The sequence below is a fragment of the Staphylococcus sp. aM genome, from assembly GCF_052975125.1.
In genome coordinates, this window is record NZ_CP121447.1 from 1 (window position 1) to 115343 (window position 115343).

Consider the following 115343-nt stretch of genomic DNA (forward strand, 5'->3'; position numbering starts at 1 on the left):
ATGTCTGAAAAAGAAATTTGGGAAAAAGTATTAGACCTCGCCAAAGAACGAATTTCAAAAATTAGTTTTGATACTTTCGTAAAAGATACGCAACTCTATTCACTCCAAAATGATAAAGCCATCGTATTAGTCAGTGAATCTTTCAATGCGAATTGGCTCAATCAAAAATATAGTGAGATTATGCAAAGCATCATATATGAAGTGATTGGTTATGAAGTCAAACCTCGTTTTATAACTGAAGAAGAACTGTCAAAATATATGAAGACCGATCAAAAACAACCTGAAGAACCTGCAACTCCAGAAACGCATCAACATCAGAATGTCGATAATCCAGGTGGTATTGAACAATTTAATACACACAATACATTTGACACATTTGTAATCGGACCAGGCAACCGTTTTCCACATGCTGCGAGTTTAGCAGTAGCAGAAGCACCAGCCGAAGCATACAATCCATTATTTATTTATGGTGGAGTTGGATTAGGAAAAACCCATCTAATGCATGCCATTGGACATCATGTTTTGGATAATAATCCTAATGCTAATGTGATTTATACATCTAGTGAAAAGTTTACAAACGAATTTATTAAGTCAATTCGTGATAACCAAGGTGATGCTTTTAGAGAGAAATACCGTAATATCGACGTTTTACTAATCGATGATATACAGTTCATTCAAAATAAGGAGCAAACACAAGAAGAATTCTTCCATACTTTCAATGAACTGCATAACAATAATAAACAAATTGTTATTTCTAGTGACCGTCCACCAAAAGAGATCTCTAAATTGTCAGATCGACTCCGTTCTCGCTTTGAATGGGGCTTAATCGTAGATATTACACCACCAGATTATGAAACAAGAATGGCTATTTTACAGAAAAAGATTGAAGAAGAGAATTTAGATATACCAATGGAATCATTAAACTACATTGCAAATCAAATTCAATCCAATATTCGTGAACTTGAAGGTGCATTAACACGTTTACTGGCTTATTCACAATTACAAGGTAAACCTATCACGACAGAATTAGCTGCGGAAGCTTTAAAAGATATTATACAAGCACCTAAATCTAAAAAGATTACTATTCAAGATATACAAAAAGTCGTTGGACAATACTACAATGTTCGCATAGAGGACTTTAGTGCCAAAAAGCGTACAAAATCTATTGCCTATCCACGACAAATAGCGATGTATCTTTCACGTGAACTTACAGATTTTTCATTACCTAAAATTGGTGAAGAGTTTGGTGGACGTGATCATACAACCGTCATTCATGCTCACGAAAAAATTGTAAATGATATTAAAGCAGATCCTACTTTTAAACAAGAAGTGGAAAATTTAGAAAAAGAAATCAGAAACCAATAGTTGGGAAATAATTTAAAAAAATAAGCTGTTATAGTACAGTTCGAATTGAAGATTAAATTTGATTATAAAAGGGAATAATTACATCGAAAAGCGCATGTCATTTTGTTGTCGTTTTATTATTCTAGAAAAGATAATCAAGTTGTGGATTGTGGACAATGTTGAAAAGGTGTACACAGTATGCACATTTTATCCACATGTGCATAACTTTGATATGCCAGACTTATTGTCCCTTATCCACTAATTCACAGGCCCTACTACTATTACTATGAATTTAAAACCTATATAATTATATATAAACGACTGGAAGGAGTTTAAATTTTAATGATGGAATTCACTATTAAAAGAGATTATTTTATTAATCAACTAAACGATACATTAAAAGCTATTTCACCTAGAACAACTTTACCAATTCTTACTGGTATTAAAATTGACGCTAAAGAAAATGAAGTCATTTTAACTGGATCAGATTCTGAAATCTCAATTGAAATCTCAATACCAAAACAAATAGATGGTGAAGATATTGTTGATATCTCAGAAACAGGATCAGTTGTACTTCCTGGTCGTTTCTTCGTTGATATTATTAAAAAATTGCCAGGTAAAGATGTTAAATTATCTACTAATGAGCAATTCCAAACACTCATTACATCTGGTCATTCTGAATTCAACTTAAGTGGTTTAGATCCAGATCAATATCCACTATTACCAGAAGTATCAAGAGATGACGCTATTCAATTATCTGTAAAAGTATTAAAAAACATCATTGCACAAACTAATTTTGCAGTGTCCACCTCAGAAACACGCCCAGTATTAACTGGTGTGAATTGGCTTATACAAGATAATGAATTAATATGCACAGCAACTGACTCACACCGCTTGGCCGTAAGAAAGTTAAAATTAGAAGATACATCTGAAAATAAAAATGTCATCATTCCTGGTAAAGCTTTATCTGAATTAAATAAAATTATGAGCGATAGTGATGAAGATATTGATATTTTCTTCGCATCTAACCAAGTATTATTTAGAGTAGGTCATGTTAATTTCATTTCTCGTTTATTAGAAGGACATTATCCAGATACAACGCGTTTATTCCCTGAGAATTATGAAATCAAATTAGGAATTAACAATGGTGAGTTTTACCATGCGATTGATCGTGCATCATTATTGGCTAGAGAAGGCGGTAATAATGTCATCAAATTAAGCACTGGTAATGAAGTTGTTGAACTATCATCAACATCTCCAGAGATTGGTACTGTAAAAGAAGAAGTAACAGCAACTGATGTAGAAGGTGGCAATCTTAAAATTTCGTTCAACTCAAAATATATGATGGATGCATTAAAAGCGATTGATAATGACGAAGTCGAAGTCGAATTCTTTGGTACGATGAAACCATTCATCTTAAAACCTAAAGACGATGACTCAGTCACTCAATTGATCTTACCAATCCGTACTTACTAATCAATATTTAAAAGCGAAAATAAATAATAGCTGAGACACGATTAAATGTCTCGGCTATTTTTAATTTAAAATTCATTTTAAAGTGTGTGAGCCTTTCTTTAAGCGTAAGAAAATATTTTTAGGAGGAATTTATCGATTTATAGAAAAATGAGCTAATATACCCTTTAAAATTAAAATGACGTTAATACATAACTAAAAAAGTAATGGAAACAGCCATTAAATTTAAAATAGAGACATTATCACAATAAGTAAACGTTTACATTCTTTGTTTCACATGAAATTTGAGCGCAAAACAGGTATAATATATTAATGACATAAAAAGAAATGGAGTGATGAATTTGATTCAAGAAGTTGTTGTAGAAGGTGACATTACTTTAGGTCAATTTCTGAAAACAGAAGGTATTATTGAATCAGGTGGCCAAGCGAAATGGTTCCTACAAGATTTCGAGGTTTTAATTAATGGTCAACGTGAAGTTAGACGTGGCAAAAAATTAGAACATCATGATCGAATTGATATACCTGAATTACCTGAAGATACGGGTGCTTTTTTAATCATTCACCAAGGTGAACAATGAAACTAAATACACTCCAATTGGAAAACTATCGTAACTATGAACAGGTTACAATCGATTGTCATCCTGAAGTGAATATTCTCATAGGTGAGAATGCACAAGGAAAGACGAATCTCCTTGAATCAATTTACACTTTAGCTTTGGCAAAAAGCCATAGAACTTCTAATGACAAGGAACTCATACGTTTTGATTCTGAGTATGCTAAAATAGAAGGTGACCTAAATTATAGACATGGCACAATGCCACTGACGATGTTCATTACTAAAAGAGGTAAGCAAGTGAAGGTCAACCACTTAGAGCAAAGTAGACTAACACAATATATCGGGCATCTAAATGTGGTTCTTTTTGCGCCGGAAGATTTGAATATCGTCAAAGGATCACCTCTAATACGCCGTCGTTTTATAGACATGGAATTAGGACAAATATCAGCAGTCTATTTAAATGATCTTTCTCAATATCAACGTATTTTAAAACAAAAGAACAATTACCTAAAGCAACTACAAATTGGTAATAAGACTGACACAACTATGCTGGAAGTCTTAAATCAACAATTTGCTGAATATGCGTTAAAGGTGACGTTGCGTCGTGAACATTTTATTAAAGAACTAGAACAATTAGCTCAACCCATTCATGCAGGTATTACGAATGAGCGTGAACAATTGGCGCTTAAATATTTACCAAGTTTGAAATTAAGTCATCAGGACCAAACGGAATCAGAAATGTTAGAAGAGATTCTGACATTACTTAATGACAATCTTCAAAGAGAGAAAGACCGTGGTGTGTGTCTTTTTGGACCACATCGTGACGATTTAGGTTTTAATGTTAACGGCATGGATGCGCAAACGTATGGTTCACAAGGTCAACAGAGAACAACCGCATTGTCAATTAAGTTAGCTGAAATTGAACTAATGAATATAGAAGTTGGAGAATATCCAATTTTATTACTAGACGATGTGTTGAGTGAATTAGATGACTCACGTCAAACGCACTTATTGAGTACAATTCAACATAAAGTACAGACATTTGTAACTACGACATCCGTAGACGGTATTGATCATGAAATCATGAATAATGCTAAGTTATACCGTATAAATCAAGGTGAAATTATAAAGTAACAGAAAGTGATGGTGAATACATTGTCAGATGTAAACAACACAGATAATTATGGTGCTGGGCAGATACAAGTATTAGAAGGACTAGAAGCGGTCCGTAAACGACCTGGTATGTATATCGGTTCAACTTCAGAAAGAGGCTTGCACCATTTAGTATGGGAAATTGTTGATAATAGTATTGACGAAGCATTAGCAGGCTATGCTGATGAAATTAACGTAACAATTGAAAAAGATAATTGGATTAAAGTTACTGACAATGGTCGTGGTATCCCAGTAGATATTCAAGAAAAAATGGGACGTCCAGCAGTTGAGGTTATTTTAACTGTACTTCATGCCGGAGGTAAATTCGGTGGTGGCGGATACAAAGTATCAGGTGGTCTACATGGTGTAGGTTCATCCGTTGTTAATGCCCTATCAGAGGATTTAGAAGTATACGTACATCGTAACGATACGATTTATCACCAAGCCTATAAAAAAGGTGTACCTCAATTTGATTTAAAAGAAATTGGTAGCACAGATAAAACAGGTACAGCAATTCGTTTTAAAGCGGATAGTAGTATCTTTACTGAAACAACTGTTTACAACTATGAAACATTACAACAACGTATTCGTGAGTTAGCATTCTTGAACAAAGGTATTCAAATCACTTTAACGGATGAGCGAGACGAAGATGATATCAGACAAGATTCTTATTACTATGAGGGTGGGATTAAGTCTTATGTAGAAATGTTGAATGAAAATAAGGAACCTATCCATGGCGAACCTATTTACATTCACCAATCTAAAGATGATATCGAAGTTGAAATTGCGATCCAATATAATAAAGGCTATTCAACGAATTTATTAACATATGCCAACAATATCCACACGTATGAAGGTGGTACGCATGAAGATGGCTTTAAACGTGCGTTAACACGTGTATTAAATAGTTATGGTATGAATAGTAAAATTATCAAAGAAGATAAAGATAGACTTTCAGGTGAAGACACACGTGAGGGTCTAACAGCTATTATTTCTATTAAACATGGTGATCCTCAATTCGAAGGTCAAACGAAAACAAAATTAGGAAACTCTGAAGTGCGACAAGTTGTAGATAAATTATTCTCTGAGCACTTTGAACGTTTCTTATATGAAAATCCTAGTGTTGGTAGAATTATTGTTGAAAAAGGTATTATGGCATCTCGTGCACGTGTTGCTGCAAAGAAAGCACGTGAAGTGACACGTCGTAAATCAGCATTAGAGATTTCAAGTTTACCTGGTAAACTTGCTGACTGCTCTAGTAAAAACCCTGAAGAAAGTGAAATTTTCTTAGTCGAAGGGGACTCTGCCGGTGGGTCTACTAAATCAGGCCGTGACTCAAGCACACAGGCGATTTTACCATTGAGAGGTAAGATTCTTAATGTTGAAAAAGCACGTCTAGATCGTATTTTAAATAACAATGAAATTCGTTCTATGATTACAGCATTTGGTACGGGTATCGGTGGAGAATTTGATATTAGTAAAGCACGTTATCATAAAATTGTAATTATGACAGATGCTGATGTTGATGGTGCCCATATCAGAACATTGTTATTAACATTCTTCTATCGTTTTATGAGACCGTTAATTGAAGCGGGATACGTTTATATTGCACAACCACCGTTATACAAATTAACGCAAGGTAAGCAAAAATATTACGTCTTCAACGATAGAGAACTAGATAAATTAAAAGCAGAATTAAATCCAACACCTAAATGGTCTATTGCCCGTTATAAAGGTCTTGGTGAAATGAATGCCGACCAATTATGGGAAACTACGATGAATCCAGAACATCGTTCAATGTTACAAGTAACATTAGAAGATGCAATTGATGCCGACCAAACATTTGAAATGTTAATGGGTGACATTGTTGAAAACCGTAGACAATTTATTGAAGATAACGCAGTCTATGCCAACCTAGATTTCTAAGCACTATGAACTGAACTTTTGAAGGAGGATCTCTTGATGGCTGAATTACCTCAATCAAGAATTAATGAACGAAATATAACCAATGAAATGCGCGAATCATTCCTAGACTATGCAATGAGTGTTATCGTTTCTCGTGCATTACCAGACGTCAGAGATGGATTAAAACCAGTACATCGTCGTATACTGTACGGATTAAACGAACAAGGTATGACTCCAGACAAGCCATATAAAAAATCCGCACGTATCGTTGGGGATGTTATGGGTAAATATCACCCACATGGTGACTCATCTATTTACGAGGCTATGGTAAGAATGGCACAAGAATTCAGTTATCGTTATCCACTTGTGGATGGACAAGGTAACTTTGGTTCCATGGATGGTGATGGCGCAGCTGCCATGCGTTATACCGAAGCACGTATGACTAAAATTACGCTAGAATTACTACGTGATATTAATAAAGATACAATTGATTTTATTGATAACTATGATGGTAACGAAAGAGAGCCGTCAGTCTTACCTGCACGTTTCCCTAACTTATTAGTCAATGGTGCGGCAGGTATCGCCGTAGGTATGGCGACTAATATACCACCTCATAATTTGACAGAGGTGATTGATGGCGTACTTAGTTTAAGTAAGAACCCAGACATCTCAATCAGTGAATTAATGGAAGATATTCAAGGTCCAGATTTTCCAACTGCTGGTCTTATCTTAGGTAAAAGTGGTATTAGACGTGCTTATGAAACAGGTAGAGGTTCTATACAAATGCGCTCACGTGCTGAAATTGAAGAACGTGGTGGCGGACGTCAACGTATTGTTGTTACAGAAATTCCATTCCAAGTTAACAAGGCACGAATGATAGAAAAAATTGCTGAACTTGTACGTGATAAAAAAATTGATGGTATTACTGACTTACGTGATGAAACAAGTTTACGTACAGGTGTAAGAGTTGTTATTGATATTCGTAAAGACGCTAACGCAAGTGTTATCTTAAATAACTTATATAAACAAACACCGTTACAAACATCATTTGGTGTAAATATGATTGCCCTAGTTAATGGCAGACCTAAGTTGATTAATCTTAAAGAAGCATTAGTCCATTACTTAGAACATCAAAAAACGGTTGTACGAAGACGTACAGAGTACAATTTAAGAAAAGCAAAAGACCGTGCCCATATCTTAGAAGGTTTAAGAATTGCACTTGATCATATTGATGAAATTATTAGTACGATTCGTGAATCTGAAACAGATAAAGTGGCAATGGAAAGCTTACAAGAACGCTTCAAATTATCTGAAAGACAAGCTCAAGCTATCTTAGATATGCGTTTAAGACGTTTAACTGGTTTAGAAAGAGACAAAATTGAATCAGAATATAACGAATTATTAGCTTATATCGATGAATTAGAAGCGATTTTAGCGGATGAAGAAGTATTACTACAATTAGTTCGTGACGAATTAACAGAAATTAAAGAACGTTATGGTGACGAACGTCGTACAGAAATTCAACTTGGCGGATTAGATGATTTAGAAGATGAAGATTTAATCCCAGAAGAACAAATTGTAATTACATTAAGTCATAACAATTATATTAAACGTCTTCCAGTATCTACATATCGTGCCCAAAACCGTGGTGGTCGTGGTGTACAAGGTATGAATACATTAGAAGAAGACTTTGTGAGTCAATTAGTTACTTTAAGTACTCATGACAATGTCTTATTCTTTACGAATAAAGGCCGCGTATACAAACTTAAAGGTTACGAAGTACCAGAATTATCTCGTCAATCCAAAGGTATCCCAATTGTTAATGCGATTGAACTTGAAAATGATGAAAGTATTAGCACAATGATTGCTGTTAAAGACCTTGAAAGTGAAGACGATTACCTAGTATTTGCAACACGTAAAGGTATCGTTAAACGATCATCATTAAGTAACTTCTCTCGTATTAATAAAAACGGTAAAATTGCGATTAACTTTAAAGAAGATGATGAGTTAATTGCAGTTAGACTAACAGATGGTGAAGAAGATATCCTTATTGGTACTGCACATGCTTCATTGATTAGATTCTCTGAAAAAGCATTACGTCCACTTGGCCGTACAGCAGCAGGTGTGAAAGGTATCACATTACGTGAAGGTGATGAAGTAGTCGGTTTAGACGTCGCACATGCGAATAGTGAAGATGAAGTATTAGTTGTTACTGAAAATGGTTATGGTAAACGTACACCAGTTGCTGATTACCGATTATCAAATCGTGGCGGTAAAGGTATTAAGACGGCAACAATTACAGAACGTAATGGTAACATCGTATGTATCACAACTGTTACAGGTGAAGAAGACTTAATGGTTGTAACGAATGCAGGTGTGATTATACGTCTAGATGTACATGACATCTCACAAAATGGTCGTTCTGCACAAGGTGTTCGACTTATGCGTCTAGGTGATGACCAATTTGTTTCAACAGTAGCTAAAGTAAAACAAGAAGATGACGCTGATGAAGCAGAATCAGATATTGAAAGTGATAATGCTCAAGGTGAGTCTAGTAACGAAGAAGTTATCGAAGGTGGCGCACCAGGCAAAGCGATTCAAACTGAAGTTACTGATGAAGAACAAGGTTCAGAAGACACTCAAGATGGTGATGAACGAATCGAAGTAAGACAAGACTTTATGGATCGTGTAAATGAAGATATCGAAAACGATTCAGAAGATAATGAAGATGAATAAACCATAATATAAAGTAGAAAATAAGACTCCCCTATCATCAGGGGAGTCTTATTTTTATGTAATAAAAAGGGATATGGCGACTGTTAAATGTGACCATATTCCCTATATAAGCTATTCTTCTAATTGTTTCATTGCGAATGGAATTTCATTGATTAAACGTGATGGTGGTACGACATACATCGTTTCAGAAAGCTTTTCTCCGATATAACTATGTGTATAAGTCGCGCTCATCACCGCTTCTTTAATACTGTCAAATTGACCTACGAAGCTAGTAATCATTCCTGCTAAAGTATCTCCCATACCACCAGTTGCCATAGCTGGGCTACCGATAGATAGTTTATAATCTTCATTTCTAAAGTAAATCTCAGTACCATGTTTTTTTAGAACAACTGTTGCGCCAATACGATCAACCACTTCACGATTACGCTCATAAGTTTGTTCTTCAATTGGGATACCACTTAAACGTTCCCACTCTTTTTGATGTGGCGTAAAAATTACTCGACATGAAGGTAGTTGAGGTTTAAGTTTACTAAAAATAGTAATAGCATCACCGTCTACTATTAAATTCTGATGAGGTTGGATGTTTTGTAATAGGAAAGTAATGGCATTATTTCCTTTAAAGTCTACACCAAGTCCAGGTCCAATTAAGATACTGTCTGTCATTTCAATCATTTTAGTAAGCATCTTTGTATCGTTAATATCGATAACCATTGCTTCCGGGCATCGAGAATGTAATGCAGCATGATTAGTTGGGTGTGTTGCTACAGTAATTAAACCACTACCACTAAATACACATGCACGTGCTGCTAACATGATTGCACCACCTAAATTAGCAGATCCACCAATTAATAGGATTTTACCGTAATCACCTTTATGAGACTCTTCTTTTCTTTTAGGAATATTAATAGTATCTAAAGTTTCCATCTACCTAAACCTCCTTTTACCGGATTATCTATTTCTATTATACAAACCGGTTTATGTTCATTGATTCATTTGATATTGAATATAAGTCACAACGATGTGTGTGCTTTTAAATACAATAAAAAATACTATACCTGTAATACACTTTCGTCAATAGGAATTTAAGAAATGTAACGATATATATACCAAGTATAACAATGACAATATTTTAGCGTATTAAATAATTAAATTGTTAATGTATTATAAAAATTGTAAAAGGTATTGTTTATATAAAAATGAAAACGTATACTTTTTGATAATGGAAGTTTTAATTCTACATAAAGGGGAGCTGTTTCTATGACTTTATTTTTAAATGGAGATGCTTTAACGATTGAAGATATTAAACAATTATTACACCAAGATTTAAAAATTGAAATCACAGAGGAAGCATTAGAAAGAGTTAAAAAAAGTAGAAGTGTAGTAGAACGAATCATTAATGATAAAGAAACCATTTATGGGATTACTACAGGATTTGGTTTATTTAGCGATGTGCGTATTGATTCGACTCAATATAATGACTTACAAGTTAATTTAATACGTTCACACGCTTGTGGGATGGGCGAACCATTTTCTGAAGAAGTATCACTTGTGATGATGATTTTACGTCTTAATACATTATTAAAAGGAAATTCAGGGGTAACTTTAGAATTGGTCGACCAGCTCAAATATTTCATCAATGAGCGTATTATACCTGTGATTCCTCAACAAGGTTCACTTGGTGCATCAGGTGATTTGGCACCATTATCTCATTTAGCTTTAGCACTTATTGGTGAAGGGCTTGTTTATTTTAAAAATGAAGAAGTTGATAGTCGTTATGTTTTAAATGAATTAGGAAGAGCACCATTACATCTACAAGCTAAAGAAGGATTAGCACTAATTAATGGCACACAGGCTATGACTGCACAAGGGGTCATTAATTATATTGAAGCGGAAGACTTAGGTTACCAAGCAGAGTGGATTGCGGCGCTCACACATCAAGCGTTAAATGGTATTGTTGATGCATATGATCATAGAGTACATGCAGTTAGAAATAGTCAAGAACAAGTAGATGTCGCGGCACGTATGCGTGATTGGTTAGCAGACTCAAAGTTAACAACAAGACAAGCTGAGATTCGTGTTCAAGATGCTTATTCTTTACGTTGTATTCCACAAATTCATGGCGCAAGTTATCAAGTGTTTAACTACGTAAAAGAAAAGTTAGAGTTTGAAATGAATGCTTCAAATGATAATCCGCTTATCTTTGATGAAGACGGTGAAACAACAGTCATATCTGGTGGTAACTTCCATGGACAACCTATCGCCTTTGCGCTTGATCATTTGAAATTAGGTGTCAGTGAATTAGCGAATGTTTCAGAACGACGTGTGGAACGACTAGTGAATCCGCAATTGAATAACGGTCTACCTGCATTCTTAAGTCCTGAACCTGGTTTACAAAGTGGCGCGATGATTATGCAATATGCAGCAGCGAGTCTAGTATCTGAGAATAAAACACTTGCACATCCAGCGAGTGTAGATTCTATACCATCTTCAGCTAACCAAGAAGATCATGTATCTATGGGAACGATTGCTTCAAGACATGGTTATCAAATGATTGAAAATGCACGACGAGTTATTGCGATTGAATGTATTATTGCGTTACAAGCAGTTGAGTTAAAAGGTGTCAATCAACTATCACCTAAAACACGAGACAAATATGACGAATTTAGAAACATTGTGCCATCTATCAAACAGGATAGACAATTCCATAAGGACATAGAAGCCGTAGCACAGTACTTAAAGGATAGTGCATATCATTAATACATTCATAAAATGAAAATGATTGAATTTTAAAATAACTTGAAAATTACAAAAAACTTTGCTATATTGTGAGTAAGTTAATAAAACATTGTTCGTAGGCCAAGTAGTATTATTGATGGATTTCAGAGAGCTTGTGGTTAGTGAGAACAAGTAATCCACTTTAATATGAATCTACCTACATTTAGTGAGCAATCGGCGAATAACCGTTATTTTAGTTAAGTGCAAACGAAGTTACATTTCATTGAGATGTTTGCTTTGTTTGTTAAATAGGGTGGCAACGCGTAGACCACGTCCCTTGTCGGGGCGTGGTCTTTTTGTATGCTTTTATATACATAGTTGGCATGCTAAATATATATTTTTATGGGAAAGGATGAAGGTTTCATGTTAGATATTAAACTTTTTAGAACAGAGCCAGACAAAGTTAAGAGCAAAATTGAATTAAGAGGAGACGACCCTAAAGTAGTCGATGAGGTATTAGAATTAGATGAAAAGCGTCGTACATTAATAAGCAAGACAGAAGAGATGAAAGCGAAACGTAATAAAGTAAGTGAAGAAATCGCTCAGAAAAAACGTAATAAAGAAAATGCTGATGATGTTATCGCTGAAATGCGTCAATTAGGTGATGACATTAAAGAATATGATACACAATTAAATGAAATTGATAATAAAATGTCTGATATTCTATGTCGTATTCCAAACCTTATCAATGATGATGTACCACAAGGCGCTTCAGATGAAGAAAATATCGAAGTTAAAAAATGGGGTACACCTCGTGAATTTGATTTCGAAGCGAAAGCACACTGGGATATCGTAGAAGATCTTAAAATGGCTGACTTCGATCGTGCCGCTAAAATTTCTGGCGCACGTTTCGTTTATCTAACAAGAGACGGTGCACAATTAGAACGTGCATTAATGAACTACATGATTACTAAACATACAACACAACATGGTTACACTGAAATGATGGTACCTCAATTAGTTAACGCTGATACAATGTATGGTACTGGTCAATTACCTAAATTCGAAGAAGATTTATTTAAAGTAGAAAAAGAAGGACTATATACAATTCCAACTGCTGAAGTACCTTTAACAAACTTCTATCGTGATGAAATCATCCAACCAGGTGTCTTACCTGAAAAATTCACTGGACAATCTGCATGTTTCCGTAGTGAAGCGGGTTCAGCTGGTAGAGATACAAGAGGTTTAATTCGTTTACACCAATTCGACAAAGTTGAAATGGTACGCTTTGAAAAACCTGAAGATTCTTGGGATGCTTTAGAAGAAATGACTACAAACGCTGAAGCAATCTTAGAAGAATTAGGATTACCATATCGTCGTGTTATCTTATGTACTGGAGACATTGGTTTCAGTGCTAGTAAAACATACGACTTAGAAGTATGGTTACCAAGCTATAACGACTACAAAGAAATCAGTTCATGTTCAAACTGTACTGACTTCCAAGCACGACGTGCCAATATCCGTTTCAAACGTGATAATGCAGCTAAACCTGAATTAGCGCATACGTTAAATGGTAGTGGTTTAGCTGTAGGTCGTACATTCGCAGCAATCGTTGAGAACTATCAAAATGAAGATGGTACAGTAACAATCCCTGAAGCCTTAGTACCATTCATGGGTGGTAAAACTCATATTCAAAAGCCAACTAAATAATTTAGATTGTTAGCGAATGACTAGCTATACAATGCGCGGTAATGAAGAGCCATCATTGCCGCGTATTTTTTTATGTCAATAACCTAAAGTAAGAGGGTAGGGGAGGGACATTAAGTAAAATTTAGATGCAAAATAGTGTGGGTAGTCTAACTATTAATAGAAAATTCTGTCATATTTAAAATGTTGTGATGACGGCATTTTAAAAGTGAGGTTTGTCTGACATCACACACACCGACGTCTAAAGTGATTGCCGTTTTCATCATTGTATATTAGACTTGAGTTTATTATTTAAACGTAAATGCGTTTGTAACTAGAAAGGGGGAGACAAGATGACCCATCTCACATTTAGACAAGGTGTTAAAGAATGCATTCCAACATTATTAGGGTATGCAGGTGTTGGTATTTCATTTGGCATCGTTGCTGCATCTCAAAAGTTTAGTTTATTAGAAATTATATTACTTTGTTTAATTATTTATGCTGGTGCGGCACAATTTATTATATGTGCGTTAGTCATAGCTGGAACACCCATAACAGCGATAGTGTTAACAACATTTATTGTTAATTCACGTATGTTTTTATTAAGTATGACTTTAGCACCCAATTTTAAGTCTTATGGTTTATGGAATCGAATTGGACTTGGTTCTTTAGTAACCGATGAAACGTTTGGTGTAGCCATCACGCCTTATTTAAAAGGTGAGCCAATTAACGATCGTTGGTTGCATGGTTTAAACATCACAGCATATTTGTTTTGGACCTTTTCTTGTGTAGTTGGTGCTGTATTTGGCAAATATATTTCGAATCCAGAGATATTAGGATTAGATTTTGCGATTACAGCTATGTTTGTATTTTTAGGAATTGCTCAATTTGAATCTGTTAAAAAGTCTAAGATCAACATCTATCTTGTGCTTATTCTATGTGTCATTGTGATGATGTTAACGTTAAGCTTTGTTATGCCCTCGTATGTAGCGATTATAATATCTGCGGTTGTCGCATCTACATTAGGGGTGGTGATGGACAGATGATGACAGATCAACATATGTTAATCATAATTATTCTATGTGGTATTGTTACGATTTTAGTCAGAGTGATTCCATTTATGATGATTTCACGAGTAAATCTACCAGATGTTATTATTCAATGGTTATCCTTTATACCTATCACACTTTTTACAGCACTTGTCTTGGACGGTATTATTCAACAACATGAAGGTAGTGTAGGCTATACACTCAATGTGCCATTCATTATTGCATTAATACCAACTGTATTATTAGCCATATATACGAGAAGTCTAACTTGGACCATTTTAGGCGGTATTGCATTTATCGCTCTATTGAGATTCTTTCTATAGAAATCAAGGTCTACATATTGAATTTCGTGATGGAGTTAGTTAAAATTTAAGTAGTTAGAAAATTTAGATAATTAATATATTTATTCAAAACTTAATCATAAAATCTTATTCAGAGAAGTTGAGGGACTTGGCCCATAGACGCTTCAGCAACCGGCTATAAAGAATACGAGTACGGTGCTAAAACCAACGAGCACTCGAATGATAAGTACTGAACCGCTTCTTACTTTTCATAGAGTAAGAAGCTTTTTTATTTAAAGGAGGATGGATTCATATATGTCGAATTATACAGTTGATACATTAGAATTAGGCCAATTCACGACAGAGTCTGGAGAAACGATACAAAACTTAAAATTAAAATATGAACATGTAGGTTATCCTGGACAACCATTAGCATTAGTTTGCCATGCATTAACTGGCAATCATCTTACATATGGTACAGATGAACATCCAGGTTGGTGGCGTGAAATTATTGATGGTGGTTATATGCCTATCAATGATTATCAATTTTTAACATTCAACGTCATAGGGAGTCCATTTGGTTCAAGTTCAAAGCATAATGATCCACATTTTCCAGATCATTTAACATTAAGAGATATCGTACGTGCACTTGAGAAGGGGATAGAAGCACTAGGGTTTAATAAAATAGATATTTTAATCGGTGGGAGTTTAGGTGGTATGCAAGCACTAGAATTACTTTATAATCGACGATTCCAAGTAGATAAAGCGGTTATACTTGCTGCTACAGATAAAACCTCATCGTACAGTTGTGCCTTTAATGAGATTGCTAGACAAGCGATTCATATCGGAGGTAAAGAAGGTTTAAGTATTGCTCGACAATTAGGATTTTTAACCTATCGATCTTCTAAAAGTTATGATCAACGCTTCACACCTGAAGAGGTAGTTAGTTATCAACAACATCAAGGGAACAAGTTCAAAGAATCCTTTGATTTATCATGTTATTTAACACTGCTGGACGTCTTAGATAGTCATAATATTGATAGAGGCAGAGATGATGTTGATGAGGTGTTTAAATCATTAGACACAAAGGTATTAACGATGGGATTCATAGATGATTTGTTATATCCAGATGATCAAGTATTAGCGGCAGGACAACGTTTTAAATATCATCGACACTTTTTTGTACCAGATAATGTGGGGCACGATGGTTTCTTACTTAATTTTGAAGATTGGGCACCTAATTTATATCACTTTTTAAATGCGAAACATATTCGACGATAATGACTAAAACCATGTTCTAACGTTAATTTTATAAGGTTGAATATCGATGTTAAAAGTATAGTATATAAAGAGAATACAAATCGAGAAATTAAATAGGTGACTATGAGATGAAACAATTGATAATTATATTAAATGCATTGAATTATATAGTTATAGCATTATTAATAATATTCAACTTCAATAATCTATCTGAAAAGGGATTAGATATATGTAGATATTTTCTTTTTATTAGTTGTGTTTTATTTATATTTTCATTAATTATGTATTTAATAACTAAGAAAGAATTTGTTTTAAAAAGTAGTTTTATTAATCTAGTTAATTTAATTGTAATATTTCCAATTCTACTATTAATAATGATTTGATTTTCATATTACTATGCTTACTATTAAAAGGTTTACGGTTAAAATATTTTAATGAATTTTAATTAAAAATTTGTAAAAATAATAGATTATTTCACTCTAAAGTACTGCTGGAATTGACCGACATAAATACCAGTAGTACTTTATTGTTTATTTTTTTCAAAGAGGTTAAAATGGTAATTATAGTCAAAAAAAGTATGGGAGTGGCGTGTGTGTTTTCAAAAATACAACCTAAAGCAACTATTATAGGTACATTAGCATTAGTGATAGTCGCTTTAGTAACACATGTATTACCTATTCTCGGCTTAATTTTATGTTTATTTGCAACAATCCCAGGTGTCGTATTATGGAACAAATCTATTCAGTCATTTGGAATTAGTGCCTTAGTAACAGTTATAATTACAACATTATTAGGTAATACATTCGTCTTAAGTATGATGGTTTTAGTGATTTTAACGAGTTTAATCATTGGACAATTACTTAAGGAAAGAGCAACAAAAGAAAGAATTTTATATGTAACAACGGTATCTCTAAGTTTAATGACATTGATAGGATTCATGTTATTACAAGTATTTGAAAAAATCCCAAGAGCAGCCGCATTAGTTAACCCAGTTAAAGAAACCGTTCATAACATGTTATTAACAAGTGGAGCAGATGCTGATTACAGACAGATGCTTGAAGAAAGTATCCGCCAAATGACGGTCCAACTCCCTAGTTATCTCATTATTATCGTTTTTCTTTTCGTTTTAATTAATCTGATCATAACATTTCCAATCTTGCGCAAATTCAAAGTAGCTACGCCAATATTCAAACCACTATTCGCTTGGCAAATGAATCGTACGCTATTAACAATCTATATTATTGATTTACTTTGTGTCATGTTTGCAACCCAACCAAGTACGTTCCAGAGTATCGTATTAAACTTTGAAGTTGTGTTATCATTAGTGATGTACATTCAAGGGATGAGCGTGATACATTTCTTCGGAAAAGCGAAGCGACTACCGAATGTAGTAACTATCATATTAATGGTTATAGGGACATTATTAACACCAATGACTCATATTGTAGGGTTATTAGGTGTCATCGATTTATGTATCAATTTAAAACAACTAATGAACAATAATAATAAAAAGTGATGAGAGGTGGAAGAATGAACCGTCAATCCACTAAAAAAGCTTTGCTCATACCATTTATCATAATGGTACTGACTGCTATAGCATTAGTCATCGTTTGGTTTATATTTAACCAAATCGTGGCAGGCATAGCTGCAGGAATATTACTAGTAATGATTATTGCTAGTGGGTTCTTGCTAAGACAAGCTTTTATGAAAATGGACAGTTATGTGGATGGTTTAAGTGGTCATATTACAACAAGTAGTAATAAGGCGATTAAACACTTACCGATCGGGATGATTGTGTTAGATGAGAACGACCATATTGAATGGGTTAACCAATTTATGTCTGAACATTTAACAACTAATGTTATTTCAGAATCGGTAAACGAAATATTTCCTAATATCTTAAAGCAATTGGAGAAAGTTCAAGAAGTAGAAATTGAACATGAAAATTATCATTATAGAGTACGTTATTCAAGCAATGAACATTGCTTATACTTCTTCGATATTACAGATGAAGTACAAACGAACCAACTATATGAAGATTCAAAACCCATTATTGCAACATTATTCTTAGATAACTACGATGAAATCACGCAAAACATGAACGATACACAGCGTTCTGAAATTAACTCAATGGTTACACGTGTAATTAGTCGTTGGGCATCAGAATATAATATTTATTTCAAACGTTATAATTCAGACCAATTCGTAGCCTATTTAAATCAAAAGATTTTAGCAGAAATCGAAGACTCAAATTTCAACATTTTAAGTCAATTACGTGAGAAAAGTGTTGGTTACCGAGCACAATTGACATTAAGTATTGGTGTCGGTGAAGGTACTGAAAATCTTATCGACTTAGGTGAATTATCGCAATCAGGTCTAGACTTAGCGCTAGGTCGTGGTGGTGACCAAGTTGCAATTAAAAACATGAACGGCAACGTACGCTTCTATGGTGGTAAGACTGACCCGATGGAAAAACGTACACGTGTAAGAGCGCGTGTTATCTCACACGCATTAAAAGATATCTTAACTGAAGGCGATAAAGTCATCGTGATGGGACATAAACGACCTGACTTAGATGCCATTGGTGCAGCCATTGGTGTGTCTAGATTCGCATTAATGAATAATCTAGAAGCATATGTTGTCTTAAATGAATCTGATATCGATCCAACATTGCGTCGTGTCATGGATGAAATTGATAAGAAACCAGAACTTAAAGAACGATTTATTACATCAGACGATGCATGGGATATGATGACATCGAAAACAACGGTTGTTGTCGTTGATACGCATAAACCAGAAATGGTTCTAGATGAAAATGTCTTAAATAAAGCAAATCGTAAGGTAGTGATTGACCACCATAGACGTGGTGAAAGCTTTATCTCCAATCCACTACTGGTTTATATGGAACCTTATGCAAGTTCAACAGCAGAACTTGTCACAGAGTTGCTAGAATATCAACCAACTGAACAGCGTTTAACACGTCTTGAATCTACTGTTATGTATGCAGGTATTATTGTTGATACAAGAAACTTCACATTACGTACGGGTTCAAGAACGTTCGATGCCGCAAGTTATTTACGAGCACATGGTGCCGATACTATTCTTACACAACACTTCTTAAAAGATGATGTGGATACGTACATTAACCGTTCTGAATTAATTAGAACAGTCGAAGTACAAGATAACGGTGTTGCGATTGCACATGGCTCAGACGATAAAATTTATCATCCGGTTACAGTTGCACAAGCAGCCGATGAGTTGTTAAGTTTAGAAGGTATAGAAGCTTCATATGTCGTTGCCAAACGTGAAGATAACCTAGTCGGTATCTCAGCCCGTTCATTAGGCTCAGTTAATGTTCAATTAACAATGGAAGCCCTTGGTGGCGGGGGTCACTTGACGAATGCAGCGACACAATTAAAAGGTGTCTCAGTCGAAGATGCCATTGTACAATTACAACAAGCAATAACAGAACAAATGAGTAGGAGTGAAGACGCATGAAAGTAATTTTCACACAAGATGTTAAAGGTAAAGGTAAAAAAGGCGAAGTTAAAGACGTACCAGTAGGTTATGCAAATAACTTCTTATTAAAAAATAATTATGCTGTAGAAGCAACACCTGGTAACTTAAAACAATTAGAACAACAAAATAAACGTGCTGAAGCAGACAGACAACAAGAAATTGATGATGCAAAAGCATTAAAAGAAAAATTAGCTAACATCGAAGTTGAAGTATCTGCTAAAACAGGTGAAGGCGGTAAATTATTTGGTTCAGTAAGTACGAAACAAATTGCCCAAGCCCTTAAAGATCAACATGACATTAAATTAGATAAACGTAAAATGGATTTACCACAAGGTATCCACACACTAGGTTATACAAACGTACCTGTTAAATTAGATAAAGAAGTTGAAGGTACTATTCGTGTGCATACAGTAGAACAATAAAGATGGATTGAAATTAGAGGTGTAATCAATAATGGATAGTATGTACGAGCAAAATCAAATGCCACATAGCAATGAAGCCGAACAATCTGTCTTAGGTGCCATTATTATTGATCCGGAATTAATTAATACAACTCAGGAAGTGTTACTTCCTGAGTCATTTTATAGAGGCGCACATCAACATATTTTCCGTGCGATGATGCACTTAAATGAAGATAATAAAGAAATTGATGTAGTGACGTTAATGGATCAATTAACGACTGAAGGAAGCTTGAGTGAAGCGGGTGGCCCGCAATATCTTGCAGAATTATCTACCAATGTCCCTACAACAAGAAACGTTCAATATTATACTGATATCGTATTTAAACATGCACTTAAACGTAAACTGATTCAGACTGCAGATAGTATCGCCAATGACGGATACAATGATGAGTTAGAATTAGATACGATTTTGAGCGATGCAGAGCGACGTATTTTAGAACTATCATCTACACGTGAGAGTGATGGTTTTAAAGATATTAGAGATGTATTAGGACAAGTGTATGAAACTGCTGAGGAACTCGATCAAAATAGTGGTCAAACACCGGGTATTCCAACAGGTTATAGAGATTTAGACCAAATGACAGCAGGTTTTAACCGAAACGACTTAATCATTTTAGCTGCACGACCATCTGTTGGTAAGACTGCCTTCGCACTTAATATTGCCCAAAAGGTAGCAACACATGAAGATTTATATACAGTAGGTATCTTCTCTCTTGAGATGGGTGCAGACCAATTAGCAACACGTATGATATGTAGTTCAGGTAACGTTGACTCAAACCGATTAAGAACCGGTACAATGACCGAAGAGGATTGGAACCGATTCACGATTGCAGTTGGTAAACTATCTCGAACAAAAATATTTATTGATGATACGCCAGGTATTCGAATCAATGATTTACGTTCTAAATGTCGTCGACTTAAACAAGAGCATGGTTTAGATATGATTGTGATTGACTATCTACAATTAATTCAAGGTAGTGGTTCACGTTTCTCAGATAACCGTCAACAAGAAGTATCTGAAATTTCACGTACGCTAAAAGCTATTGCACGTGAGCTAGAATGCCCTGTTATCGCACTGAGTCAGTTATCTCGTGGTGTTGAACAACGTCAAGATAAACGTCCGATGATGAGTGACATCCGTGAATCAGGGTCTATCGAGCAAGATGCTGATATTGTTGCCTTCTTATATCGTGATGATTATTATAATCGTGGCGAAGATGAGGATGACGATGATGATTCAAGCTTTGAGCCACAAACTAATGATGATAACGGTGAAATTGAAATTATCATCGCTAAGCAACGTAACGGCCCGACAGGTACCGTGAAATTACACTTCATGAAACAATACAACAAATTTACTGATATAGATTATGCTCATGCAGAAATGTCATAAAATATTTTAAATATAAAAACCGTACAATAAATAACTTTAAAGTTTTATTGTACGGTTTTTGTTTTGTATAAAGGCATTTAAAAATCACTAAGTATGTGTCTTGAATTTTTGAATAAATATGTTAAATAGCGTCATGATAGCTTTTATATACTTTTTAACTTTCATTATAAAGAAAAATAGATGGATTTGATTGTATGAAATCAATGTTCGATTTTTATTTGCATTATAGTATCTATATTGGTAAAATACTTCATGGTTAAATGAGAAAAATTTGGAGGTGCTCTTATGTCATCAATCGTAGTAGTTGGGACACAATGGGGAGACGAAGGTAAAGGTAAAATTACAGATTTCTTAGCAGAACAAGCAGACGTGATTGCACGTTTTTCAGGTGGTAATAATGCAGGACATACCATCCAATTTGGTGGAGAAACATATAAATTACATTTAGTACCATCAGGTATCTTCTATAAAGACAAATTAGCAGTTATTGGTAATGGTGTGGTAGTTGATCCAGTTGCATTACTTAAAGAATTAGACGGTTTAAATGAACGTGGTATTTCAACAGATAACTTACGTATTTCTAACCGTGCTCAAGTGATTTTACCTTATCATATTGCACAAGACGAGTATGAAGAGCGTCTTCGCGGTGATAATAAAATCGGTACAACTAAAAAAGGTATCGGCCCAGCATACGTAGATAAAGCACAACGAATTGGTATCCGTATGGGAGACTTAGTCGAAAAAGAAACATTCGAAAGACTATTAAAACAAAATATTGAACATAAAAATGCATATTTCAAAGGTATGTTTAACGAAACATGCCCAAGCTTTGATGATATATTTGAAGAATATTATGCTGCAGGTCAACGTTTAAGAGAATTTGTTACAGATACACCTAAAATCTTAGACGACGCAATTGTTGCAGATGAAAAAGTACTATTCGAAGGTGCCCAAGGTGTGATGTTAGACATCGACCACGGTACATATCCATTCGTCACTTCAAGTAACCCAGTAGCAGGTAACGTTACTGTAGGTACTGGTGTAGGTCCAACATACGTATCAAAAGTCATTGGTGTATGTAAAGCTTATACATCACGTGTTGGTGATGGTCCATTCCCTACAGAATTATTTGATGAAGATGGTCATCACATTAGAGAAGTTGGTCGTGAATACGGTACAACAACTGGTCGTCCACGTCGTGTAGGTTGGTTCGACTCAGTAGTATTACGTCATTCACGCCGTGTAAGTGGTATTACAGACTTATCAATCAACTCAATTGATGTGTTAACTGGCTTAGATACAGTTAAAATCTGTACAGCATATGAATTAGATGGTAAAGAAATTACTGAATATCCAGCTAACCTAGATCAATTACAACGTTGTAAACCAATCTTCGAAGAGTTACCAGGTTGGACAGAAGATATTACAGGTTGCCGCACTTTAGAAGAACTTCCTGAAAATGCACGCAAATATTTAGAACGTATTTCTGAATTATGTGGCGTACGCATTTCAATCTTCTCAGTAGGTCCAGATCGTGAACAAACAAACTTATTAGAAAAATTATGGTAATTAATACCGATAAGCCGTTAAATGATATAACAATTATTTAACGGCTTTTTTTATATTTAATATGATGATAAAAATGCTTGAATATACTACAAAATAACTAATCAATTGTTCTTTATTATTACTGTCTCAGGCCTAATTAAAAATAATGTTAAAATTATGTAAAAAATATCTTGTCATTCAAATATTGGCTGTGCTATAATCTATCTTGTGCTTAAGAACGGCTCCTTGGTCAAGCGGTTAAGACACCGCCCTTTCACGGCGGTAACACGGGTTCGAGTCCCGTAGGAGTCACCATTTTTTAGGTCTCGTAGTGTAGCGGTTAACACGCCTGCCTGTCACGCAGGAGATCGCGGGTTCGATTCCCGTCGAGACCGTATTGCCTACCCAAGAGGGTAGGCATTTTTTTATGTCCTTTTATTATCAATGAAAGTAATGCCACTTTATTTAATGATTGTTCCCCATTTTACAAGTCGATGACATTCGGCAATCGAAACTTAACATTTCCCCAATTATCGTTAGAATCAAATGAAAAACATTGAATTAATCGGTTTTATACTAAATTTTAATATTACAAAATTATGAAATTAATATCTTTTGAATTCTTAGCTTACTGAAAGCATTCAACTTATTTTGTGATATAGAATTTTGGTGGTAAACTTATATATAATATTATTCTATAATTTTTTATACAAAAATAGAATTAACCGTTCATAAATGGTAAATTAGATAGTAGTAACTGTGTTAAAAAAGCACATGCTTTTGAGCTTCGTGAAAGGTCTCAAGCGATACGAATTAAGATAAGACGAACGGTAGAATTATACTTTGAGAAATGAGGTTTATATATATGGCTAGAAAAGTTGTGGTAGTCGACGATGAAAAACCAATTGCTGATATTTTAGAATTTAATCTTAAAAAAGAAGGATACGATGTATTCTGCGCGTACGATGGTAACGACGCTGTAGATTTAATATATGAGGAAGAACCAGACATCGTATTATTAGACATTATGTTACCTGGTAGAGACGGCATGGAAGTATGCCGTGAAGTACGTAAAAAATTCGAAATGCCTATCATCATGTTAACTGCGAAAGATTCTGAAATTGATAAAGTTTTAGGATTAGAATTAGGTGCAGATGACTATGTGACGAAACCATTTAGTACACGCGAATTAATTGCACGTGTAAAAGCAAACTTACGTCGTCATTATTCTCAACCAGCGCAAGAAGTCAATGACGCAACAAATGAAATTTCTATTAAAGATATCGTCATTTATCCAGATGCGTATTCAATTAAAAAACGTGGTGATGACATCGAGTTAACACACCGTGAATTTGAGTTGTTCCATTATCTTTCTAAACATATGGGCCAAGTAATGACACGTGAACATTTATTACAAACTGTGTGGGGTTATGATTACTTTGGAGATGTACGTACTGTAGACGTAACGATTCGCCGTTTACGTGAAAAAATCGAAGACGATCCATCACATCCAGAATATATTGTGACACGTAGAGGCGTTGGATATTTCCTCCAACAACATGATTAGAGGTTTAGTTGAATGAAGTGGCTAAAACAACTCCAATCCCTTCACACGAAACTGGTCATTGTCTATGTCTTACTGATTATTATTGGTATGCAAATTATTGGTCTATATTTTACTAATAGTTTGGAAAAGGAATTACTCGATAATTTTAAAAAGAACATTACACAATATGCAAAACAATTAGATGTAAGCATTGAAAAAGTATATAACGAAAAAGGTTCGGTCAACGCTCAAAAGGATATACAAAATCTTTTGAGCGAGTATGCCAACCGTCAAGAAATTGGTGAAATCCGCTTTATAGACAAAGACCAAATTATTATGGCAACAACCAAGCAGTCTAACCGCGATTTAATCAATCAAAAAGCTAACGATAGTTCTGTTCAAAAGGCATTATCACTTGGTCAAAGTAACAACCATATGGTGTTGAAAGACTATGGTAATGGTAAGGAACGGGTTTGGGTTTATAACATACCAGTTAAAGTTGATAAACAAACGATAGGTAATATTTACATAGAATCGAAAATCAATGATGTATATAACCAACTTAACAATATTAACCAAATCTTTATCGTAGGTACCGCTATTTCATTATTTATTACTGTGATACTCGGATTCTTCATTGCGCGAACCATTACCAAACCTATTACCGACATGCGTAACCAGACGGTCGAGATGTCTAAAGGTAACTATACGCAGCGTGTTAAGATTTATGGTAATGACGAAATCGGTGAACTCGCACTTGCATTCAATAATTTATCCAAGAGGGTACAAGAAGCACAAGCGAATACTGAACGTGAGAAACGTCGTTTAGACTCTGTTATCACACATATGAGTGATGGTATCTTAGCGACAGATAGACGTGGACGTGTCCGTATTGCTAACGATATGGCACTTAAAATGCTAGGCATGGCTAAAGAAGACCTTATCGGTTATTACATGCTAAGTGTATTGAATTTAGAAGAAGAATTTTCATTAGATGAAATTCAAGAAAATAATGACAGCTTCTTATTAGATATTAATGAAGAAGAAGGCATCATTGCGCGTGTAAACTTCAGTACGATTGTTCAAGAAACAGGCTTTGTGACAGGTTACATTGCCGTATTACATGATGTAACAGAACAACAACAAGTAGAACGTGAACGTCGTGAATTCGTAGCTAACGTATCACATGAATTACGTACACCATTAACTTCTATGAACAGTTATATTGAGGCACTTGAAGAAGGTGCTTGGAAAGATGATAACTTAGCACCACAATTCTTATCCGTGACACGCGAAGAAACAGAACGTATGATTAGACTTGTTAACGACTTACTTCAATTATCTAAAATGGATAATGAATCAGATCAAATTACCAAAGAAATCGTCGACTTTAATATGTTTATTAATAAGATTATTAACCGACATGAAATGGCTGCTAAAGATACAACATTTGTCCGTGAAATTCCACAACAAACGATTTTCGCTGAAATAGACCCTGATAAGATGACGCAAGTATTTGATAATGTCATTACTAATGCAATGAAGTATTCTCGTGGTGATAAACGCGTCGAGTTCCACGTGAAACAAAATGCACTTTACAATAGAATGACAATTCGTATTAAAGATAATGGTATCGGTATCCCTATTAATAAAGTAGATAAAATCTTCGATAGATTCTACCGTGTCGATAAAGCACGTACACGTAAAATGGGCGGTACAGGTCTTGGACTAGCCATCTCAAAAGAAATTGTTGAGGCACATAACGGTCGTATTTGGGCCAATAGTGTGGAAGGCCAAGGTACATCTATCTTCATAACACTACCATGCGAAATCATTGAAGACGGTGATTGGGATGAATAGTAAAGAGCACATCAAAACGATTATCCTCGTCTTACTCGTACTAATGAGTATCGTCTTAACCTATATGGTTTGGAATTTCTCGCCTGACTTATTTAATGCAGATAGTACGCCGGAGAATAAGAGAGACAACACTAAACCCATTAGTAAACCAGGAACGGCTAAAATGGATAGTACCATCACACCGTTTCAAATTATTCATTCTAATGGTGAGAAAACAGAAGGTATGCCCGCAACAGGACATGCTATTTCAAAAATAATTAGTCCTTTAAAAGATAAAGATATTGTTTCAGTACAACATTTAAAACGAAATCATAATTTAATTATTCCAGAACTGAGTGATAATTTTATCGTTCTTGATTTTACGTATGATCTACCGTTATCAACATATTTAAGCCAAGTTTTAGATATTGATGCTAAGACACCGCGTCATTTTAACTTTAATCGACTACTAATAGATCAAGACCACGAAGGACGCGTCGTATTATATGCAATTAGTAAAGATAGACATCAAGTCGTTAAAATGAAGACATCCGTTAAAGGTCAAGATGTTAATCAGTCATTAACTAGTCTGAAATCAGATATGGAGAAATATACTGAAATCATTACTAATAAAGAAACAATTGATAAAGCCACACACATTTTTGCACCTAAAAAGCCAAAAGATATTAAGACATATCGTATGGTATTCAATATTATTAACGTTGAAAAAATGAATTCCGTATTATTCAATGATTCAACGATTGTTCGTAGTGCTCAAAGTGGCGTGACAACTTACAACAATAATACAGGTGTAGCCAATTACAATGATAAGAGTGAGAAATACCATTATAGAAACTTATCAGAAGATGAGAAGAGTTCAACTAATATGGAAGATACTATTGGTGGTACATTCGAATTCCTCAATGGTCATGGAGGCTTCTTAGGCGAAGACTACCGTCTGTTTAGCACAGATAATATGAGTGGTGAATTAACATATCAACGCTTCTTAAATGGTTATCCTACGTTTAACAAACAAGATTTAAATGAGATTCAAGTTACTTGGTGTGAAAAAGGCGTCTTTGATTATCGACGCTCATTACTAAGAACGGATGTAATCTTGAATAGTGGTGATAAAAAATCACTTGAAAGTGCAGAATCTGTTCGTTCAGGACTTGCAAACAATAGTAATATCGACTTCGAGCGTGTGACTAACATCGCGGTAGGTTATGATATGGATGATCGACCTAACAACGATGATATCGAAGTACAACGCAATAGTGAGTTTACACCTCGTTGGTACGTCGAATATGACGGTAAGTGGTATGCGTATAAAGATGGGGGGCTAGAATAAATGAACTGGAAATTGACTAAGACCTTATTCATTTTCGTATTTATTCTTGTGAATATCTTCCTCGTCGTGATTTATATTGATAAAGTAAATAAATCACAAATTAATGAAGCGGAAAGTAATAATCGCGTAAACTTCCAACAAGAAGAAATTAAAGTCCCTGACGACGTCTTGAACAAAGATGTGAAAGATACGCATATGCAACAAATCACAGCAGAATCTAAAGATTTCTCAAGTTATGCCAAAGAACATTCAAGCTTGAGCGCATCGGAATCAGGAAAGTTACTTGATGGCGATATCGGTAGTACCGTTAACGTCAGTGATAAAAACCTTAAAGATATTAAGAATTACATGAAAGACAATGTTTATAAAGGTAAATATTATCAATTGAGTAAACTTGGTTCAGATACAATGACTTTTGAGCAAACCTATCAAGGTTATCCAATTATGAATAACAGTAGAGCTAGACTTAGCTTCAATATAGATAATGGCAAAGCAACAAGCTATAAACAGACAATGATGGACAACATTGAAGCGGCTAAAGGATCAAACAGTAGTAAAAACCAAGTCATAGGCCCGAGAAAGGCTATAGAAGCTTTATATTACAACCGTTACCTCAAACGTCATGATGAAGTGATAGACGCACGTTTAGGCTACTATTCAGTCGTTAAAGAAACAAACGTGCAACTACTACAACCTAACTGGGAAATCAAAGTCAAACACAACGGCAAAGACAGCACACAAACCTATTACGTCGAAGCCACAAGCACTAATCCAAAAGTAATAGACAAGTAGGAAGCAAGACTGAATATTAAACTGTCGACAACGTTTTTAACATTATCGGCAGTTTTTTATGTATATTTTTAAGTTATGAATAAGATTGTGCTTTTTTGAAATATTAAATAGTGAAGATAAAAAATAAAATTATCATTATGCGAGTAGTTTAAAAAACGGAGTATTGGCAGATTAATATAAGAATTGGTATAGTATAATATAAGCTATTTTAAGAACGGGTGGAAGTGGGACAGAAATAACATTTTATTAAAATTGATTTCGTTGTTCCACCACGGCAAGGTTGACTAGAATTGAAAAACTTGATTTAAGTGAAAATCAATTCAGCCAATTACTGCCAATACAAAATGATAGCCTGAAACATTTGTTTATGTCTCCGGCTCAAAAAGTTAATTACTAACTAAAAGAATAATAGAAAAATGATACGGAAGGCACTCTTACGTCACTAAGAGGGATGAGTGCTTCAATTAGAAAGGATGAGCCGCTTGATACGCATGAGTGTATTAGCAAGTGGTAGTACTGGTAATGCCACATTTGTTGAAAATGAAAAAGGAAGTATCCTTGTCGATGTAGGCCTAACGGGTAAGAAGATGGAAGAACTCTTTGGCCAAATCGACCGAAATATTAAAGATTTAAACGGTATATTAGTGACTCATGAGCACATTGATCATATTAAAGGTCTAGGTGTCTTAGCACGTAAATATAACTTGCCTATATATGCGAATGAAAAGACATGGCAAGCAATTGAGAAGAAAGATAGTCGTATTCCAATGGATCAGAAATTTATTTTTAATCCGTATGAAACGCAATCAATTGCTGGGTTTGATATTGAGTCATTTAACGTCTCGCATGATGCAATAGATCCACAATTTTATATTTTCCATAATGATCATAAGAAATTTACGATTTTAACTGATACAGGTTATGTTTCAGATAGAATGAAAGGTATGATTCGTGGTAGTGATGCCTTTATCTTTGAGAGTAATCATGATGTGGATATGTTACGTATGTGTCGTTATCCTTGGAAGACGAAACAACGTATTTTAGGAGATATGGGACACGTATCTAATGAAGATGCAGGTTTAGCAATGACTGATGTGATTACCGGTAATACCAAACGTATATATCTATCACATTTATCTCAAGATAATAATATGAAAGATTTAGCGCGTATGAGTGTAGGACAAGTGTTAAACCAACATGATATAGATACTGAAAAAGAAGTATTGTTATGTGATACGGATAAAGCACAAGCGACACCTATTTATACTTTATAATGAAATTTTAGACGGGAGTGAGACAGAAAGTCTCGCTTTTTTTTAATGCTATTTCTGTGGAAAAGTGGTAGAAGTAAGTCTTAAAAGTCATATTTATAGGGGATAACTTGATAAAAATAATTAAGACTATCGGGAAGTTATCCACTGAATTGTTCATAGTTATCCAGAGTTGTGTACAATACACACAGAAATACCCACATTGTACACATACTTATCCACAAAATAACAGGTTGTTCCACAGTTTTTGTGTATAAATCATAAATATTTATAAAAAATGTGAGGATAAACTGATACAATAAGAGGGAATAGTGTGAACAAGTTGATAACTTGTGGATAACTCTAACAAGTACTTCTCGGAGGATATTATGAAAATTACAATTCTGTCAGTTGGAAAACTTAAAGAAAAATACTGGAAACAAGCAATCGCTGAATATGAAAAGCGATTAGGTGCATATACTAAAATTGAAATAATAGAAGTGCCAGATGAAAAAGCACCAGAAAATATGAGTGATAAAGAAATTGAACAAGTTAAAGAAAAAGAAGGCCAACGTCTATTAGCTAAAATCAAACCACAAGCAACTGTGATTACCTTAGAAATTGAAGGTAAAATGTTGTCATCAGAGGGCCTCGCTAAAGAACTCAACCAACGCATGACACAAGGCCAAAGCGACTTTGTATTTGTGATAGGCGGATCCAACGGCCTACATCAAGACGTCTTACAACGCAGCAATTACGCCCTATCATTCAGCAAGATGACCTTCCCACACCAAATGATGCGCGTCGTGTTGATAGAACAAGTATATCGAGCATTTAAGATAATGCGGGGCGAAGCATATCATAAGTGATAGAAATTTAGTATCTTCATAACGAGATTTGATTTTAGCTTAACGTATAATTTTATATATATAACTAATATATTTAAAAAATTAAATGAAATAAGGTCCAAATTCATGGAGAATATTTCTTTTGAAATAAGTCATATTAATTGAAATAATTATGGGTGGAGAACACATTATCATATATATTATAAATGAAGAGGGCATTAAGGAAAAATTGGAAGAATATTAATTATAGATCCTCAAAAAGCAAATGAAAATTATTGGAATGATTATACATTAAATATTCCAAAATCTTTTAAGAAATCAATTGTTAATAATGATTTGAATGAATATATAATAGGAGTTATAGAAAGGTATGAAGACACTGATACTATATTAGAGGATTTTTCTGAACATCAAGCCTTGACGCTAGGAAGAAGTATATGAAATAAGATATGGATTATTTACATAATAAACAAGAATTAATAAATAAATATAAGGATTAAATCGATAATGTTTTTATTTAATTTAAATATTAAATAAAATGTAAATATTTAGTTTTTTGAATCAAGTGAATATTTTATATAAATAAAAAATATTCAGAATGGAATGTGTTGAAATGAAATCGATTTCTTTTTAAAACTTATTTACCAATATTAATTGTTCTCATGATTATTTTTAATTAAAACTTGAGTATTGTAAATGTTTTAATATAATAAATAGCAAATCATATGAATAGAGGTAGTTATTTAATGAGCTTATCAGCTGTAATTCAAGAAATAGGTAATACATATATTGAGGAAAAAGAAACAGGCGAATTTAAAGGGGCACCGGTTGGTAATTTAGTAAAGCATAAAATGGTTGAAGAATTAAGAAATATTGAAGAATTAAAAGAATTTAAAATTAAAGGTAGTATTGGAAATGGCCGATTTGCTGACATTCCATGGGTTGCTATAATGGATACAAACATAACTGAAACTACTACTAAAGGCATAGATGTTGTTTTCTTATTTAGTAGTGACGGAGAAAATGTATATCTGACTTTAAATCAGGGTGCTACTTACTTCAATGAGAAAAAATTTAAAAAAAGTGACATAGTAAAAATATCAAATTTGATATATAAAATGCTAGATTCTCCTGAAAGTAAACCTATTGATATTGATTTGAAATCTGAAACAAGTTTAGGTAAAAGTTATGAAACTACTACTATTAGTGGATTTAAATACGAAATAAACAATATGCCAGACTCATCAAAAATAAAACAAGATTTAATTAAACTATTGAATGATTATAAGTTAATCAAAGCTATATTTGAGGATAATAATAATGATGTTGGTCAATTTTACAATTATATATTAAATTCAGAAAACAAAACAAAAAAATACCAATCATTCAAAATATTATTCCAAAAATTTGTAGAACAAAGTCAAAATAATATTATAAATAAGAATAAAAGTAATGTAATACAAAAAGAAGGACTTGAAGATTTAGAAATTAGGAAAGTTAGAGATTTTAACATTATTAAAATAGAAGACATTAATTTTCATATTCATTTATTTAATAATGGCCAATACGGTAGAAAAAATGGAAATGGAAGTGGAAAAATTCCATATATATGCTATCAGTTTTCTAATGGGAGATGGGCAACTATACGAACGACATTTGAAAACTATAAAATGTCTACTGTAAGAATAACTTTATGGGATGAAATTAACCAAATTGAACTAGAAACAGATAAAAGTTATGATGTTGAAAATTTTGATTTGTTTTCTGATAATCCTCCTAATGAATATTTTAAACAGTTTTATGATGATTACATCATTTATATAAAAGAGGTTAAGTCGATGGTAGAAAATAAAATCGTAAATGAAATGACTGAAAAATTACTAAAATCAAAAAATATTATATTAAGAGGAGCACCTGGTACAGGTAAAAGTTATTTAGCTAAACAAATAGCTTCTAAAATTATTGGAGAATCTACTGAAGAAATAGAATCCTCAGAGCAATTTGAGTTCGTACAGTTCCATCCAAATTATGATTATACGGATTTTGTCGAAGGTATCAGACCTATTATAAATAATGGAGATATGGGTTTTAAATTGAAATCTGGAGTATTTAAGACATTTTGTGATAATGCAAGAAAAGCTCAAATTAACTATGATGTTATTGAAGACGGAGAAAAATATGAAAATTACATTGAAAATGAAAATAAAATTAAGAAATACGTTTTTGTAATTGATGAGATAAATAGGGGAGAAATTTCTAAGATTTTTGGAGAATTGTTCTTTTCTATAGATCCTAGTTATAGAGGAATAAGTGGGGCAGTAAAAACACAATATTCTAACATGGAATCGGGGAGTGAAAGATTTTTTATTCCTGATAATGTATTTATCATAGGGACTATGAATGATATTGACCGTTCAGTAGACACATTTGACTTTGCAATGAGACGTAGATTTAGATTCATTGAAATTAAGGCAAATGAAAATGTTGAGATGTTAGAGATTTTAGAAGATAAAAAAGAGGAAGCTATTACTAGGATGGTTAGTCTTAACAATGTGATTTCTCAAGTGGAGGGATTAGATAGTAATTATCATATCGGTGCGGCTTACTTTTTAAAATTAAAATATTTAAACTATGAAGAACTATGGGAAGATTACTTGGAACCACTTCTAGCTGATTATATTACAGGAATGTTTAACGAAGAAGAAATTATGGAGTCATTCAAAATGGCTTATCATAATCCACAATTAGAAATAGGTTTAAAAGATGAAAGTGATTAAAATTAAAGATAATTCTTCTCTAGCATCAGAAGAGTTTCGTGAAATTCCAAATATAATATCTTCAATATTAGACAAAACTATGTCAGAACTTGAAGAAGCTGGGATATTTGTATTTCCTAATAGTTTAAAAGAGCAAGATAGTATAAGTGAGGGACAAATTATTCTTAATAAAGTAGGTCAAGATTATCAATCTAGTAATATTATGGGATTTTTAGGTTGTGAACATGAAAATTTAATTATTGAGTCACGATTTTCAGAAGAACAAAATGATTATTTTTTTCAATATTTAATAGAAAATGTTTTGAAAATACCATATGTAATTGACCTAAATACAATAATTGATCAAGACAATAAAGTCATTGACCTATTTATTTATATTTTCCCTTACTTTTTAAAGAAAGCTTTGCGTAAAGGGTTGTACAAAAAATATACAAGAAATGAATATAATAATCAAAATGTAAAAGGAACTGTGGACATTCAAAGACACATTAGAATTAATACGCCCTTCATAGGTAAAATTGCATATTCTCAAAGAGAATTTTCATACGATAATTATATTCTTCAATTAGTTAGACATACAATAGAATTTATTAAAAAAAGAGATGCAGGAGCAGGTATTTTAAATAGCGTCAGAAATGAAGTGAAAGAAGTTCAAGAGGTTACTACAAGTTATAATATTCGTGATAGAAGAAAAGTAATAATGCTTAATAATAAGTGGCCTGTCCGACATGCTTATTATAAAGAATATAGAGAGTTACAAAAACTTTGTTTAACCATTTTGCAACAACAGAAACATTATATAGGGAGTGGCTCTGATAAAATTTATGGTATTTTATTTGACGGTGCGTGGTTGTGGGAAGAGTACATTGCTACATTAATCAGTACAGATTTCTATCATCCCAAAAACAAAAATGGTGATGGTGCTCAAAGATTATTCAGTAAAGAATCTGGGAAAAAAGTAGGTTTGATTTATCCAGATTTTATTGGGCATAATGATAAAAATAGAGTTATTGGAGATGCCAAATATAAACCTATACAAAATATAGGAAATAAAGACTATTTACAGCTTTTGGCATATATGTTTAGGTTTAATGCTAAAAGCGGTTATTATTTCTTTCCCAGCCATAAAGGAAATAGTCATGAAGTATTATATCTAAATCAAGGTCTGACTTATGAAAAAAACGTACAAATGCATAAAGATATAAAAATTGCAAAGTTTGGACTCACTATCCCTAAAGATGCGGTAGATTATAAAGATTTTTCCAGAAAAATGAAAAAAGTTGAAGAAGAATTTTTAGATAAATTAGTTTTTAATTAAAATAGAATAACTTAGCATTATACAAAGTGATATAGAAAACTACATCAATAGCTGATACGCAGAAGCGTATCAGATATTGATGCGGTTTTATCTATAATTTTAATGTAAAATAATAGATAGACAATAAATTAATACATATTTAGGAGATAAAAAATGAACCAAATTGACCAATGGAAACATAAATTTAACGCATTACCACGTTTACCTAGATCACAATCTAAATTTGGGTATGTAGATACAATAAAGACTATTTTTCATAAAATAATTACTAACACAGAACTAGAAACTGTTGTAAAAATTGAAGGTAGCGAAACAGAACATACATTAAAACATTACATAGAAATACTATTAAGATATCAATTTATAAAAAAAGATAATGAAAATAAGTATTACCTCACAGAGAGTTTAATAAATTTTGAAGAAGAAAGTATTAGAGAAAATTTAGCTGAATTTTTGCAATTACATGTGAAATATATATCTGAGTTATTGTTTTTTATAAAAGAACCTAAAACTACTAAAGAAGTCTTAAACTATGCAAATGAAAATTATAATATGTCTTGGAAACAAAACGGACAGATTCATGAGCGACTAGCGTGGTTAAATGATTTAGGTTTAATTAATTCAATGAGTTATAAAAAGTTATATGTTATTAACCAAGAGGGAAGAAATTTTATAGAAAAATATCCTCCTTTGAAATCTTTTAATATATCTGAATATGTTCAAGATATAACTGCAAAAGAAAAATTAATTAAATTACCAGAATGGATTGAGGAGTTAGGTTGGAACGTCAACAACATTGATAGAAAAGATGGATTAGGTTATATTCCAGGAGGTAGAGCAAAAGCAACTGAACTGATATTAAACATAATAGAATTTACTTTAAATGCTAAAGATACAGAGTCATTAAGTAATTATATTAATGATAAGTTCAAGTGCAAGGAATCATCTGTAAATAGTTTTTTAACATTTCTAACTAATTTAAAAATTATAGATAGAATTGGAGAAAAAGTTTACGAAACTTCAGATTATGGTATTAAACTTTTAAATTCTGACCATCCAGATTTATATCTATTATTTTTTATAAACAAAGAATATAAGTATATTTTTGAAATACTTTTCGTGTTAGAAGAGTCCCCTCAAGAGCCTAAAGAATTAATTGCTAGAGGTGTAACTGAGTTTAATATGAATTCTGAAAGACTTGATAGAATTAGAGAAAGAATAGCCCATTTAAAAAATGCTAAATTGATTTTGAATGATAAAGGTAAAAAGTTAAAATTATCAAATCGTGGTCAGTTATTATTATCAGTATTAAAAGGTAAAATGAGTATTAATAACTCTTCAAATAAAGGAGTTGGGTTATTAAAAAATAATGAAGGTAGTTATCAAAATTTATTAAAAGAAGTTCGCTTAGCTTCAACTAAATCTTCTAGTCCGCACGATTTCGAAAAATTATTAGAAAAAACATTTATTGAACTAGGTTTTAAAACTAAATTGTTAGCGCAATCAGGCACTACAGATATTTTATTAACTGCTAGAACAGTTCCAGATTATACGTATAAGGTAGCTATTGAGGCAAAGACAAATAAGGAAGGTATAATTACTGAAAACTTAGTGAATTTTGATGCGCTTAAAGAACATAAAAAGAAGCATGATGCAGATTTTATAGTAATAGTTGGCAAAAATTTTAATGGAAGATTGAAAAGATTTGCTGAAAACAATCAAGTTTTATTATTGGATATTGATAATCTTGAATTATTAGTGAAAAGGCATCAAGTATATCCTTTACAAGCAATTGAATATAAAAAATTATTTAATCAAGTAGGAGAAGTAGATATAAGCGTTTTGGATAGTACATATAATAGAATGCGTAGATATAATGTATTATTTAAATCGATTATAAAAACTTTAATAGAAAATAGTGATGACGAATTTACAAAAGGTATATTAACTATACGTGAAATTTATATGCTTATAAAAAGCATAGATGAGTTTAATGATGAAGATTTAACTAAAGAAGAAGTAGATAATATGTTAAATTTACTTTCAAATCCATTAATTGGGTGTGTAGGAAAGGAAAAAAATGGTTATTATGCGAAAGGATCTTTAGTTGACGCTCAATTAAAATTTGGGTTTTATTATTCTGCATCAATAAAATAAGACATTATTTATGATTTTATGCTTTTTAATCATTGGATACCTTATTTAATTTGAGATGTTTTTGTATAATTTTATCTAGTTGCTGCTATTCTATATCTAATATTTCTATATTTTCTTTTATTGATCTTATTATGATAGTTATTTTCTTTTTACTTTACAGTGTCGAAAGTTTCTATAAATCCGCAAAAATTAAACCAAGATTTATTTCACTCGTAAGTGTTAATGTAAATCTTGGTTTTTTGATTATAATTCAATTTTAGTTTCATAGTCTATAGATGTTTTAGGACCATTCCAAATTTGCACCGTTCCATCATCTTTAACTACGATAGTATTAGCTCCTGCACCGGATTTATTATTAGCGTTAATTGTCCATTCTTAACCATTGTATTCAGGTTCTTGAAATTTTAATAAATCTGCATTTCCCACTTTATTTATAGCTGCAATAGCATAATCAAAAACGTTATCTCTAGTTACCTTTTGTTGATTCTTTGCAGCTTCGTGGGTTGTAGTTTGCGTTTTTTCTTGACTATTACTTGGACTTTCATTTGATTGATTCTCTTTATTAGAGGGTTCACTAATACTTCGAGAGTTACTTCCAATATTTTCTTTTTGCTTAGCCTGTAATTTATTTTTTGCAAATTCTACTTCTTGATATTTGTTGTAACCAAAAAAACCAATAGATGCTAATATACCAACGATTGCAATCATTGTAATTATACTTAATAATTTATTCATAGTTTAGTCACCTTTAAGTTTAATAAGTGCCGCCTTGGCCATTGGCACGTGCTTCTACTTGACCTCTTAAATAGTTGATATAATCTCCAGAGCCTTTAGCTTTGCTATCAACAGCTGCAGCTTCTTTTTCGCTCATTCCTTCTTTATATGCAGCTAAAAATTCATCATCAGACATGTTTTTAGCATCTTCTGCTGTATATTTTGATTGTCCCTTACCTTCACTAGAGGGAGTTGCACCTCCCGCAGCTGGTTGGAATTTCCCTGCTTCTGAAAATTTTTGTAAGGTAGGTGTCATTTCTTGTGTTGTAATAATCCCATCTCCATTTGTATCTGCTGCATCTATTTCGTTTGCTAATATTCGTGCTTCTTCACTGTTAATATTAAAAGCTTTTTCAAGTTGTTTCGCTTTTTCATTATTTACTTCATTTGTGACATTATCTTGTTGTATGTTTTCTGTTGATACTTGGTTTTGATTTTCATTTTCTGTATTTTTATTTTTATCGATTTTCTTATTCTTCTTATCCTCTAGCTTAGCTTCTTCTTTTTTAAGTTCTAAATCTTTGTAACTCCCATATGCAAATACAACAGCAACGCCCAATATTACAACTAATAAAATAACCCCTAAACTTGCGAAAACTTTCTTCACATAATCATCCCCATTCAATAATTAGTTTAAATTTATATTAATATATTTTGCCACGCTTTTCTATATAAATTTTAAAAATTAATATAGAAAAGATGTATTTATAAAAACAATTGTTTTGCTAGATAAATTTAGATTCATTTAATTTTTCAGATTGAAAAGTATGCTTAAATATATAGAATTAGTTTTGATATGACTATTCTAATGAAAACTCAAATCTTTATTAACTTGCGTGAAATACTTAGACATCAATAGAAACACTTGATAATTCGTATAAAGATGATTATGAAGAAGGTAGTTTTATTAAAAATATAGGTGATATGTATAAACGTATAATTGTTGTGTATAAATAATATAAAACAATCCCCTGTTAATTAAATGATTAACAGGGGATTGTTATGTGTTGAAATTGATTATGATTCTGTATGTTTTTCTCTTTGTGCTTCGAATTCATCTAGTAATTCGCGTGCTTCAGCGATGGATTGTGTATTCATTAATTGATGACGTAGTTGACTCGCACCTTTAATGCCACGTACGTAAATTTTAAAGAATCTACGTAAACTTTTGAATTGTCGGTCTTCATCTTTATCATATTTTTGGAATAATGATAGATGTAATCGTAATAGACCAAGTAGTTCTTCGCTAGTATGTTCACGTGGTTCTTTTTCAAAGGCAAATGGGTTGTGGAATATGCCTCTACCAATCATCACACCATCAATGCCATATTTTTCGGCAAGTTCAAGTCCAGTTTGTCTATCTGGAATATCGCCATTAATTGTTAATAAAGTATTTGGTGCTATCTCATCACGTAGTTGTTTAATCGCTTCAATTAATTCCCAATGCGCATCAACTTTACTCATTTCTTTACGTGTACGTAGATGGATCGATAAGTTCGCGATGTCTTGTTCGAAGACATGTTTTAACCAATCACGCCATTCATCTATTTCATAGAAACCAAGACGTGTTTTAACACTTACCGGTAGACCTCCCGCTTTCGTTGCTTGAATAATTTCAGCCGCCACTTCAGGTCTAAGAATAAGGCCAGATCCTTTACCTTTTTGAGCAACGTTTGCAACAGGACATCCCATATTTAAATCAATACCTTTAAATCCCATCTCCGCTAAACCAATACTCATTTCACGGAACTGTTCAGGTTGATCGCCCCAAATATGTGCTACCATAGGCTGTTCATCTTCACTAAAAGTTAAGCGACCACGCACACTGTGAATACCTTCAGGGTGACAAAAGCTTGCAGTATTAGTAAATTCAGTGAAAAACACATCAGGTCTCGCTGCTTCACTTACCACATGACGAAAGACAATATCCGTCACGTCCTCCATAGGTGCCAAAATAAAAAATGGCCGTGGCAATTCACTCCAAAAATTTTCCTTCATAATATATTTAAACCTTCTTCTTTATTAGTATCTCGCATTTTTACGCATAATGATATTACCACAAAGGGGGGAGATATACAAAGTGAAGTTGACTAATTGTAGAGTGTGAGAGGGGTGTATGATTTAATGATTGTACAAAAACCCCCTTCAAAATTGTTCGTTGTAGCAACTACTTTTATATACTATGAAAGATAGGCTCAGGTAAAACTGTGGATAATAATTTTGAAAGTCTATTAGTATATTTAATTTATTTGTTAAAATAGCGATAAGTATAAATTAAATATTTAAGGATGGGGTCATATGAAATATTTAGTTAAAGATACATTATCTTCATGGTTATTAATCGAATCTTTAAGTCCGGGAAAGGTAGATTATACGACAGAAGATACATTATCTGAAGAACATTTTAAGAATGGTAATAAGCAAACTCAGTTACAAACTTTCAATGAATATTTTGATATTTGGAATGAAGAACGTTTTGTTATATCAGATGAAAAGAGAAAAAGTGGGGAAATAATCTTTAAGTTCTATAGAAGCTGTTTTCGTTATAACGAAATTAATTTAAAGATTCAAGATATCTTTAATAGCCATTCTGAAATATATAACCCTAACTCAACACATTGTTATGGTTATACATTTAATACTGATGAGAATGGCTATGTTTTGATGGATAGTATACACATTCCAATGATTATGAGTGCTTTAAAGGAAATTGAAAAAGATAAAAATGCTGATATTGAAAAAAAGTTTGAGGATTCAGTAGAAAAATTTAAGCAAAAGGTAAATGAGATTTTAGCCGATGAACCTATCAATGAACGAAAACTTAATCAAATAGATAAAGTATATGATAAGTATTTTTCAGTTTTACATAGTGACAATAGTGGCTTGTTTCCTAATTATGTTGCAATTGAATTTATTGGAAAAGATGAATTACCAAAACCAGAATTTAACAGTTTCTTTATTACAGATATAGAAATGGCTAGAAAATCTCCTAATCAAACGTTAATTAAATATATAGAAGGCATAGATGAGCAACAACGGGTAGAAATTGATGAAAATAAAGAAGAAATTGAGAAATTTCTACATCCATCAAATCTTCCTGACGGACGTTGGCCTTCCCAAACTGAACATAGACTTTCACTAATGCAACAAGTTGCAGTTAATCAAATAACAAGTTGCAATCAACAAATTAATTCAGTTAATGGCCCTCCTGGAACTGGGAAGACTACACTATTAAAAGATATTTTTGCACATTTTGTAGTTGAACGTGGTAAAGAATTAGCTCAATTAAGCCACCCTAAACAAGCATTTAAACCAACTAAAATACATGAAACTGATGAGAAACCGGTATATTTACTTAAAGATTCGATTGCTCGATATAAAATGGTTGTTGCTTCAAGTAATAACGGAGCTGTTGAAAATATTTCTAAAGATTTACCTAAAATAGATGAAATAATTAGAAACCCAAAAGATTGTGCGTTTCCGGAGTATGAAACAGATTATGCAGAATTAATAGCAGAATTACAGGATTTTGCTAGTATAGCGAAAGATTTGATTGGTGAAGATGCGTGGGGATTATTCTCTGGTGTATTTGGAAAAAGTGAAAATATTAATGAAGTTTTAAATCACTTGTTAAAAAATGATCAAGATAATGTGGGACTTGCTAAGTTACTTCAAAATGAAAATAATCAATTAAGTAATGAAGATATCAAGAAAGAATGGAAATATCATAAGAAAGCATTTTTAGATGAATTAGAGAATGTGAAAAAATTAAAAGAGAAGTCTATTGAAGCATATAAGGTATACAAAAAATATGAAAAAGCTTTAACTGAAAATCAAAATTTAAATGTAAGAGAACAAAAATCAAGTGAAAAATTAGAGGAAATAGAAAATGAATTAGAGAAATATAAAGAAGAAATTAATCAGTTAAATAAACAAATGAACGATAAAGATAAACAGATTGATATAATAAATGAATATTTGCATACATCTGGACAACATAGCTTAATGAATAAGATAAAGTCAATGTTTAGTTCCGAAACTGATGAAAAGTACCAAAAATATTTAGAAGAGAAAAAGCAAATTTTAGAGCGAAAAATTGAATTTGAAAAAGATAAACAAGATAAAGAAAATGATATTGCTAACAAATCTAAAGAAAAGGATTATTTAAATAACGAATTAGCAAAAGTTTATAAACAACAAAAAAGTTATAATGAAGTTGTTCAAAGATATAATGAATTCTGTACTCAGACTAGTATTGATATGCCGACAAAAGATTTTTGGAATAATGGGAAAAAAATTTATGCTAAGAGACAGATGTCAAATTTATGGACAAGTGATGAATTACAGTATAGAAGAGCTATGCTTTTCGTAAGATCAATGATATTGCACAAGTTATTGTTGATTGCCAATTCTACGACCATATTTGCAAATTTAAATAACTTTAAAAATCGACGTAAATTAATAGATGCCAAGCCTGAAGTAGTATGTAACGCATGGAATGTAATACATTTAATATTCCCAATTGTTAGTACTACGTTCGCAAGTTTTAAGTCTATGTATCAAGGCATTCCAAAAGATTTTATTGATTACTTGTTTATTGATGAAGCAGGTCAAGCCGTTCCACAATCAGCGGTTGGAGCATTGTACCGTTCCAAAAACGTAGTGGCTGTTGGAGATCCAATACAAATCGAACCAGTAGTAACATTAGAAAGTCATCTTATTGATAACATTAGAAAAAGTTATAACATTCCAGAACGATTATTATCTAAAGTGTCTTCCGTTCAATCTGTAGCCGATTATGCTAATCAATACGGATTTTGGAAAGAAGATACTTCAGAAGAACAACAAAAAACATGGATAGGTATTCCTTTGTGGGTACATAGACGTTGTTTAAATCCAATGTTTACAATTGCAAATCAGATTGCTTATACTAACAAAATGGTATTACCAGAATACATGCAAAAGCCAGGTAAAGCAGGATGGTATCATGTTACTGGAAAAAGTATTAATAAACAATATGTAAAAGAGCAGGGTATTAAAGTAGTTGAATTACTAATTAATGACTGGAAAGAGGCGCTAAACAATAATGAAAATGAACCGAGTTCATTTGTAATATCGCCGTTTTCAGCTGTTCAACAACGAGTAAAAGCTTTAGCTAAGAAAGAATTACCTAAATGCTTAAATATAGAAAAAAGTAAAATTAATAAATGGATAGATAAGTCAATCGGAACTGTTCATACATTTCAAGGTAAAGAAGCACAGAAAGTATATTTTGTAGTAGGTACAGATAATACACAAGATGGGGCAGTAAATTGGTCATGCGAAAAACCTAATTTGCTTAACGTGGCGGTCACAAGAGCTAAAAAGGAATTCTACGTTATAGGAGACTTAAATAGAATCCACCTCAAACCATATTATGAAATTATATATAAAGAATTGAATGATATATATGAAGTTCACTAGTTATGCTAAAATGAATTGAATAATCTATTTACTATAAGTTAAATAGTGAAGGGTTCATTAAGGAGAAAAGATGAAGAAATTTACGCCTGAAAAGATAAGTGAACAGTTTTCGAAATTGTTGTTATTAGCGGTTAATATTTGTATTGGTCTCATTGCGATAACACTTGTTATATTTTTATTTACCGAATGTTTTGGTTTCTTTCAAAACTTATTTTTACAAGATAAAGACTTGAAATATAGCCAAGTGATTGAAGATTTATTGGTATCGTTCATGTATATTGAGTTTATTCTACTCATTATTCAATATTTCAAACACAATTATCATTTTTCGTTACAATACTTTATTTATATCGGTATTACAGCGATTGTCAGAATTATTATAGTAGAACATAGCGATGCTACTGAGACAATCTTGTTAGTCGCAAGTATATTTATACTAACGATTTCACTATACTGTTTACGAAAATTTACGATTGATTAAAATCAAATACTAAACTTTAAGAGGGAAGCATGTGTGAACGCACTGTTTCCTTTTTTAAGTTATAAAAGTAAATGTAATAACTATGACTTATCTTTAGTATTGTCTTTCGTATTTGGAACTAAACAATATAGTGTCAGTAATATTGTAAAAGCATAGCCGAAATATTGTCTGCCGCTATAGGGCATATCAGTGAACCCTATAATTATAAGCACGGTAATTAAATCTATAGCCATGAGGGCAAGATAAATACGCTTTCTTGTTTTTCGTTTCATACGCATCTTCCTTTTGTTTAAGGATAAAAATCATATCCTTAACGAATAATTACTATAACACCCAATATGATAAATAAAGAACATAATACAGGCTGGGACATAAATATATATTTCAAGTTACATTCATATTTAGGCAGTAGTTGACTGAAATGAAAATGTCCTTGTAGCAAGCTTTTTCATTTCTAGTCAACCTTGCCGAGGTGGGACATCGAAATAAATTTTAATAAAATATTATTTCTGTCCCACTCCCTTTATATCTAATCAATTTTAACGATTTAATCCGTATTCATAAGAAACATCAAGTTCATCTCGTAAAGTTTCTCCTTCATAGTCTAAATGGAAAAGCCCTCTTTCTTGTAAAATAGGAATAACCTTATCAACAAAGTCTTCTACACCATCATGAGTGCTATCTGGAACAATAGAAAATCCATCGGCAGCATCAGATAGATACCAGTCCTCTAGAAAATCTGCGATCATTTCTGGAGTACCAACAACTACAGGGTGATAATTGATCACACCATGTGCCAAGACATCTTTAATTGATAGTCCACTTTGTAACAATTCAAGTGCTCTATTTGAACGTGGATCCATTAAGGAAGGTCGAGCTTGACTGAGCAATGTTTCAGGTAATGGCTGATTGATATCTATAGTATTAATATTAAAAGATAACCCAACCATTTGTCCCAAATAAGCTACATGTTGTTCAGTTTCTTTAGGTGCAAAATCAAGTAGCATTCGTCTTCTATTTAGTGCCTCTTCTTTGGTCTTACCAATTGAAAACATAAATCCAGCGAACATTTTAATATCATTTGGATTACGACCATATGCTTCTGCACTTTCCCGTAATAATGTTCGTTGTAAAAGAGCTTCTTCTTTAGTAAATGGATTTGCGTATACACCTGATGCAAATCTACCCGCAAGTTCAATACCTTTTTCACCACCACCTGCTTGGAATATAGGAGGTTGATATTGAGGGGATGGAGGTATGGGTAGAGGACCTCTTGTTTGATAATATTGTCCATTATAATTTGCAAGATTTACTTCATTAGTATCTATAAATTGACCAGAAGTAGCATCAAGTTTATAAGCATTTTTACCAAAGCTTCCCCAAAGTGATTGAACAGCACTAATATGTTCATGCGCCATATCATATCTGACATTTCGACTTGGTAAGTGTTGACCGAAATTTAATGCAGTAGTGGGATTAGATGTGGTAACCGCATTCCAACCTGCTCGACCATTGCTCATGATATCTAATGTTTTTAAATGACGTGCTAAATTGTATGGTTCATTAAAAGTCGTCGAGTAAGTAGCTACTAAGCCAATGTGTTTCGTTTCTCTAGCGACAGCTGTTAAAAGTAAAAGTGGATCTAATGAATGCATAGGAGAATTTATGCTTATATCATTTGTAAGAGATGGTGTATCTGCTATGAATAAAGAATGTATCTTACCTCTTTCAGCAATTTTGGCTTTTTCAACATAATTATCTATATTCGTATAAGCATCCACAACGGCACCTGGCATACGCCATGATTTAAATTCTCCACCGTATCCAGAGACCATTTGCAGTACGATTTTCATTTTTCTATCTCTTGCATTTTTCATATAGACACGCTCCTTTTTGAGGTTTAGTTAATATGTTAATGAGTATATGTATGATAATATGTTTTGAAAAGAAGGCAATTTTAAAATACTAGGTATATTATTTCGTACCTTTGTAAAAGGATAAGATATAATGGCTAAAATATGTAAATATGGATTTGATGAATCCTTTATAAAAAATAAAAGCGACCTTTATCATTTAGGGTTTTCACAAAATTTACTTGAAGGTCGATGGAAACATTTTATTTTATGGTATTTATCAGATGAACCTCAACGATATAGTGATATTAAACGATTTTTATCAGGTATTTCTCAAGGGTCATTAACGAAACAGTTGCGCGAACTTGAATATGATGGACTTGTTCATAGAGAGGTCTATCCGGAAGTTCCTCCCAAAGTGGAATATTCACTTACTGAAATGGGTAAAGATATCATTCCAATTATTGAGTTGATGAAAGAATATGGTGCTAAATATGGCAATGATTAATTTAGATCATACAAATTTGTGTGATAGATAATAAAATGACGCGTTATTAAAACATTCGATAAGCTACAAAAGTACAATTTTTAGTACTAAGGCAATATTTATTTCCTACTTCTCTAACTTTTTTAGATGTATTAATATAATTTAAATCAAATCAAGTTAGAAAGGGCTATAAATATGCAAAATAGAGTAACTAGTATTTTGAATATAGAAAAACCGCTACTCCAAGGCGCGATGAATTCATTAACTAATCCAGAATTTATAAGTGCAGTAAGTGAAGCGGGAGGATTAGGTATTTTAGGACCTAATTCTGGTGAAGCGAGAAACACGCAATCAGCTATTGAAACGACTGAACGTATCCGAAAAGAAATTAAAAAGATAAAAGCATTAACAGATAAACCATTTGCATCAACGATTATGGTAAATGAAAATCTAACATTTACGGATTATATTATTGATATGCTGATAGAGGAGCAAATTCATGCAGTGTTAATTAACGGCCTGTTGGATGAGAATATATTTAATAAATTAATAGCCAATGATATTAAAATTATATTTCGACCTAATACGCCGACAACTGAAAATGCAATTGCAGCTGAAAAATTAGGAGCTGATGTTTTTGTGGCAACTGGTTTTGATGAAGGAGGGTCTGTACCAGAAAATATCATTGGTACTTTTTCAATAGTGCCAATGATTGTCGATGTAATTAATATCCCTGTAATTGCTGCAGGCGGTGTGAGTGACGTGAGAGGTGTTAGAGCAGCATTTAGTTTAGGAGCTGAAGGTGTATATGTAGGTAGTGCGTTGATTCCTACTGTAGAAAATCCAGCTGCTGAAAATGTGAAACAGTATATTGTAGATTCAGAGACAGAAGACTTAATATTGTTTAGAAATCTGCCAGCCTATTATCGCTCACTTCCAGGTAAATTAGCACGAGAACTTAAAGAAATGGACGAAAATGGAGCGACTAACGAAGCACTGGCAAAACATATGGGTGCAGGTAAAAATATGAGGTTAGGCATGGTTGAAGGAGATACAGAGAATGGGTATGTATCAGTAGGAACTGGCATAAGTTCTATTAAATCTATTCGAAGCGTTAAGGAAGTCATTGATGATATGATGCAGGATTTCAATTCAAACACCTAATCTAATTTAGTAGTTGAAAAATTTATTTAACATATTCGAAGAGCGTTGATACTCAACATATATTTTTTACTTATAGTCTATGTAATAGGTGCTTTCATATTGTAGTATGGGGCTTTTTAACAACATACATTATATAGCTCAAACAATCATATCAAATAACTGTTGCTATTCTAAAAAATCATGGTATTATAATCATAACTTAAAACACTTTCGTATAAATTCATACGTTTCTGTATGAGTTCGACGAGAGTGTTTTTTTATTAAAAGGTTCGTTGTCACGTACTTTAAAATAAAGAAAGAAACTATGAGGTATTTGAATTATGGGCGAAAAACAATGGATTACACCCAGATCATTTTTATTTAATATATTAAATGGATTAGCGATAGCAATCGTTGTAGGTATGCTTCCTAACGCGATTTTAGGAGATTTGAGTAAATACTTCAGTCAGTATAATGAGATATTTTCAAAAATAGCAGTTGTAGTTCAAGGCATTCAATATACGATTCCCATATTAACGGGTGTCTTAATTGCGATACAGTTTAATTTAACACAATTACAAACAGCTGTGGTTGGTGCAGCAACATTTGTCGGTTCTGGTGCAACGACAATTACAAATCACCAATGGGTCATTACAGGTATCGGAGATTTAATTAATACCATGATTACCGGAGCGATTGCAGTAGGTATTATTTTAATCATCGGAGATCGTGCAGGCAGTTTAAATATGATTATCTTACCCATCGTTGCCGGTGGTATTCCTGGTCTCTTAGGATTATTATTACTGCCTTATACCAAATTGATAACAGTGGGCATAGGTAGTGTTGTTAATAGCTTAACAAATACACAACCTATCATTATGACAATTCTAATTGCAGTGATATTCTCTATTCTTATTGTGTCACCGATATCTGCGATTGGTATTGGTATTGCCATTGGTATTTCAGGGCTCGCAGCAGGTTCAGCCGCTGTAGGTGTCTCTGCCAGTGCTATTATGCTAGCACTAGGGGCATGGCGTGTTAACAAAGTAGGTGTTCCTATTTCAGTGTTACTCGGTGCCGTTAAATTAATGATGCCGAATACCATTCGACATCCTATTATATTTTTACCAGTTACATGTACCGCTGCAGTATCAGGACTCGTAGGCGGGTTGCTTAATATTAAAGGTACACCTGATTCGGCTGGGTTTGGTTTAATCGGATTAGTAGGCCCAATTAAGTCATTAAACTTATTAGGTACTAGTATGGGTAGTGGCTTGCTACTGATTGCGATAACTTATGTCATCGTACCAATCATATCAGCTATCTTTTTCAATTATCTATTTGTGAAAATATTGAAACTCTATAAACCAGATGTATTTATTTTTAAATAACTTTATATAAGCCAAAGGCAATTTCTATGAATGAGATAGAAGTTGCCTTTTTTCTATATAAAATGACTATTTCAAATATATTTTAGGGTATAGTTTTATTAAGAAACAAATAATCATAAATAGTTTAAAATTTCAGTCTGATCAGAATATTATTAAGCATAGTTAATAAATTAATGATAGGAGAGATAGGATGGAAATTAATTTAGAGCACCCAGTGTATAAAGTTCAAGTTTCAATGAAATTACTTACATCTCAAGGCGTTCCCGGGACACTATATTTACTAAAAGACGTGATTTATTTTGAAGCAGATGGATTACTGAAAGGTTCAGAGATTAAAAACGAATTTCACTTTAATGAAATAAAGAGTTTGAAATTTGGTTTATCATTTAGTCCGTATAGAATAGTAATAACTGAAAACAATAATGAAAATTGGATATTTGATTACGTGTCACGTAAAGAAGGTAAAAAATTTGTAGAATTATATGAGGCTATCAAAGAAAGTAACGCATAGATAACGTGCAATAGTAAAAATGCCAATTCACCTTTAATAATAGGTGGATTGGCATTTGTTTTATATTATGACTTTCTACAACTCACACTATTGTACAGTCACTTTTTAATTTCTTTCAACATCGTTTTTATAACATATAGCAAAAGGTTTATATATCAACATGTGAACCTTTTTAATTTGTAAATAAAAAAGTTTGAATTATAAGAAATATTTATACATAACTTTAAAAAATATGTAGTAAGTTGTGACAAAATAAGTTAATATATTTTTATTAGAATTATATTTATAAAAAGGAGCGCAACTAAATGATTTGTCCATCATGTGCAAATGAAGTAGGTCAGAATGATAAATTTTGTCAACATTGTGGTACCAATTTAACTGTGGAAAAGCCCATTATGAAGGAAAACGTAGATACAAATAATAATTTAACATGTCCTAATTGTAATGAAAACGTCCAATCTAATGATAAATTCTGTATTAATTGTGGATTTAAATTAAATGAATCTATGCAATATTCATCTAATGAAACCTATAATCATAGTCATCAACATATTGAAAGAGAAGTTGCTAATAATACCAATATTACTGAGGAAGCTAAAAATCTATTCAATAATACGACAAAATCAATAGGTAGATTAGCTGGAAATGATGAAATTCTTAAATTAAATTTGAGAGATATGTTTTCCCAAGTGTTTAAGTTTCATTCAAAGCATGAATCAGATGATGTGTTTATAGCTGGTACACAAAGTACTACACCACATATTACAGAGGTTTCAGAAGAATGGGGAAAACCATGGGTATTTTCACGCGTATTCATATCACTATTAATTACTTTTATTGGCTTGTGGTTTTTAGCAAAAATGTTTGGTAATGAAAATAGTATTCCAGGTATGATATTTATTGGAGCACTAATCGTTCCTATTTCTGGAGTAATATTTTTCTTTGAATCCAATGCATTTCGTAATATTAGTTTTTTTGAAGTCTTGAAAATGTTCTTTGTTGGTGGGGTCTTTTCTTTAATAAGCACGCTTGTGCTATATCAATTTGTATCTTTTAGTGATGATCTTGAAATGTATGGAATTATGACAACGGGTGATGCATTTTTAATTGGATTAGTTGAGGAAATAGGCAAAGCTATTATAGTTGTTTTATTTATTAACTATCAAAGAACCAATAAAATTTTGAATGGTATATTAATAGGTGCTTCTATTGGTGCTGGTTTTGCTGTATTTGAAACGGCAGGATATATATTGAACCTTAGTTTCATGAGTGATCAAACAGTTGATCTTAATGTAATGATTGAAATTATCATTTTAAGAGGATGGTCTGCTTTAGGTGGTCATTTAGTATGGGCAGCGATTATTGGAGCAGCAGTGGTTATTGTGAAAAATACTAGTCAGTTTACTTGGTCTAATATCCTTGATAAACGATTTCTATTTTTCTTCTTTATCTCTGTTGTTTTACATTTTATTTGGGATGCACCAATCACATTCTTAGGAAGTTATAACTTAAAATTAATTATTTTAATAGTTATTGCATGGATTTTTATATTTATATTAATGAAATCTGGATTGACTCAAGTAAATGTATTGCAGAAAGAATATATTGAAAATAAAGAAAAACAATGAAAATTTATCAATGAATAGTATAGCTATTTTTTTTATAGAGAAATATAGCTAGTTCGGTGACATTTAAAGTTACACCATATGAAGGTACTGTAATAGTTTGCAACAATATGAATAGGGTTTTGGAAGAATTAAAATAAACGGGGGGAAACGATGAAAATATTTTTGTCTATCTTAGCATGTGTATGCTTAGTTATTATAATCTTGGCAACTGGTTTATGGGGATATTCTTCTTATAAAAATATCATAACTAAAGAGAAAGAAGTGCATAAAGCAGAACATAAAGAATCTAAAAAGAAAACAACTAAAGAAAGTAATAAACAAACACCTGAAGATACAATGCAAAATAATCAAAATACTGTTAATCAACCAGTAAGCCAACCTCAACAGCCTGTAACAAATACAGCAGATACTCAATCTAAAACAGAAAGAAAAATCGATGAAAAGGAAGAACATTCTGATGAAACGATGCCTGAAATAGAGGTTTATGACTATACGGATGATAACGGAGATGGTAAACCAGAAACGATTAATGGTAGTCCAGCTGGGGATGTTGGCCAAGGTGGTGTCCCAGGAGAAACCGTTCATTAGATAAAGCATTTAGATAGTTTCAAGATTAAAAGTAAATCATTAAATATATCTTTAAAATAGAATAATAACCCCTTCTATATTGGCTATTTGTTTAAATATAGAAGGGGTCTTAATTTTTATAAATGTTTATTGATCAGTCACTTTTTCGGTTCTTATAGCATCGTTTAATAGGTTATCCCAGAAGCCTTGGAATTGCTCGATTGAGATGCCGTTTTCATCTTTTTGCGTTCCGACAAAGTCGCCGTGGTCCCAATCGTGTTGGACAGGTGTGACTTGCCATACGCCTTTTTGAATTTGATCTGTAGCATCGACATATTTTTGATTAGATGGATGTTGTGCCGAAATTACTGATACTAGACCGTCATTTTCTCGCCAAGCTTTATCGTCTAATTTACCAATTACATTGGTTGTTGGTAAATACTTAATATTCATATGACTATTACGATGATGGATACCGTTGTTATCTGGGTCAGATGATTCGCCAGTATATGTTTTATAAACAATATTTGGGTTGAGTGACGTATGATTATTCAACTCTTGTGCACCTTCAGTTGTTAAATCATAGAATCCATTATCTTTTGTCTTCCATAAGTTACTATTTTCAACGCGTTTTACATAGTCTATATAAGTTTCATCAGGTCTCTGTTTTAATCCCCATTGAGTTAAACCAAGATCGGCACGAGAGAATTTATTACCTTGTGATTTCGCAAAATCATAAACAGCTTGTCTTACAATCGCTTCATTACCTAGTAAATCAGAGGCGTGTGTGCCGTTATGAGGTGACGCTAACGTAGTAATGGAAGAAATCATGTTATCTTGTCCACCTTTATATAATGGTGAAATCTCACCACCATGTTGCTTTTGATATTCGATTTCTTCAGGATTTCCATTACGTAACATTTCTTCTAATAAACGAACAGTTTGTCCACCCATACTATGGCCGATTAAATGAATTTTCTGGCCTGGTTTCCAATCTCTATAGGCCCCTGCATAAGACTTGCCATAACGTTCATGACCATATTTAGCTGCATGTGCCGCACCATAATCTACAGTGCCACCTTTGATATAGTAGTACAATTCAACCGCACGATCATAGTTACTACCTAATGCACTTACACTTGCTTCACTCACGTTATAACCTTTTGCACGTGCTTCTTGTGTGATGTTAAGACGTTCGCCACCCCAATAATTACTATCTCCTAAACCAGGTCCATTATCAGCTGTAAAACCATTAAATCCATGTACAAGTATAATAGGGTCATGATTTTTATATTGTTGTTGAGGCGCTACCTTATTCGTCTGATCTTTAGTAGGTTGAGTAGCCTGTGCTTTGGATTTGTTGTTATGTATGGCTACCGCATTTTTAGTTAATGTATTTAAACCATCTTTAGATTGATCATCGTTGTTATCTGTAGGTGTACTATCTTTAGTCGCTTGTTTATCTAGGTTATCTAAATTGATATGGCTCTCAGTCGATGTTGTGTGATCTTGTTTAGATGAATCTAGTGAATGAACTGGCACCTCTTGTGAAGCACTAGAATCTTTAGCTGTAATGTGTTGTGTTGTAGATAGTTGTTGTTCTGATGATGACTTTGAAGGTGTTACATTGACATCTTTATGTGTGTCAGTCTGCGGGACCTCTTGTGTACCTTGTTTCTCTATAGATGAATCTTCTTGTGATACATGTTTATCTTTTTGAGCATTATCCTCAACAGGTTCTTTAGAAGACTGTTCTTGTTTATCTGCTTTAGATGTTATATTTGACTTTGATGGTACAAGTTTTGAATCTTCATTAGGTTTAGATGTTTCATCAATATCTTGCTTTGAATTAGTAGGTTCTTGTTTGGTTGGAGTTGATTTGTCATTTGAAGCTGGTGCCTCATTTGAGTCGACTTCAAGAGATTGTTCTGAATTGTCTTGAGATGACGTTTGATCTGTATCATTTGTCTTTGTAGTTTCATGTGAAACGTCATTAGTTTTATCAATAATATGTTTAGAATTTTCGTTTGTTTGATTAGTTGATGTATCCTGCATTTTGTCAGTGTCTTGATTTGATGTTTGTGTCGAATTCGATTCAGGACGTTCAACATTCGTATTATTTGTATCAGAATCTTTCGCTTTTGTTGGTTCTGAAGGTTGTTGTTGTGTTTGATTAGAGTTAGATGATTCAGTTGTTTCTTTAACATTTTGTACAGTAGTTTGATCTTGTGATTCAGTTTCTGCTGCTTGTGCAGATTCCGCTCCGACAAATAACATAGATGCAACGATGATTGAAGATGCACCTACACTTAACTTACGAATACTATAAGAATTCTTTCTGTTTTTCATGTTATTAGCACCTCTATCTGTTAAATCTGGATTATGAGCAACATTTAATATGAAATGCCGACAGATTAACAACGTACTTCAGAAAATCCGACGACACCCCCATCATAAATTAAGATTATGAACGTAATATAAATTTCTCTTTACAACTTCTTAAAGTTCCATCAAACAAAGGTAGGGGTGAGTAACAATACGCTTTACTTATTGTACGGGTTTTTGTACAATTTATTAAAAGGAGGTACAGATTATGGCAATAGTATCGTACTCAATAGCTAGAAAAAATTTTAGAAGTTTAATAGATAAAGTTAACAATGATTCAGATGCGGTGACTATAACAACTAATGATAGCAATGCTGTACTGATTTCGGAGTCAGATTACAATGCGATGATGGAGACATTATACCTCCAACAATCCCCTGCTAATGCCCAACACTTGGCTAAATCTATAGAAGATGCTGAGCGTGGAAATACAATAGAGGTAGATTTAGAATCATATGAGTAGATTAAATATTTTATTTACACCTGATGCATTTGAAGATTATAAATATTGGCAAATTCATGATAAAAAATTATTAAAAAAGATTAACCAATTGATAAAATGTATAAATCGTAATGGCCCACTCGAAGGTGAAGGAAAACCTGAAGCTTTGAAAGGTAATTTTAAAGGATATTATAGTAGAAGAATCAATTTTGAACATAGGTTAGTTTATAAAGTACATGATTCAGAAATAATTATTGTTTCTTGTAAATATCATTATTTTAAATAATTTACTATGGTCTCTAAACAACAGATTGATGTATTTGAATTCAAGGGAGAGGGACAGAAATAATATTTTCTTAAAATTTATTTCGTTGTCCCACCCCGGCAAGGTTGACTAGAAATGAAAAAGCTTGGTACAAGCACATTTTCATTTCAGTCAACTACTGCCTAAATATGAATGTAACTTGAAATATATATTTATGTCCTAGACTGTTTTAATATAGATGTGTAATGATCCAATCTATTTCCCATACGAATTACATATTTCCTCATAAACCATGTTATGATAAAATATTTTAAAGCGCTTACATTTTCTAAAAATTAAACCGATTTGGTATTTAAGTATTTTGTAAACAAATGCAATATCGTCGTTTCATTATTTAAAGGGGGATGTTAATCATGCAAGGGGATAGTATGTGGTTAACGATTGTTGGTTTAGCAATTATTATTTCAATTGTAGGATTGCTAATTGCTAAGAAGATTAGTCCGGTTGTGGGTATGACATTGATTCCATGTATCGGTGCTTTAATTTTAGGCTATAGTGTTGCCGATTTGGTTAAGTTCTTTGATAAAGGGTTAGCGCAAGTGATGAACGTTGTCATTATGTTCATTTTTGCGATTATTTTCTTTGGTATTATGAACGATAGTGGTCTGTTTAAACCACTTGTGAAGCGGTTGTTACTGATGACACGTGGTAATGTAGTTGTCGTTTGTATTATGACGGCATTACTTGGAACGATTGCACAACTCGATGGCGCAGGTGCGGTGACATTTTTATTATGTATTCCTGCCTTATTACCATTATACAAAGCATTAAATATGAGTCGCTATTTACTCATTTTATTATTAGCGCTCAGTGCAGCAGTGATGAATATGGTGCCTTGGGGTGGTCCAATGGCGCGTGTCGCAACCGTTTTAAAAGCTAAAAGTGTCAATGAATTATGGTATGGTTTAATACCAATTCAAATAATTGGTTTTATTCTCGTTATGTTACTTGCAGTGTATTTAGGTTTTAGAGAAAAGAAACGTATTCAAAAAGGGATCGCAAAGGGAGAAATTGAACAAACTCAAGATATTGATATACATAAACTTGTTGCGCATTATGAACATGAACAAGATATTAAGTTTCCAGTAAGAGGTCGTGCCAGAGAGCATGGGTCTATTAAGTGGATTAATACATTGTTAACTTTATTAGTTATGGTTGCCATGTTAACGAATATCGCTCCGCCAGAATTCGCATTTATGATAGGTGTTTCTATTGCTTTAATCATTAACTATAAGAGTGTAGACGAACAAATGGATCGCTTAAAAGCACATGCACCTAATGCATTAATGATGGCTGTTGTCATTGTAGGAGCAGGGATGTTCTTAGGTATTCTCGATGAGACGGGTATGCTTAAAGCAATCTCTACAAGTTTCATTCATATTATTCCGCAACCAGTCGGACCGTATATTCACATTATTGTAGGTATCTTTGGTGTACCACTTGATTTATTAACAAGTACGGACGCCTACTATTTTGCATTGTTACCTATTGTTAAGCAAACAGCCGCTGAATTTGGCGTATCACAAGTGTCTACTGCTTATTCAATGGTGATTGGTAATATTATAGGTACTTTCGTAAGTCCATTTGCGCCAGCAGTATGGCTTGCACTTGGTTTAGCCGAAGCCAACATGGGCACATATATTAAATATGCCTTCTTCTGGGTATGGGGCTTTGCTATTGTATTGTTACTTATTGCAATGTTAATAGGTACAGTAGCCTTTTAACTACAGGGAAGTGTTAAGGCAGTCTAAAAAATAAGCGTAGTACAGAACATGATGGTTAAGTACTACGCTTGATTTATGCGATTATTGATATTTTATGAATAAAATGCGTCAAAGACTTGATCGATATCTTTAGCTGCGTCTTTGATAATATCTTCTTTAGGTAAAATGGATGTACCTTGTGCACGTGCAATGTAGAATTCATCAAAGCCCATAACTTCTTTGAACATTTCTCTTAAATAATGGTATGAAAATTCAAGTGGTGTATAACGATCTTCATTGGTATAAATACCACCACTTGCTTGTAATAGTAATGCTTTATAATCATCTGTCATTAGTCCAACTGAGCCATCGTCTGTATATTTAAATGTTTCTCTAGGAATCATAATATTATCGATGTAATCTTTTAAACGAGATGTGATATTGAAGTTGTGTAATGGTGTCAAAATCACAATACGATGATGTGCTTTAAATTGTTGTACTAAAAATGTAGATTTGTCAGCAACTTGTTGCTCTTCCTCAGATAATGGTGTACCCGCGCCAAGTTTATTCCACACGTTTAACAATTGTTCGCTATCAAGACGAGGTAATAAACCTTCATATAAGTTAAATTCTTCAATCTCTCCATTAGGAAATGCTTCATTATATTTTTCTAAAAACATAGCTTTCATTTGAGCAGTATAGGTACTGTCATTATTAAAATCAGGGTGTGCGTTAATAAGTAACGTCTTCATAGTTAAATACTCCTTTGTATGTAATATGACAAGTATACACGGTTACATCATAAATTCCTATTACTATTGATTCTCAAATACATTAAAAGTAATTAGCATCCTATTCACATTAAAAATAAACGACCATAACATTCACGTCGTTCAATTTCACACATTTTATTTCAACAAACACAAATATTTTCAACAGTTAGGAATAATTTAGCGTCTTTTAAGTAAAATGGTTTGCTAAGCTAACTAAAAATGATACAGTTTTTCGTGGACAATTTTAAGAAAGGAGTAGGGTGTCGTGTCGAGTAGTGAAATGACAATAGCAAAACGAAATACGATTGTAGTAGTGATGTTAATCAGTGCATTCGTAGCTATGTTAAATCAAACCATTTTAAATACTGCCTTACCAGCGATTATTTCCGGCTTAGGTATTCCTGAAACGACAGCACAATGGTTGATTACAGGATTTATGTTAGTTAACGGTGTTATGATTCCACTTACTGCATTTTTAATGGATAGATATTCTACACGAGGTTTATATATTTTCTCTATGGCTGCCTTTTTAATTGGATCTTTAGTTGCAGCACTTTCCCCAAACTTTAGTATTTTAATGGTGGCTCGTGTGATTCAAGCAATTGGTGCAGGTATTTTATTACCACTCATGCAATTTACAGTGTTCACCTTATTCCCAGTAGAAAAACGTGGATTTGCGATGGGACTAACAGGTATAGTCGCACAATCTGCACCTGCGATTGGACCAACGTTAACGGGCTTGCTCATTGATGCGTTTAGTTGGAGAATGCCGTTTTACGTCGTCGCAACGATTGCTATTATTGCCTTCGTGATTGGTTACTTCTTCGTTGAAAACCATAGTTCTCCAAAAGATACTGCTTTAGACAAGATTTCTGTTGTATATTCTACCTTTGGTTTCGGCCTCATTTTATTCGCGTTTAGTAGTATCAGTACGTTGGGTATCACGTCACCAGCTGTAATCATTACATTTATATTAGGTGTAATCGTGATTGCCATCTTTACATTCCGTCAGTTAAAAATTGACCATCCATTGTTAAATTTACGTGTCTTTAGAAGTAAGACATTTACCTTATCAGCAGTAGCATCTATGTTGCTATTTATTGGTATCGTTGGTCCTGCATTACTCATTCCTATGTATGTACAAACAGGTTTAGGACTATCAGCAGTATTATCAGGGCTTGTGATTTTACCAGGTGCTGTGTTTAATGCATTTATTTCTGTTTATACAGGTAAGGTATTTGACCGTTTCGGATTACGTGTCCTAGTGATACCTGGCTTCACACTGTTGATTATTATGACGATTCTTCATACATTTTTATCAACAGATACGCCATTTTGGTATGTAGTCGTTATTTATGCGATTCGTATGTTCTCAGTCGGTTTATTAATCATGCCATTGAATACTGCAGGACTGAATGCATTACAATCGGAAGAAATTTCTCATGGTACAGCAATTATGAATTCATTACGTATTATCGCTGGGGCAATGGGTACCGCAGTGAGTATTACGATTCTTTCCATTGTATCTAAAAATGATTTAGCAGGTAGTCATACCGGTCAGTCTAAAACTGAAATGATGCGTGCAGCTACTGTACATGGTGTAGATGCAGCATTTATATTTACAACCATCTTGATTGTGATTGCATTTATTCTATGTTTATTCATCAAAGATAAGACAAAAACTTCTAGAAAATAATAAAATTATAAAGGAGTATTTGACATGAGTGTATTTACAAAAGAGGACCATTTACAAATTTTAAAAGATATCGTAGAAATCAAAACAGTGAATGATAATGAAATAGAAGTAGCAAAATATTTAAAAGATTTATTAGAAAAGCATGATATCAAAGCAGATATCGATGAAATTAAAGGTCATGACAATCGTGCTAACCTAATTGCTTCCATTGGTGAAGGTCACCCAGTCGTGGCGATTTCAGGACATATGGACGTGGTATCAGAAGGCGATCCTAATAATTGGCAATTCCCACCATTTGAATTAACAGAACAAGATGGCTATTTATATGGTCGTGGTACATCAGATATGAAAGCAGGCTTAGCTGCACTAGTCATTGCAATGATTGAAATCTATCAAAGTGGTGCGTTAAAACAAGGTACTATCAAGTTAATGGCGACAGCTGGAGAAGAAATGCAACAACTAGGTTCAGAACAATTATATAAAGAAGGCTATATGGATGATGTGGATGCATTAGTCATTGCTGAACCATCCGAATCAGGTATTGTCTATGCGCATAAAGGTTCTATGGACTATCAAATTGTATCTCGCGGACAAGCAGCACACAGTTCTATGCCTGTGGTCGGACAAAATGCGATTAAGCCATTACTAGATTTTGTGCGAAATATTGATGAGGAATACGAATCCATTAGAAAAGAATTACAGTGTGAACAATTTGATTTCAAACATGTGATTGAGAGAATAAAAGGACGTGTGGGCGACAAAGTTGAGGAAGAAGAAATCGAGCGCGTCATTAATGGATTGGTTATTAACCATACAATTATTCAAGGTGGTAACCAAGTCAATTCTGTACCTGATATGGCAACAACAGACTATAACATTCGTACCGTTCCAGAGTTTAATAATGATCAGGTGAAAGCCTTATTTAAAAAGCATATTGAACAGATTAATAACGAAGGCGGTCAACTGGAAGAAGACATGTACCTAGACTTAGATCCAGTGCTTACAACAGGGGAAAATCGTTTAATCGCGCTAGGTCAACAAGTGGCAGCTCATATTTTCAAGAGGGATGTCGTTGCAACACCAACAGTTGGTGTGACTGACGCATCTAATTTACTACGTGATAAAGATGAACATTTCTCATTCTTAATGTTTGGTCCAGGTACCGTACCACATCAAGTCAATGAACATGTAAATAAAGAAACATATCATCAATTTGTTGATTATTATATTGAATTATTAACATCATATTTAAATGAAGTATAAATAAAGATGTATAGGAGTAGCTAGTGATTGCGTGATGCACGAATGATCAGAGGCTACTCCTTTTATATTATGATAATAAGAGTGGCGTAGAAAATAGGATGAGTAAGATGATATTTAAAACACCTAATAAACTGGTGACTAATTTTTGTTTACATTTTGAAAGTAAGGTTAATTGGATAATTATAGTAATGAAAATGAGAATAGCGCCTGGCCAATACCAGAAAGAGAATGTAGAATTGTTAAACAAGTTCGTGAAAAAGGTCGTATAAACGATAAAAAGATTCAATACTGTTAAAATAATTGAAGTGACATAGAGTAAGCGGGTGTTGATCATGATGTTTATCCTTTCTAATCATGTAGTTATATTTATATCATATTATATATAGTTAATACTCAAATTTCAAATCAATTTAATTATTAAATTATATAAAAGTCGCTACGGTTATAGGAAAACGGGATTTTTAAAAAGGGAGAGAGATGTATGAATGAACGTAATGAGGTTATCATCAAGTTGCTAGATAGAGCAAATATTAAACCAGGCATGCGCATATTAGATATCGGATGTGCGACTGGGGAAGTCACTCAATTAGTAGCTGAACGTGTTGGATCACAAGGTGAAGTGATTGGTATTGATATGAATCAAACACTGTTGGAAAAAGCAGTTGAAAATAATCAATATAATCATGTGTCTTATCAACAACATGATATTTATCAATTACCGGAAACATTAGGCCAATTCGATGTCATTATTGGTAGAAGGGTACTCATGTATTTACCAGATGTGGTACAAGCGTTACGTATATTAAAGGACTTTTTAAAACCAGAAGGTATATTCTGCTTTCGGGAAAGTGATGCTATCAATGGCCGTACGGGTGCAGATGAACTACCTCTACATCAAACAGCGATACAATGGATATGGCAAACTGTAGCACAAGAAGGTGGCGATATTCATATCGGCCAAAAGTTATACAATTTGTTGAACGAAATAGGTATGAAAGACATTGATTACTTTGCGGAAGCGGTTATTCATACATCCGACGACAATGATTTAGAATGGCTTGTAGGTATTATGCTACCTAGAATGAAGGCACATCATATTGTGGATGAGACCTTCTCAATAGAAACATTCAAAGAAGAATTAAAAGCAGAGGCACAACACAATCATAGTGCCTTCATAAGAGATATGGCATACGGAATTATAGGGAAAATAAAGTGATAAAGAAGGGAGAGGGACAGAAATAATAAAGAACCACTAATCATTGAATATGAAGTGGTTCTTACGCATTAGCCACAGCTAATGTGTACTTTAAAATAGGAATACATGAGTGAAACTCATGCATAAGAAATACTAATTTCTAAAGAAAAAGTATTTCTTTATCGTTGTCCCACCCCGGCAAGGTTGACTAGAAATGAAAAAGCTTGGTACATTAGACCGTCTTTGTAATTTATTACTTAGACGGTTTTATGCATGAACTTTAGTTCATGTATACCTCTAAAGCTTAATTTGAACACATGAGTCAATACGCATGTGTAAGTCATTCTAATTTCTATAAGAAAAAGAATGACTTTACAGTCAACTACGACCTAAATATGAATGTAACTTGAAATATATATTTATATCCTAGCTTCTCTTTTATATATGGAAGGTATAAATTTCCAATATTTTTGAAAGCGCTTTATAATAAGGAGACATGTAGAATATACATCATAATTATTCTAAATGAACCTTGAAAGTAGGTATTTTTATGACGAATAATAACATTCATTCACAATTATTAAATAAGGTTAAGAAGGGAACAAAATTGGTAGGTGTCAGTGTAGGATCTGGAATATCGGCAGTTAATGCTAGTAAAAATAATGCAGATTTAATTCTCTTTTTAAGCTCTGGTATTTTTCGAAACAGAGGAGTGAGTTCTTTAGGAGCATACTTAGCTGCATCAAACAGTAATGATTTGAATTTGTCTATATTTGATAGAGACATTGCTACTAAAAAAATAGATACTCCAATCATTTTTGGTTTAATGGCAACGGATCCTACTATTAATATAGAAAATTTTATTTCGTGTTTAAAGGATAGAGGTATATTTGGTATTAATAATTATCCAACGGTTGGTTTGATTGATGGTCAATTTAGAAATTATTTAGAAGAAAATAATTTAGGTTACGATCAAGAAGTTAGGGCAATTAGGATAGCCAAACAAAAGGGAATGTTTACTACTGCATTTGTTTTTAATGAAATTCAAACTAAACAAATGCTTGATGCGGGAGCTGATATCATATGTTTACATCTTGGGTTGTCAGTTGGAGGTGATTTGGGAACAAAACAAATTAAATCACTTCAATATACAAATCATTTGATTCAACAAATATTTCACTCATTTAATGAAGGTATTCTCCAAGAAAAAATGATTATGCTATATGGCGGACCTATTAAAACTCAACAAGATTTTCAATATTTATGTGATCAGAATGAATTTATTAATGGTTATATTGGAGGTTCATTATTTGAACGTATTCCTACTGAAGAAGGCTTAAAAGTAGCAATTGATAACTTTAAATATTCAAGTGACGAACATATGATTTCGTTTATGAATAAGAAGGATAAAAGTCCTGAAGAGTATATTGATTTTGTGCAAGCATACATTCATCAACATTATTATGAATATATTTCTTTAAATGAACTTGCTGACATTTTATATATATCACGCCCTTATTTGAGTAAATTATTTAAACAAGTCATAGGTAAATCATTTAAAGAATATTTAGTGATGTACCGCTTAGCCAGAGCTGAACATATGTTGCTTAATACAAATCAGTCGGTTAAAGAAATTGCAGATTCGGTTGGTTACAATGATTATGCACATTTTAGTAAACTATTTAAGCAAAAATATGGATTGTCACCTACTCATTACAAAACAACAAATTGAGAATACTTAAACACATGTTTATCAATTAATGAAAGCGCTACAATATCCTTGATAGTTCATTTAAAAGGGGGTTGTAGTATAAATGAAAACAGTCGCAATTATTGGTACATTTGATACAAAAGCAAAAGAATTTAGCTATGTTAAGGATGAAATTGAAAGACTCGGTTTTAACACACTAATGATTCATACAGGCGTGTATGATTCGTTAATTTCAGTAGATATTACAAATCAACAGGTTTTAGATGAAGTAGATGTAGACATAACGGAATTAATCAGAAAGTCGGATAGAGCGTATGCTACGGATATGTTAGCCAAAGGTATGCAATCACTATTATTAAAATTATTCGAAGCACAGAAGTTTGATGGTGTAATATCATTGGGAGGATCTAGTGGAACTGCTATAGCAACTGCTGGTATGAAAGAATTACCTATAGGAATACCTAAAGTAATGGTATCTACTATGACTTCTGGCGACATCTCCCAATACGTAGGTACTTCAGATATATTTATGATGCCGTCCATAGTAGACATAGCAGGTTTAAATAAAATTTCAAAACAAATTTTCATGAATGCTATCAATGCTCTGGGAGGGATGTTGTCTGATTATGAACTTGATTTCAACGAAGACAAACCATTGATTGCAGCAAGTATGTTTGGTGTAACTACACCTGTTGTGACTCAGGCAACGGAAATACTAGAACAGCACGGTTATGAAGTTGTTATATTTCATGCAACAGGTACAGGTGGCAAAGCTATGGAGGATTTGATTCGAAGTGGTTACTTTGAAGGAGTGTTAGATTTAACAACAACAGAATGGGCAGACCAGTTATGTGGTGGTGTATTATCTGCAGGTGAATCACGCTTAGATGCTGCTATAGAAAATAATATACCTCAAGTAGTTTCATTAGGGGCGTTAGATATGGTGAATTTTGGTCCTAAAGAAACAGTTCCCGAACAATATAAAAATAGATTGTTATATCAACATAACCCTTCAGTGACACTAATGAGAACAACGGTAGAAGAAAATATAAAAATAGGACACAAAATAGCTGAAAAATTGAACAAGGCAGATACAAATACTGCTTTAGTAATACCAGTTAAGGGTATTTCTGCTATAGATAAAGATGGTGAAATATTTTATGATGAGAAAGCGACTCAAGCATTAATCAATACTATTAAAGAAAATCTGAACTCTAATATTACAATTCATGAACTAGATTATCACATTAATGATAAGACATTTTCAAATGAGGTTTCTAGAATATTAATCAATGCGATTGAGAAATGAGAGGGAGATACGTATGAATAGAAAACATATTAAAGAAAATTTTAATCAAAAAATTAAAGATAATAATATTATCTTAGGTGTAGGTGCAGGTACTGGTATTACTGCTAAGAGCAGTGAAGCGGGTGGAGCTGATTTATTAATTATATATAATTCAGGACGATACAGAATGGCAGGTCGTGGTTCATTAGCAGGGTTATTAGCTTATGGAGACGCTAACCAAATTGTACAAGAAATGGGTAATGAAGTATTACCAGTAGTTAATCACACACCTGTTCTTGCAGGAGTGAATGGCAGTGATCCTTTCAGAGTTATGGATGTTTTTCTTAAAGATTTAAAAGCACAAGGTTTTGCAGGCGTACAAAATTTCCCAACTGTTGGTCTGATTGATGGTACTTTTAGACAAAATTTAGAAGAAACAGGTATGGGATATGATACAGAAGTAGAAATGATACGTAAAGCACACGAATTAGATATGTTTACAGCACCATATGTTTTTGATGAAGAGCAAGCTAAAGATATGGCTAATGCAGGTGCGGATATGTTAGTAGCACATATGGGATTAACTACTAAAGGTAGTATTGGTGCTAAAACAGCATTGACACTAGATGATTGTGTAGAACGCATACAAAAAATTGTTGAAGCCGGAAAATCAGTAAATGAAAATGTATTAGTTATTTGTCATGGCGGACCAATTGCAGAACCAGATGACGCTGAATATATTATTTCTAAAGTAGATGGAATTGTAGGATTCTTTGGTGCTTCAAGTATTGAGAGATTTGCAGCAGAAAATGGAATTAAAAAACAAACAGAAGCATTTAAAAAGATTGTTAAATAAATCGAATATAATTTTAGAAGTGCTATAAATGTGTATTAACAGTTATAAAGAAGCTAGGACAACTTGCCATTGTCCTAGCTTCTCTTTTATATATGGAAGGTATAATATTAAACTAGCTCAAAGACGTTTATGATACGTTGGCTTTAGTGACATATCCGTTTTCAATTGCAAACGCAATATGACCTTTACCTACTTGATAACTATAAATGCCATCGCCTTTCTTTTTAGCAGGCCCTGTTAACGGATTTTGATAATCATAGTTATTACCATATTTTTGTTTTACTTGTTTTAAGCTAATTGAGTTTGGTTTTACTTTAATATCTACATTGCTTGCTTTGTGATTTTTATACTGTTGGAATGTTTGATCATAAATGACTTTAGAGTTAGTAGGTGCTTGATATTTACCGCTAACTTTAACACCATTGAACTCTAAATTATCCGCTTTTAAACCATTATAGAATGATTGGCTTAATAGAAAGTTACCTCCTGAAGAAGTGTAACCGTTATATTTATACCAATACTGTGATGACGCTGCGTGTGCTTGGTGAGATGATACATTATCTGTAGAAACGCTTACTCCTAGTGCTGTGCCTAATACAATGCTTCCCGCAACAAAAGTTTTAGTTAATTTCTTCATAAAGCATCACTCCTGTGTATTTTTTGGTAGTGAAAACGCTACCAACTTTAAATTACAACAAATTTATAAAAGATTCAAATTTAAAGTATAAAATGATTGTCGATTTTAGCGTAGGAATTATTAATTTAAAAAATACATTTTTGCATATACGGTATAAATATAAATAATTTCTGTTTGTTGGCCATATTTTTACAAAAATATAGTATAATCGCCTTGTATAAAGAAGTATTAATAATATATATTTTAGAATTTTAAAAAACATTAAACAAAGGGGATTTATCATTGAAGAAATTTTTATTTTTAAGTGGAACAGCATTATTACTTTTGTCAGCTTGTAACAATGGCGATTCATCTAGTGATTCAAAAGGAGCATCGAAAGTAGAAGATACACAAAAGAGTGAAGACAGTAAAAAACAGAACAATTCTAAGTCATCATCAAGTAAAGAAAGTTCAAACCAATCAAGCAAGTCTAAACAATCATCTACTAATGATATTTCGAATCTATCTGAAAAAGAAAAGTTGGCGTTAGTATTTTTAGCAAATGAATCTGGTGAGTATGCCATAACTAAAAATGATATTTTAACAGGAAGATACACGACACAAACGTCGGATGGTAAAAAAACAGAAGAATTAAAACATTTTGCTATATCTCGAGATATGGAATCTATTCCCAATGCGCCTGAAGGTATGAAATTTTATGTTGTTTCACCTTCAATTGGTCAATTCTCGTCTGTTATCGGTGTAAGTGATGAAAAAATTTATTTAGGAGGAACTCAAAGTCAAATTCCTTCATATAAAGATGCCTTAAAAACTGGTGAAGAACACGATACGAAAGAAGTCTATGATAAATATAAAGACTCTAATGAGTTTAAGCAAATAGCTAATAAGATTAATATTTATGATAAAATGCCAACATTCTCTGACGACGAAACTGATGACGATTCAAGTTCAGACGACAATAGTTCATCTGATAGTAGTTCAGATTCTGAAGAAGTGACACGTGATAATGTCATCGACAAAGTAGAATCTTACGAAGGTGAAAAGTTAGATACAGATACGTATACATTTAAAGAACCTGAAAAAACAAGTGACGGTAAATGGGGATTCTCATATGATGATAAAGACGGTAATTTAGCCGGCTCATATACTGTTGATACAGATGATGGTTATGTGACTAAATATGACGAAAACGGGGACAAAATTGGTTCAGGATATTAGGACTTGAATTAAATTAGAAAAGTCCGCTAAATATGTAAAACTATATGTATGTCTTGATTGTTAACTAGATATAAAAATAACTCCCAGCCACGATAATAATCGCATGGTTGGGAGTTGTTTTTGTATTATGAGTGTTTAGTATGTTTTTGCCAAGGCATTGGTATGTGTAAGTGCATTAAATCGAATTTTTTAATAAGTGTACCAATAATAAAGGCGAGTACTAGACTTGTGATAGCTACGGCGATGATTGTAATCGCTGATGAAACTGGGTTGTTAAAGCCAAATAAGACAATCGCACCTGCAATAGGTGTTGCCATACCTGTGACACCAATTTTAAGTCCACTAAATGCAATAATACAAGCATTGACCATACCGATAAGAGCATTCGTACCATATAAAACGGGCGCATATCTAACGATTAAATCAATTTGTGTTAAAGGCTCGATAAAGACTGCAAATCGATTTGGTTTCTCCCCAATTTTCAAAATGTTGAATAATGTGAAGTTTACAAATGACGCACCTGTACAAGTAATAGCACCAATGGCCATTGGGAGTCCTGTAAGGCCTAAGATACTTGCGAGAACCATTGAACTTAATGGCGTCATACTTGTAACTGGAATAATTAAGCCTAAGATGATCGCTAGAGCATATGGACTACTGTCGCCAACTGAGTTCACGGCACCTGCAATTTGATTTAATACGGCTGTAACACCTGGATTAATCAGTGATGCAAGTCCATATACTAATGCCGGTGCAATGAGTATCACTGCGATTAAATCTAAACCTTCAGGCACTTTCTTCTGAATCAATTTAATAATAAATGCAACTATATATGAAGCGATAAATGCTGGTAATAAACTGAAATCCTTTAATACAAGACCGACGATAATAGCGAAGACAGGTGATACACCTAAATTGATGCATGCGAGTATACCTACCGCAATACCACCTAGACTACCCGCAAGGTCCCCGATGTCTTGTAAGAATTTAATATGTAAGATACCACCAATTGCATAACTTAAGAATGCTTGAGGTAGGAATGTAGCACAAGCAGCACCAGATAACGCTTGTAAGCCTTCCTTACCGTATGGTGCGAATTTAAGGAACAATGTCATAATGACCAACACAATAACGAGTGTTCCGACGCCTAATATAATATTCATGTCATTAAACCCCTTTAGTAGAAATAAGAATTGTTCTATAAAAAATCATTTGACAATTGTAACATAATGTTCAAAAAATTAAATCGCCCACAAAACATTGTTAATCAATATTTAATTTTTTTGAAAATTCAAATGAAATGGTTGTTCCCTTCCTTTAGAGTTGTATTGAGAGAATAGAAATGAAACAATATACTTCAATATTCAAAATAATATTTTTAACAATATAGACAAAAAAGATGGCAATTTACATGAATAAAATGATGATTTGGGGTATATAATAAACACGTAAAGAGGGGGAGATTGTCATGAAATTTTTTAAATTAGATTATCAACATCATAAAGATATTGTTGATGATAATGTGTTAACAATGTTTGTTCTTGCGAAAGACAAAGATGAAGTAGAAGCATTCGCAAAGAAATTAGGGTATGCGGTAGAAAATATTAAGAAATTAACTGAAAAAGAATTCGAACATGAAAAAGAAGTGACAGAACATTATAGATTAGAGCATGCAGATCAATATTTATAATGTTGTAATACGACAAATGAGGCATTAAAACGGGGAGCTGTGGATCATTCATCTACAGCTTTTTGAATATAAAAAAAGGTTCGATGTTGAATAAGACGAATTCATTAAAAGGGTGTGTGATATCATGTATATTGGAAAGCATTCACAAATCAATGATTATGAAGAAATTAAACAATTTATACAGCATAATAATTTTGCGACAATTGTAACGAGTAACGACGTAAAACCCATCGCGTCACATATTCCAGTGATGATTTCAGAACAAGATGATCAATTAGTGATTACAGGACATTTAGCAAAACAAAATGAATTGGTACAAACGATAGAACATAACGCACAGGTATTAGTGATTTTCCAAGGACCAGACGCCTATATATCCTCTACATGGTATGAAACAGAAGACGTACCGTCATGGGATTATCAAAGTATACATGTATATGGTGAAGGGCGATTATTGAATCATGATGAACTAGTATCTGATTTGAAGCAATTATTGAATCACTATGAAGGCCATAAAGATGATGGTGCAACTTGGGATCATTTATCAGAAGATACTAAGAAACAAATACATGGGATTGTCGGATTTCAAGTTAAAGTAAATGATATAGAAGCCGCATACAAACTTAGTCAAAATAGAAGTAAGCAGGAAAAAGTGAATATTGTTAAGCAATTAAAGGCGTCGGTCAATCAAAAGGAAAGTAAAATTGCTAAAGAAATAGAGAAGTATTAAGCCGTTTTTTTATAAAAAACATGAATAATATGAACTTGAGAGGATTAGATAGCAATGAGAGAAATAGAAAAATTAGATAAAGGTATGCCATATCATTTTGATGATAAAGAAGTGGCGGAACGTAAAGCTAGAGCAGCGCAATTATGCCAAGAATTTAATGCCATTCCTGCTACAGAACCGGCACAACAAGAAAGTAAAATCCGCCAAATATTAGGTTCTGCTGGTGAAAACATTTCATTCCAAGCGACATTCAATTGTGATAACGGGAAAAATATACATGTCGGACATGACGTATTAACAAACTATAACCTTACCATTCTAGATATAGCACCAGTGAACATTGGAAATCATGTGATGATAGGTCCTAATGTTGATATATATACAGTTAACCATCCATTAAGCGCAAAAGGAAGACGAGAATATTTAGCTCAAGCAAGTCCTGTAAATATAGGCGACGATGTTTGGATAGGTGGCAAAGTCACGATTACTCCTGGAGTGTCTATTGGAAATAATGTAGTGATCGCTTCAGGTGCCGTAGTCACAAAGGATATACCAGATAATACCCTTGCAGCAGGTGTACCGGCTAAAGTTATTAAAGAATTAGAAGAATAATAGTTTGATAACTGATTAGTAACACAAAGATGAGTGTAAATTTTTATTAAATAATACTAAAGTGCTATGCAGATGGTGTATAGTACTTTAGTATTATTTAATGTGTTATTTTACAATTTATAAAGTAATAATGATGTATTATTGTCTAATTTTTTAAAATTTTCTTGTTATTTACATTTTTCCTTTACAAAATATCATGTATAATGAATAAAAAATAACTAGGAGAATAAACAGACATGATGAAAAACAAATTGACTTTAAAAGAGAACATTTTTATCGGATCAATGCTATTTGGTTTATTCTTTGGTGCTGGGAATATCATCTTCCCAATTCATCTTGGACAAACAGCAGGGTCAAACGTATTTATTGCCAATTTAGGCTTTTTAATTACTGCTATTGGATTACCGTTTTTAGGTATTATTGCTATCGGTATGTCTAAAACAAACGGTATTTTTGAAATTACATCAAGAGTCAGTAAAACGTATGCATACATATTTACGATTGGATTATATCTAGTCATTGGACCATTCTTTGCGTTACCTAGGTTAGCGACAACATCTTTTGAAATTGCATTTTCACCATTCATTTCACCTGATGTTGCGAAGATTTACTTACCCATCTTTAGTATTATCTTCTTCTTATTAGCGTGGTTCTTTGCGAGAAAGCCGTCTAAAATTTTAGATTACATAGGTAAATTTTTAAATCCAGTCTTTTTAGTTTTATTAGGTATTGTCGTAGTCTTAGCGTTCATTCATCCATTAGGTGGGTTAACGAATGCGCCTGTGAGTGCTGATTATGATAAGAGTCCATTACTTAAAGGATTCATTGATGGTTATAACACGTTAGATGCGTTGGCATCATTAGCCTTTGGTATTATTATTGTATCTACGATTAAAAAGTTAGGTATCACAAATCCTAACAGTATCGCCAAAGAAACATTTAAATCAGGAACAATCAGTATTGTTTTAATGGGGATTATCTATAGTTTACTTGCGTTTATGGGTACGATGAGTATCGGTAAATTTAAAGTGAGTGAAAATGGTGGTATTGCATTAGCTCAAATTGCGAGACACTATCTTGGGGATTACGGAATTATCGTATTATCTCTGATCGTTATTGTCGCATGTTTAAAAACAGCGATTGGTTTAATCACTGCGTTCTCTGAAACATTTACAGAGTTATTCCCGAAACGTAGTTACTTAATGTTTGCGACAGTGGTCAGTATCTTAGCATGTATTTTTGCTAATGTTGGTTTAACTAAAATCATTATGTATTCAACGCCAGTATTGATGTTCATTTATCCATTGGCCATTACAATTATTTTATTAACTTTAGTAAGTCCATTATTCAATCATTCGAAAATTGTATATCGATTTACGATTTTCTTCACAATGATTGCGTCATTTATTGATGGTGTTAAGGCTAGTCCAGAGCCATTTTTGAAAACATCATTCGCTAAATTTATCATTTCATTAGGTGAAAAATACCTACCATTCTTTGATATTGGTATGGGTTGGATTCTACCGGCATTAATTGGATTTATCATTGGATTAATTGTTTATAAAATCCGTTCTAACAAGTCAACGACGACAGAATAATTAACTATATAGCGTCTATCTTACATTTGAGATAGACGCTATTTTTTTAAAACTATGACGGAGCTGAAAGCATATGACTTAAATAAATATTTATTTGCACTTAACAATGAGTTAATAATCATTAATTACGCTTAATCTAAAATAAAATAAGGGATGATTAATATGGAAATTGTGAAGTCAAAGCAAGATTTGTATCGAATCATTGATGATGCGGACAAGCAACATACATCTAATATGTTGTTATTGATGATATTAGGAACGATATTTTTAGATGCGTATGATATTACCATTTTAGGAACAATGACAGACCAAATCACGAAAGAATTCAATTTATCACCAACCATGTTGTCATTCGTGATGACATCATTGCCTGTAGGGGCATTGATTGGTGCAATTTTTGGAGGATCGCTCGCGCATCGATTTGGCAGAAAGCGTATCCTTTCAATTTCATTATTAATATTAATTGTAACGTCTTTAGGTGCAGCACTTTCGCCTAATCTTATGATTCTATTAATATGTAGATTTCTGATGGGGATTGCGATAGGGATGGACAGTCCAGTTGCGTTTACATTTATTGCAGAAATTAGTAATAAAGTACAAAGAGGTCGTAATGTTAACTACTGGCAAGTCGTATGGTACATAGCGATTGTGACATCGTCGTTAGTGGTCATTGCATTTTTCTTAATGGGAGCAGGAGAAACATTGTGGCGTATGGCCGTTGGATTTGGGGCTTGTATTGCTTTAGTGTTATACATCATGCGATTAAAGTATTTACAAGAAAGTCCAACTTGGATTATTAATCATTTTTCACTCGAAAAGGCGACAAACTATATTCAGAAACATTACGATGTCCAGTTGAAGCTAGAAGAAAGACAAGAAGAATATCAGGCCAATCATTATGAACATCAACAATCTTACAAAGCACTGCTTAAAAAGCCATATTTAAAAAGGTTAACTTTAGCAACAGCGATATCAACATTGCAAGGTATGCAGTACTACGCAGTGGGATTATATATTCCAATTATAGCGAAGTACATGATAAGTGAGGATAAGCTAGGGGTCTTATTTGGTACAGCAATTGTCAATATTGCAGGTATCATCGGTGCGTACTTAGGTGCACAGTATACATATCGATTGGGTACGAGAAAACTTACAATGATAGGTTTCGGCATTGTCTTGTTTGTTATGGTTGTAACAGGACTATTTTACAATAATTTACCAATGGTAATGAATGCATGTTTAATTGCATTGTTCTTATTCGGTCATTCAGGTGGACCAGGAACGCAAGGTAAGACGATTGGTGCATTATCATTTCCAACACATTTACGTTCACAAGCGACAGGTATTGTGGAGTCAGTGAGTCGAACTGGTAGTATTATTGGAACGTTCGTATTCCCAATTATCTTAGCAGCAGTTGGATTAAACCAAACGATGTTATGGATTGGTCTTGTACCACTGATTGGTCTCATAATTACATTTGTATTGAAATGGGAACCGGTCGGTAAAAATGTTGAAAATGAATAATATAAATATAGGGTGGAAAGTGAATCTATAATAATGACATAATTGTATCAACCCGCTATAAAGTTTGCTATGACAGGTTTATGCAACTGAAGGTAAGTGTCCCGTTTGTCTGAAGTAAGACAAACGGACGTCTTATTTTTAGAATGTTCCTGCGTAACTCCCCTCCCCTACTTCCACTTGAACATTCAGCTTATATCGTTTATTTATCGTAATAATTTCAATTGATAAAAATATACACATTTTAATATATTTTGTAACTTTAATTGTGTTAATATTTAGATAACTTAATAATCAGTCATAATTAACTTTCATATGTAAGGGGGAAGGGCATATGCCTAAAAAGTTATTTAGTATTGATTTAAACAAGAAGATGGATCAGCAAGCACATCCAGGACACAATCGATGGCATCCAGATATTCCAGCAGCATTTTCAGTAGACCCAGGGGAATCCTTTAGAATGGAATGCTTAGATTGGACAGATGGACAAGTTGCCAATAATGATGATCCGAGTGATATTAAACACGTGAACTTAAATCGTGTACATGTTTTAAGTGGTCCAGTACACGTAAACAACGTACAACCAGGTGATTTACTTGTAGTAGATATCTTAGATATTGGTGTTTTTGATGAACATCAATGGGGGTTCAATGGTATTTTCGATAAAACTAATGGTGGTAGCTTCTTAGTTGATCATTATCCAAATGCACAGAAATCAATTTGGGACTTTAATGGTATTTATGCAACGAGTAGACATGTTCCAGGAGTTGAATTTGTAGGGCAGATTCATCCAGGATTGATTGGTGTGGCACCTACTCAAGAGATGCTAGATGAATGGAATCGTCGCGAGAAAGAATTAGTGGATACGGATCCAAATCGTGAACCAGTCTTAGCTAACTTACCTGATACGGATGCAGTGGTGGCTGGTACCTTAACTGGTAAAGACTTTGATAGAGTAGCGAGAGAAGGTGCGCGTACTGTGCCACCTCGTGAAAATGGTGGAAACTGTGATATTAAAAACCTATCAAAAGGTTCTCGTATCTATTTCCCAGTATTTGTTGAAGGTGCAAAACTTTCAGTTGGAGATTTACATTTCTCTCAAGGGGATGGAGAAATTACCTTCTGTGGTGGTATTGAAATGCCAGGATGGATTGATTTAAGAGTCAACGTTATTAAAAATGGTATGGAAAAATATCATATTAAAAAGAATCCTGCCTTTAAACCAGGACCAGTAATGCCGAATTATACAGATTATATTGTGTTTGAAGGTATTTCTGTAAATGAATTTAGTGGTAAACAAACATATCTAGATGCCAATACAGCGTATCGAAATGCGGTATTAAATGCGATTGAATTCCTAAAAACACGTGGATTTACAGGTGAACAAGCTTATATGTTATTAGGTACTGCACCGGTACAAGGTACAGTCGCAGGTATAGTGGACGTGCCTAATGCATGTTGTACGATTGCGATTCCAAGAGAAATTTTCAAAGATGACATCGTACCGAATTTGGAGCCTGATCAATAATGCTTCAATATACTTATGAATGTAAAGAATGTGGCGAATTTACCTTACGCCAATCTATGAAGGAACAACATGATATGGCAGAATGTCCACAATGTCATCATGATGCTAAGCGCGTATTCTCAACATTCCAAACCTATAAAATGGATGGAAAACTAAAACAAAGAATTGAACGAGGGCAAACACCTCGCATCATGTCCAAAGATCAATTACCGAAAATGACACCTAGACCAACCAAACAAAGCAGGCCATGGATGGCAGATCATTAAATTTGATTCAAAAACAACCTCTACGACCTAGATCAGTCGTGGAGGTTGTTTGCATTGAAAGACGTCAATATACCATTAATAAAAACTTGGTTTATCGAAATTAGTATTTGGTTCGTTAACGCCAATACTTTCTCTAGAATAAAGCTCAGGTTGGTTTACTATGTCAGTTACTAGTTGTGCCACAGCTTGTCTTGTAACTTGAGCACCAGTAAAAGGTTCGTTTATCAAACGTTTAAATATGAGTTATATTGGTAGTTTAAAATGGATAGTGTACAATTTTTGTTGTTGTTCGAGAAAGTTTTATATGTTTTTATTTTGAAAAGTGGTAAAATGATATATTGTTATAATTTGGAATTTAAATAGAAAGAAGGATAATATGGGTTTTTTATGGTCGCGTCGCGCACGAATGTTAGAAATTTTTGTGCTCACAGTCATTACAATATTTGGCATTGGGTCGCAATATTTTTCCAATTTAGCTTATAGTTTAAATCAAGGTATACTTCAAACTTCTTTTGGTACTGGTTCACAGTACTTAATCATACCGTCAGTTATAGCGAACTTTGCGTTTGCATTTGGTATTCCATTAGGACATGTATTCACACATCGTTTAGGTTTCAAGAAAAATTATCTACTTTTTGTTTCTTTCTTTTTAATCGGTTCAATAATCGGTCTCATATCACAGGATTTAATAGTATTAAGTATTGCTAAAATTATACAAAGCGTTAGTACAGGTGTTCTATTTTTTACTTTATTACCACAATTATTTCGTAACTTCCCACGAAGATTCCGCAATGTATTTTTATTATTTGTCATCGTAGGCTTGTTTGGTGCCAACGCGTTAGGCGGATTATCTGGTAGTGTTTCATTAGAGCTTGATAGTTGGCATTGGGTATTTGTACTTAATATCGTTTCAGCTATCGTTTGTTTAATATTTGGGACAGTATTTTTAAATAAAGAAGAGCACAAACATGTGTCTCCGAATTCTATTGATTATGTGCTTATTATTTTATTGTTTTTAACTATATTATGTTTTGTGATACCAATGGCTATGTTAACGCAAAAAGGATATAGCTCATTATGGGTATGGCCATTTCTACTACTAGCGATGTTCTTCCTAGTGAACTTTATATACAGAAACATGCATTCATCTTCACCGTTAGTGTATTTTAAAACATTATTTGCTAAAAAGCCTAGTGTAGGAGCAGTGATGGCGATATCATCACATTTAACATTGTTGACTGGGATAGCAGGTATTAATGTTTTTCTTACTAAGATATTAAAGCTACCATTTGAAGATATAGCAAGATTTTATGTATGCTTCTTCATAGGTGTCGTCATAGCTGGTTTTATTAAAATGTTCTTTTATAGTGCTATTGGGGCAGGTATATTAGGTTCCCTTGGTTCGGTAGCATTATTATATGTCAGTGTGCACTGGATAGCGATGGGTAATGTGATTAATTTGCCGTTATTATACTTGCAAGCGGCTTGCTTAGGATTTGGCGCATCTATGGCATTACTAAGTGGTGCGATGGCCACGTTATTAGATGGAGAAATTAAATTTGCTTCTAATCGTTCAACGACAATGCATTCGATGCGTAATTTCTTTGCGGCACTACTGGTACCTATCATTGCTTATACAATGAAAGATCATATTCAACAAGGTGTTCAATTATTATATGGTAGTTTCACGACTCATATAGACAACCCAGTACAGAACCAATTAATCTTATCGAAAAAAATGCAAGATATCACAATTGATGCTGATGATAACGTGTTTATGATGATGATTGTTTTTAACATCATTCTATTAATCGCTTCTATAATTCAAATGTTCTTAGGTAAAGGTCGACGTATCCATGTTAAACCTGAATAAAATTAATGATGTAATCCAAAACAGGCTGGGACATAAATATATTTCAAGTTATAGTCATTTCTAGTCAACCTTGCTTGGGGACGGGCCCCAAACATAGAGAATTTCGAAAAGAAAATCTAAAGACAATGCAAGTTGGGGATGGACAACGATAAAGAAATACTTTTTCTTTAGAAATTAGTATTTCTTATGCATGAGTTTCACTCATGTATTCCTATTTTAAAGTACACATTAATGCGTAAGAACCACTACATAATCAATGATTAGTGGTTCTTTATTATTTCTGTCCCACTCCCTTAACTTATGAGAATAAAGCGAGATTATTTTAAGTTTGATAAAAATTCAGTTGTAGTAGTAACTACTGCAAAGTTAGATAATGCTTTGATCAAATAAAACAAATAACGATGGATTTTGATCATATTGAACAATTTTATAAAGTGAGTGGAGAAGCTTGTTTTATCGTATTAGCCCATTTCGACAATAATGAATTAGACCAATATTTAGAGAAAATATCAAATTATGCTCGATATACGGTGGAAAACACAGTAGGTGAAAATTTAGTTTGAAATGAGACGTTGTAAGCTGGTAAATCGCATATAAAATACAAATATATATTGACTATTTTTATAGAATAAGGTAACTTTTGATTCTTACATAAAGATGAGAAATGAGTTGGAAATGAATGTCTAAAAGTAGAGTTGAAGCGTTTAGTGATGGCGTTATAGCCATTATTATTACGATATTAGTATTAGAACTTAAATTACCAGAACATCACCATAGTTTAGAAGCTATTTTAGAATTGAAATATAACTTTATAGCGTATGCAGTTAGCTTTATAGCCATTGCAACAATTTGGATTAGTCATCATCATTTATTAAACCAAATTAGTGAAATCAACAATAAAATATTATGGGCGAACATTAATTTCCTATTTTGGTTATCGCTACTACCAACCATCACTGCATGGTTTGGTCATGATATTATGTCATGGCAAGCAGCGTTATTGTATAACATAGATATTATCGCGTTTAATTTGTCATTCATGTTACTAAGAAACCAAGTAATTAAACTATCACCTAAAACGCAAAATCATCATTTGAGTGAAACGAGAGTCAAAGAAATGCTTTCATTTGCTAACAATGTTATCACATTGATCATTTCATTTTTCTTCCCACCGTATGCACTCATTGGATTGTTACTTAATATCTTAATATGGGTAATCCCTTTTCATAAACAACATTCATAAATGCTAAGTCGAAAATAAGCCTGTTCTAATACGGATATGACTCCTAATTAGAATAGGTATTTTTTTGTGCTAAAACAGTCGTTCAAATGGGCTTGTTTATTTTTACTTTAGAAATCAAATCTTTTGTAATTTAGAAAAATTTTTTTCATAATAAACGGATAGGTGTCCGAATAATATTGTTAAGGACATATGAGCAAGTTATATTAAAGGAGATTTAATATGTTATTTGAAAGAAATCGCCCTTACACACAGGATACGTTGCTAGATAAGGAAAATATTTTAGAGCTCATTCAGTTTGAGAGATTTTGTCGAGACAATAGTCTTTGGGACAGTATGTATGAATGCTTTGCTGAAGACTCAATGATAAACATTTCATGGTTTAAAGGTCCAGGTAAGGCATTTGTGGATGCTTCTAGAGAAATGAATCGTTATGCACCACATCAAATTTACAATTCGCAAATATGGATAAATCAAGATAGAGCAGTGGCAATTATGCAAGCCATGATTCAAACAAGATTACCGATTAACGAGGTTCAGATGCAACTTAATTCTGATGCGAAAATTGTTTATGGATTGGTTAAACAAGACGATACTTGGTATATCAATACTATGGAATGCGTATATGAAAAGGATAGCTTGACACCTGTTGTCCCATCTACAATTTCGTTACCAGCTAACGCGTTGAACCAATATCGATCAAGCTACGCATGTTTAAGTTTCTGCCTTAATTACATTGGTTATAGTGTTAATCATGAATTACAAGGCATTGATCGACCAGAACAATTGAATGACTTTTACAATCGATTGGATCAATGGTTGACGTATCAAACAGAATCTATATAAAAGGAGTATATTAATGATGAAGAAAATAGATTTACATTCACATTACCTATCACCTGGGTTTGTGAAATTTTTAGATGATTATTTTGATGGTAAAGGAGACGGTGTACCAACGCCAGCATTCTTTGTCGATGACTATTTGAAATTAATGGCAGAAGAAGACATTGATTATAGTGTGCTTTCTATTTCAAGCCCCCATTTGAGTGCTGCACCAGATGAAGTGATGCTAGAACTTACAGAAGAAGTTAATGCCTATGCTGAAGATTTACATCATGCACATAGTGATCAATTAGGTTACTTTGCTTCATTACCACTACCATTAGTTGATGAAAGTATTCGCATGATTGACTATGCTTTAGATGAACAACACGCTCTTGGGTTTACATTGCCAACGAATGCACGTGGTATTTATTTAGGAGATGACCGTTTAGACCCAGTATTAGCGAAATTGAATGAACGACAAGCGACCGTAGCAATTCATCCTAATGAGCCTAAACCAGTGAATGAATCCATTAAAGCACAAATTTTATCACCATTAATGGAATTCTTTTTCGATACAACACGTACAATCATTTTTATGAGTCAAAACAATGTGTTTAGTAAGTATCCTAATATTAAATGGATTGTACCGCATAGTGGTGCATTATTACCTGTCATTGCACAACGTGTCAATATTGGTAATAAAATGTTTAACGTTGAAAATGGTCCAGATGATATTGAACAGGTGATGCAAAGTTTATACTTTGATTTAGCAGGTATGGTTTTACCACATCAACTTCCAACATTATTAAAAATGGTAGATGAAAATAAAATCGTATACGGTGCAGATGCGCCTTATACAACAGATCAAGTCATTAAGCGATTAGCTAAAGATATTGAATCTACAGATTTATTAACAGAAGAGCAAAAAGAAAAATTCTTACATCGCAATGCGAGTCAATTATTAGGATTTTAAAATAAAGCTAAAAAGGAGCCTTCCAATTGGAACGCTCCTTTTTATATTAATTGGTGCCATCTAATTCCTTATTAGAAAGAACCTCCGCAAAGTCATACGGTGAACGATCACTTAAATGTTTGTCTAACATTTGGTCGGCTCTTGCAGTAGCTTTTTCACTACGTGGGAATAAAGCTTGTTCATATTGTGCGAAGGCTGTTTCAATATCATTAGGCTGTTCAATAATTGCTTGTGCTAATTCGGATCCGTCAAACATTGCTAAATTAGCACCTTCACCAGCTGGTGTCATGACATGTGCTGCATCACCTAAAATCGTAACTCCAGGAACACGCTCCCATTGATGACCTACAGGTAAGGCATGTATTTTACGTAAAATTGGACCTTTTTCACTTTCATTGATCAGTGTTAATAAGTCATTGTGCCATTGGTCAAATTGATGAGCTAATTGTTTAAGTGCAACGTTAGAATTATTAAAATCGATTTGATTTAATTCTTCCTCTGTTTGTCTTAAAGCAATATAAGTGTGAATGACATTTCCTGGTTCGCGATGTGCTTGGATGCCTTTACCAGGTGCAAGAGCATACATAGCACCTTGACCTACTATATTGGCTGCGGAAGGATGTTGGTTATCTACATCATATAAATACGTTTCAATTAATGATGTACCCACGTATTGAGGTTTAGCATCAGAGACTAAAGGACGTACCTTAGAGAAAGTACCATCTGCGCCGACAAGGATTTGGGTTGTTACCGTTGTTCCATCAGCAAAGGAAAGTCGGTGTTGGCCGTGCGCTAAACTTTGAATATCTGTTAACTTTTTATCCCATTGGATGGTATTCGGTTTAAGAGATTGGAGTAGTATTTGTCGTAAGTCACCGCGAAGTACTTCAGGGCGTCCATGATTACCATCATCTGGGATATCTACAATAGTATTACCGTCTTTATCAAGTACTTTAGCAGCTGCACCACCATCATGGATAATTGATTGGAATTGGTCGAAAAGTCCAGCTCTTTGTAATGCGATTTGACCGTCACGTTCATGGATGTCTAACTGCCCACCTTGCGTTCGTGATTCAGCTGAAGGTTCTTTTTCATAAATAGTTACCGGAATAGAATTTAATTGTAATACGCGAGCAAGTGTAAGGCCACCAAGCCCCGCACCGATAATTGTGACTGGTTCTTGTTTATTAAAATTTGTCATAATTTACCTCTCTTTAAAAATGATTTTGTTTTCAAAAGAAAAATCAAAATATATAAAATTTCTTGTACATTATAAAGAGACTGATGTTATAGATACAACAAACAAGTTAAATGTCATTGTAGGAAAATCAACATATTGTTTGAAAATGTAGAACAATGATTTTTGGTTATTTAATAAAGCGGTGGTCATTATGGAATGATATATGTATCGTTTATTAGAGTAGAGTCAAGAGGATATAAGTCTATTCAGCTACTCTGTTTAGTGATAAGATGTAAGCAATATATTGTGATATAGGACGTGTCAGTAAGGGGTAAGGACGTATGAAACGAGTATCAATTAAAGATGTGGCGAAAGAAGCGGGCGTATCAGTAACGACGGTGTCGCACATTTTAAATCAAAATGAAACAAGGTTCTCTAAAGAAACCATTCAAAAGGTATTATTAGCGAAAGACCGTTTAGGCTATATTCCCAATAAAAATGCCCAACAACTCAGAGGCCAAACAAGAAAGTTAATAGGTGTTGTCTTGCCTAACTTAACCAATCCATTCTTCTCGGCGATGATGCAAAGGATGGATGATTGTAAAGCAGATGACGTTGATTTATGTTTTATAGCAACATCAAGTACAGACTTTAAAGATAATATTCAGCATCTTGTAGAACGTGGCATAGATGGTCTCGTTATCGGACGATATGTGAATGACCCACATCACTTAAATGATTATCTTAGTAAACATCATGTACCATATGTCTTACTAGATCAAAGTGAAGACCATGGTTATACCGATATAATTAGAACGAATGAAATAGAGGGTGGTCAGACTGCCGCACAACATCTTATCGAATTGGGACATCAACAGTTAGCGATTATTCAACCTCATGAGTTGATGGCTAATATGAAAGATCGAGTGAAGGGATTTGAGCAAATGTGTCAAAGTCATCAGTTGCCGGCCCCTGTAAGAATTTGTACTGAATTGTCTAAAGCTGGGGGACGTGATATTGCTACAAAACTGGTTGAGCATCACGTTACGGGTGTCTTTGCCATTAATGATGAATTAGCGATTGGTTGTATACGTGGTTTAACAGAATGTGGTAAATCAGTGCCGGATGATTTGTCGGTTGTTGGCTATGATGATATAGATATGGCAGGTTACATGACACCGGCACTCACAACCATTGCCCAATCGGTCGACGATATTGCTCATATCTCACTGCAATTAATTACCGATAAAATCAATGGCAGACCGCATGAAAATAAAAGAGTAGAACTTCCGACTCAACTGATGCAACGTGAAACGACGCGACAATTATCTTGATTGCCCCCAAATAAATACTGACGTTTATAAAAAAGCCATACAATCAGTTATTGATAGGTATGGCTTTTTTATCGTGTTTAAGAAAGCGTATACATTTACAAATAGAAGTGCTATAATTTAGTAAAACGTTTTACTAAACGCAACAGATAAAAAATATATCAATAGAGGTGTTGAATCATGAATTTAGTTGCATTGTTAATTGGTTTAGGGCCATTAATCGGTTGGGGTCTATTTCCAACGATTGCATCCAAATTTGGTGGTAAACCAGTTAACCAAATTATAGGTGCTACAGTCGGGACGTTAATCTTTGCCTTTGTCTTCTTTATCTCCACAGGCCACGGCTTCCCAACAGGTATGGATCTGTTCTTTGCATTATTATCAGGAGCTGGTTGGAGTTTCGGTCAAATTATGACATTTAAAGCATTTGAATATGTAGGCTCATCACGTGCCATGCCAGTTACAACGGCCTTCCAATTATTAGGGGCATCACTTTGGGGCGTCTTTGCATTAGGTAACTGGCCTGGTGTTACAAATAAAATCATCGGCTTTTTAGCGTTAGTAGTTATCTTGATTGGTGCTTGGATGACAGTTTGGAGTGAACACCCTGAAGCTACAAATAAAAACTTATTACGTAAAGCGGTAGTGATTTTAATCATTGGTGAAATTGGTTATTGGTTATATTCAGCAGCACCACAAGCTACAGACATCGGTGGTAAAGCAGCATTCTTACCACAAGCCATTGGTATGGTGATTGTGGCAGTTATCTACGGACTAATGAAAATGAAAAATGGCAATCCATTTACTAATAAAGTGACATGGTTACAAATTATTTCTGGTTTCTTCTTTGCCTTTGCAGCATTGACGTATCTCATTTCTGCACAACCTAATATGAACGGTTTAGCGACTGGTTTCGTATTATCACAAACATCTGTAGTACTTGCGACATTAACTGGTATTTACTTCTTAAATCAACGTAAAACATCTAAAGAAATGTTAGTCACAGTGATCGGGTTAGTTCTTATCTTAGTAGCTGCAACAGTTACAGTATTTATAAAATAATCAACTGGAGTGATATAAATGAAGAAAACAGCATTACTCAATAGTCATGTATCTAAAGCCATTGCGACAATCGGACACTATGACTTATTAACTGTCAATGATGCAGGCATGCCTATTCCTAATGACGATAGAAGAATTGATTTAGCAGTAACGAAAGAATTACCTAGATTTATTGATGTATTAGAAACAGTACTCTCAGAAATGAAAATCCAAAAAATCTATTTAGCTGAAGAAATTAAAACCAATAATGCAACTCAATTAAAACAAATCAAAGCATTAATTGATGATGACGTTGAAATTGAATTTATTCCACACAGTGAAATGAAAGCATATTTAAGTCATCCATTAAATAAAGGTAACATTCGTACAGGTGAAATTACGCCATTTTCTAACATTATTTTGGAATCAAACGTGACATTTTAACATATAGAAATGGGGACATTGTTATGACAAATAAAGTCGTTATTCTAGGATCTACCAATGTGGATCAATTTTTAACAGTTGAGCGCTACGCTAAACCAGGGGAAACATTACATGTAGAAGAGGCACAAAAATCATATGGTGGCGGTAAAGGGGCAAACCAAGCCATTGCAACGGCACGTATGAAAGCTGATACGACATTCATTTCCAAAGTGGGCAATGATGGATTAGCACAATTTATGTTTGAAGATTTTAAAGCAGCAGGTATGAACATTGACTATATTTTAGAATCTGAAACAGAAAAGACTGGCCAAGCCTTTATTACAGTGGATGCACAAGGTCAAAATACGATTTATGTCTATGGTGGTGCAAATATGGCGATGACACCAGACGATGTGAAAAGTGCGAAAGCAGCAATTGTCGATGCAGATTTCATTGTGGCACAATTAGAAGTACCAGTTCCGGCAATTATAGAAGCATTTAAAGTTGCGAGAGCGGCAGGTGTGACGACCGTCTTAAACCCCGCACCAGCCAAAGAGATTCCTCAAGAGTTATTAGAATTAATCGATGTGATTGTACCAAATGAATTTGAAGCTGAAATATTATCAGGTGTACCAGTCACAGATGAAAAATCAATGGCACAAAATGCAGATTACTTCTTAAGCTTAGGTGCCAAAGTCGTGATTATTACATTAGGTGAACAAGGCACATACTATGCGGTTGAAAATGATTCCGGCCTAGTACCAGCGCAAAAAGTAAAAGCTATTGATACAACAGCAGCAGGCGATACGTTTATCGGTGCCTTTGTCAGTCGCTTTAATATGAAAGAACGTAATTTAGTTGAGGCTATCGACTTTGCCAATAAAGCCGCATCACTAACAGTTCAAAAGTCAGGGGCACAAGCCTCTATACCATTAGCAGAAGAAGTTCAATTATAGATATGATAAATCCCATTCCAGCTGGTTTCAGTTAGAATGGGATTCTTTAGTGCAAAAGCATAAATAATCCCTTTTGGTAGCATCGTCGTATCGAATCGACCATCTATCAAAAGGGATTGTTTCATTTATATTTGAATTTAATCGCAAAATGTATCGCTAGTCTATCACTAAAGTAATTGTATTAAGAGTGGTGATGGTTTAACTGATAAAACTCAATAGCATTACCTCTTAAAATGCCGTCAATCGTGTCTGGATCAATATCACTGTTTTTAATATAGTCTACACCACGTGTATATTTCTCGTCTTGGAAGTAAGGGAAGTCTGACCCCATCATGAGCTTTTCCTTACCGAATGTATCAATGGTATTGATTAAAGAAGGTTCATGGAAATTAGCAGTATCATACCAAAATTGGCGATTTAATACTTCATATGGATCAATGTTAAAGGCATTCCAGTCTTCGTAATTGTCTTTAATACGAGTCATGAAGAATGGTAAAGCACCACCTAAGTGTGAAATATGGAATTTGATATTTGGATATTTTTGTGGAATCTCATTTTTAATTAATTGTAACGTAATGAATGTAGATTCTAATGGTGCGCCAATCACCCATTCTAATTGATAGTCGTTCACGAGTGGACTTTGGGCACCGCAACCAGTTGGATGAATATAAAGTGTTGCGTTTAATTCGTTCATAGCTTCGAAGAAAGGTTCGAATTGTTTGTCGGCAACTGACACTTTATCTTTCACAATAGTTGGAATCGCAATACCTACAAAGGCATCTTTTTTAAGTAGTTCTTGTGCTTCTTTAATAGCTTGATCGACATATGGAAGTGACACTGCACCATATGCTAAGAAACGGTCTGGATATTGTTGAACCAATGATTCATATAAATCGTTAATCTCTTGTGCACTTTGATGTGCTTCTTCTTTTGTACCCCATTGTGGTGATTGTGGTGTGGCAGAGATGATTTGCATATCAACGCCAGCATCGTCCATCATTTTAAAGCGCTTGTCTAGATCTTCTTTAGAGGCAGATTGATTAATTCCTTTAGCAACTTCTGTTCCTTGACTACCTAATTTGCCTAATTTCTCTAAATAGTCTTCACTCCATAAATGTGCATGTGTATCAATCGCTTTTGCATTTGACATATGATTGTCCTCCTTTAATTAAATGACTATATTAAATATTTATCCAGTTTTAAAAAATATAATCTTTTATTGACGACGATTTAAACTTAAAACTTCGATTAAGCTAAGGACATTTAACATGAAGAATTTAGAAGCGGCTTTGGCACCTTGGTGACCATGTCCTGCTTTATAGTGATTGTAGATTGCTGTACCCATCACGATGTTAATCATTAAAGTACCCACAACGACTAATTTTTGGCCAAGTTTGCCTAAAATTGAACTAAATAAAAAGATAGAACCTACAAATTCGAATAATCCTGCTAATCGCATTGAACGACGTGATAATCCGAATCCTTCTTTAAATTGTTGTGCCATAGCATCGTCATTTTTTACTTTTGGTAAACTACTTTTTAAAATTTCTTTTCCTACATATGCGTTAATAACATGTCTTAGTAACATGCTTAACACCTCCTATTAAATAATATTAAAGATTAGTGTGTTGTATTTGATTGTCTTTTTTCTGAGAAAAGTGCAATGAATGCACCTATCAGTGCTACAAAGGCAACGATATAAAATGTTATATCTAGACCATGGATAAGACCGGCTGCACCGTGTAATGGTGAAAGGTGACCGAAACCAGTCATGAGTGTTACAAGTATACCTGTACCGATAGCTGCTGAAATTTGGCGAATTGTATTATTCATTGCCGTTCCATGCGCAATCAAGGATACAGGTAAAGCGTTTAATGCTTGTGTAGTCATTGGTGTCATAATCATAGAATTACCTAACATCAAGATTGAGAATGTCACAATGACATACAATGCTGATGTCTGTGGATTGAACTGTGCCATGAATAAGGCACCTATCATAATCAATAACATGCCAGTGATACTTAAACTTCGGCCGCCAACACGGTCGTATAATTTACCAGTAACAGGTGACAACAAGCCCATGACGAGTCCACCAGGTAATAAGATGAGACCAGATTCTAAAGGTGACCAATGCATCATGGTTTGCATGTATATAGGTAAAATAGTCAAATTACCGATAAAGAGTACAAACATTAATACAATTAAAGTCATCGAAATGGTGAAACTACGGTATTTAAATACTCTAAATTCGAGTAACGGTGAAGGTAGTTTCAACTGACGACGTATAAATAGCGCAAGTATAATGATGGAAATGATGATCGTCACGTAAACGGATGGATGTGACCAACCCAGGTTACCGGCTGAACTAAAGCCGTAAAGTAAACCACCAAATCCTAGTGTAGACATGATGACTGACAAGATGTCTAACGAAGGTTGTTGTGTCTCGGTAATATTTTTCAAATATAAAAAGCCGAAAATAGCGTCAACCACACTAATTAAGAGCACGACTAAAAATAGATAGCGCCAATCGAATAGGTGGATGAACCAACCTGCTGCTGTAGGACCAATCGCAGGTGCAAAGCCTATGACAAGACCGAAGATACCCATTGCCATACCACGTTTTTCAACAGGAAAAATAATGAATAATAGTGTTTGAGATAATGGCATTAAAATACCTGCACCTAACGCTTGAATACTACGACCCACTAATAATAATGGGAAATTAACACCCAACATACAGATTAAAGAACCAAGTATTAAACAGGTCGCAGCCGTAAAGAATAGTGTACGTAATGAAAATCTCTCAATTAAGTAGGCTGTGACAGGAATCATAATACCGTTCACTAACATAAAGATGGTCGTTAACCACTGTGCCGTACTACTTGATATCGCAAAGTCCTTCATGACCTCTGGCAATATCGTTGTAAGTAACGTTTGGTTTAAGACACCAATAAAAGCACCAATCATCATGACCGCAATCATTAAATTACGTTGTTTTATATTTAAATGTGATGGTTGTGTCTGAGTCATAATTTCACCTCTTTTCTTAAATGGAATAAACTATCACTTATTTTATTCGGAATGCGTTCCGTTTGTCAAATTTATGAATTCAATATAATATAGATAGTGTTAAAAAACGAAAAAAGTAAAAAGGAGATGCTTAGTAATGAATATTGAAGGTCTTGAAAAATATTTAAATATAGATCCAAATAAATATAATGAACCAAGCTTAGAAGCATTAAATTATTATTTAAAACGATATATGTTAACAGTGCCTTTTGAAAATATAGATGTTCAAAATGGTGTGAGAATATCAGTAGAAGTAGATGATATCTATGAAAAAATCGTTAATCACCAACGTGGTGGTTTCTGTTATGAAATGAATCACTTCTTCAAAGCGTACTTAGAAGCAAAAGGCTTCACAGCAAATATGGTATCTGCAACTATTCATACACCAGGGGGCGGACGTAGTCTTAAAGGCTCTCATATGTCATTAATCGTGCCGATTGATGGTGTCAATTATGTCGCTGATGTCGGTTATGGTGACTTGCCAATAAGTGCTATGCCAATTAATAATCAAGATAGTGATGCAATCATTGAGGATATTAACGGAGAATATCGTGCCATTTATGTAAATGATAACTTATTCTACATTCAAAAATGGAAAGACAATGAGTGGGATACAGAATACGAAGCTGAGTTAGAACCTAGAGACATTCATGATTATGATTACAATATCGAATACAATCAAACTAATCCTAATTCTACATTCGTTAAACGTTTGCTCGTTACAATGCCTAAATCATATGGTCGTGCGACAATGTCTCAAAATAATTTAACGTTAACGAAACAACGAGATAAAGAAAAATATGATGTGACAAGTGAAAATTATCGTCAATTTTTAAAAGAAGAATTCAATTTAGATGTTAAAATTAATAGATTAGAACCATAAAAGGGAGCACATCATTTGGAAGGGGATAAGATGACCAATCAACGGAAAAAACGTAGTGATGCAACGCATAACAAAGCAATCATCTTACAGACAACGACCCAATTATTAGCACAGGGTGAAGATATTAGTGAGATGAATATGTCGGAAATCGCGAAGAAAGCTGGCGTGGGTGTAGGCACTTTATATCGTCACTTTGAAAGTAAATCGTTACTATGCCAAGCGATGATGGATGAAAAGGTTCATGATATGTTTGATGAAATGGATACGTTCCTTCATCAGCATCAAGATGCGTCTGTGAGGGATAAAATATATGGTATTTTATCTATTTATTTAGATTTAAAAGAGGCAAACTTTAATGTCCTAAATTTTATTGAGAAATCAAATTCTCAACATCAGTCAATGATTAATATTCCGTTTTATGAACAACTGAAAGAATTGATTAAAGACCAGTTCACTAGTCAGCAACAGACCCAAGATTTAGAGTTTAAGATTAATTTGATGCTAAACTCATTTTCATCAGATTTCTATTACTTTGCCAAACATGATCAACAACTGACTAAAGACCAATTTTTAAGCCGTTTATTAGATATATTTATAGGATAGACAAAAGCTTCTGAGTGAAACAGAAATATAGATAGCCCTTAAATTTAATTGTAGCCTGAGACATTAATTTATGTCCCAGGCTACAATTTTTATAAGTCGTATGTTAGATTGTTAAACTTTGCGATAACGCTTAAGTCCGAGGATATTTAAAATGATAAATAATATAATGAAAATGAGAAGAATTAGAACATCAAACCAAATATCAGACCAACCTTGTCCTTTAATCATAATGTTTGTTAACGCATCTCCTGCGTATCGTAATGGGAATAAATAACCAATGTTAGCTAACCAAGGTGTCATATTTTCTAGAGGGAAAATACCAGAAAAGAACACTTGTGGAATGGCAACAATAGGTATAAATTGAACCATTTGAAACTCTGAATTAGCAAATGTTGAGATGAAAATGCCCATCACTAATGCCGTAATGGCTAATAAAATATTAATGAGTAAGACATACCAAAGACTACCCGCTAGGTTGATATTTAATAAATAGATTGAGAACAGAACGATAATCAATGTTTGAATAATAGCAAAGATACCGTAACCAAGTAAATAACCAAAAACAATTTCACTTCGTCTAATTGGCGTAGCAAGTACGCGTTCTAACGTTCCGGTTGTGCGCTCGCGTAATAAGGCGATGCCTGAAATAAGAAAGACGAATAAAAAGACAAAGAATCCCATCAAAATGGGGAACATTTTATCGAAATAGTTACTATCTTTATCCCCATATAAATAACTATGATCTAGTTGGATATCATTAGTATCTTTATTTTTGGCTGCTTGTGGCATTGAATTCATTACTTTTTTAATATCATTCATTTTATCTTTTTGAATAGATTGATGTACTAACTGTTTAACTGAACCAGATTTACTTGGATCTTCATTGGTATAAGTGACATGTAAAGTCTGATGATCTTGATATATAAAAGCATCTAAGTGATTGTCTTCTATTTTAGCTTTAACATTTTGATTAGAATCAAAGTGCTTGAATGACACATCATCATTTTTCATATGGTCAGTTATTTTAGTGGATACAGAGTCGGCGATGCCAATATTTAAAGTAGTGTCTTCATCAGAATTAAAGATAAAGTACATTAAAGTTAGTACTAATAAAGGTGCTAAAAACATAAGCGCTAGTGTACGTTTGTCTCTAAGTAATTCTATAATGACACGTTGAATCATTGCTAAAAGTTTCATTAATGTTTAACCTCCTCTGCTTTAATAAAGACCTCTTCAATTGTGTTAACATTGAATTGTTGTTTTAACTCATCAGGTGTGCCTAATGCGAAAAGCCGCCCTTCTACAATTAGCCCAATTTTGTCGCAACGTTCAGCTTCGTCCATAACGTGTGTTGTGACGATGACACTTTTCCCTTGTTGCGTTAATGATTTTAATTGTGACCATATTTGTTGTCTTAGTTTAGGGTCAATACCGACAGTTGGCTCATCTAATATAATTAAATCTGGATTAGATAACAAAGTAATTGCTAACGACAATCTGCGTTTCATTCCGCCAGAAAATGTGTTAATGGTTTTATCGAGTGTACCTTCTAAATTGACTAATTTCATATTTTGATCAATACTTTGTGCTAATTGTTGGCCTTTTAAACCACTTAAATGACCAAAAAATGTAAGATTTTGTTTAGCAGTTAAATTTTCATATAGAGCATCAGTTTGTCCCATGTAACCAATATGACTTAATACGCCTCGATCAGGCATACTATGGTTGAAGACTTCCGTACTACCTGCATTTAATGTTTCCATACCGAGCAGACATTTGATGGTCGTCGTTTTACCTGAACCACTAGGCCCTATTAAGCCCAAAAGTTCTCCTTCGTTAATGTCTAGACTGATTTGGTCTAAAACGTTATGTTTATCATAAGATTTTACTGCGTCTGTGAGTGATGCAATCGTATGCGCCATACTGTGTACCTCCTTATTTGACACTGTGTTTAATTACTGTATATTCAATATAAATCAGTTTTCGACAATTGCACGTGTCAATTTGGAATAATCAGACACATGAGATATAAATGTTCAATAATGTTATGGGGGCGACACAAATGAACGAAGAAACCATGGATAAACGTGTGTATAAAACATTAACCAAAATTGAAAAAAGTATGGTTACACTACTAAACGTTAAATCTTATGATGACATCAGTATTAAAGATATTTGTGATGAAAGTGGCATTAGTAGGGGAACGTTTTATCAACACTATAGAGATAAAGATGACTTTTTATTTCAATATCAAAAAGCTATGATGAAAAAAGGGAAACGTCGATTGACACAAATTCAATTTGAGGAACGACGTCAATTCTTTGAACACGCGTTAAACTTTTGGATTAATGAAGGAGAATTATTACTTTTATTGTTAAGGGATAATGGCGCTTATATTGTCCACCAAGCCATAAAAAAGAATTTACAACAAAACATTGAAGTCCGTTTGGTGCCTATTATGAATACTCAAGCACTTACAAATAAAGAAAAATATTTTTTAATTATATTTATGAGTAATGCGGTCTTTGGTGTGTTACAAGATTGGGTGCAAAGAGGGAGACAGGAATCGCCAAAAGAAATATCACTCATGATAGATAAGGTTTTTAATACGGTGTTTGTTTAACACGTTTTACATTATTTTAGTGAATCGGTAGTGTTTCATTGTATATGAAACATTATCGATTTTTAATTTTTAAAAATTATTTATAATCTCACTTTTATATCATCTTATACCCATTCACGATTTATTAAATGAAAATTATTATCATTTATATTGACAATATGATTCTACTCGTATATTATCTTCTTTAAATCGTAACCGTTACGATTTGTTTTGTGCAATTGTTTTGAGAATTAGGATAGGTTGATTTGAAAACCAACATATCCATCGAAATTCAAAAGAATATACAACATTAAGGAGCGTCGTATGAATCGACAAGTGATTGAATTTTCCAAGTATAATCCATCAGGGAATATGACCATACTTGTTCATTCACAACATCATCCAAGCGACTACGCCAAGATTGCGAATCGATTAATGGCGTCGACACATGTATGTTGTGAGCAAGTAGGATTTATTGAATCTAACAATCTAAATCATGGGGATGATTGTCGATTAGTAATGAGCGGAAATGAATTTTGTGGTAATGCGACTATGTCATACATGCATTATTTACAAGAACATCAACGATTAACAGCACAACAATGTCATTTGAATGTATCTGGTTGTGATGATTTAGTGCCTTGTACTATCCATGGTCACCAGCAGTACGAGGTAGGGATGCCACAAGCACAACACGTCACAACTGAATATTTACACATTGCACAGCATATGTGGCAAGCGATCAAGATTACATACGAATCATACGTACATTATGTGATTCCAATCGAAGAGATCACAGCAACATTCAAACAACAAGTGGCACAATTTGTGCGTGAACAACAATGGGACGAACAGTATAAAACCATTGGTATCATGTTATTTAATGTTCAAGAACAATATTTACACCCGTTAATATACATACCAGAAGTAAAGAGTCTGATTTGGGAAAATAGTTGTGGTTCTGGTGCAGCTTCGATTGGTGTATTTCACAATTATCAAAGTCAACAGTCATGCGAAGATTACATCGTTTATCAACCAGGTGGCAGTATTTCAGTGACATCTGCATATTGTTCTGAAAACGGATATCGCACCTCTATTAAAGGTCGTGTATCAACTGTTGCTAGAGGACAAGCTTATATAGAAGAGGAGACGATGACCCATTGATGCATTCAAATACAAAGATAGAAACACTTTTACAACAATATTTAGAACAATTCGAAGCACGATACCAACATGTTCTTAGTGATCCAAATTCGATTGACGCATTAGAATCATTAGTTGATGACTATAGTCAGTTGATATTAAATCCAACATATCAACAACAATATGATTTATGGCAAGACGAACCACGTAAACAACTAATCACACAACAACTGCAAGATATCACTGCGCAATGTGTGAAACAAGTTGAGATGATTAGAGCAAGACGATTATTAGACGGTAAGGCGTCTACGTCAGGTTACTTTGACAACATAGAACACTGTATCGATGAGGAGTTTGGACAGTGTCATATTGGTAAAGAGGACAAGTTATTACTCGTTGGATCGGGCGCGTATCCAATGACATTAATTCAAGTAGCTAAAGAAACTGGTGCTTCAGTCATTGGTATTGATATTGATCCACAGGCAGTTGATTTAGGTCAACGCGTGGTCAATGTGTTAGCACCTAATGAAGATATCCATATTTCTAATCAAACTGTAGATCAGTTATCAGATATTAAAGAGGTAACGCATATTATATTTAGTTCTACGATTCCAGTTAAGTATGAGATTTTAGCGCAATTATTTGAGTTAACCAATGATCGTGTAGTAGTCGCTATGCGTTATGGAGATGGGATGAAAGCTATCTTTAATTATCCTTCTCAACCTGCGGCGTCAGATCAATGGCAATGTGTACATCACCTCGTCCAACCCAACCAAATATTTGATGTGGCACTCTATCAAAAAGCGTTATCACAGGCAGGGATCACTTATGTCTAATATCTTGATTATTGGAAGCGGGCCTGTCGCTATTCAACTTGCTCAATTATGTAACCGTGTATCGAAAAATCATATCGACATGGTTGGTAGAGCGTCGACCTCAAAGAAATCACTGGATGTTTATCAAAGTTACCAACAAGCAGGTACATTTACAGTTACAACACAGAATGATACACATCATCAATTTGCTGGTCAGTTTCAAATACGTCATTTTTATCAAGATATTCAACAGATTGACGAAAGCTATGACACCATCATTTTGGCGTGTACTGCAGATGCTTATCGACCGATGCTACAGCAGTTGGCACTTACGATATTACAACATGTGAAACACATGATATTAGTATCACCAACATTTGGTTCACATATGATGATTGAGCAATTATTGGCAGACATTAATACTGATGTTGAAGTCATTTCATTTTCAACATATTTAGGAGATACGCGAGTGGTTGACACGTCTCAACCACATCGTGTGTTAACTACGGCTGTGAAATCGAAATTATTCGTTGGATCTAATAAGCCATCGTCCCAGTTGATTCCACAATTACAAACTTGGTTTGAATCATTACACATTCAACTTGCCGTGATGGACACACCCTTACATGCCGAGATACATAATAGTTCGTTATACGTTCACCCACCATTATTTATGAATGACTTTGCATTAAAGGCAATTTTCGAAGGCATTGACGTACCGGTATATGTCTACAAATTATTTCCAGAAGGTCCTATAACAATGATTTTAATTCGAGAAATGCGCCAAATGTGGCAGGAAATGATGACGATATTACAGAAATTAAGTGTGCCCTCCGTCAATCTTTTGAAGTTTATGGTTAAGGAAAACTATCCCGTACGTTCAGAAACGATAAGTGAGTCGGATATCCATCAATTCGAAGAGTTACCTGCTATACATCAAGAATACCTACTTTACGTCAGGTATACGGCAATTTTAATTGATCCATTTTCTAAGCCAGATAAAGATGGACGTTATTTTGACTTTTCGGCGGTACCATTCAAGTCACTTTATCAAAATGAACAAGGTGTCGTTCATATACCAAGGATGCCAAGTGAAGATTATTATCGTACGACGGTCATACAAGCGATTGGGAAAGCATTAGGTGTGTCGACACCAATGATCGATACGTTATTACATCGATACGTCGGCTATTGCGAACGTTATCAAATCGAGCACCCACAACAATCTGTATCGTCACAATTCAACCTTGATGATTTTGAAGAAGATATATCACTAGTTACAAAGTATTTAGCAAATAGTTCAAATAAGTAATTCGTATGTCGTTTGAGACATGGCAACACATTTTTCAATCCATAAAGAAAGAGGAAAAATAATGAATAAACTAACAAAAATGAGTGCAGTTTTACTAGCTTCAGGAATCATATTAACAGGATGCGGTGGCAACAAGGGACTAGAAGATAAGAAAGAACAGAAGACCTTATCCTATACCACGGTTAAGGATATTGGAGACATGAATCCCCATGTCTATGGAGGATCTATGTCAGCGGAAAGTATGATCTATGAACCGTTAGTACGCAATACGAAAGATGGAATCAAACCGTTATTAGCTAAGAAGTGGGATATCTCAAAAGACGGTAAGACCTATACTTTCCATCTAAGAGATGACGTCAAATTCCATGACGGCACGAAATTTAACGCAGAGGCAGTAAAGAAAAATATCGATGCTGTACAACAAAATAAAAAGTTACATTCATGGTTAAAGATCTCCACATTAATCGATGATGTCAAAGTGAAAGATGACTATACTGTACAGATTCACTTAAAAGAAGCCTATCAACCAGCATTAGCTGAATTAGCAATGCCTCGTCCTTATGTCTTTGTATCTCCTAAAGACTTCAAGCACGGTACAACGAAAGATGGTGTCAAAGCATTTGATGGTACAGGTCCGTTTAAAATGGGCGAACATAAGAAAGATGAGTCGGCCACATTTAATAAGGACCAACACTATTGGGGTGAAAGGGCTAAATTAAATAAAGTAGAAGCCAAAGTGAAACCAGCTGGCGAAACAGCATTCTTATCAATGAAGAAAGGTGAAACCAACTTTGCTTTTACAGACGACCGTGGTACAGATAGCTTAGATAAAGATAGTTTAAAACAACTTAAAGAGACAGGGGATTATAACGTTAAACGTAGCCAACCTATGAATACGAAAATGATTGTGGCCAATGCAGGTAACAAAGACAGTGCTGTCAGTGATAAGTCAGTTAGACAAGCCATTGGACATATGGTTGATAGAGACAAAATCGCGAAAGACATTTTAGATGGTCAAGAGAAGCCAGCAACACAGCTCTTTGCGAAGAATGTCACAGATATTAATTTCAATATGCCAACACGTCAATTCGATACGAAGAAAGCTGAAAAGCTATTAGATCAAGCCGGTTGGAAGATGAATCAAGACAAACAAATTCGTCAAAAAGATGGTAAAGATTTAACGATGACGATGTACTATGACAAAGGTTCTACAAGTCAGAAAGAACAAGCTGAATTTTTAGAAGCTGAATTTAAAAAAGTTGGCGTCAAATTAAATATCAATGGAGAAACGTCAGATAAGATTGCAGAACGTCGTACCTCTGGCGATTATGATTTAATGTTCAATCAGACATGGGGATTATTATACGATCCACAAAGTACCATTGCAGCCTTTAAATCCAAAACAGGCTATGAAAGTGCTACCTCAGGTATTAAAGATAAGAAAAAGTTATATAACGATATCGATGAGGCATTCAAGATTAAAGATGAAAAAGCACGTTCTAAAGCTTATCAACAAATCTTAAAACAAGTGGATGATGAAGGTGTATTCATACCTATTTCACATGGTAGTATGACTGTCGTTGCACCTAAAGATCTGAAAAATGTGTCATTTACTCAATCACAATACGAACTACCATTTAACGAAATGCAATATAAATAAAGGAGCGTCTCAATGTTCAAATTAATAATAAAACGTATTGCACTCATGTTTCCGTTATTGATTGTAGTGAGTTTTATGACATTTATGATGACGTATCTAACGAATGAAGACCCAGCTGTAACGATTTTACATGCGCAAGGTACACCGAATGTGACACCGCAATTAATAGCTGAGACAAAAGAGAAGTATGGGCTCGATGCACCGATTCTTGTTCAATATAAGGATTGGCTACAACAAGCCGTTCAGTTTAAATTTGGGACGAGTTATATTACAGGCGATCCAGTATCAGAACGTATCGGGCCTGCATTTATGAATACATTGAAATTAACATTGATTTCAAGTGTATCAGTCATGGTGACATCCATATGTCTCGGTGTGGTAAGTGCCTTGACGAGAGGACAACGTACAGATCGCGTGATTCGTTCTATCGCATTCTTTTTAACGGCGTTACCTTCGTATTGGGTCGCATCCATGCTCATTATTTATGTATCAGTTAAGTTAAATCTATTGCCAACATCTGGATTAACAGGACCAGAGAGTTACGTATTACCAGTTATTGTAATCACGATGACCCATGCAGGTATTTACTTTAGAAATGTAAGACGCGCCATGATTGAACAACTTAATGAAGACTATGTACTCTATTTAAAAGCAAGTGGTGTAAAGACCATGACCTTATTGCGACATGTCTTACGAAATGCATTACAAGTGGCAGTGTCTATCTTCTGTATGTCGATACCAATGATTATGGGCGGCCTTGTCGTTATTGAAAATGTGTTTGCATGGCCGGGATTAGGACAGCTGAGTATTAAAGCGATAGTTGAACATGACTTTCCAGTAGTACAAACGTATGTGTTAATCGTGGCGGTGCTATTCATCATCTTTAATACATTAGCCGATATCATCAATGCGCTTTTAAATCCTAGATTAAGGGAGGTATCACGATGATTGTAAAACGATTATTACAAGATAGAGGTGCAGTCATTGCGTTAGTGATTATCGCGACATATTTCTTGCTCGGATTCCTAGCACCAGTGATTACCTTTCATGAGCCGAATCATATCGACACGGCACATAAATTTGCAGGTATAAGTGCGACACATTGGTTGGGTACCGATCATTTGGGTCGCGATGTATTGACGCGATTGATTTATGCCATTCGACCAAGTTTACTCTATGTCTCAATCGCATTAGTCATATCAGTTGCGATAGGTGCCATACTGGGTTTTATTTCCGGATATTTCCGGGGTTATATTGATGCACTGATTATGCGATGTTGTGATGTGATGCTAGCATTTCCAAGTTATGTAGTGACTTTGGCGTTAATTACATTATTCGGCATGGGTGTGGAAAATATCATTTTAGCTTTTATACTCACACGTTGGGCATGGTTCTGTCGGGTCATACGTACCAGTGTGATGCAGTACACGTCAGCTGATCATGTCAAATTTGCTAAAACGATTGGCATGAGTGATTTTACGATTATTCGTAAACATATTTTACCGTTAACTTTAGGAGATATCGCGATTATTTCTAGTAGTGCTATGTGCTCGATGATATTGCAAATGTCAGGGTTCTCATTTTTAGGTTTAGGTGTAAAGGCACCGACTGCAGAATGGGGCATGATGTTGAATGAAGCACGTAAAGTGATGTTCACTCATCCTGAAATGATGGTCACGACAGGTATCGTCATAGTCATTATCGTCATGGCCTTTAACTTCTTATCAGATGCATTACAAGTAGCGATGGATCCACGTATCTCTTCTAAAGAGAAAATGCGTGCAGTAAAGAAAGGCGTGATGCATGAATGACCTTATTAACAGTTCAACAGTTAACGATTCGTGATGAATGGACAGATACAACACTTGTCGATGCTATTAACTTCCAAGTTAAGCGTGGTGAGACATTAGGCATTATTGGTGAAAGTGGTAGTGGTAAGTCGATTACATGTAAGGCATTAGTAGGGCTTAATCCAAGTCGCCTCAAGGTTACAGGGAAAGTCCATTTTGACGGGCATAACTTGTTAGCATTATCAGAAAGTCAATTACGCAAATACAGAGGACAAGCGATTGCGATGGTCATGCAGCAAGGTGCACGTGCCTTTGACCCATCTACCAAAGTCGGAAAACAAATGATAGAAACCATGCAGGTACATACGTCATTATCGACACCAGAGATTGAACAAATATTGATTGACTATATGATCTATATGAATTTAACAGACCCGCAAAACATTTTGGCGTCTTATCCATATATGTTATCAGGTGGGATGTTGCAACGATTGATGATTGCATTAGCATTGGCATTAAAGCCTAAATTGATTATTGCAGATGAACCCACCACAGCATTAGATACGATTAATCAGTTTGATGTGTTAGAAGCATTCGAAGATATTAAACAACATTTTGATTGCGCGATGGTATTCATTTCACATGATTTAACCGTCATTCATAAAGTGGCTGATCGTGTCATTGTTATGAAAGAAGGGCAATTAGTCGAAGAAGGAACAACAGAAGCGGTTTTACATCATCCACATCACAGGTATACGCAATATTTATTATCGACGAAACAAAAAGTAAATGACCATTTTCAACGTGTCATGCGAGGTGATAGCCATGATTAAAATCAATCATGTTGAAAAACATTACGGAAAGCGTAGTTTGTGGGGGCCTAAACCTAAACCGATTATTAAAGATGTCAGTTTAGACTGCCCTGTAGATGAAGCGATAGCCATTATCGGTGAAAGTGGTAGTGGTAAATCGACATTGAGTCGCATGATATTAGGAATTGAAAGGCCAGATAAAGGTACAGTGACATTAAATGACCAACCGATGTACAAGAAGAAGGTCAGACGTCATCAAAATGGCGCCGTATTCCAAGATTACACCTCCTCACTACATCCATTTCAAACTGTGCGAGATATTCTATTTGAAGTGATGTGTCAATGTGATAAACAAAGCACTGATGAGATGGAAGGAGCAGCTAAGACACTATTAGAAGAAGTGGGATTATCAGAAGATTTTCTAGATAAATATCCCAATATGTTATCAGGTGGCGAAGCACAACGTGTTGCTATTGCCAGAGCGATATGTATTAATCCAACTTATATCTTGTTCGATGAGGCAATCAGTGCGCTAGATATGTCGATACAAACACAAATATTAGATTTGTTGAAGCGGTTAAAGCATACACGTCATTTAAGCTATATCTTTATTACACACGATATTCAAGCCGCTACATATCTGTGTGATCGTTTAGTTATTTTTAAAGACGGTCAAATTGAAGAACAAATCGCAACACGTGATTTACATACAACAACCAATGCTTATACCCAAGCATTGATAGACAAACAACTATCATTCTAAGGAGTGAGATAATGAAAGGTGCCATGGCTTGGCCATTTCTAAGATTATATATACTCACACTCATGTTTTTTAGTGCGAATGCCATATTAAATGTATTCATTCCATTAAGAGGTCATGATTTAGGGGCAACCAATACAACCATTGGTATTGTGATGGGTGCTTACATGTTAACAGCAATGGTCTTTCGTCCCTGGGCAGGCCAAATTATTGCCCGTGTCGGACCTATCAAAGTATTACGTATTATTTTATTGATTAATGCTTGTGCGTTAATACTATATGGACTGACTGGATTAGAAGGATATTTCATAGCCAGAGTGATGCAAGGTGTGTGTACGGCATTCTTCTCAATGTCGCTACAATTAGGTATTATCGATGCTTTACCTGAAGAACATCGATCAGAAGGTGTGTCACTATATTCATTATTCTCTACAATACCAAATTTGGTTGGGCCACTTATTGCAGTAGGCATTTGGCATTTAGATCGCATCTCAATATTTGCTATAGTGATGATTGCGATTGCCTTAACAACGACATTCTTTGGTTATCGTGTCACCTTTTCTAGCGAAGAACCTGACACGCATAAGAAGGTTGAACCATTGCCATTTAATGCAGTTACAGTCTTTGCACAATTCTTTAAAAATAAAGAATTATTTAATAGCGGACTCATTATGATTGTAGTATCAATTGTATTTGGTGCAGTGAGTACTTTTGTCCCGTTATACACAGTCAAGTTTGGGTTTGCAGATGCTGGAATCTTCCTAACCATTCAAGCTATAGCTGTTGTGTTAGCACGTATTTATTTACGTAAATACATTCCTTCAGATGGTATGTGGCATCCTGTTTATATGGTCAGTGTCTTGATGTTACTTGTCATTGCATCGATGGTTGTAGCCATAGGACCACATGTACACGTAATGATGTTCTACAGTAGTGCGATATTGATTGGTGCCACACAAGCTTTAGTATATCCAACACTTACGTCATATTTGAGCTTTGTCTTACCCAAAGCAGGTCGAAATATGCTACTAGGATTATTTATAGCCTGTGCAGATTTAGGTGTCTCGTTAGGCGGAAGCTTGATGGGGCCTATATCCGATTTAGTAGGATTTAGCTGGATGTATACCATTTGCGGTATGCTTGTTGTAGTTATGATGTTAATGAGCGCATTCAAAGGTATACGACAAAAATAATTGTCGACAGTGTTGAGGTTATGGAAAGTAATTTGTAAGTTAGAAAAATAAGTGAATGTAAAGCGATGAATTAGTGGGAGTGGGACAGAAATAATTTTTAAGAAAATATTATTTCTGTCCCACTCCCACTTGCATGATTGCGATGTATATACTCGCAATCATCAATGGTTTTATCGTTGCTTTATTTACGCATTGGCTACGTCATCGCAATGATAAAAAGGATGACAGGTAGTCAACACTAATAAAGCCCCTTACTATTGCAGTAGTAAGGGGCTTTGGTGCGTTTTAAGCGATGTAATTACATTGTTATTATATCACGTTAGGTATCATAATACAACGTTTATGAATTAATTAAATCATTTATAAAATTCTGATGTATAGAAATGCAATTTACCCTTTAGTTTACAACAAAGGATTAAGTTGTGCTTGAATGGCATTTAATATGTTGTTTTTCTCGTCCTACTATTAGGTTTAAATCGATATAAATGATACCAGAATTGAATAAGCTTGATTATAGGATTTGATTTTAAAACAGATAAGTTGCTAAATACATACAAACACTATTTAATAGATGAAAAGATAGAGTTAGAGGAGTGGTTGTTATGACAATAGTAGGGCACCATCATATTTCGATGTACACCAAAGATGCGGTCAAAAATAAGGCGTTTTATACTGAGTTACTTGGATTAAGATTAGTAGAGAAAACAGTTAATCAAGATAATACAAAAATGTATCATTTATTTTATGGTGATAATGCAGGTCATCCTGGTACATTATTGACATTTTTTGAAATTGAAAATGTTGGTAAGCATAGACCGGGAACAGATTCGATTCATCGGTTAACATTACTCGTACCATCAGAAACGGCATTGGACTATTTTAAACAACGATTAGACCAAAACAATGTGGAATGGACGTCACTGTTATATCTAGGTCAGTCTGCGGTGTTGCTAAAAGATCCAGATGAACTAGAAATCATATTATTAGTCAACGATGATTATCAAACGCCAGAACAATGGTCGGCCAATGATGATACAGATATACCTAAAGATGTTCAAATACTGGGAATGGGACCAGTTGAATTACGTAGTAGAAAGCCAGAAGTGTTAACTGAATTTCTTGAACATATCTTAGGTTATCATCAGCGTAATGATTTAGAAGCAGACGATAACACAACCATCATGACATTAGACGAACAAGGGTTATATACAGACTTTGTCATCGTTAATCAACAAGGTCATCGTGTTCGACCAGGGCAAGGCTATGTACATCATGTAGCAGTCAATCTACCTACAGATACAGACTTAAATGACATTTATGAGAAAATAGCGCGACAACCCAACCCTAACTCCGGTATCATCGATCGATACTTCTTCAAATCGTTATACTATAGACATAACCAAATCCTATTTGAATTTGCGACAGCAGAGCCAGGATTTACCGTTGATACACCCGTCGATAAATTAGGTCAACAACTCAATCTCCCCGATTTTCTAGAGGACAAAAGAGACGAAATCGAAAGCCAGTTGAGAGAAATATAAAATACAATATAAAAGCACTCGCTAGCATGGCGAGTGCTTATTTGTGGTTACAACTCAATCATGTTCTAAAAAGTAAGTACAAAAGGTAAGATTTAACCAAGTCTTAGACAAACTGCGAATATATACATATATTAATAGTACGTGTGTATGGAAAAGAAAGGCTGTGAAATAGGTTGTACAAAGAAAAGAAATTTAAAGTTTTGTCTCATTTGTATATTTTAATGATAATAATGCTTTACATGGGTCTCATTATCTATTTATTAACCGTTAACATTGAAAAAAACTCTTATATATTGAGTTTAATTTTCTCCTTATTTTTTGGTCAATCTACAAAAAATATATATAGTGTTATTTTAAATGTTTATGTAAATTTTAGTGAAGCTATACCTACTGAATTCAAAAAATTAAAAAGAAAAGTTAATTCATTAGTGGATTTTATAATGGTTGTTTTGATATTAATAATCTTAATTAAAAGTGATGTTAGTAATTATATAGTTATACTTTTAGTAATGTTTACTACAGGATCTCTCATAATGGGTTTATTTGTTGCTAATGAAAGTAAGAAAGAGTAACAACGAGAATGAACAAAATAGTGATTTTAATTAATCTATTCAAGTTATCTACTATGCTCTAAATACTTTATTATGATTGAACCACACCTCAAATGTTTAATGAAAATTAACTTTGGGGTGTGGTTTTATAATTTTTCAACTCAATAGCGTCATTTCAATAAATTCGCTTACAATTTTTGTTGTGTGATACGAATATTATGATATATTTTAATAAACAGTAGTAAGCAAAGGGTGGGTGTCAATTGGCATATCAAAATGAATTTTCTTTAGAAAAGGAAATGATGGCGCAACTATCATCAAATGGTTATGAAACGGTATCGATTAAAAATGACACGCAATTATTAGAGAATTTCCGAACAATTTTAAACGAACGTCATGCTGATAAATTAAATGGACAGCCCTTAACGGATAAGGAGTTCCAACGATTATTAACTATGATTAATGGTAAGGGGATCTTTGAAAGTGCGCGAATTTTACGTGATAAATTGCCACTAAAACGAGATGATGAATCAGAGGTCTATTTATCGTTTTTAGATACTGTTAACTGGTGTAAAAATAAATTCCAAGTGACGAATCAAGTGTCAGTGGAAGATACATATAAAGCACGCTATGACGTGACAATTCTTATCAACGGTTTGCCGCTCGTTCAAGTGGAGTTAAAACGACGTGGTGTCGATATTAATGAGGCCTTTAATCAAGTGATGCGCTATCGTAAGCAGAACTACACAGGCCTATTTCGTTATATTCAAATGTTTATTATTAGTAACGGTATAGAAACACGTTATATTTCCAATAATGATGGCGAAATTTATAAAAGTCATATGTTTTATTGGAGCGATAAACATAATCAACGTATCAATACACTAAGCGATTTTACAGAATCGTTCTTAAGACCGTGTCATCTCGCTAAAATGATATCACGTTATATGATCATTAATGAAACAGATAAGGTATTAATGGCAATGCGCCCGTATCAAGTCCATGCGGTAGAAGCATTAATACATCAAGCGACAGAAACGGCCAATAATGGTTATATTTGGCATACAACTGGTAGCGGTAAAACGTTAACTTCCTTCAAATCGAGTCAGGTCTTATCAGAACAGGACAATATTAAAAAGGTCATCTTCCTAGTAGACCGTAAAGACCTTGATAGCCAAACTGAAGAAGAGTTTAATAAATTCTCTAAAGGTGCTGTCGATAAAACAAATAATACTGCCCAACTCGTACGTCAACTTAATGATAAGAGTTTGCCATTAATCGTAACGACGATTCAGAAGATGTCTAAAGCAATTCAGAATAATGCAGAAGCGTTAGAACAATATAAAACAGATAAAGTGGTCTTTATTATTGATGAATGTCATCGTAGTCAGTTTGGTGACATGCATCGTATCGTACGCCAACATTTTAATAATGCCCAATACTTTGGATTTACAGGCACACCACGTTTTGAAGAAAATCGAAGTCAAGATGGACGAAGCACTGCAGATATATTTGGCAAGTGTCTGCATACGTATTTAATTAAAGATGCCATTCATGACGGTAATGTGTTAGGTTTTTCCGTTGATTATATCAATACGATTAAAGCAAAAGAGATAGATACAGATACTGATGATATGGTTGAAGATATCAATAAAGATGAGGTGTGGATGGCTGAGGACAGAGTTGAATTGATTGTCAGACACATTCTCGAAAATCACGATAAATATACACGAAATAGACAATATTCAAGTATCTTAACAGTACAAAGTATCCCTGCTTTAATTCAGTATTATCAAGCCTTTAACAAGATAAACCAAGAATATGATCGCCCGTTAAAAGTAGCAGGTATCTATTCATTTGGTCCGAATGAAGAAGCGAAAGAAAGTGACAATGAAGTCAAAACTGAAACAGCACGTGAACATCTAGATAAGATGATGCAAGACTATAATACGAATTTTGATACAAACTTTAACACAGATACGTTCCAAGAATATTTTAATCATGTATCTAAAAATGTGAAGAAAGGTATCAAAGACAATAAGATTGATGTGTTAATTGTCGTTAATATGTTCTTAACAGGATTTGATAGTAAAGTGTTGAACACATTATATGTAGATAAAAATCTTAAATATCATGACTTAATCCAAGCTTACTCACGTACGAATCGGGTTGAAAAGGAAACGAAGCCTTTTGGTAAAATCGTCAACTATCGAGATTTAAAGAAAGCAACAGATAGCGCATTACAGTTATTCTCACAAACTGAAGATACCGATCGAGTATTAATGAAGAGCTATGATGAATATAAAGCGGAGTTTGTTGATGCTTTAGCAGAATTAAAAATGATCGCACCGACACCACAACATATGGATCAAGTACAAGATGAAGAAGAACTGAAACGATTTGTAGAAGCCTATCGTCTAGTATCTAAATTAATACTAAGAATGAAGGCATTTGATGAATTTGAATTCACCTCTTCAAGTGTCGGCATGGAAGAACAAGACTTTGAAGATTATAAGAGCAAGTACTTTGCGATTTATGATCAAGTGAAGCCCCAACGAGGAGATAAAGTATCTATATTAAACGATATTGATTTCGAAATCGAAATATTACGTAACGATACGATAAACGTGTCTTATATTATGGATTTAGTACGTCAAATTGACTTATCAGATAAAGTAGAACAACAGCGTAACCGAGAACAAATTAGACGTATATTAGATACGGCTGATGACCCTAAACTACGCTTAAAACGTGATTTAATCAAAGAATTCATAGATAAGATTATTCCAGACTTATCTGAAGATGACGATGTTGACGAAGTATATATTAATTTCGAAAATGCGAAACGCGAAGAAGATTTCAATGCCTTTGCGGATCAAAAATCCATAGATGAAGATGTACTCAAACACATCACAAGCGAATTTGAATACAGTGGCATTTTGAATAATGACAAAATTAAAGACCTAGTTACTGGTATGAAATTAAGAGAAAAGAGACAGACTAAAGCAGCTGTCGCATCATTTGTCGAAGAAATGACAGAGAAATATAGCTAATCGAATAACAAACTAATTTACGGAGGAATGACACATTGTCTATTACAGAGAAGCAACGTCAACAACAACAGGAATTACACAAGCGTTTATGGTCAATTGCGAATGATTTGCGTGGCAACATGGATGCGAGCGAATTCCGTAATTATATTTTAGGTTTAATCTTCTATCGCTTTTTATCTGAAAAGGCAGAAGCGGAAGTGGCTGACGCATTAGCGGATGAAGATGTCACATACGAAGAAGCATGGGAAGATGATGAATATAGAGAAGATCTTAAAGAAGAACTTCTTGAAAATGTCGGTTACTATATCGAACCCCAAGACTTATTCAGTAGTATGGTTAAAGAAATAGAAAACCAACGCTTCGATATTGAACATTTAGCACAGGCCATCCGAAAAGTTGAAACATCTACATTAGGCCAAGACAGTGAAGAAGACTTTATTGGTTTGTTCAGTGATATGGATCTGAGTTCGACAAGATTAGGCAACACAGTTAAAGATCGCACAGCACTAATTGGAAAAGTGATGATTCATTTAGCAGAACTTCCATTTGTGCATAGTGACATGGAAATCGATATGTTGGGTGATGCCTATGAATTCTTAATTGGTCGTTTTGCGGCTAATGCAGGTAAAAAAGCTGGTGAATTCTATACACCACAACAGGTGTCTAAAATCTTAGCGAAAATCGTGACACAAGGGAAAGATCAATTGAGAAATGTCTATGATCCAACATGTGGGTCAGGTTCATTATTACTACGTGTAGGTAAAGAAACAAAAGTGTATCGATATAACGGTCAAGAGCGTAATAATACGACATACAACTTAGCGCGAATGAATATGTTGTTACATGATGTGCGTTATGAAAACTTTGATATTCAAAATGCGGATACATTGGAAAATCCAGCCTTTATGGAAGAAAAATTCGATGCGGTTGTAGCCAATCCACCATACAGTGCCAAATGGTCAGCAGATAGTCAATTTAATGATGATGAACGTTTCAGTAATTACGGTAAGTTAGCACCGAAATCAAAAGCAGACTATGCCTTTATCCAACATATGGTGCACTATTTAGATGACGAAGGTACGATGGCAGTCGTCTTACCACACGGTGTCTTATTCCGTGGTGCAGCAGAAGATGTGATTCGTAAATATTTAATTGAAGAAAAGAATTATATTGATGCGGTGATTGGATTACCTGCCAATATTTTCTATGGTACAAGCATACCAACGTGTATTTTAGTCTTTAAAAAATGTCGAGAAGCTAATGACAATGTGGTATTTATCGATGCATCACAATCATTTGAAAAAGGTAAAAACCAAAATCATCTTACAGATGACGATGTCAATCAAATTGTCGACACATACAGTAAGAGAGAAACGATAGATAAATATAGCTATGTCGCATCATTAGATGACATTAAAGACAATGATTATAACTTAAACATCCCGAGATATGTCGACACATTCGAAGAAGAAGAGCCCATCGATCTAGACCAAGTCCAACAAGACCTTAAAAATATTGATAAAGAAATCGCTGACGTTGAATCAGAAATTAATGAGTATTTGAAAGAATTAGGAGTGGTTAACCATGACTAATGAACAAAAGAACGTTCCTGAGTTAAGATTTCCAGAGTTTGAAGAGGAATGGGAAAAGAAAAAGTTAGGGAGCATAGCTTGCTTCTCGAAAGGTAAATTAGGATCTAAAAAAGATATTAGCCAAAATGGTATACCTTTCATATTATATGGTGAATTATATACTAAATATAATGCGATAATAGAAAAGGTATACAGTAAAATAGCGATTGATAAAAATAATTTAAAGGTAGCATCGAAGAATGAAGTGTTAATTCCTTCATCAGGGGAAACTTCGATAGATATAGCCACAGCTTCATGCATTGATATAAATGAGGAAGTTGCTATAGGTGGTGATATAAATATACTTACACCTAAAAATGTAGATGGAAGATTTATTTCTTTATCACTTAATGGTGTGAATAAATTAGAACTTTCTAAATATGCTCAGGGTAAAACGGTAGTTCATTTATATAATAATGATATTAAAAAGTTAAAACTTTCATTGCCCATTAATTTTGAAGAACAACAAAAAATAGGTGATTTCTTTAGCAAACTCGACCACCAAATCGAATTGGAAGAACGAAAATTAGAACTATTAGAACAACAGAAAAAAGGATACATGCAAAAAATCTTCTCCCAAGAACTAAGATTTAAAGACGAGAATGGGAATAATTATCCAGAATGGGAAATAAAAGAACTTATGCAAATAGCTAAAGTTAAGACTGGAAGAAAAAATGTTCAAGATAATATACAAGATGGAAAATATAAATTTTTTGACCGCTCTGTAGAAGTTAAATATTTAAACACTTTTGATTTTGATGAAACAGCGATTATATATCCAGGTGAAGGAAGTAAATTTTTACCAAGATACTTTAGTGGGAAATACTCCTTACATCAAAGAGCTTATAGTATTTACGATATTAATATTAATAATAATTATCTTTACTATTATCTGTCACTACAAAATAATCATTTCTTAAAATATGCTGTTGGATCAACAGTCAAATCTCTTCGAATGTCAGGTTTTGATAAGCTCAAAGTGATGGTGCCAAAAAATTCTGAACAAGAAAAAATAGGGAGCTTCTTTAAGAATCTCGATGAATTTATTGAAAAACAATCAGATAAAGTTGAGTTATTAAAATTACGTAAGCAAAGTTTTTTACAGAAGATGTTTGTGTAGGTCTGATAACGATTATTTTATATAAACTGAATTAAATTTATTATATAAATAAAGGTTTGGTAAAAGTGGAAGAACTCTTTTTTAAAGGTGAAGATGTAATTAAAGTAATCAATGAAGTAGAAAAATATATTACAAAAGATTTAAATACTATTGATGACTTACAAAGTTTCAATGAAAGTCACATTTATTTAGCTGTTTATGATATATCACACACTTTCTATCTTAACTATATAGACATAAATAATTGTGTAACTATTAGTAGTGCTAGAACTCTATTAAGAAAACTATATGAGTTATTACTTTATTTAAAATATATATTAGAATCCAAAAGCGAATCAAGCAAAAGAGCTGAAAGATATTTTGCATATAATGCATACAAAGAAACTGATTTGGTATTAACAAATGCAAAAGACGGAGATTTTAGTCAACAAGAAATGATTGTTTTAGAAGATAGATTTGATAGTTTAAAGAAGTCGTATATAAAAACTTTTAGTAATTCAAAATTAAAAGTAAATGAAGTAAGGGACATAGCAAAATGGTATATGGAAAAAAGTACTGATGATAAAAAAATAGGTAAAATTGAATTGCTATCAGAATATTTAAATATGGGTTATTATTATCAACATATATATAGAAGTTTTTCAGTAGATGTTCACTCTATTGGTAATAATAAGAAGAAAACTATAAATATATTAGGTGTAAATAGTAGTATTAGTAATGGAGAAATAGAAATATATGAGCAAAAAGAACCTTTATCTTCCGAAATAGAGTTATCTTCATTTACAAATTATATTGTAGCAAAATTTATTGAATTATGTTATGAATTTACTAATAACATAGATTTTTGGTTTGGTTATAAGCAACCGTTTGAAGAATACTATAATAATAAATGGAATCATAAATAAATTAAAAAAGACGGATTAGAGAAAATCTTATATGAGAGAGTGTAAATGATAATTTGTCGCCTATATTAAAATTTGATCTATAGATGATATCCGTGTAAAATCAACAATCATGTATTACCTCATAATTAGTATACTCCCTAATCATACGTTTAAGTTGCCATAACTTTAACAATTTCTCTTGTGTGATTAAAGTGTACCCAAATTTCACAATCACAATATTTTTAATTATCTATTTATAAAAAAATCATTCATTGCTCTAAATTTTTAACTAACAAATATTATTGTATAATCTATTTAAAAGTAGTCGTAGTAGCCACGAAGTGTATTATAAAAAGTTATAACTATCAAACTAATATAGTGAATCAATAGATATAATTAACAGGAGGAATTATGTTTACAAGAAAACAACATTATTACCCAAGATGTTTATTGAAACATTTTGCTAATGAAAACAAGATGATATATGTACATATTCGTCAAGCGAATAAAAAAACTTTTATGAATTATGAGAAAGTATGTGTCGCAACTGATGCATATGAAACTGAAGATAAAGTTGATAATATTTTAGAACACAAATTAGGGGTATATGAGTCTGAAATAGAAAAGATTATTGATTATATTATAAAAAATATTAAATCTAAGGACTTAGATGTTTCAGAAAATATGCAAAACAAGATTTTTCAATATATTCATTTACAATATTTACGTACTGACGCCGGAAGAATTAATTTTATGAATTTAATTGAAAATCCGTTTACATATAAACCTAGAAAAAAACCTATCGATCTAGATGAAATACAAAAACACAAAAATACAATAAAAAAGTTTAATGAAATTTTTAAGCAAGGTAACAACCTAGAAAACTTATTAAAAAGAATGAAAAAACCATCTAACATGAATTTTCATATTGCAATAAGTGAAGACAATTTATTAACTAGTGATAATCCAGTAATCGCTACTGATAATTGGAACCAAATAATGCTTCCAATTACTCCAAATATTCTTATAGAATTTCAAGAAGATAAAATTAACTCATCTAACGATTTAAGAGTAATATTAAAAAAAAATAAAACAAGATATGTAAATGAAGCAACAATTAATACAGCAAATTATTTTATTATATCAAATAAAGAGTTTACCCGTTATCAATATAAATATATAGACAATCGCTTTAATAATAAGAATTGGGAGATTGGTTATCCTCATGTAAATTTGAAAAATTAAAAACTTTTCTAGCATTATACATATTACAACTTTTGTTCCTTCTTTTTTAATACTATTGAAAGATTGTTTTTTGCATTTCTCCATTAACCAATGTTATAATTTAGTTAACAAGAGCTTCGTGCATTATATGCACCAATCCCCTCACTACTCGCAATAGTGAGGGGATTTTTAGGTGTTGGCTAATATCGCCTATTTTTTCTTATTGTTACGTGTACGTAGCCAATGCGTAAATAGCGCAACAATACAACCACTGATGACTGTGGTCGTGATGTGAACAAGAGCTTCGACCATCTGATATGCACCTCCTCTCTGCGTCTAAATTGACGCCTGAGAGATAGGCGACTTATATATTATATCATCTACGAATATTCGATGATAGATAACTTCCGATAAGTGATTTTATGTAAAAACTTCCATAAAAATTATTATAAATAAATTACTTGATTTAATATAAAATTTTGAAATGAAAACGCTTTTTGTATTTATTGATATTCTAATGTTAGACTGAAATTAATCATAGTAGATTTGGCAAATTTCTTTGTATTTTCCATGAATTTTAATCAATAATTTAAGGAGAAGTTTATGTTAAATATAAGTGATAAGCAGTATGTTCAAAGGACTATGAAATGGTTTGTATTTTCGATGATTATTTTGATTATAAGCTTTATTTTATCTAGTATATTTAGTCCATCTCTTGATACTTTTAAAAGTATCGGAGACCAAATACCATCTAGCTTAGATAAAGCTACTGGTTTAAATAAAGTGTGGGAATACATTATAAATAATGGTTTTAGAGTCCCTATACAAATGCTAATACTCTCTTTAATTCCTATTCCATTTTTATATTGCGTAAATTTAATTTTTACAAGTACAATTACCGGAATCATGTTTGGATTCGTAATCAACTTTGACTTTCATAAAGGTTCGATAGTGATTTTATCATCAATTCCACATATCGTTGTTGAAATATTTGCGATGTGCTTTGTTGTCAGTGGTTTATTTAAATTAAATCAAGCAATTGTTAGAAAAATCAGCAATTTGTTTAGAAAAGAGAAAAAACAAAATGTTTCATTTAAACAAGCGTTAATTCAATTAATTAAAACATATATCTTAATTGCGCTACCTTTATATTTTATTGCAGCATTTTTAGAAACTTACTTCACTGAATGGATATATAGTATATTGATATAAACTAAATGATGATTATTATTTGAATTTCTAACGAATAGAGGGAATGTATATGCTACTCTTTCCTATGAGCCTTTTTATGATTGTGGTAGGTATTTCATATAGTAAAACCTATCCAAAAGAAAGAAATCGATGGTATGGTTTTAGATCAAAAAAATCAATGAAAAATGATGAAATATGGCTTAAAGCACAATTCTTATTTATTCAGTATAACAAGAGTATATTTAAATATAGTGCCATGTTTTCAGTCGTTTTCGTAATATGTGATATAGCATTGATTATATTGAAATTAGAAGACCAATTAATGGGGTCTATATTAATACAGACAGGAATTATTTTAATATTATTAGGTGCACTCCATTGGATTGTAAATAGAAAACTCTAAATTGAAAAATATTATGAAGTTAGATGATGAGATTTTAAATATACATAAATGTAATATTAATATAAGTATTAAAAAGGACAAGCACTGTGGTATCAGTGTTTGTCCTTTTTTAGAACAAGAAGAAAGCAGGCGGCTCAGCTTCATATTTATCTTTGTCTAAATGTTCTTTTTTAATAATCTCATTAGGAGATAAATCATTTTTAGGATCATCTGAAATAAAGAGCTTGCCTAAGGTTTTGTCATCATAGCCAATATCGCCCTTAAATTGTGTACTATGACTAGAAAAAATTGTAGCATCAAAGTCGTAATTTTTATCATTATTAATATAACCTTTTATAAAATATCCGCCCATCGGATTCTTTTTAAAACTTGTTACATGCATAGAATGATAATCTTTAAGGTTATATTTAAAGTATAAATCAATGCGTTTTTCTTGGGTTTGGATATAGTGTTCTTTTTTGTTTTTGTGAGAAATATATCCACAAACAACCATAAAGACGAAAATGATTAAAATTGTTATCAAGACATAACGTTTTTTCAAAAGAATCAATCCCTTTGTATTAGAAAAAGAAGAATGAAGGCGGTTCAGCTTCATATTTATCTTTGTCTAAATGTTCTTTTTTAATAATCTCATTAGGAGATAAATCATTTTTAGGATCATCTGAAATAAAGAGCTTGCCCAAAGTCTTGGGATCATAACCTATATCTCCATCAAATTGATTGCTTTGGCCAACATATATAGTAACATCAAAATCATATTTTTTATTATTGTTAATATAACCACTTACAAAGTAAGAGCCTGCCATAAAATTCTTTTCAAAATTAGTTACATGCATAGAATGATAATCTTTAAGGTTATATTTAAAGTATAAATCAATGCGTTTTTCTTGGGTTTGGATATAGTGTTCTTTTTTGTTTTTGTGAGAAATATATCCACAAACAACCATAAAGACGAAAATGATTAAAATTGTTATCAAGACATAACGTTTTTTCAAAAGAATCAATCCCTTTGTATTAGAAAAAGAAGAATGCAGGCGGCTCAGCTTCATATTCATCTTTGTCCAAATGTTCTTTTTTAATAATATCATTAGTTTTCACTGTATTTTTTTGGAATCTTTATTAATAAAGCGTTGTTCAAGCCCTCTAGAATCATAATCAGTATAACTAGCAAATTGATATTGATCTAAAGTAGAAAGTAAAATCATTTTATCATATTAAACCAAAATCAAACATTGATTATTATAAAAAATTAAATAAATAAAATGTTATTAAAAATCATCATTTGCATAAAGATAGTGATGATTTCAAATACCTAGCTTATTTTGAAGATCATATATTGGTTTTCAATCCCTTTGAATAAACGAGGAAAATTAAATGTTCCTCATTCGTCCCACAACGCTCTCTTCAACGTACTCGCAATCATCCCTATGTTGAAGGGGGCACTTTTATATATTCAACTACGGAAAAGGTGATACATATCTTCAAATTGTACCTATCCATATCTATCTTCTGATAACTCCTCAATGATTCATTCTCATCCTAATTCTTCATCCATATACATACACTTATATAACTTTGCATATTCCATCCAATTATTTATATATTATCCAAAGGCATTCAGTTCAAATAAATAAATTTTAAGCGTATACTTGAATTGTAAGCAATTAGAATTATGGGAGCATAAGAGATGAATTTTAAAAACGTAGTAGTCGCAGGTGGCGGTGTACTAGGAAGTCAAATCGCTTTCCAAAGTGCATTCCACGGATTTAATGTAACGTTATATGATATTAATGATGAGGCTTTAGAAAAAGTTAAAGAACGTTTGAATATCTTAAAAGGACGTTATTTAGATGATTTAGATACGACTGAAGAGAAAGTAGAACAAGCGTATCAATCAATCCAATTTAGTACTAGTATTCCTGATGCAGCGAAAGATGCTGACATTGTTATTGAAGCAATTCCAGAAGTTGTTTCAATTAAAACAGATTTCTATAAACAGTTAGGTGAAAGTGCACCTGAAAAAACAATTTTCGCAACAAATTCTTCAACATTTGCGCCAAGTCAATTTAAAGATGTTACAGGTAGACCAGAAAAATTCTTAGCATTACACTTTGCTAATGAAATTTGGTTACGTAATACAGGTGAAGTGATGCGTACGGAAGATACTTCAGATGAAATCTTTAATGAAGTATTAGACTTTGCGAAAGCAATCGGCATGGTACCACTTCCAATCCGAAAAGAACAACCAGGTTATATTTTAAATTCATTACTTGTACCTTTAGTAACACAAGCAGGTTACTTACTAGGTAACGAAGTTGCAGATTATAAAATGATCGATAAAACATGGATGAAAGCGACAAACGATGAACATGGACCATTTGGCATGAATGATATCGTTGGTATCGCGACACATTTAAATATCAGAAAATCAAAAATGGATGAAAATTCACCAGAATGGGCTAAAAACTACCTTAAATTCTTAGAAGGTATGGTAGAAGAAGGTCGTCTTGGTAAATCTGTAGGTAAAGGTTTCTACAATTATCCAAACCCTGAATTCAAGAGTGACAACT

General features: G+C 33.4%; 98 protein-coding genes, 2 tRNA genes, 1 pseudogene, 1 riboswitch and 1 other annotated feature (1 of these 103 running past the window's edge). Of the genes and pseudogenes, 82 read left to right on the forward strand and 19 right to left on the reverse strand.

The genetic code is table 11. The annotated features are described in order from the left end of the window. The 6 genes from dnaA to gyrA all read left to right on the forward strand — a co-directional run bounded on the left by dnaA (nt 1) and on the right by gyrA (nt 9166). The gene (dnaA, locus tag P7F85_RS00005; RefSeq protein WP_002466368.1) at nt 1-1365 is read left to right on the forward strand and encodes a chromosomal replication initiator protein DnaA; all 1365 of its coding nucleotides are present in this window, start codon (nt 1-3) and stop codon (nt 1363-1365) included. 321 nt (nt 1366-1686) lie between these two features. Further along, nucleotides 1687-2820 (forward strand): DNA polymerase III subunit beta, encoded by a 1134-nt coding sequence (gene dnaN / locus P7F85_RS00010; protein ID WP_002451549.1) that lies wholly within the window; start codon nt 1687-1689, stop codon nt 2818-2820. A 329-nt stretch (nt 2821-3149) separates the two neighbouring features. Then, nucleotides 3150-3395 carry a S4 domain-containing protein YaaA gene (yaaA, locus tag P7F85_RS00015; RefSeq protein WP_015364547.1) on the forward strand — a complete coding sequence of 82 codons (246 nt, stop codon included), beginning with the start codon at nt 3150-3152 and terminating at the stop codon, nt 3393-3395. Then, a complete protein-coding gene (gene recF / locus P7F85_RS00020; protein ID WP_002466378.1) occupies nt 3392-4507 on the forward strand; it encodes a DNA replication/repair protein RecF in 1116 nt (371 codons plus the stop codon). Before yaaA ends, recF begins: the two co-directional genes overlap by 4 nt. A gap of 9 nt (nt 4508-4516) precedes the next feature. Beyond that, the gene (gene gyrB / locus P7F85_RS00025; protein WP_002466406.1) at nt 4517-6451 is read left to right on the forward strand and encodes a DNA topoisomerase (ATP-hydrolyzing) subunit B; all 1935 of its coding nucleotides are present in this window, start codon (nt 4517-4519) and stop codon (nt 6449-6451) included. 36 nt (nt 6452-6487) lie between these two features. Beyond that, complete coding sequence (gene gyrA / locus P7F85_RS00030; RefSeq protein ID WP_002466409.1) at nt 6488-9166, forward strand: DNA gyrase subunit A; 2679 nt, start codon at nt 6488-6490, stop codon at nt 9164-9166. Between the two features lie 111 nt (nt 9167-9277). Here the strand turns inward: gyrA and P7F85_RS00035 are convergent, their stop codons facing one another. After that, nucleotides 9278-10090, reverse strand: a complete 813-nt coding sequence (locus P7F85_RS00035) for an NAD(P)H-hydrate dehydratase (protein WP_002466414.1) — start codon at nt 10088-10090, stop codon at nt 9278-9280. Between the two features lie 333 nt (nt 10091-10423). On the opposite strand from P7F85_RS00035, the gene hutH reads away from it, so the two are divergent. The 21 genes from hutH to P7F85_RS00140 all read left to right on the forward strand — a co-directional run bounded on the left by hutH (nt 10424) and on the right by P7F85_RS00140 (nt 36956). Then, nucleotides 10424-11923: a histidine ammonia-lyase gene (gene hutH, locus P7F85_RS00040; protein WP_002466382.1), complete on the forward strand. Its 1500-nt coding sequence runs from the start codon at nt 10424-10426 to the stop codon at nt 11921-11923. Nucleotides 11924-12006: 83 nt separating this feature from the next. Continuing rightward, nucleotides 12007-12222: a binding site (T-box leader), on the forward strand. Nucleotides 12223-12304: 82 nt separating this feature from the next. After that, complete coding sequence (gene serS / locus P7F85_RS00045; protein WP_002466417.1) at nt 12305-13591, forward strand: serine--tRNA ligase; 1287 nt, start codon at nt 12305-12307, stop codon at nt 13589-13591. Nucleotides 13592-13920: 329 nt separating this feature from the next. Then, complete coding sequence (locus tag P7F85_RS00050; protein WP_002466411.1) at nt 13921-14613, forward strand: AzlC family ABC transporter permease; 693 nt, start codon at nt 13921-13923, stop codon at nt 14611-14613. After that, nucleotides 14610-14939, forward strand: coding sequence for an AzlD domain-containing protein (locus tag P7F85_RS00055; RefSeq protein ID WP_002466396.1), 330 nt, complete (start codon nt 14610-14612; stop codon nt 14937-14939). Before P7F85_RS00050 ends, P7F85_RS00055 begins: the two co-directional genes overlap by 4 nt. A gap of 102 nt (nt 14940-15041) precedes the next feature. Next, nucleotides 15042-15147, forward strand: a riboswitch (SAM riboswitch). A 65-nt stretch (nt 15148-15212) separates the two neighbouring features. After that, complete coding sequence (gene metX / locus P7F85_RS00060; protein WP_002466415.1) at nt 15213-16178, forward strand: homoserine O-acetyltransferase MetX; 966 nt, start codon at nt 15213-15215, stop codon at nt 16176-16178. 556 nt (nt 16179-16734) lie between these two features. Continuing rightward, a complete protein-coding gene (locus tag P7F85_RS00065; protein WP_015364553.1) occupies nt 16735-17673 on the forward strand; it encodes a YybS family protein in 939 nt (312 codons plus the stop codon). 14 nt (nt 17674-17687) lie between these two features. Beyond that, nucleotides 17688-19655: a DHH family phosphoesterase gene (locus P7F85_RS00070; RefSeq protein WP_002451561.1), complete on the forward strand. Its 1968-nt coding sequence runs from the start codon at nt 17688-17690 to the stop codon at nt 19653-19655. Beyond that, nucleotides 19652-20098 carry a 50S ribosomal protein L9 gene (rplI, locus tag P7F85_RS00075; RefSeq protein WP_002466410.1) on the forward strand — a complete coding sequence of 149 codons (447 nt, stop codon included), beginning with the start codon at nt 19652-19654 and terminating at the stop codon, nt 20096-20098. The genes P7F85_RS00070 and rplI overlap by 4 nt, the downstream gene beginning before the upstream one ends. A gap of 31 nt (nt 20099-20129) precedes the next feature. Continuing rightward, the gene (dnaB, locus tag P7F85_RS00080; protein WP_002451563.1) at nt 20130-21530 is read left to right on the forward strand and encodes a replicative DNA helicase; all 1401 of its coding nucleotides are present in this window, start codon (nt 20130-20132) and stop codon (nt 21528-21530) included. A 285-nt stretch (nt 21531-21815) separates the two neighbouring features. Then, nucleotides 21816-23099, forward strand: coding sequence for an adenylosuccinate synthase (locus tag P7F85_RS00085; RefSeq protein WP_002451564.1), 1284 nt, complete (start codon nt 21816-21818; stop codon nt 23097-23099). A 219-nt stretch (nt 23100-23318) separates the two neighbouring features. Continuing rightward, nucleotides 23319-23393 (forward strand) — tRNA-Glu (locus tag P7F85_RS00090). 7 nt (nt 23394-23400) lie between these two features. Beyond that, a tRNA-Asp gene (locus tag P7F85_RS00095) sits at nt 23401-23473 on the forward strand. A 470-nt stretch (nt 23474-23943) separates the two neighbouring features. Further along, a complete protein-coding gene (gene yycF, locus P7F85_RS00100; RefSeq protein ID WP_002451565.1) occupies nt 23944-24645 on the forward strand; it encodes a response regulator YycF in 702 nt (233 codons plus the stop codon). Between the two features lie 12 nt (nt 24646-24657). Then, nucleotides 24658-26484, forward strand: a complete 1827-nt coding sequence (walK, locus tag P7F85_RS00105) for a cell wall metabolism sensor histidine kinase WalK (RefSeq protein WP_046464467.1) — start codon at nt 24658-24660, stop codon at nt 26482-26484. Further along, nucleotides 26477-27814: a two-component system activity regulator YycH gene (yycH, locus tag P7F85_RS00110; protein ID WP_447158548.1), complete on the forward strand. Its 1338-nt coding sequence runs from the start codon at nt 26477-26479 to the stop codon at nt 27812-27814. The genes walK and yycH overlap by 8 nt, the downstream gene beginning before the upstream one ends. Further along, the gene (locus P7F85_RS00115; protein ID WP_002466387.1) at nt 27815-28606 is read left to right on the forward strand and encodes a two-component system regulatory protein YycI; all 792 of its coding nucleotides are present in this window, start codon (nt 27815-27817) and stop codon (nt 28604-28606) included. A gap of 473 nt (nt 28607-29079) precedes the next feature. After that, nucleotides 29080-29880: an MBL fold metallo-hydrolase gene (locus tag P7F85_RS00120; RefSeq protein WP_015364556.1), complete on the forward strand. Its 801-nt coding sequence runs from the start codon at nt 29080-29082 to the stop codon at nt 29878-29880. 365 nt (nt 29881-30245) lie between these two features. Next, entirely contained in the window at nt 30246-30725 is a 480-nt protein-coding gene (gene rlmH / locus P7F85_RS00125) for a 23S rRNA (pseudouridine(1915)-N(3))-methyltransferase RlmH (RefSeq protein ID WP_002466394.1), read from the forward strand. Nucleotides 30726-31450: 725 nt separating this feature from the next. Continuing rightward, entirely contained in the window at nt 31451-33481 is a 2031-nt protein-coding gene (locus P7F85_RS00130; protein ID WP_002466376.1) for an MrcB family domain-containing protein, read from the forward strand. Further along, complete coding sequence (locus tag P7F85_RS00135) at nt 33468-34799, forward strand: 5-methylcytosine restriction system specificity protein McrC (protein WP_046464465.1); 1332 nt, start codon at nt 33468-33470, stop codon at nt 34797-34799. The genes P7F85_RS00130 and P7F85_RS00135 overlap by 14 nt, the downstream gene beginning before the upstream one ends. A 153-nt stretch (nt 34800-34952) precedes the next feature. Beyond that, nucleotides 34953-36956: a restriction endonuclease gene (locus P7F85_RS00140; RefSeq protein WP_002466402.1), complete on the forward strand. Its 2004-nt coding sequence runs from the start codon at nt 34953-34955 to the stop codon at nt 36954-36956. 375 nt (nt 36957-37331) lie between these two features. On the opposite strand, the gene P7F85_RS00145 is transcribed toward P7F85_RS00140, so the two are convergent. The 3 genes from P7F85_RS00145 to P7F85_RS00155 form a co-directional block, all read right to left on the reverse strand. Further along, complete coding sequence (locus P7F85_RS00145; RefSeq protein ID WP_002466418.1) at nt 37332-37691, reverse strand: hypothetical protein; 360 nt, start codon at nt 37689-37691, stop codon at nt 37332-37334. 19 nt (nt 37692-37710) lie between these two features. Beyond that, complete coding sequence (locus P7F85_RS00150) at nt 37711-38337, reverse strand: hypothetical protein (RefSeq protein WP_002466392.1); 627 nt, start codon at nt 38335-38337, stop codon at nt 37711-37713. Nucleotides 38338-38747: 410 nt separating this feature from the next. Then, nucleotides 38748-39728, reverse strand: coding sequence for a tRNA dihydrouridine synthase (locus tag P7F85_RS00155; RefSeq protein WP_002466390.1), 981 nt, complete (start codon nt 39726-39728; stop codon nt 38748-38750). A 300-nt stretch (nt 39729-40028) separates the two neighbouring features. On the opposite strand from P7F85_RS00155, the gene P7F85_RS00160 reads away from it, so the two are divergent. Both P7F85_RS00160 and P7F85_RS00165 read left to right on the forward strand, forming a co-directional pair. Beyond that, nucleotides 40029-43193 (forward strand): DEAD/DEAH box helicase, encoded by a 3165-nt coding sequence (locus P7F85_RS00160; protein ID WP_002466399.1) that lies wholly within the window; start codon nt 40029-40031, stop codon nt 43191-43193. Between the two features lie 70 nt (nt 43194-43263). Then, on the forward strand, nt 43264-43674 hold the full coding sequence (locus tag P7F85_RS00165) for a phosphate-starvation-inducible protein PsiE (protein ID WP_002450195.1): 411 nt from the start codon (nt 43264-43266) through the stop codon (nt 43672-43674). Nucleotides 43675-44213: 539 nt separating this feature from the next. On the opposite strand, the gene P7F85_RS00170 is transcribed toward P7F85_RS00165, so the two are convergent. Further along, complete coding sequence (locus tag P7F85_RS00170; protein WP_002466407.1) at nt 44214-45551, reverse strand: NtaA/DmoA family FMN-dependent monooxygenase; 1338 nt, start codon at nt 45549-45551, stop codon at nt 44214-44216. Nucleotides 45552-45681: 130 nt separating this feature from the next. Between P7F85_RS00170 and P7F85_RS00175 the strand changes: the two genes are divergently transcribed. The 6 genes from P7F85_RS00175 to P7F85_RS00200 all read left to right on the forward strand — a co-directional run bounded on the left by P7F85_RS00175 (nt 45682) and on the right by P7F85_RS00200 (nt 51275). Next, nucleotides 45682-46035: a winged helix-turn-helix transcriptional regulator gene (locus P7F85_RS00175; protein WP_002466412.1), complete on the forward strand. Its 354-nt coding sequence runs from the start codon at nt 45682-45684 to the stop codon at nt 46033-46035. Between the two features lie 174 nt (nt 46036-46209). Next, nucleotides 46210-47178, forward strand: coding sequence for an NAD(P)H-dependent flavin oxidoreductase (locus P7F85_RS00180; RefSeq protein WP_270251687.1), 969 nt, complete (start codon nt 46210-46212; stop codon nt 47176-47178). Between the two features lie 320 nt (nt 47179-47498). Then, a complete protein-coding gene (locus P7F85_RS00185; RefSeq protein ID WP_002466397.1) occupies nt 47499-48548 on the forward strand; it encodes a PTS sugar transporter subunit IIC in 1050 nt (349 codons plus the stop codon). A gap of 190 nt (nt 48549-48738) precedes the next feature. Further along, the gene (locus tag P7F85_RS00190) at nt 48739-49059 is read left to right on the forward strand and encodes a hypothetical protein (protein ID WP_002466391.1); all 321 of its coding nucleotides are present in this window, start codon (nt 48739-48741) and stop codon (nt 49057-49059) included. A 305-nt stretch (nt 49060-49364) separates the two neighbouring features. Next, on the forward strand, nt 49365-50687 hold the full coding sequence (locus tag P7F85_RS00195; protein ID WP_002466404.1) for a PrsW family glutamic-type intramembrane protease: 1323 nt from the start codon (nt 49365-49367) through the stop codon (nt 50685-50687). A gap of 150 nt (nt 50688-50837) precedes the next feature. Then, on the forward strand, nt 50838-51275 hold the full coding sequence (locus tag P7F85_RS00200; protein WP_002466379.1) for a hypothetical protein: 438 nt from the start codon (nt 50838-50840) through the stop codon (nt 51273-51275). A 126-nt stretch (nt 51276-51401) separates the two neighbouring features. Here P7F85_RS00200 and lip read toward each other — a convergent pair whose 3' ends face one another. Next, the gene (gene lip, locus P7F85_RS00205; protein WP_002466389.1) at nt 51402-53603 is read right to left on the reverse strand and encodes a YSIRK-targeted triacylglycerol lipase; all 2202 of its coding nucleotides are present in this window, start codon (nt 53601-53603) and stop codon (nt 51402-51404) included. Between the two features lie 244 nt (nt 53604-53847). Between lip and P7F85_RS00210 the strand changes: the two genes are divergently transcribed. From P7F85_RS00210 to P7F85_RS00220, 3 genes are all read left to right on the forward strand, one after another. Further along, nucleotides 53848-54102, forward strand: coding sequence for a type II toxin-antitoxin system Phd/YefM family antitoxin (locus P7F85_RS00210; RefSeq protein ID WP_002466398.1), 255 nt, complete (start codon nt 53848-53850; stop codon nt 54100-54102). Continuing rightward, on the forward strand, nt 54095-54367 hold the full coding sequence (locus P7F85_RS00215) for a Txe/YoeB family addiction module toxin (RefSeq protein WP_002466416.1): 273 nt from the start codon (nt 54095-54097) through the stop codon (nt 54365-54367). The genes P7F85_RS00210 and P7F85_RS00215 overlap by 8 nt, the downstream gene beginning before the upstream one ends. A gap of 392 nt (nt 54368-54759) precedes the next feature. Continuing rightward, a complete protein-coding gene (locus tag P7F85_RS00220) occupies nt 54760-56130 on the forward strand; it encodes a CitMHS family transporter (protein ID WP_002450206.1) in 1371 nt (456 codons plus the stop codon). Between the two features lie 92 nt (nt 56131-56222). Here the strand turns inward: P7F85_RS00220 and P7F85_RS00225 are convergent, their stop codons facing one another. Beyond that, the gene (locus P7F85_RS00225) at nt 56223-56861 is read right to left on the reverse strand and encodes an FMN-dependent NADH-azoreductase (RefSeq protein WP_002466369.1); all 639 of its coding nucleotides are present in this window, start codon (nt 56859-56861) and stop codon (nt 56223-56225) included. 286 nt (nt 56862-57147) lie between these two features. Between P7F85_RS00225 and P7F85_RS00230 the strand changes: the two genes are divergently transcribed. The 6 genes from P7F85_RS00230 (at nt 57148) to P7F85_RS00255 (ending at nt 64891) form a co-directional block, all read left to right on the forward strand. Then, nucleotides 57148-58578: an MDR family MFS transporter gene (locus P7F85_RS00230; protein ID WP_002466385.1), complete on the forward strand. Its 1431-nt coding sequence runs from the start codon at nt 57148-57150 to the stop codon at nt 58576-58578. A 24-nt stretch (nt 58579-58602) separates the two neighbouring features. Next, nucleotides 58603-59841 (forward strand): ArgE/DapE family deacylase, encoded by a 1239-nt coding sequence (locus tag P7F85_RS00235; protein ID WP_015364565.1) that lies wholly within the window; start codon nt 58603-58605, stop codon nt 59839-59841. A gap of 481 nt (nt 59842-60322) precedes the next feature. Then, the gene (locus P7F85_RS00240) at nt 60323-61057 is read left to right on the forward strand and encodes a class I SAM-dependent methyltransferase (protein WP_002466405.1); all 735 of its coding nucleotides are present in this window, start codon (nt 60323-60325) and stop codon (nt 61055-61057) included. 529 nt (nt 61058-61586) lie between these two features. Then, nucleotides 61587-62768: a phosphoenolpyruvate hydrolase family protein gene (locus P7F85_RS00245; RefSeq protein WP_015364567.1), complete on the forward strand. Its 1182-nt coding sequence runs from the start codon at nt 61587-61589 to the stop codon at nt 62766-62768. Nucleotides 62769-62850: 82 nt separating this feature from the next. Beyond that, nucleotides 62851-64056 (forward strand): Tm-1-like ATP-binding domain-containing protein, encoded by a 1206-nt coding sequence (locus P7F85_RS00250; RefSeq protein WP_002466870.1) that lies wholly within the window; start codon nt 62851-62853, stop codon nt 64054-64056. 13 nt (nt 64057-64069) lie between these two features. Then, the gene (locus P7F85_RS00255; RefSeq protein ID WP_002466867.1) at nt 64070-64891 is read left to right on the forward strand and encodes a phosphoenolpyruvate hydrolase family protein; all 822 of its coding nucleotides are present in this window, start codon (nt 64070-64072) and stop codon (nt 64889-64891) included. Between the two features lie 127 nt (nt 64892-65018). On the opposite strand, the gene isaB is transcribed toward P7F85_RS00255, so the two are convergent. After that, nucleotides 65019-65528 carry an immunodominant staphylococcal antigen IsaB family protein gene (gene isaB / locus P7F85_RS00260; protein ID WP_046464464.1) on the reverse strand — a complete coding sequence of 170 codons (510 nt, stop codon included), beginning with the start codon at nt 65526-65528 and terminating at the stop codon, nt 65019-65021. Nucleotides 65529-65810: 282 nt separating this feature from the next. Here isaB and P7F85_RS00265 point away from each other — a divergent pair, with 282 nt between their 5' ends. After that, the gene (locus tag P7F85_RS00265; RefSeq protein WP_002467331.1) at nt 65811-66746 is read left to right on the forward strand and encodes a hypothetical protein; all 936 of its coding nucleotides are present in this window, start codon (nt 65811-65813) and stop codon (nt 66744-66746) included. A gap of 125 nt (nt 66747-66871) precedes the next feature. On the opposite strand, the gene P7F85_RS00270 is transcribed toward P7F85_RS00265, so the two are convergent. Continuing rightward, nucleotides 66872-67909, reverse strand: a complete 1038-nt coding sequence (locus tag P7F85_RS00270; RefSeq protein ID WP_002450215.1) for a PTS sugar transporter subunit IIC — start codon at nt 67907-67909, stop codon at nt 66872-66874. A 305-nt stretch (nt 67910-68214) separates the two neighbouring features. Here P7F85_RS00270 and P7F85_RS00275 point away from each other — a divergent pair, with 305 nt between their 5' ends. The 7 genes from P7F85_RS00275 (at nt 68215) to P7F85_RS00305 (ending at nt 74691) form a co-directional block, all read left to right on the forward strand. Further along, entirely contained in the window at nt 68215-68436 is a 222-nt protein-coding gene (locus P7F85_RS00275) for a hypothetical protein (protein ID WP_002450216.1), read from the forward strand. A 124-nt stretch (nt 68437-68560) separates the two neighbouring features. Further along, nucleotides 68561-69166 carry an FMN-binding negative transcriptional regulator gene (locus P7F85_RS00280; protein ID WP_002467326.1) on the forward strand — a complete coding sequence of 202 codons (606 nt, stop codon included), beginning with the start codon at nt 68561-68563 and terminating at the stop codon, nt 69164-69166. A gap of 54 nt (nt 69167-69220) precedes the next feature. Continuing rightward, nucleotides 69221-69778, forward strand: a complete 558-nt coding sequence (locus P7F85_RS00285; RefSeq protein WP_002467320.1) for a sugar O-acetyltransferase — start codon at nt 69221-69223, stop codon at nt 69776-69778. A 236-nt stretch (nt 69779-70014) separates the two neighbouring features. Continuing rightward, complete coding sequence (gene brnQ / locus P7F85_RS00290) at nt 70015-71376, forward strand: branched-chain amino acid transport system II carrier protein (RefSeq protein ID WP_002450219.1); 1362 nt, start codon at nt 70015-70017, stop codon at nt 71374-71376. Nucleotides 71377-71529: 153 nt separating this feature from the next. Then, entirely contained in the window at nt 71530-72900 is a 1371-nt protein-coding gene (locus P7F85_RS00295; protein ID WP_372587429.1) for an MFS transporter, read from the forward strand. Between the two features lie 331 nt (nt 72901-73231). Further along, nucleotides 73232-74425, forward strand: a complete 1194-nt coding sequence (gene fmdA / locus P7F85_RS00300) for a formamidase (RefSeq protein WP_015364571.1) — start codon at nt 73232-73234, stop codon at nt 74423-74425. Next, nucleotides 74425-74691: an FmdB family zinc ribbon protein gene (locus tag P7F85_RS00305; protein ID WP_002467309.1), complete on the forward strand. Its 267-nt coding sequence runs from the start codon at nt 74425-74427 to the stop codon at nt 74689-74691. The genes fmdA and P7F85_RS00305 overlap by 1 nt, the downstream gene beginning before the upstream one ends. A gap of 75 nt (nt 74692-74766) precedes the next feature. On the opposite strand, the gene P7F85_RS00310 is transcribed toward P7F85_RS00305, so the two are convergent. Beyond that, on the reverse strand, nt 74767-74919 hold the full coding sequence (locus tag P7F85_RS00310) for a hypothetical protein (protein ID WP_002467323.1): 153 nt from the start codon (nt 74917-74919) through the stop codon (nt 74767-74769). A 148-nt stretch (nt 74920-75067) separates the two neighbouring features. On the opposite strand from P7F85_RS00310, the gene P7F85_RS00315 reads away from it, so the two are divergent. The 4 genes from P7F85_RS00315 to P7F85_RS00330 all read left to right on the forward strand — a co-directional run bounded on the left by P7F85_RS00315 (nt 75068) and on the right by P7F85_RS00330 (nt 79602). Beyond that, complete coding sequence (locus P7F85_RS00315; protein WP_015364574.1) at nt 75068-76564, forward strand: MFS transporter; 1497 nt, start codon at nt 75068-75070, stop codon at nt 76562-76564. Nucleotides 76565-77243: 679 nt separating this feature from the next. Further along, a complete protein-coding gene (locus P7F85_RS00320; RefSeq protein WP_002467334.1) occupies nt 77244-77807 on the forward strand; it encodes a TMEM175 family protein in 564 nt (187 codons plus the stop codon). Nucleotides 77808-78026: 219 nt separating this feature from the next. After that, the gene (locus tag P7F85_RS00325; RefSeq protein WP_270251684.1) at nt 78027-78650 is read left to right on the forward strand and encodes a nuclear transport factor 2 family protein; all 624 of its coding nucleotides are present in this window, start codon (nt 78027-78029) and stop codon (nt 78648-78650) included. 16 nt (nt 78651-78666) lie between these two features. Next, the gene (locus tag P7F85_RS00330; RefSeq protein ID WP_015364576.1) at nt 78667-79602 is read left to right on the forward strand and encodes an amidohydrolase family protein; all 936 of its coding nucleotides are present in this window, start codon (nt 78667-78669) and stop codon (nt 79600-79602) included. Nucleotides 79603-79648: 46 nt separating this feature from the next. Here the strand turns inward: P7F85_RS00330 and P7F85_RS00335 are convergent, their stop codons facing one another. Continuing rightward, the gene (locus tag P7F85_RS00335) at nt 79649-80803 is read right to left on the reverse strand and encodes an FAD-dependent oxidoreductase (protein ID WP_002467339.1); all 1155 of its coding nucleotides are present in this window, start codon (nt 80801-80803) and stop codon (nt 79649-79651) included. A 320-nt stretch (nt 80804-81123) separates the two neighbouring features. Between P7F85_RS00335 and rbsR the strand changes: the two genes are divergently transcribed. The 4 genes from rbsR (at nt 81124) to rbsK (ending at nt 84533) form a co-directional block, all read left to right on the forward strand. Beyond that, the gene (rbsR, locus tag P7F85_RS00340) at nt 81124-82116 is read left to right on the forward strand and encodes a ribose utilization transcriptional repressor RbsR (protein ID WP_002467315.1); all 993 of its coding nucleotides are present in this window, start codon (nt 81124-81126) and stop codon (nt 82114-82116) included. A gap of 177 nt (nt 82117-82293) precedes the next feature. Beyond that, on the forward strand, nt 82294-83175 hold the full coding sequence (gene rbsU / locus P7F85_RS00345) for a ribose/proton symporter RbsU (protein WP_002467342.1): 882 nt from the start codon (nt 82294-82296) through the stop codon (nt 83173-83175). A gap of 18 nt (nt 83176-83193) precedes the next feature. Continuing rightward, nucleotides 83194-83598 carry a D-ribose pyranase gene (gene rbsD / locus P7F85_RS00350; RefSeq protein WP_002467333.1) on the forward strand — a complete coding sequence of 135 codons (405 nt, stop codon included), beginning with the start codon at nt 83194-83196 and terminating at the stop codon, nt 83596-83598. A gap of 23 nt (nt 83599-83621) precedes the next feature. Further along, entirely contained in the window at nt 83622-84533 is a 912-nt protein-coding gene (gene rbsK / locus P7F85_RS00355; RefSeq protein ID WP_002467301.1) for a ribokinase, read from the forward strand. A 181-nt stretch (nt 84534-84714) separates the two neighbouring features. On the opposite strand, the gene P7F85_RS00360 is transcribed toward rbsK, so the two are convergent. The 3 genes from P7F85_RS00360 to P7F85_RS00370 form a co-directional block, all read right to left on the reverse strand. Continuing rightward, nucleotides 84715-85683: an amidohydrolase family protein gene (locus P7F85_RS00360; protein ID WP_002467336.1), complete on the reverse strand. Its 969-nt coding sequence runs from the start codon at nt 85681-85683 to the stop codon at nt 84715-84717. Between the two features lie 66 nt (nt 85684-85749). Then, nucleotides 85750-86121 (reverse strand): DoxX family protein, encoded by a 372-nt coding sequence (locus tag P7F85_RS00365; RefSeq protein ID WP_002467321.1) that lies wholly within the window; start codon nt 86119-86121, stop codon nt 85750-85752. Between the two features lie 32 nt (nt 86122-86153). Then, nucleotides 86154-87563, reverse strand: coding sequence for a DHA2 family efflux MFS transporter permease subunit (locus tag P7F85_RS00370; protein WP_002467307.1), 1410 nt, complete (start codon nt 87561-87563; stop codon nt 86154-86156). A gap of 136 nt (nt 87564-87699) precedes the next feature. Between P7F85_RS00370 and P7F85_RS00375 the strand changes: the two genes are divergently transcribed. Both P7F85_RS00375 and P7F85_RS00380 read left to right on the forward strand, forming a co-directional pair. After that, complete coding sequence (locus tag P7F85_RS00375; protein ID WP_002467324.1) at nt 87700-88485, forward strand: arylamine N-acetyltransferase family protein; 786 nt, start codon at nt 87700-87702, stop codon at nt 88483-88485. 30 nt (nt 88486-88515) lie between these two features. After that, a complete protein-coding gene (locus P7F85_RS00380; RefSeq protein WP_031464113.1) occupies nt 88516-89088 on the forward strand; it encodes a TetR/AcrR family transcriptional regulator in 573 nt (190 codons plus the stop codon). A 111-nt stretch (nt 89089-89199) separates the two neighbouring features. On the opposite strand, the gene P7F85_RS00385 is transcribed toward P7F85_RS00380, so the two are convergent. Further along, nucleotides 89200-90285: an ABC transporter permease gene (locus tag P7F85_RS00385; protein ID WP_015364581.1), complete on the reverse strand. Its 1086-nt coding sequence runs from the start codon at nt 90283-90285 to the stop codon at nt 89200-89202. Continuing rightward, a complete protein-coding gene (locus P7F85_RS00390; RefSeq protein ID WP_002467306.1) occupies nt 90285-91010 on the reverse strand; it encodes an ABC transporter ATP-binding protein in 726 nt (241 codons plus the stop codon). The genes P7F85_RS00385 and P7F85_RS00390 overlap by 1 nt, the downstream gene beginning before the upstream one ends. A 140-nt stretch (nt 91011-91150) precedes the next feature. On the opposite strand from P7F85_RS00390, the gene P7F85_RS00395 reads away from it, so the two are divergent. From P7F85_RS00395 to P7F85_RS00475, 17 genes and pseudogenes are all read left to right on the forward strand, one after another. Beyond that, nucleotides 91151-91711 (forward strand): TetR/AcrR family transcriptional regulator, encoded by a 561-nt coding sequence (locus P7F85_RS00395; RefSeq protein ID WP_015364583.1) that lies wholly within the window; start codon nt 91151-91153, stop codon nt 91709-91711. A 303-nt stretch (nt 91712-92014) separates the two neighbouring features. Then, nucleotides 92015-92854, forward strand: a complete 840-nt coding sequence (gene cntK, locus P7F85_RS00400; protein WP_002467308.1) for a histidine racemase CntK — start codon at nt 92015-92017, stop codon at nt 92852-92854. Then, nucleotides 92854-93669 (forward strand): staphylopine biosynthesis enzyme CntL, encoded by an 816-nt coding sequence (gene cntL / locus P7F85_RS00405; RefSeq protein WP_015364584.1) that lies wholly within the window; start codon nt 92854-92856, stop codon nt 93667-93669. Before cntK ends, cntL begins: the two co-directional genes overlap by 1 nt. Further along, complete coding sequence (gene cntM / locus P7F85_RS00410; protein ID WP_031464110.1) at nt 93662-94960, forward strand: staphylopine biosynthesis dehydrogenase; 1299 nt, start codon at nt 93662-93664, stop codon at nt 94958-94960. Before cntL ends, cntM begins: the two co-directional genes overlap by 8 nt. A 61-nt stretch (nt 94961-95021) precedes the next feature. Beyond that, entirely contained in the window at nt 95022-96620 is a 1599-nt protein-coding gene (cntA, locus tag P7F85_RS00415) for a staphylopine-dependent metal ABC transporter substrate-binding lipoprotein CntA (RefSeq protein WP_015364586.1), read from the forward strand. Nucleotides 96621-96632: 12 nt separating this feature from the next. After that, nucleotides 96633-97568: a nickel/cobalt ABC transporter permease gene (gene opp1B, locus P7F85_RS00420; RefSeq protein ID WP_002467316.1), complete on the forward strand. Its 936-nt coding sequence runs from the start codon at nt 96633-96635 to the stop codon at nt 97566-97568. Continuing rightward, the gene (cntC, locus tag P7F85_RS00425) at nt 97565-98431 is read left to right on the forward strand and encodes a staphylopine uptake ABC transporter permease subunit CntC (RefSeq protein ID WP_002467329.1); all 867 of its coding nucleotides are present in this window, start codon (nt 97565-97567) and stop codon (nt 98429-98431) included. Before opp1B ends, cntC begins: the two co-directional genes overlap by 4 nt. After that, nucleotides 98428-99243: a staphylopine uptake ABC transporter ATP-binding protein CntD gene (cntD, locus tag P7F85_RS00430; RefSeq protein WP_002467341.1), complete on the forward strand. Its 816-nt coding sequence runs from the start codon at nt 98428-98430 to the stop codon at nt 99241-99243. The genes cntC and cntD overlap by 4 nt, the downstream gene beginning before the upstream one ends. Further along, on the forward strand, nt 99236-99985 hold the full coding sequence (locus P7F85_RS00435; RefSeq protein ID WP_002467344.1) for an ABC transporter ATP-binding protein: 750 nt from the start codon (nt 99236-99238) through the stop codon (nt 99983-99985). Before cntD ends, P7F85_RS00435 begins: the two co-directional genes overlap by 8 nt. An 11-nt stretch (nt 99986-99996) precedes the next feature. After that, nucleotides 99997-101175, forward strand: a complete 1179-nt coding sequence (gene cntE / locus P7F85_RS00440) for a staphylopine family metallophore export MFS transporter CntE (RefSeq protein ID WP_002467312.1) — start codon at nt 99997-99999, stop codon at nt 101173-101175. Nucleotides 101176-101332: 157 nt separating this feature from the next. Then, a pseudogene (locus P7F85_RS00445) lies at nt 101333-101407 on the forward strand (type I toxin-antitoxin system Fst family toxin); the annotation flags it as partial. Between the two features lie 370 nt (nt 101408-101777). Continuing rightward, a complete protein-coding gene (locus tag P7F85_RS00450) occupies nt 101778-102716 on the forward strand; it encodes a VOC family protein (protein WP_002467310.1) in 939 nt (312 codons plus the stop codon). Nucleotides 102717-103530: 814 nt separating this feature from the next. Beyond that, entirely contained in the window at nt 103531-106320 is a 2790-nt protein-coding gene (locus P7F85_RS00455; RefSeq protein ID WP_002467327.1) for a type I restriction endonuclease subunit R, read from the forward strand. Between the two features lie 35 nt (nt 106321-106355). Beyond that, nucleotides 106356-107912, forward strand: coding sequence for a type I restriction-modification system subunit M (locus P7F85_RS00460; protein WP_046464463.1), 1557 nt, complete (start codon nt 106356-106358; stop codon nt 107910-107912). Next, entirely contained in the window at nt 107905-109071 is a 1167-nt protein-coding gene (locus P7F85_RS00465; protein ID WP_002467322.1) for a restriction endonuclease subunit S, read from the forward strand. The genes P7F85_RS00460 and P7F85_RS00465 overlap by 8 nt, the downstream gene beginning before the upstream one ends. 65 nt (nt 109072-109136) lie before the next feature. Then, entirely contained in the window at nt 109137-109976 is an 840-nt protein-coding gene (locus tag P7F85_RS00470; RefSeq protein ID WP_270251683.1) for a DUF5677 domain-containing protein, read from the forward strand. A 390-nt stretch (nt 109977-110366) separates the two neighbouring features. Next, nucleotides 110367-111200 carry a DUF4238 domain-containing protein gene (locus tag P7F85_RS00475; RefSeq protein WP_002467335.1) on the forward strand — a complete coding sequence of 278 codons (834 nt, stop codon included), beginning with the start codon at nt 110367-110369 and terminating at the stop codon, nt 111198-111200. A gap of 189 nt (nt 111201-111389) precedes the next feature. Here the strand turns inward: P7F85_RS00475 and P7F85_RS00480 are convergent, their stop codons facing one another. Further along, nucleotides 111390-111491: a type I toxin-antitoxin system Fst family toxin gene (locus P7F85_RS00480; protein ID WP_000228874.1), complete on the reverse strand. Its 102-nt coding sequence runs from the start codon at nt 111489-111491 to the stop codon at nt 111390-111392. Between the two features lie 291 nt (nt 111492-111782). On the opposite strand from P7F85_RS00480, the gene P7F85_RS00485 reads away from it, so the two are divergent. Together P7F85_RS00485 and P7F85_RS00490 are read left to right on the forward strand one after the other, a co-directional pair. After that, nucleotides 111783-112391 carry a stage II sporulation protein M gene (locus P7F85_RS00485; protein WP_002467328.1) on the forward strand — a complete coding sequence of 203 codons (609 nt, stop codon included), beginning with the start codon at nt 111783-111785 and terminating at the stop codon, nt 112389-112391. Nucleotides 112392-112440: 49 nt separating this feature from the next. Beyond that, nucleotides 112441-112773, forward strand: a complete 333-nt coding sequence (locus P7F85_RS00490; RefSeq protein WP_015364602.1) for an SdpI family protein — start codon at nt 112441-112443, stop codon at nt 112771-112773. Nucleotides 112774-112882: 109 nt separating this feature from the next. On the opposite strand, the gene P7F85_RS00495 is transcribed toward P7F85_RS00490, so the two are convergent. Both P7F85_RS00495 and P7F85_RS00500 read right to left on the reverse strand, forming a co-directional pair. Beyond that, nucleotides 112883-113314: a DUF1433 domain-containing protein gene (locus tag P7F85_RS00495; RefSeq protein ID WP_015364603.1), complete on the reverse strand. Its 432-nt coding sequence runs from the start codon at nt 113312-113314 to the stop codon at nt 112883-112885. A 19-nt stretch (nt 113315-113333) separates the two neighbouring features. Further along, the gene (locus P7F85_RS00500; protein WP_015364604.1) at nt 113334-113768 is read right to left on the reverse strand and encodes a DUF1433 domain-containing protein; all 435 of its coding nucleotides are present in this window, start codon (nt 113766-113768) and stop codon (nt 113334-113336) included. Nucleotides 113769-114460: 692 nt separating this feature from the next. On the opposite strand from P7F85_RS00500, the gene P7F85_RS00505 reads away from it, so the two are divergent. Continuing rightward, a protein-coding gene (locus P7F85_RS00505; RefSeq protein ID WP_002466991.1) for a 3-hydroxyacyl-CoA dehydrogenase crosses the window boundary here: on the forward strand, nt 114461-115343 show its 5' portion. It continues 932 nt past the right edge of the window; only the first 883 of its 1815 coding nucleotides appear in the window; its start codon is at nt 114461-114463; the stop codon falls past the right edge of the window.

Coding starts and splice junctions, on each gene's coding strand:
- dnaA (WP_002466368.1), top strand. CDS start 1: ATGTCTGAAAAAGAAATTTGGGAAAAAGTATTAGACCTCGCCAAAGAA.
- dnaN (WP_002451549.1), top strand. CDS start 1,687: ATGATGGAATTCACTATTAAAAGAGATTATTTTATTAATCAACTAAAC.
- recF (WP_002466378.1), top strand. CDS start 3,392: ATGAAACTAAATACACTCCAATTGGAAAACTATCGTAACTATGAACAG.
- gyrB (WP_002466406.1), top strand. CDS start 4,517: ATGGTGAATACATTGTCAGATGTAAACAACACAGATAATTATGGTGCT.
- gyrA (WP_002466409.1), top strand. CDS start 6,488: ATGGCTGAATTACCTCAATCAAGAATTAATGAACGAAATATAACCAAT.
- P7F85_RS00035 (WP_002466414.1), bottom strand. CDS start 10,090: ATGGAAACTTTAGATACTATTAATATTCCTAAAAGAAAAGAAGAGTCT.
- hutH (WP_002466382.1), top strand. CDS start 10,424: ATGACTTTATTTTTAAATGGAGATGCTTTAACGATTGAAGATATTAAA.
- serS (WP_002466417.1), top strand. CDS start 12,305: ATGTTAGATATTAAACTTTTTAGAACAGAGCCAGACAAAGTTAAGAGC.
- P7F85_RS00050 (WP_002466411.1), top strand. CDS start 13,921: ATGACCCATCTCACATTTAGACAAGGTGTTAAAGAATGCATTCCAACA.
- P7F85_RS00055 (WP_002466396.1), top strand. CDS start 14,610: ATGATGACAGATCAACATATGTTAATCATAATTATTCTATGTGGTATT.
- metX (WP_002466415.1), top strand. CDS start 15,213: ATGTCGAATTATACAGTTGATACATTAGAATTAGGCCAATTCACGACA.
- P7F85_RS00065 (WP_015364553.1), top strand. CDS start 16,735: ATGGGAGTGGCGTGTGTGTTTTCAAAAATACAACCTAAAGCAACTATT.
- P7F85_RS00070 (WP_002451561.1), top strand. CDS start 17,688: ATGAACCGTCAATCCACTAAAAAAGCTTTGCTCATACCATTTATCATA.
- rplI (WP_002466410.1), top strand. CDS start 19,652: ATGAAAGTAATTTTCACACAAGATGTTAAAGGTAAAGGTAAAAAAGGC.
- dnaB (WP_002451563.1), top strand. CDS start 20,130: ATGGATAGTATGTACGAGCAAAATCAAATGCCACATAGCAATGAAGCC.
- P7F85_RS00085 (WP_002451564.1), top strand. CDS start 21,816: ATGTCATCAATCGTAGTAGTTGGGACACAATGGGGAGACGAAGGTAAA.
- yycF (WP_002451565.1), top strand. CDS start 23,944: ATGGCTAGAAAAGTTGTGGTAGTCGACGATGAAAAACCAATTGCTGAT.
- walK (WP_046464467.1), top strand. CDS start 24,658: ATGAAGTGGCTAAAACAACTCCAATCCCTTCACACGAAACTGGTCATT.
- yycH (WP_447158548.1), top strand. CDS start 26,477: ATGAATAGTAAAGAGCACATCAAAACGATTATCCTCGTCTTACTCGTA.
- P7F85_RS00115 (WP_002466387.1), top strand. CDS start 27,815: ATGAACTGGAAATTGACTAAGACCTTATTCATTTTCGTATTTATTCTT.
- P7F85_RS00120 (WP_015364556.1), top strand. CDS start 29,080: ATGAGCCGCTTGATACGCATGAGTGTATTAGCAAGTGGTAGTACTGGT.
- rlmH (WP_002466394.1), top strand. CDS start 30,246: ATGAAAATTACAATTCTGTCAGTTGGAAAACTTAAAGAAAAATACTGG.
- P7F85_RS00130 (WP_002466376.1), top strand. CDS start 31,451: ATGAGCTTATCAGCTGTAATTCAAGAAATAGGTAATACATATATTGAG.
- P7F85_RS00135 (WP_046464465.1), top strand. CDS start 33,468: ATGAAAGTGATTAAAATTAAAGATAATTCTTCTCTAGCATCAGAAGAG.
- P7F85_RS00140 (WP_002466402.1), top strand. CDS start 34,953: ATGAACCAAATTGACCAATGGAAACATAAATTTAACGCATTACCACGT.
- P7F85_RS00145 (WP_002466418.1), bottom strand. CDS start 37,691: ATGAATAAATTATTAAGTATAATTACAATGATTGCAATCGTTGGTATA.
- P7F85_RS00155 (WP_002466390.1), bottom strand. CDS start 39,728: ATGAAGGAAAATTTTTGGAGTGAATTGCCACGGCCATTTTTTATTTTG.
- P7F85_RS00160 (WP_002466399.1), top strand. CDS start 40,029: ATGAAATATTTAGTTAAAGATACATTATCTTCATGGTTATTAATCGAA.
- P7F85_RS00165 (WP_002450195.1), top strand. CDS start 43,264: ATGAAGAAATTTACGCCTGAAAAGATAAGTGAACAGTTTTCGAAATTG.
- P7F85_RS00170 (WP_002466407.1), bottom strand. CDS start 45,551: ATGAAAAATGCAAGAGATAGAAAAATGAAAATCGTACTGCAAATGGTC.
- P7F85_RS00175 (WP_002466412.1), top strand. CDS start 45,682: ATGGCTAAAATATGTAAATATGGATTTGATGAATCCTTTATAAAAAAT.
- P7F85_RS00180 (WP_270251687.1), top strand. CDS start 46,210: ATGCAAAATAGAGTAACTAGTATTTTGAATATAGAAAAACCGCTACTC.
- P7F85_RS00185 (WP_002466397.1), top strand. CDS start 47,499: ATGGGCGAAAAACAATGGATTACACCCAGATCATTTTTATTTAATATA.
- P7F85_RS00190 (WP_002466391.1), top strand. CDS start 48,739: ATGGAAATTAATTTAGAGCACCCAGTGTATAAAGTTCAAGTTTCAATG.
- P7F85_RS00195 (WP_002466404.1), top strand. CDS start 49,365: ATGATTTGTCCATCATGTGCAAATGAAGTAGGTCAGAATGATAAATTT.
- P7F85_RS00200 (WP_002466379.1), top strand. CDS start 50,838: ATGAAAATATTTTTGTCTATCTTAGCATGTGTATGCTTAGTTATTATA.
- lip (WP_002466389.1), bottom strand. CDS start 53,603: ATGAAAAACAGAAAGAATTCTTATAGTATTCGTAAGTTAAGTGTAGGT.
- P7F85_RS00210 (WP_002466398.1), top strand. CDS start 53,848: ATGGCAATAGTATCGTACTCAATAGCTAGAAAAAATTTTAGAAGTTTA.
- P7F85_RS00215 (WP_002466416.1), top strand. CDS start 54,095: ATGAGTAGATTAAATATTTTATTTACACCTGATGCATTTGAAGATTAT.
- P7F85_RS00220 (WP_002450206.1), top strand. CDS start 54,760: ATGCAAGGGGATAGTATGTGGTTAACGATTGTTGGTTTAGCAATTATT.
- P7F85_RS00225 (WP_002466369.1), bottom strand. CDS start 56,861: ATGAAGACGTTACTTATTAACGCACACCCTGATTTTAATAATGACAGT.
- P7F85_RS00235 (WP_015364565.1), top strand. CDS start 58,603: ATGAGTGTATTTACAAAAGAGGACCATTTACAAATTTTAAAAGATATC.
- P7F85_RS00240 (WP_002466405.1), top strand. CDS start 60,323: ATGAATGAACGTAATGAGGTTATCATCAAGTTGCTAGATAGAGCAAAT.
- P7F85_RS00245 (WP_015364567.1), top strand. CDS start 61,587: ATGACGAATAATAACATTCATTCACAATTATTAAATAAGGTTAAGAAG.
- P7F85_RS00250 (WP_002466870.1), top strand. CDS start 62,851: ATGAAAACAGTCGCAATTATTGGTACATTTGATACAAAAGCAAAAGAA.
- P7F85_RS00255 (WP_002466867.1), top strand. CDS start 64,070: ATGAATAGAAAACATATTAAAGAAAATTTTAATCAAAAAATTAAAGAT.
- isaB (WP_046464464.1), bottom strand. CDS start 65,528: ATGAAGAAATTAACTAAAACTTTTGTTGCGGGAAGCATTGTATTAGGC.
- P7F85_RS00270 (WP_002450215.1), bottom strand. CDS start 67,909: ATGAATATTATATTAGGCGTCGGAACACTCGTTATTGTGTTGGTCATT.
- P7F85_RS00275 (WP_002450216.1), top strand. CDS start 68,215: ATGAAATTTTTTAAATTAGATTATCAACATCATAAAGATATTGTTGAT.
- P7F85_RS00280 (WP_002467326.1), top strand. CDS start 68,561: ATGTATATTGGAAAGCATTCACAAATCAATGATTATGAAGAAATTAAA.
- P7F85_RS00285 (WP_002467320.1), top strand. CDS start 69,221: ATGAGAGAAATAGAAAAATTAGATAAAGGTATGCCATATCATTTTGAT.
- brnQ (WP_002450219.1), top strand. CDS start 70,015: ATGATGAAAAACAAATTGACTTTAAAAGAGAACATTTTTATCGGATCA.
- P7F85_RS00295 (WP_372587429.1), top strand. CDS start 71,530: ATGATTAATATGGAAATTGTGAAGTCAAAGCAAGATTTGTATCGAATC.
- fmdA (WP_015364571.1), top strand. CDS start 73,232: ATGCCTAAAAAGTTATTTAGTATTGATTTAAACAAGAAGATGGATCAG.
- P7F85_RS00305 (WP_002467309.1), top strand. CDS start 74,425: ATGCTTCAATATACTTATGAATGTAAAGAATGTGGCGAATTTACCTTA.
- P7F85_RS00315 (WP_015364574.1), top strand. CDS start 75,068: ATGGGTTTTTTATGGTCGCGTCGCGCACGAATGTTAGAAATTTTTGTG.
- P7F85_RS00320 (WP_002467334.1), top strand. CDS start 77,244: ATGTCTAAAAGTAGAGTTGAAGCGTTTAGTGATGGCGTTATAGCCATT.
- P7F85_RS00325 (WP_270251684.1), top strand. CDS start 78,027: ATGTTATTTGAAAGAAATCGCCCTTACACACAGGATACGTTGCTAGAT.
- P7F85_RS00330 (WP_015364576.1), top strand. CDS start 78,667: ATGAAGAAAATAGATTTACATTCACATTACCTATCACCTGGGTTTGTG.
- P7F85_RS00335 (WP_002467339.1), bottom strand. CDS start 80,803: ATGACAAATTTTAATAAACAAGAACCAGTCACAATTATCGGTGCGGGG.
- rbsR (WP_002467315.1), top strand. CDS start 81,124: ATGAAACGAGTATCAATTAAAGATGTGGCGAAAGAAGCGGGCGTATCA.
- rbsU (WP_002467342.1), top strand. CDS start 82,294: ATGAATTTAGTTGCATTGTTAATTGGTTTAGGGCCATTAATCGGTTGG.
- rbsD (WP_002467333.1), top strand. CDS start 83,194: ATGAAGAAAACAGCATTACTCAATAGTCATGTATCTAAAGCCATTGCG.
- rbsK (WP_002467301.1), top strand. CDS start 83,622: ATGACAAATAAAGTCGTTATTCTAGGATCTACCAATGTGGATCAATTT.
- P7F85_RS00360 (WP_002467336.1), bottom strand. CDS start 85,683: ATGTCAAATGCAAAAGCGATTGATACACATGCACATTTATGGAGTGAA.
- P7F85_RS00365 (WP_002467321.1), bottom strand. CDS start 86,121: ATGTTACTAAGACATGTTATTAACGCATATGTAGGAAAAGAAATTTTA.
- P7F85_RS00370 (WP_002467307.1), bottom strand. CDS start 87,563: ATGACTCAGACACAACCATCACATTTAAATATAAAACAACGTAATTTA.
- P7F85_RS00375 (WP_002467324.1), top strand. CDS start 87,700: ATGAATATTGAAGGTCTTGAAAAATATTTAAATATAGATCCAAATAAA.
- P7F85_RS00380 (WP_031464113.1), top strand. CDS start 88,516: ATGACCAATCAACGGAAAAAACGTAGTGATGCAACGCATAACAAAGCA.
- P7F85_RS00385 (WP_015364581.1), bottom strand. CDS start 90,285: ATGAAACTTTTAGCAATGATTCAACGTGTCATTATAGAATTACTTAGA.
- P7F85_RS00390 (WP_002467306.1), bottom strand. CDS start 91,010: ATGGCGCATACGATTGCATCACTCACAGACGCAGTAAAATCTTATGAT.
- P7F85_RS00395 (WP_015364583.1), top strand. CDS start 91,151: ATGAACGAAGAAACCATGGATAAACGTGTGTATAAAACATTAACCAAA.
- cntK (WP_002467308.1), top strand. CDS start 92,015: ATGAATCGACAAGTGATTGAATTTTCCAAGTATAATCCATCAGGGAAT.
- cntL (WP_015364584.1), top strand. CDS start 92,854: ATGCATTCAAATACAAAGATAGAAACACTTTTACAACAATATTTAGAA.
- cntM (WP_031464110.1), top strand. CDS start 93,662: ATGTCTAATATCTTGATTATTGGAAGCGGGCCTGTCGCTATTCAACTT.
- cntA (WP_015364586.1), top strand. CDS start 95,022: ATGAATAAACTAACAAAAATGAGTGCAGTTTTACTAGCTTCAGGAATC.
- opp1B (WP_002467316.1), top strand. CDS start 96,633: ATGTTCAAATTAATAATAAAACGTATTGCACTCATGTTTCCGTTATTG.
- cntC (WP_002467329.1), top strand. CDS start 97,565: ATGATTGTAAAACGATTATTACAAGATAGAGGTGCAGTCATTGCGTTA.
- cntD (WP_002467341.1), top strand. CDS start 98,428: ATGACCTTATTAACAGTTCAACAGTTAACGATTCGTGATGAATGGACA.
- P7F85_RS00435 (WP_002467344.1), top strand. CDS start 99,236: ATGATTAAAATCAATCATGTTGAAAAACATTACGGAAAGCGTAGTTTG.
- cntE (WP_002467312.1), top strand. CDS start 99,997: ATGAAAGGTGCCATGGCTTGGCCATTTCTAAGATTATATATACTCACA.
- P7F85_RS00450 (WP_002467310.1), top strand. CDS start 101,778: ATGACAATAGTAGGGCACCATCATATTTCGATGTACACCAAAGATGCG.
- P7F85_RS00465 (WP_002467322.1), top strand. CDS start 107,905: ATGACTAATGAACAAAAGAACGTTCCTGAGTTAAGATTTCCAGAGTTT.
- P7F85_RS00475 (WP_002467335.1), top strand. CDS start 110,367: ATGTTTACAAGAAAACAACATTATTACCCAAGATGTTTATTGAAACAT.
- P7F85_RS00480 (WP_000228874.1), bottom strand. CDS start 111,491: ATGGTCGAAGCTCTTGTTCACATCACGACCACAGTCATCAGTGGTTGT.
- P7F85_RS00485 (WP_002467328.1), top strand. CDS start 111,783: ATGTTAAATATAAGTGATAAGCAGTATGTTCAAAGGACTATGAAATGG.
- P7F85_RS00490 (WP_015364602.1), top strand. CDS start 112,441: ATGCTACTCTTTCCTATGAGCCTTTTTATGATTGTGGTAGGTATTTCA.